The organism is Bradyrhizobium sp. B124 (assembly GCF_038967635.1).
Taxonomy (GTDB): domain Bacteria; phylum Pseudomonadota; class Alphaproteobacteria; order Rhizobiales; family Xanthobacteraceae; genus Bradyrhizobium.
The window spans coordinates 1252389-1366648 of the sequence record NZ_CP152413.1; the positions used below are offsets into that span (position 1 = coordinate 1252389).

Genomic DNA, 114260 nt, shown 5'->3' on the forward strand with positions numbered 1-114260 from the left:
GTACCGCCGAGCCAGCGCGAGTTGACGAAATACTGGGCCGAACGCTTGGCCGCATCGGCAACGCCGTCCTGGGCCGAGCGCTTGGTGCCGACGAACAGGATGCGGCCGCCCTTGGCGACGGTATCGCTGACCGCCTGCAAGGCACGGTGCAGCATCGGCACGGTCTGCGCGAGGTCGATGATGTGGATGTTGTTGCGGGCGCCGAAGATGTAATCCTGCATCTTCGGGTTCCAGCGGTGGGACTGGTGGCCAAAGTGAACGCCAGCTTCCAAGAGCTGACGCATGTTGAATTCGGGCAGCGACATAGATCTAATTCTCCGGTTGGTTCCTCCGGAAACGTGTGAGCAAACGAGCCTGAATGGCCCGGTTGCCACCGGACGGCCTTTGAGAGCCATGTTTCCGTGTGAGATGGCGCGGTATATAGCGCGATTTGCGCCAGAAGCAAGGAAATACGGCCGGTACAGCGGCCGGACGGGCCCTTTGAGCCCCGAAACTGATCCGTTTTGCGCCAAATGGCCCGGTATGGCCGGCCAAGGCCCCCGCCAAGATCCCGCCGGGCGATCCCTATTGCGCCAATTGTAGCTCCGCCAGCGTCGAGCGCGCGGTCGCCTCGTCCAGCGCTACGAAATCGGCCGGCCCCGGATTGGCGGCGTTCGCGGTCGCAGCCGACGCGACGAAGCCACCAACCAAACCGCCCACCATCGACACGCCGGTGACGGAGTCGTGGCGCTCGCTCGATCTCAACAGAAAGAAATAGGTGCGGCCCGGCTCGGTTGCGAAGTTTAAGGTGGTGTCGCCGGGAAACATCACTTCGCTCGCGACCAGTTGATGACGGCCGGCGGGGCGATCGGCGAACGCGTAGGTCCCGAATGCGACCTTGCCGATCGGCTCGCCATCAAGCTTCAGGTCGCAGGCGCAAAACGCCATGCTCAGACCCTTGCGTTTTTGCTGGAGCACGACGACGCGGGAATGTCCCGGCTTCGGTGGCCCGAACTTCTGCGAGATCGCCGCATAGTCGGTGCCGACACCATCGCTCACGCAGCCCGACACCATCAACACACCGGCCAGCAAGGCCGCGTAACGTCCAAACATCCGGCCCCCGAAATTCCAAGCGGGCGGGACCATAGAAAGAAGCACGGTGTGGTTGCAATAGTGCTTAAGCCGAAGCCATTAGATTTCCGCAGCGTCGGCGGGATCGTCGTCTACAGCGTCTGCACGTCGACCACGCCCGCGACCGCCTTGATCGCGCCGGCGATCTGCGGCGAGACCTTGTAGCGGCCGGGCAGCTTCATCTCGACCTCGGTTTCGAGGTCCAGCATCATCACCAGCGAGACGTCGCCATCGGCGCCAGCCGCGGGTGGCGGCGCGGAGGCCGGCTTCACCGCTGGTGCCTTTGCGGAAGCGCCCGGGGCGGCCGCGGCGTCCGGCATGTTGAGCCGGCGTGCGATCGAATCCAGCGGCTTGGTGTCGCGCACGAAGATCCGCAGACCCTTTTGCGTCTTGGCAGCGGCGTGATCCAGCGGCTCGGCGTGCAGCACCCTCGCCCGTACATCCTCACCCTGCAGCTCGGCGCCGAGCTGCAGCAGCACGGCCGCGCCGGGCTCCAGCACATCGCGGTACTGCGCGAGGCCCTCGGAGAACAACACCGCCTCGAAATGGCCGGTCGGATCCGACAGGCCCATGATGCCCATCTTGTTGCCGGTCTTGGTGCGCCGCTCCATGCGCGACACCACGGTTGCCGCGACCTTGCCCGCTGTCGCGCCGGTCTTCACCGCACGCGAGAACTCCGCCCAGGATTGCACGCGCAGCCGCTTCAGCGCGGTCGCGTAGTCGTCGAGCGGATGACCCGACAGGAAGAAGCCGATCGCATCATATTCGCGCCGCAGCCGGTCCGCGGGCAGCCATGGCTCGACCTGCGGCAGCATGATGCTGGGCGCATCCGGAGCGCTGCCGAACATGTCGTTCTGGCCCGAGGTTGCCGCCTCGTGGCTGCGCTGGCAGGCGGCCAGGATCGCATCGGCTCCGGCGAACACGCGGGCCCGGTTCGGGTCCAGCGTGTCGAACGCGCCGGCCGCCGCAAGGCTTTCGATGATCCGCTTGTTGACGGCGCGCGGGCTCACCCTTGCTGCGAAATCGGCGAGCGAGGTGAAGGCGCCCTTCCTGTTGCGCTCCTCGATGATCTGCTCCACCGCCTGGATGCCGACACCCTTCAGCGCGGCGAGCGCGTAGTAGATCGTGTTGCCGCTGACCTCGAAGGTCGGGCCGGAGCGATTGATGTTGGGCGCTTCGACCTTGATGCCGAGCCGCTGCGCCTCGGAGCGGAATTCGGAGAGCTTGTCGGTGTTGTTGAGTTCGAGCGTCATCGACGCAGCGAGGAACTCGACCGGGTAATGCGCCTTCATATAGGCGGTGTGGTACGACACCAGCGCATAGGCCGCCGCGTGGCTCTTGTTGAAGCCGTAGTCGGCGAACTTGGCGAGCAGCTCGAAGATCGTCTCCGCCTGCCCCTTCCCAACGCCGTTCTTCATCGCGCCGGCGACGAAGATGTCGCGCTGCTTGTCCATTTCGGCGCGGATCTTCTTGCCCATCGCGCGGCGCAGCAGGTCGGCCTGGCCGAGCGAATAGCCCGCCATCTGCTGCGCGATCTGCATCACCTGTTCCTGATAGATGATGACGCCGAAGGTCTCCTTCAGGATCGGCTCCAGGATCGGATGCAGATATTCCGACTCCTCATCGCCGTGCTTGCGCGCGCAATAGGTCGGGATGTTCGCCATCGGGCCCGGGCGATACAGCGCCACCAGCGCGATGATGTCCTCGAAGCGGTCCGGCCGCATGTCGATCAGCGCGCGCCGCATGCCCTGGCTTTCCACCTGGAACACGCCGACGACGTCGCCCCGGGCCAGCATCTGGTAACTCGGCGCATCGTCGATCGGCAGCGTCGCGAGATCGACGTGCACATCGCGCTGCTTGAGCAGCTTGACCGCGACATCGAGCACCGTCAGCGTCTTGAGGCCGAGGAAGTCGAACTTCACGAGGCCGGCCGGCTCGACCCATTTCATGTTGAACTGGGTGACCGGCATGTCCGATTTCGGATCGCGGTACATCGGCACCAGCTCGCTCAGCGGCCGGTCGCCGATCACGATACCGGCAGCGTGGGTCGAGGCGTGGCGCGTCAGGCCCTCGAGGCGCTGCGCGATGTCGAACGCACGCGCCACCACCGGATCCTCGTCGCGGAACGCCTGTAGCTTGGGCTCGCCTTCGATCGCCTGCGCCAGCGTCACGGGAGCCGCGGGGTTCTGCGGCACCAGCTTGGTCAGCTTGTCGACCTGCCCGTACGGCATCTGCAGCACGCGCCCGACGTCGCGCAGCACGCCGCGCGCCTGCAGCGTACCGAAGGTGATGATCTGCGCCACCTGGTCGCGGCCGTAGCGTTCCTGCACGTACTGGATCACCTCGCCGCGGCGGTCCTGGCAGAAGTCGATGTCGAAATCCGGCATCGAGACGCGCTCTGGATTGAGGAAGCGCTCGAACAGCAGGGCGAAGCGCATCGGATCGAGGTCGGTGATGGTGAGCACCCAGGCGACCAGTGAGCCCGCACCGGAGCCGCGGCCCGGTCCGACCGGAATGCCCTGCGCCTTCGCCCATTTGATGAAGTCCGAGACGATCAGGAAGTAGCCCGCATATTTCATGCGGGTGATGACGTCGAGCTCGAAAGCCAGTCGCTTGCTGTAGTCCTCCTCGGTCATTCCCGGCGAGAGACCGTGCACCCGCAGGCGGTTGGCGAGCCCCTCCTCGGCCTGGCGCTTCAGCTCGGCGGCTTCGTCCGCGGCGGCATCGGAGCTGGCGGCGGCGCCGACCGTGAAGAACGGCAGGATCGGCTTGCGGGTCTTCGGCCGGAACGAGCAGCGCTCGGCGATCTCCAGCGTCGAGGCCAGCGCCTCCGGAATATCGGCAAACAGCACCGCCATTTCCGCGCGGGTCTTGAAGCGGTGATCCGGGGTCAGCTGCTCGCGGTTGGTCTCGGCGATCAAGTGGCCGCCGGCGATGCACAGCAGCGCATCATGCGATTCGTAGTCGTCACTGCTGGCGAAATACGGCTCGTTGGTCGCAACCAGCGGCAGGCCCTTGCTGTAGGCGAGATCGATCAGACCGCCCTCGGTGCGGCGCTCCTTGTCGATGCCGTGGCGTTGCAATTCGATGTAGAGACGATCGCCGAACAGACTCGCCAGGCGTTCGCAGCGGGTCGCGGCCAGCGCGGCCTGCTCGGCGCGCAGCGCCAGCGCGATCGGCCCGTCGGGACCACCGGTCAGCGCGATCAGATCCTCGGCGTCGTCGGTGAGCCAGTCGAGCTTGATGTGCGGGGTCTGGTTGACCGGTGTCTCCAGGAACGCCCGCGAGTTCAGCCGCATCAGGCTGCGGTAGCCGCGCTCGCGGGCCGCCAGCAGCACGATTCGCGTCGGCCCCGTCGTCGCCAGGATGCTCCGCGTATTGGGGTCGACATCGCCGAAATCCACCGCCAGCTCGCAGCCGACGATCGGCTGGATGCCGTAGCCGGCCATCTTGTCGGAGAATTCCAGCGCCCCGAACATGTTGTCGGTGTCGGTGAGCGCCAGCGCCGGCTGGCGGTCGGCCTTGGCGAGCTCGCCGAGCTTGGCGATCTTGATCGAGCCCTTCAGCAGCGAATAGGCGGAATGGACGTGAAGATGAACGAATCCGGCATTCGGCATGGCTGCTCGGGGGTCTCTTGAAGGCAGGGATGGCGCGAGTGCCCAAGCCGGAGCTCGAAAGCATCAGACCCGACTCGCATCCCCATCGTGGGGCCTCGGCCCTGCCAAGTCCACGCCGAACACGGCGTGGCGGCAGGGCGTCCCGCTTTTCCCCAGAAGCAACCTATGCCCCTGTCCCTGCGGGCACATTTCAGAACTGGGTGATCAGCTGGGCCCAAACCGCGATCATCCCGACGAACAGCGTGATCGATGCCAGCGCTGCAGCTTCCTGCACGAAAATCTTCAACATGGCCGCTCTCCGTGAACTGGAACATATGAAGAACATTGTTCCTTTTTTGTTCTCAGAGTCAAGCGAGGGTAGTGGGTCAGTTTGAAAGCTGACCGCGAAAGAAAATCCCTTGGTTAATCGTGGCGGGAGCTGGCAGCGCCTCTAGTTCTATTCTCCAGTAGCCAGCCCTGCGACTTCGCGCGCGCCCATTCCAGCGCTTCATCCCTGCTCTGAAAGCCGAAGACGCTATCGACCTTTAGCACCTGCCCTGGCGATCTACGCGACGTTCTTTGTAAGGTTTGCCACCGTCACCCTGCCGCCCTTGACGCCGCCCAGCTTGCCACGATGGACGGCAGCCAGGTCTTTGCGCTCTTCCTCCGGCGTAGGATCGCGGTCAGGCGCCTCGCCCGTAGCAATATCAATGATCCGCTTGGCGAGCTGGTTGGGCCTCTGGGGCGTTTAGGGTCATTTGTGCGATTTTTTATGCGCCACGATGGTTTGGACGACGTCATCGTCATCAGCATCGAAGGCCAAGTAACCAATGACCATCCATCCGGCGCACACTCCGAAAATGACCAAGGCCGCTTTTAGCCACCGTCCCATGGGAGCAAATATGCCCCCAGAGCCGGTTGTTTTCCATCCCCGCCCACTCGCCACAATGGCTAATCCGCCAGGCCAACAAAAAACCCCGGGCCGAAGCCCGGGGTTTTCGATGCCGCTTGGATTAAGCGAGCGATCAGTAACGCGCGATGATCGGGCCACCGAACTTGTAGTTCAGACGGCCGAGGACCATGTCGGTGTCGCCACCGGTGTGGAAGCCGGTCACGCCGACGCCAGCCGGGGTCACGAAGGTCGCACCGTGCGTGTCTTCGAAGATGTGGTTGTATTCGACGCCGAGCGACCAGCCCTGAGTGAAGGCGAATTCGAGGCCAACGCCGACCGTCGGGCTCCAACGGGTGTCGTAGCCGGTCGAGGACGCCAGCGCGCCGCCCGGTGCCAGGAACTGGTAGTTGCGATCGGTGACCGCAGCACCGCCCTTGGCGTACAGCAGGACGTTGTTCCAGGCGTAGCCGATCTGACCGGTGAACAGGCCGAACGCATCGGTCTTCGAGCGAACGGTGCCGCCCGGGACCAGCAGGTTGCCGGTGCTGCCGGAGAAGTCAGCCCAGTTGCCCTGAGCTTCCAGACCCCAGACCCAGCCGCCGGTCTGCCAGCGGTAGCCGACCTGGCCACCGACGGTGCCGCCGTTGGCATCGTAGCTGCCGGCCTGGCCGAAGCCGTCGACCGAACGGTTGTCGTGGCTCTGGCCCCAACCACCGTTGATACCGATGTAGAAGCCGGTCCAATCATACACAGCGGCAACCATGGGCGGCGGAGCCTTCGTGTAAGGGCGAGCCGCGAGGTCAGCCGCAGAGGCAGCGGTCGCGCTGAGCGCGAGCAGGCTGGCGGTGACAAGCAAAATCTTTTTCATTTTCCCGTTCCAACTTTTTCTACAGGCCCCCAAGGCCGCGAGACACCGTCATAGCAGCCCCCGTCGGAATTGCTGTAACTTCGCTGCAACAGGCAGGCCCAAACGACTTCGCTCAAATTTGAAGTTAATACTGCGTTACAGGCACTTCTTGGAACTTTCTCCACATAACTGCCGCACAATCTTCACAATTCAAAGCTGCTTGCGCGGCTGCGCGCAAGATCGTGTTGACCGGAACCGGCTTGTCCGATTTGGATCGTCGCCGAGATCGAATCTTCGCAGCGATAAGGAATGCCCATGCGGACGATGATTCTTGCTGCTGCGGCGTCTGTGGTCGCGCTCGCTACGCTTGGTACGGCGCCCTCCCATGCCGTCGGCGTGCGCTACCCGTTCTGCATCCAGGGCGACCGCTATCCAGGTCTCAGCAACTGCTCCTATCCGTCCTATGAGGCGTGCCTCGCCACCGCCTCCGGCATCGGACAGAACTGCATCGCCAACCCCTATTATGCCGGCGACAACGACCCGCGCTCCTATCTGCACGTCTCCCCGCGGGACCGCCGCGAGGGCAACTTTTTCGACCTGTTCATTCACTGACACCCGGCCCGGCGTCGCCGCCGCGGGAATGTGAATTGATCGTTCCCGCACGCCGGTGCCTATTCGCACGGATGGTTCGGCGCGAGCGTTGCCGGTGCCAGATCGACTGGAGCTTCTGATGCGAAACCTGATTCTGGTACTGTTTCCGGCGCTCCTAGCGCTGGGTACCATCGCAAGTACGCCAGCCAATGCCCAGAAATACGATTCGACCTCGCCGATCTGCAAGACGAACTACCGATGGGGCGGTGAGGATACCGACTGCGGCTACATCTCGCTGGAGCAGTGCCGCGCCTCAGCGTCCGGCCTCGCCGCGATGTGCATCAACAATCCCTATTATGCCGGGCCGCCGATCGATCGTCGGCCGAGCCAGTCTGGCAGACGGCCTCGCCCCGCTTATTGAGGGCTCAAGCCCTTTCCATTCCGATTTAATCAGAGCGGAAAAGGCCCTAGATTCCTGCGCTTAGCGAGCGTTCTTCACACGAACCGCGATCCACTTCGCGCGAAGCGCTATTCGAGCTCGACGACCTGGCCGTTCGACAGCGACACCCGGCGATCCATCCGTGCGGCGAGATCCATGTTGTGGGTCGCGATCAGCATCGCGACCCGGGTCGCCTTCACGAGCTGCATCAGCGCGTTGAAGACGTGATCGGCCGTTCCCGGATCCAGATTCCCGGTCGGCTCGTCCGCAAACAGCACCCGCGGTGCGTTCGCAACCGCGCGCGCGATCGCCACACGCTGCTGTTCGCCGCCCGAGAGCTCGGCGGGACGATGGGTGATGCGGTCGCCAAGTCCGAGATAGGACAGGATCTCGGTCGCGCGTTTCACGGTTTCGGAGCGCTTGAGGCCACGAATCATCTGCGGCAGCATGACGTTCTCGAGCGCCGAGAACTCCGGCAACAGCCGGTGCGACTGATAGACGAAGCCGATATCGGAGCGGCGAATCTGCGTGCGGTCGACGTCGGACATCTGCGAGGTCGGCGTGCCCGCGACATAGACCTCACCCTCATCGGGACTCTCGAGCAGGCCCGCGATGTGCAGCAGCGTCGACTTGCCGGATCCCGACGGCGCCACCAGCGCCACCGATTGACCGGGCCACAGCGCCAGCTTGGCGCCGTTCAGGACCGTCAGCGTCGCTTCGCCCTGCCTGTATTCCCGCTTGATATCATGAAGATAGACGACCGGTACGTCTTCCGCCCCCTCTGCCATGTGCGCTCCTATTCGTACCGGAGCGCTTCGACCGGATCGAGGCGCGCGGCGCGCCACGACGGGTAGAGCGTCGCAAGGAAGGACAGCGTCAGCGCCATGATCACGACGGCGAGCGTCTCGCCGAAATCGACCTCAGCCGGCAGCTTGGAGAGGAAATACAGTTCCGGCGAGAACAGCTCGGTGTTGGTGAGCCATGACAGGAACTGCCTGATCGATTCGATGTTCAGGCAGATCAGCATGCCGACCGCAAAGCCGGTCAGCGTTCCGACCACGCCGATCGAGGCGCCGGTGATCAGGAAGATTCGCATGATCGAGCCCTGCGAAGCGCCCATGGTGCGCAGGATCGCGATGTCCTGGCCCTTGTCCTTCACCAGCATGATCAGCCCGGAGACGATGTTGAGCGCTGCGACCAGCACGATCATGGTCAGGATCAGGAACATCACGTTGCGTTCGACCTGCAGCGCGTTGAAGAACGTCGAGTTGCGCTGCCGCCAGTCGACAAGGAAGACCGGCCGCCCGGCCGCCTCCGTCACCAGCTTGCGGTAGGTGTCGATCTTGTCCGGATTGGTGGTGAACACCTCGATCGAAGACACGTCGTTGTTGCGGTTGAAATAGGCCTGCGCCTCCGCCAGCGGCATGAACACGAATGTCGAATCGTATTCCGACATGCCGATCTCGAACACCGCCGTGATCTTGTAGGGCTTGATGCGCGGCGTGGTGCCCATCGGCGTCACCGCGCCCTTCGGCGAAACCAGCGTGATCATGTCGCCGGCATGCAGCGAGAGCTGGTCGGCAAGCCGGCGGCCGATCGCAACCCCCTGCCCCTCGTCGAAGCCCTCGAGCGTGCCCTGCTTGATGTTCTTGGCGATCGAGGTGAGGTTGTTGAGATCGTCGGCGCGAATGCCGCGGATGAAGACGCCGGCCGCGTTGAACGGCGACGAGCCGAGCCCCTGTCCGTCCACGACGGGCGCGGCCAGACGGATGCCCTGCACCTGGCTGATGCGGTCGGCGACATCCTTCCAGTCGGTCAGCGGCGATTCTAGTGGCTGCACCAGAAGGTGGCCGTTGAGGCCGAGGATCTTGTCGAGCAGCTCCTTGCGGAAGCCGTTCATGACGGCCATCACCACGATCAGCGTGGCAACGCCGAGCATGATGCCGAGGAACGAAAAGCCGGCGATGACCGAGATGAACCCTTCCTTGCGGCGCGCGCGCAGATAGCGTCCGGACAGCAGCCATTCGAATGGCGCAAAAGGCGGGGTACGGACTGGCTCGCTCATGGTCTCATCCATCTCTCGATAATCCCATGATTCGGGTCAAATGTGGCCGGATTACCCCGCCGATTGATACGGCGTGAATAAACTTTAACCCGCGAGCTTCGCGACCACGTCCGCGGGGCTCATGTTCTCGCGTGAACCGTCGCTGCGGCGCTTCACTTCGACCTTGCCTTCCGCGAGCCCCTTGGGCCCAACGAGAATCTGCCAGGGGATACCGATCAGATCGGCCGCGGCGAACTTGGCGCCGGCGCGCTGATCGGTGTCGTCGTAGAGCACATCGACGCCCTTCGCCGAGAGCTCGCGATAGAGCTGCTCGCAGGCGCCGTCGACCGCGGCATCGCCCTGCTTGAGGTTGAGGATCGCGGCGCGGAACGGCGCGACCGCCTCGGGCCACTTGATGCCGGCGTCATCGTGACAGGCCTCGATGATCGCGCCGACCAGACGCGATACGCCGACACCGTAGGAACCGCCATGGATCGGCACGTCGACGCCATCGGGGCCCGCCACCATCGCCTTCATGGTGTCGGAATATTTGGTGCCGAAATAGAATATCTGGCCGACCTCGATACCGCGGGTGTTGAGCCGCTTGGCTTCAGGCACTTCCTGCTCGAAGCGCGCAGCCTCGTGGACGTCCTCCGTCGCCGCATAGACCGAGGTCCACTGCTTGATGATCGGCGTGAGATCGCCCTCATAGTCGACGTCCTCGCCCGGCACCGGCAGGTCCAGCACATCGCGGTTGATGTAGACGCCGGACTCGCCGGTCTCCGCCAGCACGATGAATTCGTGGCTGAGGTCGCCGCCGATCGGGCCGGTCTCGGCCCGCATCGGGATCGCCTTCAGGCCCATTCGCGCGAAGGTGCGCAGATAAGCCACGAACATCTTGTTGTAGGAGCGCCGTGCGCCGGCCTCGTCGAGGTCGAACGAATAGGCGTCCTTCATCAGGAATTCGCGGCCGCGCATCACGCCGAAACGCGGACGCTGCTCGTCGCGGAACTTCCACTGGATGTGGTAGAGGTTGAGCGGCAGGTTCTTGTAGGACTTGACGTAGGAGCGGAAGATCTCGGTGATCATTTCCTCATTGGTCGGTCCGTACAACAGCTCGCGCTTGTGACGATCGAGGATGCGCAGCATCTCCGGGCCATAGGCGTCGTAGCGGCCGCTTTCGCGCCAGAGATCGGCAAGCTGCAGCGTCGGCATCAAGAGCTCGAGCGCACCGGCGCGGTTCTGCTCCTCGCGAACGATCTGCTCGATCTTCTTCAGCACCCGGAAGCCGAGCGGCAGCCAGGCATAGATGCCGGCCGCCTCCTGCCGCATCATGCCCGCGCGCAGCATCAGCCGATGCGAGACGATCTCCGCCTCTTTCGGGTTTTCTTTCAGGATGGGCAGAAAAAACCGCGACAATCGCATGGCGTTACTCGGGAATCAGGAAAGCGTGGGAAGCGCAGCAGTGAAACCGGATCGGCTGTGAAAACACAAGGCCGCCAAATGACAAAAGCCCTTCAAATCAGGCTATTTTCCGCCATTTGAGCGATTTGCGTCCCGCCGACGTGCCCGGCGCGCTGATCGTGCGTTTACCTGACCTCGAAATCGTCTTCCAGCGTCACTTTCCTGAAATCGGTCACCAGGGCGTCGATCTGCATGTGCCAGCGGCCCGGGACCGGCAACGGCACCTTCTTCACGTGCCAATAGCCGTCGGGACCCAGCGCGGCGCTGCGTTCCAACGGCTCGACGCCGCGATCCGGCAGGCTCAGCGTCAACGTCGCCTCCTTGGCGGCGAACGGGCTCGCGTCGCCGTTCATCAGTTGCAGCACAAATTCGTTCTGTCCGACCTTGCCCGGCGCGATCAGCACCTGGAACATCGCGGCATCGGTGTGGATGTGGACCGCGAGCGGAACGTCGTCTGACATTGCCAGCACGCGCGGCGGCGGCGTGAAGCGCCATAGCGCGACGAGACCGAGGATCGCGATCATCAGCACGAACTCGAGCGCGATCGAGCGCTGCAGCGGCCGCGTGCGGTGAAATTCGCGCGCGATCGCCGGCGTGAACACCAGCCGGTTCAGTACAGCGAGCGTGAGCAACAGCGACACCAGCACAAGTTTGACGAGGAGAATGTTGCCGTATCCGGTGTCGATCAGTGCGCCAAAGCTTTCGAGCTGAACGACAGCGAGTGCCAGGCCGGACAAGGCGATCAACGCGACGACCGGCACCGCAAGCGTTGAAAAGCGCCCGAGCACCCGCAGCAGCGAATCCTTGCGCTGCCAGGCCAGCACCGCCAGCGGCCCGAGCGCACCCATCCAAAACGCCAGGCCAACGCCATGGATGAACAGCGCGGTCCGCGTCAGCCATTGCGGAGAGGCAGTGGTGGCATGACCGCTGACCGCAAGCGACAGCCCGACACAGATCATTGCGACCGCGGTGCGGATCCAGGCCGCGCTGAACGACGGGCTGCGCCAGGCGATCGCCGCGATCAACATCGCAGCAATCGCGAGCAGCAGTGCAGGAAACAGGCTGGTGCCGGCGGCGCTGGCCCACGCCGCCCATGTCAGGATGCCCGTGATCGGCAGGTTCAGCAGGTCGACGCCCTGCAAGCCAAGCGAGGCGACCGCGCCGATGAGGCCGATCGCCAGCGACCACATGATCAGCCGTTCGCCGGCCGGGCCCTGCCCGATCCATGCAGCAAAGAACACACCGCCGACGCCGGCAAACAGCCCGAGATAGTGCCCGAGCCGTGCCAGCCAGATCAGCGCATGCAGCACGCCGTCGCCAGTTGGCGCCGCCGAGCCGGTGACGACGCCGATCGAGAACAAGAGCGAGCCCGCGACCGGATGGCCGTCCTGCGACACCACGCGATAGCTGACCACCTGCGTACCCTGAGGCAAGTCCGCCGGCAGGGTCACCATGACAGATTGATCGACGGCGCGGATCGCGACGTCGCGCGGCTTGCCCGCAGCGTCGAGCAGGCTGACCGCGGTCGGCGCCACCGCCTCGTTGAAGCGGAGCACCACTGTCTTCGGTGCCTCCGTCACCACGCTGCCATCCGCAGGTTCAGCGGCGATCAGAACGGCATGCGCACGGGCCGAGGTCGCAAGACACAGCGCCAACAGCAGCGCAGCCAGGCCCGTTACAACCAGACTTGCGACCGCCCGCACGGCTTACGACTTCGGCAACAGCTTGACGCCGGGCGCCGGCGTCTTGCTGCCATGGTCGTGCCAGCCGCCCTGCCCCTCAGCCGGAACATCGATCCAGCGGCTGACGCCCTGTTCGCATTCCTGCACGACGGGAAAATACAACGTGGTGTTCGGCTTCAGCGTATCGGTGAGAAACGTCTGCATCACGAACTCGTCGTAGTTCTGGTCGGAGAGCTTGCCACCGCTCCAGGCGACTTCCTTCACGCCCTCGGAGAGCTTGGCGCCGTGATAGTCGTATTGGGCGGCGTATTTGCCGGTGACCGTATCGAGAGTCCAGCCGGGCTTCGGCATCGGCTTCACCCCGATCACGCCTTCCGGAATCTGCACGCGGATCTTGATCGTCGCCGATCCCGCGCAGCCATGCGGCACGGCGAAGACAGCCTTATAATACGAACCGACCGCCGCCTGCTTTCCTTCAAGCGTGATATGAGCGACCGCCGGCGACGCTGCGAGCAGCGCCGCCGTGGCAATGAAGAGCGTGTGTGATCGCATGGCTTCCTCACATCTTCTTCATGTCCATGTGACCGGAATGGTCGCCATGGCCGGAGTGGTCGCCGGCACCCGGCGCCTGCGCACCGACAGCCTGGACGTCCAGCGAGACCGAGACCTTCCCGGCCTTCTCGAATTCGAGCGTGACCGGCACCTTGTCGCCCTGCTTCAGCGGGTTCTTCAGGTCGAACATCATCAGGTGATAGCCGCCCGGTGCGAGCTTCACGATCTTGCCCGGCTCGATGGTCAGTCCCTTGTCGAGCGCACGCATCTTCATGACGCCATTGTCCATCGACATTTCGTGGACTTCGATCTTGCCGGCGACGTCGCCGGAGCCCGACACCAGCCGGTCGGGCGTCGTCCCCTTGTTCTCGATCGTCAGATAGCCGCCGCCGATCTTGGCGCCGTTCGGCGTCGCGCGCGTCCACGCCCGCGTGATCACGAGGTCGCCGGCCTTGACGTCCTCCGCGCGTACGGACGTGGACACGAGCGCGGCAGTCAGCGTCGTGAGGGCGAGGATGCGAGAGAACGATTTCATGGTGACGGCTTCCTTTCAGATTGAAGTAGTTGTGCTATCGGATTGTTGCGGCGTGGGCCTCAGACCATTTGCTCAGATCGGCGATTTCGGCCGATCCTTCGATCGTTGTGATCGTTCCGTCACGAGCGATCAGCATGGTTCGCGGGATATCACCTTGCCATGCCGGATCGATCTCAAATCTCAATCGCTCGGCAAAGCCGTCGCCAAAAATCCAGTTTTCGGCGGAAGCGAGCCCGGCGTGATCCAGCATCGATCGCGTCGCCTCGGGAAGGTTCGGAACCAAATCCGCGCTGATCGTGACGACGTCGATATCGGGATGATCCTTCATGAACTGGCCAAGCTGCGGTAGTTCGACCTTGCATGGTCCGCAGGTCACGCCCCAAAAGTGCACCAGGGTCGGATGACCGGCATGCGCATGCAGCAGCTTCTGCCAGCTGCCGCGTTCGAACGGCTTCGGCGCGCCCTCGCCCGCCGCCAGTGCGGACGGCAGCGTTGCGAGCAGGACAAGAGCAGCGAGCAAATGACGTTTCATGGTTCGCCCTCGATCGCTTGAAAATGGTAGCCGTCGGCCTTCGTCATCCACGACAGGTAGGTCTGCCGACTGTCCGAGACCAGCAGCGGATGGTCGGAGCTGTCGGCGGTGTCGGCGATATCAGTGGGCTTCGACCATGTCGCTCCATCGTCGTGCGACGTCATCAGATTGATCGATGTCTTCTGCCCGTCGAACTCCTTCCAGGCCATCACAAGCCCCCGCGGCCCTGCGATGATCTGCGGCCGTGACGGGCTGCGGTTCGGCTGACCGATCTGAAGCGGATCGGAGAAGGTTTTGCCGCCGTCGCGTGACCGCGCATAGAACAATCCCTTGCGCGCCTTTCCGTTGGTGTACCACGTCACGTGGTAGGTTCCTGCGGACGAGATGGTCAGGCTCGGACCGTGGTGCGGGCATGCCGCGATCTGCCAGTCGTCGCGGCTCACCCGATGCACCTCGCCGGGCGTAGCCAGATCGTTGAATGTCACGATCGCATGGTCGCGCACGCCGCCTTCGAAAATATTCCGGAACACGACCACCGGATGGCCGGCACCATCGAACGCCAGGGCGAGACGGCAGCATTCGCAGGTGTTGTCGGCCACGAGCCGCGCATCGGAATAGGTCGCGCCACCGTCCTTCGAAGTCGCAAAGAACAATCCGGCACCGTCATACTTCTCGCCGCGCCGCTGCGCCGGCACGCGGTTGCGCTTGTCGAGCCAGACCGCGAACACGGCGCCGGCTGGATCGAAGCCGATCGCCTCGAACCGCTGGCTCTCGTTGTTGGTGGTGACCGGCTTCGGCGGATCGAAGCTGCGCCCGCCATCGGTCGACCGCGTGGTCAGCACCTGCCCGTTGAAGGCTTGATCGCGGAAGGTCGAGAAAGCCAACGCGAGCTCCCCCTTGGCGTCGATCGCAACCTTCGGCCGCGCGTCCGGCCCCCAATCCAGATTGAGCCGCTCCCGCGTCACCTGCACCGGCGTGGAAAAGCTCCTGCCCCGATCTTTCGAGCTCGCGACGGAGATCTGGCCTCCGGCCATCCAGGCCAGCCACAACGTCCCGTCCGGCGCGAAGGCAGGCGTGACCTTGGTCGCGCAGCGCAGCACGGTCTCCTCGCAGGCCGCTTCGGAGGCGTGCTGATGGCTCATCTGTGCGATGGCAAGGTTCGGCAAGACCGCAAGCATGACCGTTGCCAGCACCGTCAGAGTCGCAGGTTTGCGGTATGTCATCGATGCGCTCCTCACTTGAACGCAATCTTCATGCCCGCCACGAAAGCGCGCGGCGATCCGGCATAGATCGAGTTGGGCGAGTTCGCCAGTACGCTCGCGGGATTTTGAATGCCCGCCGCGGTCACCGAATTCGTGATGTTGTTCGCCGAAGCCACGTAGGTCCGATCGAAAACATTCCTCACCTCGACGTAAAGATTCAGCGTCTTGAAATAATCGGAGACGAGACCGGTCGTGTAGTGCAGGTTGAGATTGACGAGTTCATAGCCGGGCGCCCTCAAGAGGTTGGCGTTGTCCATGTAGAAGCCATCCTTCCACTGGACCTCGACGAGCCCGCCCAGTCCCTGCAACGGACCCGACAATTGGTCGTAGCCCAACCGCGTCGTGAGTTCGTTCGGCGAGATGCCGGGAATCTTGTTGCCGGCACGATTGAAGCTGAAGACAGTGCCGTTCGTGATGTTCTCGACGTATTCCGTGTAGACCTCGTCGAGATAGGTGTAGGCGGCCGAGAACCGCCAGCCCGGCAGGAATTTCCAGTCGGCGGCGAGTTCGACGCCGCGATGTTCCGATCGCGGCGCATTGAACGTGTAGGAGATGCCCGATTGTGGAGTTGCCTGCGAGACGAGCTCGTCCTTGAAGAATTCATAGAACCCGGTGACGCTTACCTTGAGCGCATTGTTTGGCGTCCAGTCGGCGCCGATGTCGTAGCCCAGATTCTTCTGCGTCTGCAGCTGCGTGTTATTGCCCGAAGCGCCGCTCGGCAGGACGAAGAGATTGCTGACTTGCGGTGTGCCATAGCCGGTTGCCACGCGGCCGCGGAATTGCCAGTCGCTGTTCAGCCGGTAGAGCAGCGCAAGCTCAGGCGCGGTATTCTGGAATTGCCGATCCGCGGCCGTGATCGCCGTGGTCGTCGCCCCGGCCGCGCCGGTGTAGGTATAGGCAGTGTTTCGCCCCGTGAGGTTGGTGGTCTCCCAGCCGATACCGGCAACGGCTGTCAGCGCAGAGGTGAGCTTTAGTTCCTCGCGCGCCCGAAGGCCGTAATTCGTCGTCGTGCTGAACAGATTGCTGGACAGGCTTCCAGGCGTCGCATTTCCGCCCGGCACCACATTGCGCGTGTCGCTCGAAGCGGTGAGCGTATTGTAGAAGCCGCCGAAATAGGCCGTCGAATCCATCCCGAAGATGTCGCCGCGTCTGACGACGTCGCTCATGTAGTTGTAGGACGGGAAGTCACCGATTGCGCTCGTCGATCCCGTCGGTTGGCTGATATTGCGGTCGTCGAAGACGAACTGGTTGCGCCAGGTGGTCTGGTTGTCGAAGTCGTGCTCCCAGCGGCCGCCGACGATGGTACGGCGATCATCGCGCCCAAGACCCGCCTGGACAGCGGTCTCCTTGTCGGTCCCTGCCGCCGAATTGAACCCGTTGTTGAACAAGGTCACGGTTCCACACCCCGGCGCGGCCGTCGTTCCGGTCGCGCAGCCCTGCTGGAACGGGTTCTGGTTGAACTGATTGAGCGACGAGCGGATCGGCAGGCGCGCCGTCAGGTCATTATTGATCAGCTTGAACGTGAAACGATCGTCCGGCGTGACCTGCAACGTGCCGAGGAAATTGACAGTCTGGGTATTGAACCAGCTGTTGCCGATATAGCCGTCGCCACGCGCGTCGCTCGCGAACAGCGAGCCCTCGAAATTGCCGACCTTCTTGCCCGCGGCCAGATAGTTGTTGAGATAGCCGAAGCTGCCGCCGTCGACGCCGTATTCCACGCCGTCGATCGTGCCGCCCGGCCGGGTCCGGAAATTCAACGCGCCGCCGGTCGCATAGTTGCCGTAGAGCGCCGATGATGGCCCGCGGACCACGTCGATCGCGCCATAGGCGTGTGGATCGATCAGGTCGCTGCGAGACAGGCCGTCTGGCTGAGTGACCGGAAAGCCGTCGTCGAAGATCACCAGATTGCGGATGCCGAAGCCATTGCGAGCATTCGACCCGCGGATCGAGATGCCGAAATCACGCGGGCCGTTGCCCTGCTTGATCGAGATGCCGGGACTGTCGCGCAACACGTCCGCGACCGAGAAGGACCGCCGATTGTCGAACTGGCTGCGATCGACGGTGGTTTGCGTCTGACCGGCGGGCCCCTGGTTCAGGCTGTCCCGCGCCGCGCTGGGCGTGATGCGCTGCGCGCGGCCGGCCGCCACGGCCAAGGGCGCCAGCGGCCGTGCGGGCCGCCGGGCGGCAACCGCGCGCGTCTTCGGCTTGGACCTTGCCGGTTTCGCTCGCGCGGCCTGCGGCGCATCGACCGTGACGGACGGCAGCGTCGTCTGGGCCTCTGCCCAACTTGTAAGCATGGAAAGCCCGAGGCCCAGCGTGAGCGCACTGGCTCCGGCCCGCGGATGAAGTCGAAACATGGATGAATCCTGACACCGGCTCTGCGGCCGGCTTGCTCTAAGGCACTCGCCGACGCGCGACGCGCACCGGCAGCGAGAACGTCGTCAGGAAAAAACCGGCGGCGCGCGGGCTTGCGCGGACAGGCGCGCCTGCGAGCGATCGAACTCGCCGGCGAAATCAAGCCAGGCGATCCGCGTCGAAGGCCGCTCGACGGCGTGAGCCGTCGTCTCCGGGCTATCAACGGGCGCACCGGTCTGCAGCACGCTGCATGCGGAGCAACAGCCGTCATGGGCATCATGACCGGACTGGTCACCCTGCCCGGCTCCGGAGCCGGCATTGCCATGGCAGATGGTGGCGGCCGCGAGCGGGTCGGACGCGGCAAAGCTCGCCGCCCAGCAGGCCCCGATCGGTGAGAAAATCTGCACCAGCAGGGCAACCAGGACTATGGGCAGAAAAATCTTCAGCCGCCGGCGCATCGCAAAACCCATCCGGGACGGAACTAACCACCACAGCCGTCGGAAGTCGAGATCATCGACATCGCTCGTTTCTTCCGGCTGACGGAAATTGCCGGGCGTGACACTTGCGTTACGGCCACTCCACAGGCCTTTGTATCCCCTTACCCTGTCACGTGTTTTCAGCTCGCTTTCGCAACTGCCGGTGGCACCATCCCAATCATTTCGCAAATTGCTCGAAATTTGAACAATCGTTGCCGAAAATGATGACAAGGCTGGAAAGATAGTCTACCAATTCGGGCTCAGGCCAGCCGCGAGGTGTGTCCTGGTGGTCCAAGTCTCGGGAGGAGCCCGACGCGCACAAGCAGCGTCACCCCATCAATCAAGATCAAACCGAATTTTTGGGGCAAATAGGGTCGACACAATTTTTGGAGCAGGGCTTGGAGCCCTGCTCTTTTTTTATGTGATGATCGCACAGCGCTATGACTCCATCGTCGAATCCAATCGAACGCAGCTTTGAACTCGCAGCAGCCGCTTGCGATGATCTGACGCCGTTGGTGTACCAGCGCTTGTTTCGCGAACATCCCGAGGCGCAGACGATGTTTCGCACCGAAGGCAGCGAGCCGGTGAAAGGCTCGATGCTGCAGCTCGCGATCGAAGCCATCCTCGATTTCGTGGGCGAGCGCCGCGGACATTTTCGCCTGATCGAATCCGAGGTGTTCTCGCATGATGCCTATGGGACGCCGCGCGAATTGTTCGTCGCATTCTTTGCCGTGATCGCGGACTGCTTGCGCGACATTCTCGGTGAGCAATGGTCTGCGGACGTCGATGCTGCGTGGCACAAGCTGCTTCGCGACATCGAGGCCATCGTGCTGCAGCAGAAACATCTCGTGGACGCGAAGGCGTAGCGTCACCGTTCCGATTGTGACACACTCCCTTTATCCGCGGCGCGTGCAACTGACGCCGACGGTCAGAAAAACCAAGAGGGAGCAAACAATGCCAGGGACCGACAAGGGGATGGACAAGGCGTCGACGACTCGGCGCGATCTTCTGCAATTGGCGGCGGCAGGCGGAGCTGCGGCCAGCCTGTTCGGCGGAATGGGCGTGACGTCCGCGCTCGCAGCCGAAATGGGACGTTCGGAAAAACCGCTGAAGGCCGCGTTCTCCAACGCCGGACTGCAGGCGACATGGTGCGCGCAGGGCAAGCAGGCCGCCGAATTCTGGGGCAAGCTGTTCAATGTCGAGGTGACATGGTTCGACGGCCAGCTCGATGCCGTCAAGCAGCGCGCAGCGATCGACAACATGGCCTCGCAGAAATGGGACTTCGTCGCGATCCAGGCGTTCGGCATCGGCACGCTGACCCAGCCGGTGCAGAAGATGATCGACGCCGGCACCCCCGTGATCGACATGGACACGCTGATCGCGCCGCTCGACCAGATCAATGTCCATTCGTTCCTCGCCCCCGACAACGAGTTCATGGGCGCCTCGGTGACGCAGGCGCTGTGCAACGCGATCGGCGGCAAGGGCAAGGTCATCATGACCCAGGGTGCGCTCGGCCACACCGGCGCGCAGGGCCGCGCCAAGGGCTTCAACTCCGTCGTGAAGCAGTTCCCGAACATCGAGGTGCTGGATACCCAGCCCGCCGATTGGGACGTCTCCAAGACCGCCCGGCTCTGGGAAACCTATCTGACGAAGTATCCGCAGATCGACGCCGCCTTCTTCCACAATGACGACATGGCGCTTGCCGCCGCCAACATCATGAAGGCGCACAACCGCACCAACATCCTGATCGGCGGCGTCGACGCCATGCCGCCGGCGATCCAGGCGGTCAGCGAAGGCCGCATGTACGCAACCGTGCGCAATCCGTCCTGCCGCATCCATGGCGGCGCGATCGTGGCGGGCGTCGCAGCCGTGGTCGGCGGCGAGAAGAGCGGCCAGGGGATTCCGAAGAACGTCGTGACCGATGGTCCCGTCGTGACCAAGGCCAACGCCGCCGGCATGCAATGGATGGAGGATCACTTCCTGATCTGAGCGGTCCGCATGTCGCAGGGACGCTCCCCGATCCTCGAGTTGAACCAGATCACGAAGGCCTTCGGCGGTGTCGAAGCCCTTCGTGGGGTTGACTTCGCGCTGCACGCCGGCGAGATCCATGGTCTCGTCGGCGAGAACGGCGCCGGAAAAAGCACGCTGATGAAGATCATCGCCGGCGTGCATCCGGAGTTCTCCGGCCGTTTCGTGCTCGACGGCAAGGAAACCCGCTTCCGCTCCACCCGCGACGCGCACGCCGCCGGCATCGGCATGGTGCATCAGGAGCTCAGCGTCGCGCCTGATCTCACCGTCGCCGAGAACGTCTTTCTCGGCAACCAGCCGACCAACCGCCTCGGCTTCGTGCAATGGCGGCGGATGGCGCGCGAGGCCGGCGAGCAGCTGTCCCGGTTCGGCATCGACGTCGATCCGATGACGCGGCTCGGCGACCTGCCGATCGGCCTGCAGCAGCTGATCGAGATCGCCCGCGTGCTGTTTTCCGGCGCGCGCATCATCATCCTGGACGAGCCGACCTCCACGCTCTCCCCGCCCGAGGTCGAACGCCTGTTCACGACGCTGCACAGGCTTCGTGACGAAGGCACCAGCATCGTCTTCATCTCGCATTTCATCGAGGACATCCTGCGGGTCTCCGACGTGGTGACCGTGTTCCGCAACGGGCGGAAGATCGCCGAGACCGCGTCCAAGGACACCACCAAGGGCGCGCTGATCGAAGCCATGATCGGCCGCGGCGGCGAGGCGCTGGAGCACAGCTACACCGATGACCTGATGCTCCCGCAACCCGGTGGCGGTTCGACGGTGCTGAAGGTCGCTCAGCTCTCGCTGCGCCGCAGCCTGCAGGACGTCTCGTTCGAGGCCCGCGCCGGCGAAGTGCTCGGCATCTATGGCTTCATGGGCTGCGGGCAACTGGAGCTGTCGCGGATTCTGTTCGGCAAGCTCCGGCCGGACGGCGGAACGCTTGTTGTCGATGGCTCCGCCAAAACATTCCGCAGCACCGCGGCGGCGCGGCGGGCCGGCGTCGCGCTGGTGCCGGAGAGCCGCCGCGCCATGCTGTTCCACCAGGAGCCGGTCTACAAGAACATCTCGATCAGCATCCTCGAGCGGATCTCGGCGCTGCTGCTCAAGCCTGTGCGCGAGCGCGCCATCGCCCAGCGCCAGGTCGAGCAGTTGCAGATCAGGCCGCCGGTGGTCGGCCTTGATCTCGGCATGCTCTCCGGCGGCAACCAGCAGAAGGTGGCGCTGGCGAAATGGCTGACCTACCCGCCGCGCCTGCTGGTGCTGTGCGAGCCGACCCGCGGCATGGATGTCGGCGCCAAGAACGACGTGATCAACATCGTGCGCGACCTCCGCGCCAAGGGCCTTGCAATCATCGTGCTGTCGACCGAGCCGGAAACGGTGCTGTCGCTGGCCGATCGGATCCTGGTGCTCAAGCGCGGCGCGGTGGTGCGCGAATTCGCAGGCGAAGCGGTCAGCAAGGATCGGCTGCTCGAGGCGGCCTAATGGAGTGGGATGATGGCGAGCAGTGACAGCGCGACGAGCCCAGCCGATCACAAGCGGCCACGCGGGCTGGCGCCGTTCCTGCGCTCGCAGATGCGCAACATCGCGCCGTTCCTGACGCTGATCTTTCTCAGCGGCTTCTTCGCGATCGCCAGCCCCTCCTTTGCGACTATCGACAATCTCGGCAATATCCTGACGCAGGTGTCGGTCACCGGCATCATCGCCGTCGGCCTCACCTTCGTGATCCTGTGCGCCGAGATCGACCTGTCGATTGCCAGCATCGCCAACGTCACCGGCATTGCGGTGGCGTACTTCACGCTGCAGGAGTCCTACGTCAACATCGCCAATGTCCCGATGTCGGGCTTTGCCGCGATCCTGCTGGCGCTGGCGCTGTGCGCACTGCTCGGCCTCGTCAACGCGCTGGGCCTGACCATCATCGGCATCCCCTCCTTCATCATGACGCTGGCCATGATGCAGATCGCGGCCGGCGTCTCGGCGCTCCTGGTGCGCGGCCAGATCGCCTACAAGGTGCCGCCGCTGATCACGACGCTCGGCTCGAGCTCGATCGGCGGCATCCCCTGGATCGTGATCGTCGCCGCGGTGATGCTGCTCGGCGGCCATCTCGTGCTGACCTACACGCGGTTCGGCCGCTACGTCTACATGGTCGGCGGCAACCGCGAGGCCGCGGAATTTGCCGGCCTCAACGTCAAGCTCATCCTCGGCAGCGTGATGGTGATCTCGGCGGTCTGCTCCGGGATCGGCGGCATGCTCGGCGTCGCGCATTTCGGCAGCGCGCAGCAGAACGAGTTCGACACCTATCTCCTGGATTCGATCGCGGCCGTTGTGGTGGGTGGCACCAGCCTGTTCGGTGGCCGCGGCGGCATCGGCAACACCATCGTCGGCCTGTTCGTGCTCGGCGTGCTCAACAACGGCCTCGACCACGTCAATATCGACAGCTTCCTGAAAATCCTGATCCGCGGCCTGATCCTGCTCGCCGCGCTGATCATCAACGTCTACGCGCAGCGGTTACGGGAGCAGGCGGCGGAGTGAACTGGCTAAGGCCGGCTCAGCATCATGGTGATGGAAGCGCTCGTCCTCTCCAGTTGTCGATATCGCGACACATCCACCGCTGTCGTCCTGGCGAAAGCCAGGACCCATACGCCGCCGCGTGAATTGTGAACGGGACTCGTCATCCCAACGTCGCGTAACAATGATCATTCGGGGTAATGGGTCCTGGCTTTCGCCAGGACGACGATGAGTATGGGGACGCAGCTTCGCGTTCTCGCGACATAATTTGCCCGAGCTTTGCTCTTCGTTCCGCCCTCTCTCTTGAAGAGGGCGCAGGGAAAGCCGGGTGCCGATCGCACCCATGGGCCCCGTGCATAGGATAGAAAGCACGGGCGGTAGGACCACAGGTGTAACCGGAAACAACCCGGCCTTCCCTGCGCGATGGCTTACGGCTTATACGTGCTCTCCCCGGCGAGACCGGGCTTTGTTGTCACCGTTCTCGCAAGGCGCATCGCGCTTCGCGAAAAGACACCTACCACTAGGGCGTCAGGCCTGCACGACTTCGCCGTCCGCATCATGCGCATTCGTCGACTGCGCATTCGGCGTCCACCGCATCTCGACCCACGTTCGTGACGACCGCGAAGCGCACCCTCGATCGGGTGAGACGGGCGGATTCATATATTGAGTTGCCCTTCTGATAAAGCGAAATATTTTTGCTACGGGGGCTTGCGCCGTCGGGCAACTCAGTGGCATGGGCGCCCTCAGCGAACCCCAAGCCGCCGACCGCGCGCAAGCACGGTCGATTTGTCCTGGAATGCAGGGCGTTCGGCGAGCGCTGTCAATGGCGTCAAGTCATGCTATGCTGATCATGTTCGGCAACGTCGCGGAGCAATAGCGGTGATCCATCCGGGGGTCAGTACTGGGGAATCTCCGCCGAAGAGGCGCGTGCTCGCTATTCTGGCTGCTGATGTCGTCGGGTATGCTCGCCTCACCGAAGTGGCGGAGGAAGCCACTCACGTCCGCCTCCGCGCGCTTCGCTTTGGCGTGATCAACCCGTGCATCGTCTCCTATCGCGGCAAGATCGTGAAGAATACGGGTGACGGCTATCTCGCCTCGTTCGATTCCTCGCTTGATGCCGCGCGGTGCGCGGTCGCCTTGCAGCATGAAGTGGCCGCGGTGCAGAGCCGAGAAGGACATGATCGGAAGATACAATTCCGGATGGGTCTGAACGTTGCACAGACCATCGTCGAATCGGAGGACATTTTCGGAAAGGGCGTCAACATAGCGGCGAGGCTCGAGCAGTCAGCGCCGGCTGGCGGCGTCATAATTTCAGATGAGATGTTCCAGGAGATCAAGGACCGGCTCGAGGTAGCTGTCGAAGATCTCGGCTTGCTCCGGCTCAAGCACCTTTCGCGACCCGTCCACGCTTACTCTCTCCTGCTGCCGGAGGCCGAGCGATTGCCGCCAAGCCGGGCGAGCCGTCAGGCCAAGGTGCCCTTCATCGCGGTGCTGCCGTTTCGTACGCAAGGAAGCCCGGAGGACGATTACTTCGGCGATGGGACGGCCGACGAGATCGTTGTGGCGCTTCAGAGCATCCGTGGCCTGTTCGTCATCTCAAGCATGTCCACGCTTCCCTATCGTACCGGACCGGTCGACAGCCAGAAGGTCGGCCAAGAACTCGGCGTCCGTTACGTCTTGAGCGGCAGCATCCGCCGGGCCGACAAGCAGCTTCGCATTGGAGTGGAGTTGAAGGACGTCGAAGCCGGCATCGTGCTGTGGGCAGATCACTATGACGGCGATGTCTCCGAGCTATTTGAATTTCAGAGCCGCATTGCCACGCGCATCGTGTGGAGTATTGCTCCCCAGGTCCGCGAGGCGGAGCTGAAGCGGGCGCTCCGCAAGCGTTCGGACAATCTCAATGCCTATGAGTTGCTCATGAAGGCGATCGACTTCATGTATCGCATGAATTTCTTCGACTTCGGCCGAGCGGGCGAATTGTTGCAGGCCGCGATCGCTTCGGATCCGAATTATGCGACCGCCTATGCCTATGCCGCGCTTTGGCACATTCACAATGTCGCACAAGGCTGGGGCGCCGAGGGCGGCCCCGACGCGGCGGAAAGTGCACGCCTTGCCGCTGCCGCGGTCGATCGTGCGCCGGCTGACGGCTTCGCGTTGGCCGTTCTTGGGCACACCAAAGCACTTTTATTCAAAGACTATGATGCGGCGCTCGACCTCTTTGATAGAGCATTGAGCGCGTCGCCCGGAAATGCTATGGCTTGGACGCTTAGCAGCGGCGTGTACGGCTACCTTGAGGAGGGGCAATCGGCGATCACGCGCGCTGAACAGGGATTGCGTCTATCGCCGGCCGACACACAGGCATATTTTTACCTGATGTTCCTCGGCCAAGCGCATTACATCAGTGGCAATTTCGATGAGGCGGTCGTCTGGGCACGCAAGACCGCTGCTTTAAACGGACGGCTATCCGCCAACTTGCGTGTCCTGGCAGCGGCCTATGTTGCGAGTGGCCGAGGCGCAGAAGCGCGGGCCGTCGCCAAGACTCTTCTTGAGATACAACCTCGATTCCAACTTTCGGCCTACAGTGAGCGGTGCCCATTCAGAGAAGGTCTGCGGGAGCGCTTCATCGATCATTTGCGGCAGGCGGGTTTGCCAGACTGAAGTCGTGGTGCATTTTCATAGCGAACGACAGGAGGTCCGTGATGGGGGGCAATTGGTTCGGAAGCGGGTTCGGAGGCAACTGGACAGGCGGCTCGGGTGGCGGCAATGCAACGCCCGTTTATGCCATGCGGGCTGACCGGCCCCTTGCCGAGATCGCGATACCACGGGCGTACAACGCGAAGTTCACGGAAGCGGAATGGGATCCGGATTTGCGCGCCACGGCGATCCTGCCCGAATTCCTGGCGCAGCAGATCGGAGGCCAGCACTGGCAGGCGGCGGTCGCGCTACCACCCCCCACCTACCCGGTCACGACGCAGATGATCGACGAACTCCTTGTGCTGGCGGTCGCGGAGCGACCCGAAGCGCTGGGCGAAATCGTGGAGGAAGATCAGAATTTTCAGCTGCGCTGGCTGCAGCTTCTCAACATCAATGCCGCATCCTACCCGCACACGTTCCTGCTGATGAAGATCATGGCCCGGATCGGCGAGTTCACGATGGTCCAGCTCAAGCTCCAGTATTCGAACATGGCTGGTGCCGCCCCCCCACCCTATTGGTACCAGCCGCGACCAAACCAGGTCTGCCCGACACTGTATCCGCCGGTCGCGGTCCCGGGGCATCCAGCCTATCCGGCCGGGCATGCGCTCATCGGCACGCTCACGTCCGCATGCCTTGCCGACCTGCTGCCTCAATACAGCCAGGCATTGAGCGCGTTGGCTGCGCGAGTCGCGATGAACCGGATGATCGCGGGATTGCATTATCGCGAGGACATTGATGCAGGCGCCAGGTCAGCGCTCGCCTTGAAACCCTTCCTCACGGCTTGCCCGTTCTATGCCGCCACGTTCGCGCTCGCGCAGACCGAATGGTAGCGAGATCGCGCCCAACCTGAACCACTGGACCGGGAGGGAGCCATGAAGCCCTGGGAAATGCCCACCGGCTATGTACGGGTGCTGGCGCAGCGCAATCAGCACGACACGCTGGTCCAGGCTGCCAATGACATGTTGGAGGGCCGGAGCCCGGCCGAGCAAATGCGGGTTTACGCCGACGCGAACGCGAAGCACGACTTTGTCGTCGACACTGAATTCGGCGCTGTGCCGATCTGGGACGGCGCCGATCGCCGACCAGCGATCTCTGTCATCGACAGGGGCAAAAAGGCGCGCTCGCTCCTCGCGCTCGATAAATCGAGGAAATTCCTGATCCGCGCCTACGTTGCTCCCGCGAGCCTCGCGAAATCGAATTTCAACGATGGCGAGCCGGTCTGGTCCGACCCGGATCTAAGCAGCAACTATGCCTTACCGCCCGCAAACCAGGCCACAGGCGACACCCACCAGGTTCGGCAGGACCTCGACACGACGACGCTGCAGGACAACGGACTTTATGGTGGAGGCGTTGCCGTCGCCATCGTCGATACCGGCATCTGCAGACCGCACCTTGCCAAGCGGCTTGGCTTCAACCCGGCCCTTGATGTCGGCAATTCCTGGACGCCACCGACCCTGGCGACGACGCCGGGCCTCAATCGCATCGGACATGGCACGATGTGTGCCTATGGCGTGCTCGCGATTGCCCCGAACGTGGCGCTGCTCGACTATCCGTTGCTGCTTGGGCGACCGGCCGGGGAGCACACCGTCAGCGCAACGATCGGGGAAATGATGCGCGGCTACTTGGTCCTGATCTGGCGCTGGGCGATCATCGGCTCCATTTCGCAGAGCGCGCTCGTGGTCAACAACAGTTGGGGCATCTTTCATCCGAGCCTCGACGAATTTCCGGCCAACGATCCCAGGCGTTACATCGACAATCCCAATCACCCCTTCGCGCTGTACATCTGGTTGCTTACGGCATTCGGAGCCGACGTGGTTTTCGCCGCCGGCAATTGCGGGAACGGATGCCCGAGTGCTGTGTGTCTGCAGCGGACGGCGGGAATGATCATGGGTGCCAACGCATATGACGACGTGCTGACGCTCGCCGGTTGCGATATCCACGATGTGCGCGTCTGTTATTCCTCGCAGGGGCCGGCCATAGCGGGCATGCCTCCGCAGAAGCCGGACATCACCGCCTACACGCAGTTTCTCGGCTCGAAGGTGCTACGGGGCCCGCGCGGCTTCGAACCGGACACCGGAACGTCTACATCATGCGCCATCGCCTCCGGGTGCATCGCTGCGCTGCGAACCCGGCAGCCACCGACGGCGACGGATCCGGCAGCCATGATTGCAGTATTGCAGGCGACGGCGTTGCCTGCGGGTGGCGCCGTGCCCAATTACGATTACGGCTATGGCGTCGTTCGGCCGGTGGCGGCGGGGCGGAGCCTCGGCATTATCCCATGACCCGCAAATGGCCCGCAGAGCCCGCATCAGGCGTCAATGCTGTTCGCTCATGAAACTTGTCGAGGCCGACGGGCCGAACGTCCGCTCATGGTCACTTCCGCACCCATGCGCTGCAGCAACTGCAATGACATTTCCGAACAAGCCCAGCCCGGTCGGCGCTAACCTCCGCCGGGCAGCGGAGGGTTACTCTTTTGTCAGCGGCGACGGCGCATCGCGATATGACCGGGAGGGTTAGCAGGAAAATCGCCATTGCGGCCGGGCTTGCTCTAAGTCAGGCCGCGGTAGCAGCACCGCCCGATAGCCCAAATCCCGCGCTTGCCCCATGGTTTGAGAGCCTGAAGCAACCAGGCACCGGTGCATCGTGCTGCTCGATTGCAGATTGCCGGACTGTTGAGTTCCGACAGGACCGAGACGGCTACGAAGTACTAATCGATGGTCGCTGGAAGTTGTCGGCGCCATTTTGGCTGCGGGTCCCGCCAAACAGGATCATCGACAGAACCGACAACCCGACGAACCGCGCCGTGGTCTGTTTCACGCCTGAGGCGGGCGTTCTCTGTTTCGTGCGTCCGGCCGAAAGCTAGTCCATGCCGCTGCGGCTTGATCTTAGTTCCTCAGCGGCAGGCTTCGAGGGGTGACAAAGGTCGTACCAACGAACACCGCGACCGCCTGAGATAACCCCTCATGCTCCGCGGAACTGCTCGCCGAACATTCCTTGCCGATCCTCGTGGACGCGAATTCAACTTGCCGCACACGACGATCGATACTCCCGGTTATCTGGCAAAATCCGGCCGCCAGTGGCGCAATTCTCGCGCCGCGTAGGTGACTGTGCCGATCGTCGTGTAGGACGCTGCTTCCAGCATCATGTTGCGCGCGAGCTTGAGGGCCCGTGCCTCGCAGATCGCGCGCTGCTTCGCGTCCGCGATCCACTCGAAATCGATGTTGTGCGCAAGGCCAAGGATGCGCCGGATAGTCTTGGCCGCGGCAAAGCCGACGGTGTCCTGAAACAGCCGCGCCATGTAGCTCTGTCGTTCGGCCTCCAGCCGCGCGGCCCCCGCCTCACCTGCGAACAGCGACACCGGATAGCCGTCGCCCTTGGCCTCGTTGCGCCACAGCGCGAGGAACTTGCGCGAAAATTCTGTCCAGACACCCTCGATGGTCTCGAGCAGCCACGCCTCGAACGAGGCGCGCTCGCCCGCCGTGCGCTCATGGCCGGCGGAGGCCAGGTAGGCCATCAGGAGGTTGCCGATGACGGCGCCGATGTCGAAGCCCATCGGGCCGTAGAAGGCGAATTCGGGATCGATCACCTTGGTCTCGGTTTCGGTGACCATGATCGAGCCGGTGTGCAGGTCGCCGTGGAGCAGCGCCTCGGGGCTCGCCATGAACTTCAGCTTGAGCCTGGAGATCGCGACATGGAGGTCGAGATCCTCGCGGAACGCCGTCGCCGTTGCGTCGAGATACGGTGCGGTCCAGCGGTTCTGCTCGGCGATGCGATAGGGGTCGGTGAAGATCAAATCCTCGGTGATCTTGCAGAGCGCGTGATTGCCGGCGAAATCGGCGATCCCCTGCTTCTTCTCCGCGGCCGACAGCGCCAAATCGGATGTGAAGAACAGCGTCTGCGCCAGGAAGGTCGAGATATCCTCGACAAAGCGCGGATAGCGCGTGGCGCCGATCAGCCCTTTGCGCATGATGATGTGGGGCTCGAGCAGCTCCATCGCGGTGAGCGCGAGCGGCGCGTCATGATGCAGCACTGCCGGCACGAGTTTTGGCGCCAGCCGCGCCTGATGCACCAGCGCCAGATGTTCATAATGCGCCCGCGACAGCGGCAGCGGCCAGCTTTCGCCGACCAGCCGCACATAGGGCAGTGCCTGCTTGACGGCGATGCCGCCGCTGGTGCCCTTGACGATGAAGACGAGGTTGAGATTACCGTCACCGACCTCGCTGATCGACCAGTCGGCCGGCGCTCCGCCAAGCTGCGTGACGATGGCGGGAAGGCTCGCTAGATAATCCCGCAGATCGGCTTCCCGCAGGATTCGATAGGCGCTCTGCCCGGAGCCTGGTTGGGCCCGCAGGTTCATCTTGGTCGCCTCCTCCGCATCGCCGGGGTGAGGTTGATCCTCACTCCATCGGCACCAGATCCTGGTCGGTTTTAGAACGGCATCCCCATCAGCTTCGACAGCCGCTCGATCGAGAGATAGCCGGCATAATAGGCCCACATGCCGATCGCAAAGATCACGGCCGAGATCAGCGTGGTCCACAGCAGCTTGCGGCCCATTCGCGCCATGATCGGCGCGCCGGGATCGGTGCCGGGTGCGCCAACGCCGTCCTCATGCTGGCTGCGTATGCCGAACGGCAGCGTCAGGAACAGCACGAGCCACCAAAGGACGAAGTAGATCGCAAGCCCGGTGGTGATCTGGTACGCCATGTGGGCTCAGGCCTGCTCGATCTCGACCAAAGCGCCGGAAAAGTCCTTGGGGTGGAAGAACAGCACCGGCTTGCCGTGCGCGCCGATCTTCGGCTGGCCGTCGCCCAGCACCCGCGCGCCCTCGGCGATCATGCGGTCGCGGGCCGCGATGATGTCGGGCACGTCGTAGCAGACATGGTGGATGCCGCCATCGGCGTTACGCTCGACGAACTTCGCGATCGGCGAGGCCTCGCCGAGCGGCTCGATGAACTCGATCTTGGTGTTGGGCAGCGTCACGAACACGGTGATGACGCCATGCTCCGGCAGCGGTACCGCGTCGGAAATCTCGGCATTGAAGGCCGTGCCGTAAATCTTGGCGGCCTGCCTGGCGTCCTTGACCGCGATGGCGACGTGATTGAGGCGGCCCAGCATATCTCTCTCCCTTTGTCGTTGCGCACGCCTTGAAGGCGTGTGTCAGACCGTCAGAACGTGCACGACGCAGATCGGCTTCTTGCCCCACTGCTCGTTCAGCGCGGCCCGCACCGCACGGCGCACCGATTCCCCGAGTGCGTCCGGATCGCGGCGCCGCGGCCGGGGCAGGCCCTCGATCGTCGATACCACGACATCGAACACGATGTCGTCGAACAATTCGCCCGCGGCATTTTTCTCCGGCATGCCGACGAGATCAACCTCGGGATCGTCGACCATCTCGCCCTGCGCGGTCATGGCGACGGCGACGAAGGCGCAGCCGGCGAAACCCATCCGCCGCCGCTCGACCACGGCGCGCGACTTGGAGTCCTCAAGGATGGTTCCGTCCTTGTAGAGCCGCCCCGATGGCACTTCGCCGACGATGCCGGGATCGCCGGGCCCGAGCTTGACGAGGTCGCCGTTGCGGCAGGTCAGGACTTTCGGGACACCCGCGGCGCGCGCCAGCTTGGCGTGCTCGGCGAGATGCAGCGCCTCGCCATGCACAGGGATCAGGAGCTGCGGCCGCACCCAGGAGATCATGTCGCGCAGCTCGTCGCGACGCGGATGGCCGGAGACATGCACCAGATGCTCGCGGTCGGTGATGATTTCGACGCCCTGGGTCACCAGCCCGTTGATGATGCCGCCGACCGCCTTCTCGTTGCCGGGGATGGTGCGGGAGGAGAAGATCACGGTGTCGCCCCTGTTCAGGGTCACCTGCGGATGATCGTTGTTGGCGATCCGCGCCAGCGCGGCGCGGGGCTCGCCCTGGCTGCCGGTGCACAGCGCCAGCACCTTGTCGGCTGGGAAATGGCCGTAATAGTCGGTGCTGCGGAATTTGTGCGAGCTGTCGAGATAGCCGCATTCGCGCGCGACCTGCACCACGCGCTCCATGGCGCGACCGACCACGACGACCTCGCGATCGGCGGCGTTCGCGGCGTCCGCCACCGCCCTCACGCGGGCGACATTGGAGGCGAAGGTGGTGACCGCGACCCGGCCCTTGGCCGCCTTGACCAGCTTCTTGATGGTGGCGGCAACCTCGGTCTCCGAGGGCGAGCGCCCGTCGCGCACCGCGTTGGTGGAATCGCCGACCAGCGCCAGCACACCTTCGTCACCAAGCTCGCGCAGCCGCCGCTCGTCGGTCGGCAGGCCGATGATCGGCGTCGGATCGATCTTCCAGTCGCCGGTGTGGAGCACGGTGCCGACATCGGTCTTGATCGCCAGCGCGTGCGATTCCGGAATCGAATGCGCGACCGGGATGAACTCGACATTGAACGGGCCGATATCGACCCGCCCGCCCGACGGGATCACCGTGATCGGGATCTTGGGCGGATTGCGCTCGGCGGCGCATTTGGCCTCGAACAGCGCCGCGCTGAACTGCGTCGCGTAGATCTTGCAGCCGAGCTTCGGCCAGAGATCGATGATCGCGCCGAAATGGTCCTCATGGGCGTGCGTTAGCACGAGGCCCATCAGATTGTTGCGCTCTTTCTCGAGGAAGCGCACATCCGGCATGATCAGGTCGATGCCCGGCAGATGCTCCTCGTCGCCGAAGGAGACGCCGAGATCGACCGCGAGAAACGAGCGCTGGTGGCGGTTGCCGAGCCCATAGATCGACAAATTCATGCCTATCTCGCCGACGCCGCCGAGCGGTGCAAAGGTAAGCTCGTCAGGTCGCGCCATCAGTTGGCCCTCACTGTGGCTGCGGTGCCGAAATAGACCTCGCCGGCCGTTACGGGCAAGCGCTGCCCGGCCACGGTGCGGACGATCAGGCAGCCGGTGTCGTCGATGGTGTCAAAGGTACCTTCAACGGTCGCCGTGCCGGTCTGGACCGCGACCCTGTCGCCGAGGCCGGCTGCGCGCTCCAGCCAAAGCCTGCGGATCTCCGGGAAGCCGCGGCCATCGTCCCAGATGCCGCGAAACTCGACCCAAGCATCCGACAATGCCACAAACAGCTCTTCCGCACCGATCTGGATGCCGAGCGCAGCGAGCGATACCGCAGGCGTCGGCGTGCCCTCGGGCGCCGCAACGACGTTGGTGCCGATGCCGACGACGACTGCAAGCCGGTCGCCGACCGCCTCGGCCTCCAGCAGGATGCCCGAGAGCTTCTTGCCGTTGGCCAGCACGTCGTTCGGCCATTTCAGGGTGAATTTCGGGCTGTCCGGCCCGAGCCGCAGCGCCGCCTCGATGCTAACCTTCCGCAACGCAGCTTCGAGCGACAGCCCAGCGGCAAAGCCGAGCGTCGCGGCAACCGCCGGCTGAACGTCGGTCACCTCCAGAATGCTGCTGGCGAGATTGCCGCGCGGTGCGACCCAGACCCGCTGACGGCGTCCGCGGCCAGCGGTCTGCTCCGGCGTCACGAACCACATCGGCCCGCGCTCGCCATCGCGCGCGCGCAGCATCGCCTCGGCATTGGTCGAGCCGATCTGATCGAAGGCGGCGAGCTTATAGCCCGCCGCAATGGCCCGGGGTCCGAGCGTGAAGGTCATAGTGAGGTTATGCGCATGATCCGATCCGAAAGCCAGCGTCCTGTTTTCGGGATCATGTGCTTTAGAACAGCGACTTCGCCGCCGCCGTGGCCACGCTCACCAGCGGTCCGGGATAGGCGAAGAAGAAGATATTGAAGATGCCTGCGACCGCTAGCACGGTGCGCAGCTCGACGCGGACCGGGTCGAGCTTGCCGAGCGGCTGGTCGAAATACATCACCTTGACGATCGACAGATAATAGAACGCGCCCACCACGCTGGTCAGCACGCCGATCACCGCGAGCGTGAACAGGTTGGCCTTGATCGCGGCGACGAACACGTACCATTTGCCGAAGAAGCCGGCGAGCGGCGGCACGCCGGCCAGCGAGAACAGCAGCATCGCGAAGACGAAGGCAATCAGCGGGTTGGTGCGGGACAGGCCGGCGAAATCGCTGATCTGCTCCAGCGCCTGGCCGTTGCGCTTCATGGCAAGGATGATCGAGAAGGTGCCGAGCGTCATCGCGACATAAATCGCGATGTAGATCAAGACGCCCTGCGCGCCCTCGACCGTGCCGGAGGCGAGGCCGACCAGCGCAAAGCCCATATGGCCGATCGAGGAATAGGCCATCAGCCGCTTGATGTTGGACTGGCCGATCGCGGCGAACGAGCCCAGCGCCATCGAGGCGATCGCCACGAACACCAGGATCTGCTGCCACTGGGTAACGATGCCCGGGAACGCGGTCAACGTCGCACGGGTGAACACGGCGAGCGCCGCGACCTTCGGGGCCGAGGCGAAGAACGCCGTCACCGGCGTCGGTGCGCCCTCATAGACGTCGGGCGTCCACATATGGAACGGCACCGCCGAGACCTTGAAGCAGAGGCCGGCGAGCAGGAACACCAGGCCGAACACGATGCCGATGCTGCCGGTGGTTGCGGCGGCCGCGATGCCGGCGAAGCTGACGGTGCCGGTGAAGCCGTAGATCAGCGAGGCGCCGTAGAGCAGCATGCCCGACGACAGCGCGCCGAGCACGAAATACTTCAGGCCGGCCTCGCTCGACTTGGCATTGTCGCGCTGGCTGGCGGCGACGACGTAGAGCGCAAGGCTCATCAGCTCGAGGCCGAGATAGAGCGAAATCAGGTCGCCGGCCGAGATCAGCACCATCATGCCGAGCGTCGATAGCAGCACCAGGATCGAGAACTCGAAATTGCGGGTCGATGGCTGGGACAGGTACTCGGTCGATAGGATCAGCGTTGCCGCCGAGGCGATCAAAGCGAGGATCTTCAGGAAGCGGGCGAAGTCGTCGACGATGAAGCTGCCGCCGAAGGTGACGAGCTTGCCGGCCGGCAGCCAGAGCTCCAGCACGCCGGTCAGCACCAGGAGACACACCGCGAGCGCGGTGATCAGCCGGGTCGTCCCCTGCCCGCGATAAGCTCCGATCATCAACAGCACCATAGCGCCGACCGCGAGCACCAGCTCCGGCAGCACCGGCTGCAACTGATAACCTGCACTGGAAAAGCTCATGGCGGCGGCCTTACTGCGTAACCAGCGCGGCTGCCTTCACGGCAGTCACGGCGGTGTTGTAATTGTTGACGAGCTGCTGGACCGAGGCGGCCGACATGTCGAGCACCGGCTTCGGATAGACGCCGAACAGGATGGTCAGCGCGATCAGCGGGAACAGCGTCACGCATTCGCGGAAGGTCAGATCCTTGATCGACATCAGCGACGGCTTGACCAGCGCGCCGAACACCACCTTGCGGTAGAGCCAGAGCGCGTAGCAGGCCGACAGGATCACGCCCGTGGTGGCGAAGAACGCCGTCGGCAGCGAGATCTTGAAGGTGCCGAGCAAGGTCATGAACTCGCCGACGAATCCGCTCGTGCCCGGCAGACCGACATTGGCCATGGTGAAGACCATGAAGGTCATCGCATAGAGCGGCATCCGATTGACGAGGCCGCCATAGGCCGCGATCTCGCGGGTGTGCATGCGGTCGTAGACGATGCCGACGCAGAGGAACAGCGCGCCGGAGACGATGCCGTGCGAGATCATCTGGAACATGCCGCCGGCGACGCCCTGCGTGGTCACCGCGAAGATGCCCATGGTGACGAAGCCCATATGCGCGACGGACGAGTACGCGATCAGCTTCTTCATGTCCTCCTGCATCATCGCCACCAGCGAGGTGTAGATGATGGCGATCACCGACAGCGTGAACACGAACGGCGCGAAGTCGTGCGAGGCCAGCGGGAACATCGGCAGCGAGAAGCGCAGGAAGCCGTAGCCGCCCATCTTCAGCAGGATCGCGGCCAGGATCACCGAGCCCGCCGTCGGCGCCTCGACATGCGCGTCAGGCAGCCAGGTGTGCACCGGCCACATCGGCATCTTCACCGCGAACGAGGCGAAGAAGGCGAGCCACGCCCAGGTCTGCATCGAGCGCGGCACCGCGGTGTGCATCAGGGTCGGGATGTCGGTGGTGCCGGCGTTCCAGTACAGCGCCATGATGGCGAGCAGCATCAAGACCGAGCCGAGGAAGGTGTAGAGGAAGAACTTGAACGAGGCGTAGACCCGGCGCGGACCGCCCCAGACGCCGATGATCAGGAACATCGGGATCAGGCCGCCCTCGAAGAACAGATAGAACAGCACGAGGTCGAGCGCCGAGAAGGTGCCGACCATCAGCGTTTCCAGGATCAGGAACGCCATCATGTATTCGCTGACGCGCTGCGTCACCGACTTCCAGCTCGCGATGATGCAGAGCGGCATGATCGCGGTGGTCAGGATGATCAGCGGCAGCGAGATGCCGTCGATGCCCATGTGATAGGTGATGCCGGTGGCAAGCCAGGACGTCTTCTCGACGAACTGGAAGTCGGACTGCGCGGGATCGAAACGCGCGACCAGGATCAGCGACACCGCGAAGGTGATCAGCGTGGTCCACAGCGCGATCCAGCGCGCCGTGCGGCTCGCGGTCTCGTCGCCGCCCCGCGCCAGCAGGTAGACCAGGATCGCGCCGACCGCCGGCAGGAAGGTCGTGACGGAAAGGATGGGCCAGGTTGTCATTTACTGGCCTCCCAAGCCGAACATGAACCAGGTGATCAATCCGGCGGCCCCGATCAGCATCGCGAACGCGTAGTGATAGAGGTAGCCGGTCTGCAATTTCACGACGTTGCGGGTGACGTCGAGCACGCGGGCCGAGACGCCGTCCGGACCGAAGCCGTCGATGACGAAGCCATCGCCCTTCTTCCACAGCGTGTAGCCGAGCCACTTCGCCGGGCGCACGAAGATCCAGTCGTACAGTTCGTCGAAGTACCATTTGTTGAGCAGGAACTGGTACAGCATCGGCTGCTGGTTCGCGAGCTCGACCGGCAGATACGGCCTTGCATAGTAGAAGATGTAAGAGACGAGGAAGCCAAGCACCATCATGACGAACGGCAGCTGCCCCAGCAGGAACGGCATATGTTCCATATCTTCGAGGATGTGAGGATTCATCTTCACTGACTCACGGAAGAATTCCTCGACGCCGTGAGGGCTCGCGAACACCTCCTTGAACGGATAGCCGGCGAGAATCGACCCGGCCGCGAGAATGCCTATCGGAACCAGCATCCACAACGGGCTCTCGTGAGCCGCCTCATAGTGCTTCTGGTCGTGCGGCTGGCCGAAGAACGTCTTGAAGATCAGGCGCCAAGAGTAGAACGAGGTCAGGCCGGCGGCGACGATCGTCAGCAGATAGGCGTAGATCGCAATTGGATTATGCGAAGCATAAGCGGCTTCGATGATGGCATCCTTCGAGAAGAAGCCGGCGAAGCCCGGCACACCAGTGAGCGCCATCGTGCCAATTGCCATCACCGCGAAGGTGTACGGAATCTTGCGCCACAGGCCGCCCATGTTGCGGATGTCCTGCTCGTGGTGCATCGCGTAGATCACCGAGCCTGAGCCCAGGAACAGCAGCGCCTTGAAGAAGGCGTGCGTGAATAGATGGAACATGCCGACCGAATAGGCCCCCGCTCCCATCGCCACGAACATGTAGCCGAGCTGCGAACAGGTCGAGTACGCGACGATGCGCTTGATGTCGTTCTGCACGAGGCCGATCGTGGCGGCGAAGAACGCCGTGGTCGCGCCGAAGAACATCACCACCGCCTGCGCGGTCGGTGACAGCTCGAACAGCGGCGACAGCCGCGCCACCATGAAGACGCCGGCGGTGACCATGGTCGCGGCGTGGATCAGCGCCGACACCGGGGTCGGGCCTTCCATCGCGTCCGGCAACCAGGTGTGCAGCAGGAACTGGGCGGACTTGCCCATCGCGCCCATGAACAGGAACAGACAGGTCAGCGTCAGCGCATCGGGATGCCAGCCGAAGAAGTCGATGGTCTTGCCGGTCAGCCCGGGCGCGGCGTGGAAGATGGTCTCGAAATCGGTCGAGCCGACCAGCGCGAAGATCGCGAAGATGCCGAGCGCGAAGCCGAAGTCGCCGACGCGGTTGACCACGAAAGCCTTGATGGCCGCCGCATTGGCCGACGGCTTCTGGTACCAGAAGCCGATCAGGAGGTAGCTCGCGAGACCCACGCCTTCCCAGCCGAAGAACAGCTGCACGAGGTTGTCCGAGGTCACCAGCATCAGCATCGCGAAGGTGAACAGCGAGAGATAGCCGAAGAAGCGCGGCCGGTTCGGGTCCTCGTCCATGTAGCCGATGGAATAGAGGTGGACGAGCGCGGATACGGTGTTGACCACGACCAGCATCACCGCTGTCAGGGTGTCGACCCGCAGCGTCCAGGCAACCTGGAGGTCGCCCGAGGTGATCCAGGGCAGCAGCACGACGCGCGCGTCATGGTGCATGAAGCCGACGTCGACCAGCATGAACCAGGACAGCGCCGCCGAGACGAACAAGAGACCCGTGGTGATCAGCTCGGCCAGCCGGGAGCCGGCCGCCGCCGGCTCGGCGACATGGTGGTTGTCATGGCTATGGTCGTCATGGCCGTGATCGTCGTGGGCTGCCGACGCATGGGCATCGCCATGCGCATCGTCGTGATGGTCGACGGTGTCGCCGCTCGGGCAGCGCGCATGCGCGCCGACCAGCGAGATGATCCCCGCGAGAATGGCTCCCAGCAGAGGCAGAAATACGATTGCCTGTATCATCGCCGGATTAGCCCTTCATCAGATTGACGTCTTCAACCGCGATCGAACCGCGGTTGCGGAAATACACCACCAGCACGGCAAGGCCGATTGCGGCCTCGGCGGCGGCCACCGTCAGCACGAGCAGCGCGAACACCTGGCCGACGATGTCGCCGAGGAAGGTCGAGAACGCCACCAGGTTGATGTTGACCGAGAGCAGGATCAGCTCGATCGACATCAGGATGACGATGATGTTCTTGCGGTTGAGGAAGATGCCGAGGATCCCGAGCGTGAACAGGATCGCGCCGACCGCCAGATAGTGCCCGAGCCCGATCGTCATTTCACCCACTCCGCCGCATCGGCATCCTGCAGGCCCTGCCCCGACGCCACCTTGCGCATCGCCATCGCAATCTCGGGCGTGCGCGCGTTCTGCACGTTGATGTTCTGCCGCTTGACGTTGGCCTTGTGGCGCAGCGTCAGCACGATGGCACCGATCATCGCGACCAGGAGCACCATGCCGGCGAGCTGGAAGTAATGGATGTACTTCGTATAGAGCACGAGGCCGAGCGCCTCGGTGTTGCTGACATTGGTCGGGATCGCCGCCGTGATCGTCTTGGTCACGGACGGGTTGATCACCCAGGCGCCGACCACCAGCAGCAGCTCGAACAGGAAGATGCCGCCGATCACGATGCCGATCGGCAGGTACTGCATGAAGCCCTCGCGCAGTTCGACGAAGTCGACGTCGAGCATCATGATCACGAACAGGAACAGCACCGCGACGGCGCCGACATAGACCACGATCAGCATCATCCCGAGGAACTCGGCGCCCATCAGGATGAACAGGCCCGAGGCGTTGACGAACGCCAGGATCAGGTACAGCACGGAGTGCACGGGATTGCGCGAGACAATCACCATGACCGCCGAGGCCACGCAGGCCGCGGCAAACAGATAGAAGAACAGCGCCGGAAGGATCATGCCCTCACCTCACCGGTACGGCGCGTCGAGCGCGATCGACTTCGCGAGCTCGCGCTCCCAGCGGTCGCCATTGGCGAGCAGCTTCGCCTTGTCATAGTAGAGTTCCTCGCGGGTCTCGGTCGCGAATTCGAAATTCGGTCCCTCGACGATGGCGTCCACCGGGCATGCCTCCTGGCACAGGCCGCAATAGATGCACTTCACCATGTCGATGTCGTAGCGCACCGTGCGGCGGGTGCCGTCGTTGCGGCGCGGGCCGGCCTCTATCGTGATCGCCTGCGCCGGGCAGATCGCCTCACACAGCTTGCAGGCGATGCAGCGTTCCTCGCCGTTCGGATAGCGGCGCAGCGCGTGCTCGCCGCGGAAGCGCGGCGAGATCGGCCCCTTCTCGAAGGGATAGTTCAGCGTCGGCTTCGGCTTGAAGAAATAGCGCATGGCGAGAACGAACGCCGAGACGAATTCCGAGAGCAGAAGCGAGCGGGCTGTTGCGTTGACGTTGACACTCATGACGACCTCACTTCGGCGCGATGCCGGCGAACTGCAGCACACCGGCCACGATCACCACCATCGCCAGCGACAGCGGCAGAAACACCTTCCAGCCGAGCCGCATCAGTTGATCGTAGCGGTAGCGCGGCACGATCGCCTTCGCCATCGCGAACATGAAGAACATGAAGAACACCTTCAGGGCGAACCAGACGATGCCCGGAATCCAGGTGAACGGCGGCAGGTTGACCGGCGGCAGCCAGCCGCCCAGGAACAGGATCGAGGCCAGCGCGCACATCGTGGTGATCGCGACATACTCGCCGAGCATGAACAGGAGATACGGCGTCGAGCCGTATTCGGTCATGAAGCCGGCGACGAGCTCGGACTCCGCTTCGACCAGGTCGAACGGCGGACGGTTGGTCTCCGCCAGCGCCGAGACGTAGAACACCACGAACATCGGGAACAGCGGCCACACATACCAGTTCAGGATGGTGAGCTGCGGCAGGCCGATCAGGTGCGCGAGCCCGCGGCTGTTCTGGGCCTCGACCACCGCCGACAGGTTCAGCGAGCCGACGCAAAGCAGCACGGTAATGATGACGAAGCCGATCGAGACCTCGTAGGACACCATTTGCGCCGCCGAGCGCAGCGCGGCCAGGAACGGGTACTTCGAGTTCGACGACCAGCCGGCCATGATGACGCCGTAGATCGACAGCGACGAGATCGCGAAGATGTAGAGAATGCCGACATTGATGTCGGAGATCACCCAGCCGAGATTGAACGGGATCACGGCCCAGGCGGCCAGCGCCAGCACGCAGGAGACCAGCGGCGCCAGCAGGAACACGCCCTTGTTGGAGCCGGACGGAATCACCGGCTCCTTCAGCACGAACTTCAGGAGGTCGGCGAAGGATTGCAGCAATCCGAACGGGCCGACCACGTTGGGGCCGCGGCGGATCTGCACCGCCGCCCAGATCTTGCGGTCGGCGAGCAGGATGTAGGCGATCGCGATCAGCAGCACGACGAGCAGCAACAGGCTTTCCGCGACCATGATGATCAGCGGCCAGAGGAAGCCGGTCCAGAACGAGCTTGCGAAGAATTCAGCCATCAGGTCACGCTCACTCCGCTGCCGTCAGCATTCGCCCCGACGCCAGCCGCGAGCATTCCGCCATCACGGCAGAGGCCCGCGCGATCGGGTTGGTCAGATAAAAATCCTCGACGGTCGGCTTGAATGCCGCCTTGTCGACGCTGCCGCCCTTGCCAGCCAGCGCCTTGACGTCATCAGCCTTGCCGGCCTCGATCTGGTCGAGCCGCATCAGATGCGGATAGGTCTTGAACATCGCCTGGCGCAGCGCCTGCAGCGAGTCGAACGGCAGCTTCTTGCCGAGCACGTCGGACAGCGCGCGGATGATCGCCCAGTCCTCGCGGGCTTCGCCCGGCGGGAACGCGGCGCGGTTGGCGATCTGCGCCCGGCCCTCGGTGCTGACGTAGATGCCGGACTTCTCGGTATAGGCGGCGCCCGGCAGGATCACGTCGGCGCGGTGCGCGCCCTGGTCGCCATGGGTGCCGATATAGACCACGAAGGTGCCATCCGGCGCCTTGATCTCGTCGGCACCGAGCAGGAACAGCACGTCGAGCGTGCCGAAGGTCGTCATCTGCGCCGCGGTCAGGCCGCCGGCCGAAGGCGAGAAGCCGATATCGAGCGCACCGGCGCGCGAGGCGGTGTCCTGCAGCACGGCAAAGCCGTTCCAGCCGTCTTTCAGCGCCCCGACGTCGACGGCGAGCTTGGCGGCCTGCGCCAGCACCGCCGCGCCGTCATGCCTGGTGTAGGCGCCGGCGCCGACCAGGATGATCGGGTTCTTGGCGTTCTTCAGCACGTCGGCAAAGGAGTGCTTGCCGGCCGCGAGGTCCGCGAGCGTGTCGGTGCCTGCGCCGAGATAGTCGTGCTCATAGGTGAAATCGGCCTTGGCGCCGATCATGCCGACCTTGAGCCCGCCGGTGCGCCAGCGCTTGCGGATCCGCGCGTTCAGCACGGCAGCTTCCTTGCGCGGCTGCGAGCCGATGATCAAGATCGCGTCGGCCTGGTCGATGCCGGCAATCGTCGGGTTGAAGATGTAGGAGCCACGGCCGGCCTTGGCGTCGAACGCGTCGCCGCCCTGCACTGCCAGGTTGACCGAGCCGAACTTCGCGAGCAGCTCCTTCAGCGCATACATTTCATCGACCGCGGCGAGATCGCCGGCGATCGCACCGATCCGCTTGCCGTCGATGCGGCCGGCCTTGGCGGCGATGGTAGCAAAGGCTTCCTGCCAGGTCGCCGACTTGAGCTGGCCGTTCTCACGCACATAGGGACGGTCGAGGCGCTGCGTGCGCAGGCCGTCGACGACGTGGCGGGTCTTGTCGGAGATCCACTCCTCGTTCACCGACTCGTTGATGCGCGGCAGGATGCGCATCACCTCGCGGCCGCGGGTGTCGACCCGGATCGCGGAGCCGACGCCGTCCATGACGTCGACCGACTGCGTCTTGCCGAGCTCCCAAGGGCGCGCCGCGAAGGCATAGGGCTTCGAGGTCAGCGCACCGACCGGGCAGATATCGACGAGATTGCCCTGCAGCTCCGAGCTCAGCGCCTGCTCGAGATAGGTGGTGATCTCCATGTCCTCGCCGCGCCCGGTCGCGCCCATTTCCGGCGCGCCGCAGACTTCGGCGGAGAAGCGGACGCAGCGCGTGCACTGGATGCAGCGGTTCATCGAGGTCTTGACCAGCGCGCCGAGATACTTGTCCTCGACCGCGCGCTTGTTCTCGGCGAAACGGCTGGTGTCGACGCCGTAGCCCATCGCCTGGTCCTGCAGATCGCACTCGCCGCCCTGGTCGCAGATCGGGCAGTCCAGCGGATGGTTGATCAGCAGGAATTCCATCACGCCTTCGCGCGCCTTCTTGACCATCGGCGAACGGGTCGAGATCTCCGGCGGCTCACCCTTCGGTCCCGGACGGCAGTCGCGCACGGCCCAGGCGCAGCTGGCGACCGGCTTCGGGCCGCCCTTCACCTCGACCAGGCACATCCGGCAATTGCCGGCGATCGACAACCGCTCGTGATAGCAGAAGCGCGGAATCTCGGCGCCGGCCGCCTCGCACGCCTGCAACAGCGTGTACTCCGGCGGCACATCGATCTCTTTGCCATCGACGATGATCTTGCTCATGTCTCTTCTCTACTCCGCCGCGACCATGTGGACGGGATCACGAACGCCCTGATCGTCGAGATCGGCCTTGTGCGAATACTGATCGATGCGCTCTTCGATCTCGTGACGGAAATGCGCAATCAGACCCTGGATCGGCCACGCTGCTGCGTCGCCGAGCGCGCAGATGGTGTGGCCCTCGACCTGCTTGGTGACCTCCAGCAGCATGTCGATCTCGCGCTTGTGGGCGCGGCCGTCGGCCATGCGGGTCAAGACGCGCCACATCCAGCCGGTGCCCTCGCGGCACGGCGTGCACTGGCCGCAGCTCTCATGCTTGTAGAAATAAGAGATGCGCGCGATCGCCCGGATCAGGTCGGTCGACTTGTCCATCACGATCACGGCCGCGGTGCCGAGGCCCGAGCGCAGCTTGCTCAGGCTGTCGAAATCCATCGGCGTGTCGATGATCTGCTCGGCCGGCACCATGCGCACCGACGAGCCGCCGGGGATGACCGCCTTCAGATTGTCCCAGCCGCCGCGAATGCCGCCGCAATGCTTCTCGATCAGCTCGCGGAACGGAATCCCCATCGCCTCTTCGACGTTGCAGGGCCGCTCGACATGACCGGAGATGCAGAACAGCTTGGTGCCGACATTGTTCGGCCGGCCGATGGCGGCGAACCAGGCGGCGCCGCGGCGCAGGATGTCCGGCGCGACCGCAATCGACTCGACGTTGTTGACGGTGGTCGGGCAGCCATAGAGACCGACATTGGCCGGGAACGGCGGCTTCAGCCGCGGCTGGCCCTTCTTGCCCTCGAGGCTCTCGAGCAGCGCGGTTTCTTCGCCGCAGATATAGGCGCCGGCGCCGTGCGCGACATAGATGTCGAACGGCCAGCCGTTGATGTTGTCCTTGCCGACCAGCTTGGCCTCGTAGGCCTGGTCGATCGCCGCCTGCAGCCGCTCGCGCTCGCGGATGAACTCGCCGCGGATGTAGATGTAGCAGGCATGTGCGCCCATCGCGAAGCTCGCGAGCAGGCAGCCTTCGACCAGCAGATGCGGATCGTGCCGCATGATCTCGCGGTCCTTGCAGGTACCGGGCTCCGACTCGTCCGCGTTGACGACGAGATAGCTCGGACGGCCGTCCTTGGACTCCTTCGGCATGAAGGACCACTTCATGCCGGTCGGGAAGCCCGCACCGCCGCGGCCGCGCAGGCCCGAGGCCTTCATCTCGTTGATGATCCAGTCGCGGCCCTTGTCGATGATCCCCTTGGTGCCATCCCAGGCGCCTCTGCGGCGCGCGCCCTCGAGGCCCCAATCATGCTGGCCGTAGAGGTTCTTGAAGATGCGGTCCTTGTCGTCGAGCATGCTCAAAACTTTCCGAACATCACCGATTGGCTTGCGAATAAGCGAGCCCGGCAGCACAGCCGCCGAACACGATGGCCCACAACAGGCTGGATTCCAGCGTCGCGCTCAGGCCGTAACGTTGCAGCAGGAACATGAAGCCGGCCGCGACAGTGGTATGCAGGGCGATCGTGCGCCAGGCCTTCATCGCAGCGCCCCTCCCCACCTTGTATTCCTGCCCGTTTGCCTGCACCTGAAAGCCCCCCATCAGGTGGTTTCCTTCAGCGTCGTCGGCCCGCCTGCGGGCGCCGAGAACTGACGGTCGACCTGCGGGCCCGGCTTCGGCGGATTGCCGGCAGCAAAGCCGTCGAGCACCTTGCCGAAGCTTTCCTTGGTCAGATCCTCATAGGTGTCCTTCCAGATCAGCACCATCGGCGCGTTCACGCAGGCCCCTAAGCACTCGACCTCTTCCCAGGAAAAGTTGCCGTCCTTCGACAGCTGGAAAGGATCGTGATGGATGCGATGCTGGCACACCTCGATCAGGTCGGCGGCGCCACGCAGCCGGCACGGCGTGGTGCCGCAGACCTGGACATGCGCCTTCTTGCCGACCGGCGAGAGCTGGAACATGGTGTAGAAGGTCGCGATCTCCAGCATGCGGATATGCGGCATCTCGAGCAGGTCGGCGACGGCGCGGATCGCCGCTTCCGAGACCCAGCCGTCATGCTGCTCCTGCACGCGCCACAGAATCGCGATCGCAGCCGAGGCCTGACGTCCCGGCGGATATTTCTCGATCTGCTTCTTGGCCCAGGCGAGATTCTCGTCCGTGAACGTGAAGCTCGCGGGCTGCAATTCCTTCGGGGCAAGGCGGCGGACGGACATCGATCAAACTCTCATTGCGGGCGGTGCGGATGCGGACATCATCACCGGTCGACCTCGCCGAACACGATGTCCAGCGAGCCAAGGATGGCGGAAACGTCGGCCAGCAGATGGCCCTTGCAGATGTGATCCATCGCCTGCAGATGGGCGAAGCCCGGCGCGCGGATCTTGCACTTATAGGGTTTGTTGGTGCCGTCGGCGACGAGATAGACGCCGAACTCGCCCTTCGGCGCCTCGACCGCGGCGTAGACCTCACCGGCCGGCACATGCACGCCCTCGGTGTAGAGCTTGAAGTGATGGATCAGCGCTTCCATCGAGCGCTTCATGTCACCACGGCGCGGCGGCGCGATCTTGTTGTCTTCGACCACGACCGGGCCCTGCCCGTCCGCCGCCTTCAGCTTCTGGATGCACTGCTTCATGATGCGCACCGACTGACGCATCTCTTCCATGCGGATCAGGTAGCGGTCGTAGCAGTCGCCGTTCTTGCCGATCGGAATGTCGAAATCCATCTCGGCGTAGCACTCATAGGGCTGCGACTTGCGCAGGTCCCAGGCCGCGCCCGAGCCGCGCACCATCACGCCGGAGAAGCCCCACTCCCAGGCCTCCTTCAGCGGCACCACGCCGATGTCGACGTTGCGCTGCTTGAAGATGCGGTTGCCGGTCAACAGCGTGTCGAGGTCGTCGACGACCTTGAGGAACGGATCGCACCACGCCTCGATATCGTCGATCAGCTTCGGTGGCAGATCCTGGTGCACGCCGCCGACCCGGAAGAACGCCGCGTGCATGCGCGAGCCCGAGGCGCGCTCGTAGAACACCATCAACTTCTCGCGCTCTTCAAAACCCCACAGCGGCGGGGTGAGCGCGCCGACGTCCATCGCCTGCGTGGTGACGTTGAGCAGATGGGAGAGAATGCGGCCGATCTCGCAATACAGCACGCGGATCAGCTGGCCGCGGCGCGGCACCGTGATGCCGAGCAGCTTTTCCGCCGCGAGGCAGAACGCGTGCTCCTGGTTCATCGGCGCGACGTAGTCGAGCCGATCGAAATACGGAATCGCCTGCAGGTAGGTCTTGTGCTCGATCAGCTTCTCGGTACCGCGGTGAAGCAGACCGATATGCGGATCGACGCGCTCGACGACTTCGCCGTCCAATTCGAGCACCAAGCGAAGCACGCCGTGGGCGGCCGGATGCTGCGGCCCAAAGTTGATGGTGAAATTGCGAAGATTCTGTTCGTTCATGATCAGGCCTTCGGTTCCGCCTTCGCCTTTTCGTCACCCGGCAAGGGGTAATCGGCCCCTTCCCACGGAGACAGGAAATCGAACTTGCGGAATTCCTGGTTGAGCCGGACCGGCTCGTACAGCACCCGCTTCTCCTGGTCGTCGTAGCGCACCTCGACGAAGCCGGTCAGCGGGAAATCCTTGCGCAGCGGATGGCCATCGAAGCCGTAATCCGTCAGCAGGCGGCGCATGTCGGGGTGGCCGATGAAGATCACGCCATAGAGGTCGTAGGTCTCGCGCTCGAACCAGTCGGCGCCGGGGAAGACGCCGATGATCGATGGGACCTGCGTGGTCTCGTCGGCCTGGCCGCGTACGCGGATGCGCGTGTTCAGCGTCGGCGACAGCAGATGATAGACAACATCGAAGCGCTTTTCGCGGCTCGGATAGTCGACCGCGGTTGCGTCGGTGAAGCTGACGAAGCGGCAGTTCGGATCGTCACGCAGAAAAGTGACGACGTCCACGATTCTGCCAATCTCGACGTCGATAGTGAGTTGATTGAACGCGACCGAGTGCGCCGTGGCGGCGCCCGGAAGCGCGCTCACGATCGTCTGCCCAAGGGCGTCGAGCTTGCCGTCGTCCATGCCTGAAACCTTAGCGTTCGATAGTGCCGATACGGCGGATCTTCTTCTGCAGCAGCAGCACACCGTAGAGCAGCGCTTCCGCCGTGGGCGGACAGCCCGGCACGTAGATGTCGATCGGCACGATGCGGTCGCAGCCACGCACCACCGAGTACGAATAGTGGTAGTAGCCGCCGCCGTTGGCGCAGGAGCCCATCGAGATGACGTAGCGCGGCTCCGGCATCTGGTCGTAGACCTTCCGCAGCGCGGGCGCCATCTTGTTGGTCAGCGTGCCCGCAACGATCATCACGTCGGACTGCCGCGGCGAAGCACGCGGCGCGAAGCCGAAGCGCTCGACGTCGTAGCGCGGCATCGAGACCTGCATCATCTCGACCGCGCAGCAGGCGAGACCGAAGGTCATCCACATCAGCGAGCCGGTGCGCGCCCAGGTGATCAGGTCATCGGCCGCAGCGACGAAGAAGCCTTTGTCGGACAGCTCGTGATTGACCTCGAGGAAAAACGGATCATTGGCGCCGACCGGCTTGCCGGTCGACGGGTCGAGAATGCCTCTCGGAGCTTGCGCAATCGCCGGCTGCGAGGTTGCGGCGGTGGGGCTCAATCCCATTCGAGCGCGCCTTTCTTCCATTCATACGCGAATCCGACCGTCAGCACGGCCAGGAACACCATCATCGACCAGAAACCGGTCGCGCCCAGTTTTCCGAACGCCACGGCCCACGGGAACAGGAATGCCACTTCGAGATCGAAGATGATGAAGAGGATCGCCACCAGATAGAAGCGGACGTCGAACTTCATGCGGGCGTCGTCAAAAGCGTTGAATCCGCATTCATAGGCGGACAGCTTTTCCGGATCCGGCGACTGGAACGCGACCAGGAACGGCGCGATCAGGAGCGCCAGCCCGATCAGGCTCGCGACCCCGATAAAGACCACAAGTGGGAGATAATTCTGCAGGATGCCGGTCATCGGCGAGGCCTTCTTGCTGCGGTTTCGGACGTGCCGCAGATTCGTTGATTGGAATTGTTCTTGAGGCTTTAGCGCAGCGCAACAGGGGGCGCAAGACAAGCTATTTTGACGCTTTTACCGCCCCTTCCCGCGGGCTGATGGCCTCATCGGGCGGCTGCGCTGCCTCAATGGGCAACGGCCACCCGGTGCCCTGCGCTCTCCCCATATCAGCCCAGCTCCCGCTCGGCAGCGAGCATCTCAGCCGCGGTCAGCGTCAGCCGGTCAATATGTCCGAGCAGCAACTCAAGATCCTGCGGGCCGAGCTGTTCCAGCAGGCGCCGGTTTCGCTCCTGCGCGCCGGCCACAATGGCGTCATGGGCGGCGAGCCCGGCCTTGGTGAGGGAGACAAGTGTTTCCCGATTGTCACGCGGGTTGGCAGCCTTGGCGACCAGCTTGCGCGCGACGAGCTCGGCGAGCGCCCGGCTGATCTGGCCCTTGTCCATGCCGACGGCTTCGGCAAGCCGCACCACGCTCATCGGCGGCCGCCGGCCGAGCGAGGCAACCAGGCCGAACTCGACCGAGGACAGGCCGGTCAGCCGCTTGTAGCGCAGCAGTGCACCGCGCCTGAGCAGATTCGCTAGCAGCATCAGCCGCGACGACATCATCGCGGTGATCGGCGCCAGCTCGGCATCGACCACCGCCTCCGGCGGCAAGGCCCTCGCAGTCCTGAGCTTCTCGGTCATCGCCAACCTCTGCCAACAAAGCCTGTCGCTGCCAAGCTAAACGAGATCGTTGACATTGTCATCGATATATCGTTGACTTCGTCAACAACGTTGACTGGGGTCAACAGGTTGACCGCCATCAACGACACAGCGACCGCAGGCAGAAGTCCGGCGGCGGGAGGAAACCAGCATGACGACGACCCAGCTCGATCGCGATCTCGGCACGGCCTATGCGATGAAGCCGTCCACCACCCGGACCGAGCTGACCTCAGTCGTCCGCGGCACACCGATGGGCGAGCTGCTGCGTCGCTACTGGCACCCGATCGGCCTCGTCGGCGACGCCACCGATATCCCCAGAAAAGTCCGTGCGCTCGGCGAAGATTTGATCCTGTTCCGCGACGGGCATGGCCGGGTCGGCCTGCTGCATGCGCGCTGCTGCCATCGCGGCACCACACTCTATTACGGCAAGGTCGAGGAAGACGGCATCCGCTGCTGCTATCACGGCTGGAAGTTCGACACCGAAGGCCGCTGCCTCGAACAGCCCTGCGAGCCCGAAGGCGGCCTGTTCAAGGGCAAGGTGCGCCAGCCCTGGTATCCGGCGCAGGAACGCTACGGCCTGATCTTCGCCTATATGGGCCCGGCCGATAAGAAGCCGGTGCTGCCGCGCTACGAGTGCCTGGAGAATATGGACGACGGCGAATTCGTCGAGACCGACGATTCCTCGATCGGCGGCGGCGGGCCTGCCGTGATCCCGTGCAACTGGCTGCAGCATTTCGAGAACGTAGCCGACCCCTATCATGTGCCGGTGCTGCACGGCTCGTTCTCAGGACCGCAATTCACCACCATGATGGCCTCGATGCCCGAGGTGAAGTTCGAGATGTCGCCGCGCGGCGTCGCGGTGCGCTCGATCCGCCGGCAGGACGACGGCAAGGTGTTCTATCGCGTCACCGAGGCCGCCCTCCCCACGCTCCGCGTCGTGCCCAATCCGCGGGTCGCGCAATTCGCCCGCGTCGAATCGATCGGCTGGACCCTGCCGATCGACGACACCTCGTTCCGCATCTATGTCGCCGGCCGGGTCAAGAAGTCAGGCGATATCGGCCGCATGCGCTCGAAGTTCAACGGCAAGTTCTGGTGGGACATGACGGAGCAGGAGCACCAGCAATTCCCCGGCGACTACGAGGCGCAGGTCGGCCAGGGGCCGGTGACCATCCACTCGGAAGAGCATTTCGGCCAGAGCGACCGCGGCGTCCTGATGATCCGCCGGATGCTGTCTGACCAACTCGAGGCCATGGCCGCCGGCCGCGACACGATCGGCGTGTCGTTCGATGCCGATGCCAAGCCGGTCGAATTCGAGGCAGGGAATTATATCCGCGAGGCGTAAGGCCCGCGCGCAAGCAAACAAGAAAAGACAAGAGATCGTCGGGGGAGGAAGTCATGGTCGATGTCGCACCGCAGGCGGCTGCGCAAGCGCAAGTCAGCGCCAGGCCTGCTGCCCGCCGCTATTACGTCCTCGCCCTGCTCACGATCATCTACGCCCTCAACTTCCTCGACCGCACGATCTTCAATGTGCTGATCGAGCCGATCAAGAAGGAGTTCGCGCTCAGCGACACCACGATGGGCCTGCTCGCCGGGTTCGGCTTCGTGCTGTTCTATTCGCTGCTCGGCATTCCGATTGCGCGGATGGCCGATCGCCTCAATCGCCGCAACATCGTCGCGGCAGCCTTCGCGTTCTGGAGCGCGATGACCTATCTCTGCGGCATGGCCTCCAGCGTCACGACGCTGGCAATGGCGCGGGTCGGCGTCGGCATCGGGGAATCCGCAGGCACGCCGGCCTCGCAATCGATGATCGCCGATCTGTTCGACAAGAACGAGCGTCCGCGCGCGCTCGGCATCTACGCGATCGGCACCTATCTCGGCGTCTTCCTCGGCTATTTTATCGGCGGTTACGTCAATCAGCACTATGGCTGGCGGATGGCCTTCTTCACTGCGGGCCTGCCCGGCATCGCGCTCGCCGCGGTGCTGTGGCTGACGATCTCCGAGCCGAAGCGCGGCGCGATGGCCGAGACCTTCAAGGCCGAGCCGATCGGTCCGACGCTGGGCTTCCTGATGTCGCAGCCGAGCTTCGTCATCGTGCTGGTCGGCTTCTGTCTTACGACCTACACCAACTACGCCACCGCGGTGTGGATCCCGCCGTTCCTGGCCCGCATCCATCATCTGACCAGCGCCGAGATCGGCACCTATGCCGGCACCTTCAAGGGCCTCGCCGGCATGGCGGGCACGCTGATCGGCGGCCTCGTGGTGGCGCAGATCGGCCGCCGCGACGACCGCTGGAAGCTGTGGGCGCCCGCGATCATGTCGGGCCTCGCCGGTCCTGTCTTCGCGCTGTGCATGCTGACGCAAAGCTTCACGCTGATGGTCGCGACGCTGGCGCTGACCTCGTTCATGGTCGGCTTCCGTCTCGGCCCGATCTTTGCGATCGCCCAGACGGTCGCAAAGCCCAGCATGCGGGCGCTGGCCTCGGCGATCGTGCTGCTCACCGCGACCTGCTTCGGCCAGGGCGTCGGTCCCCTCGCCGTCGGCATGATCAACGACGCCCTGAAGGGCACATACGGCACGGATGCGGTTCGCTACTCGCTGCTGTCGGCCGCGGTGACGACGACGCTGGGCGCGCTGCTGTTCGTCTGGGCGGCGCGCTGGATCCGCGCCGATATCGCTCGCGCCAGCTAGGCGTCCATGAAGGCCATCAGGTCGGCCATCAGGCGCGCACTGTGCGTCAGAGGCAGAGCGTGCGGCGCGCCTTCATAGACGGCGAACTTGCTTCCCTTGATCAGAGCCGCCGTCTTCGCGCCGGTCAGCTCGAGCGGCGCGCTGGCATCCTTGTCGCCGTGCACGATCAGCGTCGGGCGGTCGATCCTTTTGGCCGCGGCACGCAGATCGGCAAACGAGATCGTCCTGCGGCAGGCCAGCGCCACCGGCAGCGGCACGCTCAGCATCATCTCCCTGATCCAGGCCCGCGTGGCGTCGGGCGTGTCGGGCATGAAGAACGGCGCCTCGTTCTCGCTCATCCATTTCGGGAAGTCCTGCGCGATCGCGGCATTCTGCGCCTCGACCATCGCTCTCGGCACCGCGACCGGATTGTCCTCGGTCTGGACGATGAACGGCGTGGTCGGCGCCACCAGGACCAGCCGCGCGACGCGACCGGCGCCGTGACGCGCCAGATAGTTCACCGCCTCGATCGATCCCATCGAATGCGCGACGATCGTGACGTCGTGGAGATCGTGCTGTTCGATCGCGGCAGCGACGTCATCGGTCAGCGTGTCGAGATCGTATCCCGTCATCGGCAGGTCGGAACGGCCATGGCCGCGCCTGTCAGGCGCGACGCAGCGATAGCCCCTGGCGTTCAGCGCCACGATCTGGCTGCCCCAGACGCTGGAATTGAACGTCCAGGCGGCAAGCAGCAGCACCGGCTTACCCGAGCCCCAATCCTGCACGAACAGTTTTGTGCCGTCGCTTGCGGTCGCATAGAGCGGTTTGCTGGCCATGATGGAAGTCCCTTTGCAGATCGATCGGCAACATCGCCGCCAATGCACCGACCATCGCAAAGGGAGATCGCGCACGCGATTACGCCTCAGGTAATCACGCGCGTGATGTAAGGCTTACGGAAACGAAAACGTTTCCGTCTCACCACTGATACCGCACCACGCCCTTGCCGGCGTAGCTCGAGGTGACGTTGGAGAACTCGCCCTCGAACGTTGCGGCCGCCGACCAGCCGTTTCGCCAGTTCATCTCGAGCGACGCCGTGGTCAGCGCGGAGTCGCTGGCCTGTGCGGCGCCGTTGACGACAAAGCTCGCGCCGGGCAGCGCCTGGAAGGTCGCGGCGGCCGAGCGGCTGGGATCATAGTCATGCGCCCAGGCGAAACGCGTGCGCAGCGTCAGGATGCCGTCCAGCACCGGGAAGGATTTGTCGGTGCGGAGGCCGAGCTCGCTGCGTGTGTCGGTCAGGCTCTTGCCGCCATAGGTCAGTGCAAAGGTCGAGAGGCCCGAGATCACCCGCTCGGCGTAACCAGGCAACTCGAAAGTCGTGAACTGGCCGGCGGCGTAAGGCGTGATGCCGACGCCGCCTATCCACGGCGCGACGAAACGATAGCCACCCTCGAGCCGCCCCGAATATGCGTTGGCATTGAACTCGGCGCGGAGCTGGTCGACGCCTGCCGCGGTCACGGTGCGGTTGGTAGTGATGTCCTGCCAGCCATAGGCGAGCGCGGCCGAGACATAGGCCGCGCCTTCGGTGTGGCGGACATAGGCGCCGGCCTGGAACAGATCGGACCGGCCGCTGCCGCTGCCCGCGACGGAGAAGCTGGTGCCGCCACCGGCGATCGCAAAGCCCGCAACGGTGTTCGGCGAGAACTGGTAGTCGGCACCGACCGCCGTGCCATAGACGCTGCTGGTGGTGTCGTTCGATCCGACGACGGCGTTGCCGCTGGTGGATTGCGAACCGCCGAAGCCGGCGGCCCAGACGCTCCAGCGCGGCACGAACGGCATCGGCGGTGCCTTGGTGAACATCGCGAACGCATCGGTCTTCCGGGTTACGGCATAGGCGCTCGTATCGCCCTCGTCCGCATAACCCGTTGCGCCCGGCATCGACCCTGATCCGCCGGTGCGGTTCATGAAGGGATCGGTGAGCAGCCCCATGAACAGGTTCATGGCATCGAACGTCGTCTGCTGCGAGCCGGTCGCCAATTCGCCGGAGGCCTGCGTCAGGCCCGCCGGGCTCAGCGTGCCGAACACCGTCGCAATGCCGCCGATCGCGTTGAAGTAATTGACCAGCGTGTTCGCGACGTTCTGCTGGTTGATGGAAAGGCCGCCGCCAAAGTTGGGAGGGGATGGCGGCGCAAAGTTTAGCGTGAGATTGAGATAGGCATGGGTGGCGTCGTAGCTCAGCGCGTCGCTGAAATTCGTCGGCAGGTTTGTATTGACGATGTTGGATGCAAACGTGCCGGATATGCCGCCAGCGGCGTTCAGGATCGTATACTGCCTGGAGATGTAGCTGCCGTTGGCGAACACGGCATTGACGGTGGCGCCTCCAAGCGTCGCGTTAGCGTTGACATTGGTCGATGCCGCAGCGGTCGGCGTCACCTGCACCTGATAAAACGCGCCGGATTGGAAAGCGAGAGCGCCGTTGATCGTCAGTGTGCCGGTCGGATCTGCAGCACTCCCGGGCGCAAGCGTGCCTCCGCTCATGATGGTCGTGGGTGCCGGAATGACGAAGCCGCCCCTCAAGGTGTCGCCGGTGACCGGCTCCTTCACCACAACCGTACCATCAACGGCGGTGGTGGCGCCGGGGTCGGCACCTGACAATGTCGACGTGACGCCATTGTGGAAAAAGACGACGGTCGGAGCACCGACGATGCCGGTGCCGCTCAACGTGCCGCCGGAATTGACCGTCACTTTCAGCGAGTTGGCGATCGTGCCGTCCACTTCAAGGGTGCCGCCGGTGACGGTGGTGGCGCCGGTGTAGGTGTTGACGCCGGTCAGGACTTCCTTGCCGCCGGTGATCGCGACGCCGCCCCCCGCACCGCCGTCCCCAATGACGCCGGCGAACGTACCGTTGGCATTGGTGAAGGTGAGCGTATTGGCACCGAGGTTCACGGTGCCGAAGATGCTGGTCCCGGAAAGACTGTTGATCGAGACGCCGCCACCCGCGCGCGATATATCGAAGATGCCATCGTTGATTACGGCCTTTGAGGACGCAATGCTGCCGCCGCTGATCAGGTCGAGCTCGCCGCCGGCGTTGATCGTGGTCAGCCCGGTATAGGTGTTGGCGCCGCCGAATCTCGCCAGGCCGCCAAGGGCGATCGTCACATTGCCGCCGGTGCCGCCACCAATGCCGCCATCCTGGATGACGCCATCGTAGGGGCCTACCCTGCTGGTGATGGTCAGCGTCTTGGCGCCGAGAGAAACGATGCTGAGGCCAGTCGGGTCATACAGGCCGGTGACGCTGGCACCGCTGTTGGTCTGCGAAATATCCAATGTGCCGCCCGAAGCGAACACGACATTGACCGAATTGGCGATCGAGCCGTTTCCCTTGAGCGCGAGCGTCGCGCCGGCATCGATCTGGGTAAAGCCGAAGTAGCCGTTGGCACCGGACAGGGTCTGCGTTCCGCCGGCGATCTCGAGGCCCCCTGTGCGCGAGCCGTTGATCGCGCCGGAAAACTCCGTCGAACCGCCGGTAATCACCAGCGCGTCGTTGCCGAGCGCAACCGATCCACCGCCCGCGAGCGTCGCGATCCTGTTGAGGAAGGACGATGATCCCGAAATATCGAATGTGCCATTGACTGTCACGACGCTCGAATTCGAGATGCTGCCGCCGCTCGACAGCGCCAGCGTCGCGCCGGAATTGATCGTCGTCCCGCCGGAATAGCTTTCCGCCGCCGTGAAGGTCAGCGCACCGCCGCTGCCGGAGTTCGCGACCGTCACGCCGCCTGTGCCGGTCAATGCCGTCGCGAGCGTCACGGCATTGCCGTTATAGTCGAACGTCGCGCCGCCGGAGCCGATCGCGTTCAGCCGACCCGAGATGTCGGCCGTGTTGCCGCTCGCCCATTGCAGCCCGCCGCCGTTGAGCGTGACGTTGCCCGAGCCGAAATTGTTCGCCGCATTGAAGTTGACCAGACCACCGCTCACGGTCGTGCCGCCCGAATAGGTGTTTGCGGCGGTGAGCGTCAGCGTGCCGAGCCCGGTCTTGGCGAGACTCCAGCTGCCGGCATTGACACCTGTGCCGCCGCTGCCGGTTTGGTCGGAGATGATATCGGAGACGGTTTGGTTCTGACCGGCCGCAGGACTGAAGGTCAGCGTGCCATTGCCCTGCAGGAACATCCCCGTGCCGAGAGCTGAGCCATTGCCGGCACCGACACCACCTGCTCCGCCGGTGACGCTGTTGCCGTTGACGGTAAAGGCGCCGGAAACATTGAGCGTTCCGCCACCCTCGACAAATACGGCACCGCCCGCGCCAAGCCCACCACCCGCACCGCCTTGGGAATCGTTACCGCCGTTGCCAGCGCCGAAACCGCCGAGATTGCCGCACGTCTGACCGGAATTGCCGCTGGCGCCGCCGCCACCACCACCGAAGCCGCCCTTCCCTGGATCGCCAAAGCAGCGCACGCTCCCGCCGCCACCGCCGAAACCGCCAGTTCCACCCGCGCTGTTGTTGCTGCCGCCGCCGCCACCACCGAAGCCGCCAGCACCGCCGCCGGCGCTCAAGCCTCCGGTGGTGGTACCAGCGCCACCGCCGATTCCACCACCGCCGCCGGCAGAACTGGTACCAATCCCCATGACCCCACCGCCGCCACCACCTCCACTCGCGCCCCCTGCGCCTGGCGTGGCACCACTAAAGGTGTCGGTCGCGCCGCTGCCGCCACCGGCAGCGCCGACAGCGATGCCCGCAGCGCCATTGCCACCCGTGGTGCCAGCCGCACCGGCCCCGCCATTTGCGCCGAGGCCAATCCCGCCGCCACCGCCACCACCGGCGTTGCCGCCGTTACCGCCATTACCGCCGAGCCCGCCGCCGCCACCGCCGCCACCGCCCGCGCCGTAATTGCCACCATTGCCGCCATTGGCCTGGTTGCTGGCGAGCGAAACATTGCTCACCGTGACGTTGGCGCCGCTGGCAACGAACAACGCTCCGCCGGCGCCCATCCCGCCGCCACCACCGCCATCAAACCCACTGCCGCCATTGCCGCCCCTGGCCACGGCATTCTGGATCGTCAGATTGTTGACCGCGACGGTGCCCGAGTAGACGAAGAATCCGCGCTGCACGCCACCGCCGTCGAGCGTGAAGTTGCCGCCGTTGATCGTGACATTGCTGCTCGAATTGATAATGGGCAGCGTTGTCCCGCCGGTCAGCGTGATGTTGCTCGTGATGTTGAGCGTATAGCTTCGGCCCGGATTGCTATCGATCGTCGTCAGCGCTGCGACCAGACTCGCTCCGTCGCTGGCGTTCAGCACCGTCTGGGCGCGCGCGCCGGTCCCGAACGCAACGAGCAAAGCAAGAGTTACGGCTACCCGTTGCAAAAAGGGGAAACGAAAGCGTTCAACAACGGACACGCGCATGGCATTCCAACTCGGGCCGCGCATCGGCGGCCACTGAAAATCTCAGCGTGAGGTTGTATCCCCTGAGACATCCTGCCGCATGACAAAAAGCCAAACTGGAACCGAAATCGCGACGATGTGCCTTCTTTGTCACAAGGCGAGGCCCACTTCGTCCCGCCACGTCGCCGGCAGAACGATAGGCCGTCGTCGGCGCAGGTCTCCTGGGACTTACCTGTTGGTATTTTCCGTGAAACTCGCCACGACATTCCGATAGCGCTTGCTACCCGAGATCGTCTCGCCATTGTCCATCCGCAGGACGAAGTCCCCTGCCGGACGATGCTCGACTGCAACGACCCGCGCCAGATTCACCAGCCTCGCCCGATGCACGCGGACAAGCCCGAACGGCCTGAGCCGATCCTCCTCCCGCGCGAGCGTGCCGCGGATCAGGCGACGTCCTATGGGGAGGACAAATTCGACATAGTTGCCCGCAGACGTCACGGCCACGATATCGCGAGGGTCGACCCGAAAGCTCGTGGCGCCGTCCCGCAGCCACACACTGGGATTGGCGGCTTCGACGGACGGTCCGGCCAACGGCAGTGCGAGCGCGGCAGCCGGCGGCACTGATGTTGCGGGCATCGGTGTTACGGGCAACGCCAACACCGTGCGGTCCATCAGCCAGATTACCACGGCCACCATCAGCGACGAGACAACGTCCTTCTGGAGTTCATGCGGAAACGCCGTTGCCCAGTGAAAGGAATAGCCGTCCCCCAGCAGCAGCTTGCGCAACCCGACCATTGTGACGAGATGCGCGACCGCGTAAAGCAGCATCGCCGCCACCGCCCATGTGACGTCCGTCACTCGGCTGCGACCAACACGCAATTGGGTGATACCGCTTCGCAGCAGCGGCAGAAACAGGATCCAGGCAATGGCACTCGTCAGCTCGAGCAGCACGGGCATGCGCAATGGCGCGAATCCCGCGGAGGGTTTGAATTCGCTCACCGAGGAGAAGACGTTGACCACGCCGCTCGCGACGATCAGCAGCGCCACCCAACCGTAGGCGAGCATCGAGCCGCGCTTCGCCCCGCCCGGTCGGATCGCCGTCACATCGCTGCGATTTTCGTCCCCGAAATCCGCTTGCTCATCCCAACCCCGCTCGACGCACCGATCGATGCCGCGTTCAATGGAATTCTCTGGCTGCGTCGTGGACATGTCGGGATGGAGTAAATGCTGCAACTCGTCAGGTCACCTGCCCCGGCGGTCAGGTCCGGGACCCAATTGCGATCCGTCACGCAATCGGGTCCTTATCACAGGCGGGCGTGCGGCGTCCCGCAGGACAGGATGGCGCGCCGTGCGGACGGGCGTGAAATCCGCCATGCTCACGGACAGGTGACCCGCCGATGAATCGTCGCGAACTCTTGATCGGCGGTGTGCTGACGCCGATGGCGCACTGGATCGTACCGAGGCCGGTCGCCGCCGCGCAGGGCGCGAGCAATTCCTCGGAAATGTTTCGGCGAACGCGTCCCTCGGACCCACAGTGGCCGTCGGCCGCCAGCTGGAACCGGCTGAACGAGCAAACCGACGGCCACCTCATTGCGGTGAAGTCGCCGCTGGCGGCGTGTCAGGACAGTCCCTCAGGTCCGGCGTGCCGCGATGTGTTCAAGGAGCTGAAGAACCCCTACTACATCGGCGACGACCCGGCGCTGACCCAGACCACGGGCTATCTCGATGCATGGGCGTCCCAGCCAAGTGTCTACGCCGTCGCGGCGCGCACGACAGGTGACGTCGTTGCCGCCGTCAATTTCGCACGTGACAACAATCTGCGGCTGGTCGTGAGAGGCGGCGGCCACTCTTATCTCGGCACATCGAGTGCGCCCGACTCGCTGATGATCTGGACCCGCGCGATGCACGACATCACGCTGCACGACAGCTTCGTCCCGCAAGGCTGCCTGGATCCGCCGCAGCCGGCCGTCAGCATCGGCGCCGGCGCGATCTGGATGCATGTCTACAATGAGGTGACGACCCGAGGTGGCCGCTATGTCCAGGGTGGCGGCTGTGGAACCGTCGGCGTAGCGGGACTTGTGCAGGGCGGCGGCTTCGGCAGCTACTCGAAGAACTACGGCACCGCCGCGGCGAGCCTGTTGGAAGCCGAAATCGTCACCGCGGACGGCGTCGTCCGGATCGCAAATACCCGCAGCAACCCGGACCTGTTCTGGGCCTTGCGCGGCGGCGGTGGCGGCACCTTTGGCGTCGTCACCCGCCTGACGTTGCGCACCCATGAACTACCCGACGTCTTCGGCTTCGCCAACATGACGATCAAAGCGGCGTCTCAGGCGTCATTCCGCCGCCTCGTGAGCGCATTCGTGGATCTCTACGCCGACCGCCTGCATAACCGCCATTGGGGCGAGATCGTCAACATCAAGCCGGGCAACGTGCTCGACATCCAGCTTTCGTTCCAGGGCCTCGACAAGCCGCAGGCCGACGAACTGTGGCGGCCCTTCATTCGCTTCGTCACGGAGGCCGAGGGGGAATTCACCTTCACCCGTCCGCCATCGATCCGCACCGGTCCGGCAGCGCACCGTTGGGACGCCGCCTACATCCGACAGCGCGTTCCGCAGGCGATCCTCTCCGACGACCGTCCGGGCGCACCGGCGGAGAACGTGTTCTGGGCCGCCAATCTGAGCGAAGCCGGGCACTTCATCCACGGTTTTGAATCGCTCTGGCTTGGCGCATCGCTGCTGAGCGGCGTGGAGCGTCCGCGGCTTGTCGAAGCCCTGCTGGCGGCCGCCGAGCATGCGACGGTCGAGTTGCACTTCCAGAAAGGGCTGGCCGGCGGATCGGAAGCCGCGATCGCCTCCGCAAGGGAAACCGCCACGAACCCCGCCGTGATCGACGCCTTCGTGCTCGCCATCATCGCGAGCGAGGGCCCGCCCGCCTATTCCGGCCTCAGCGGCCACGAGCCGGATCTGGCCGATGCGCGCAAGAATGCCGCAGGGATCGCGAAGGCGGTCGGCGAACTCGGAAAGGTGGCGCCGGACGGCGGCGCCTATCTTGCGGAAAGCAGCTTCTTCGAACCGAAGTGGCAGCAGGCCTATTGGGGCCCGAACTACAAGCGGCTTCTGGAGATCAAGCAGAAGTACGATCCGGCCGGCCTGTTCTTCGTGCGCCACGGCGTCGGCAGCGACGACTGGAGCGACGACGGATTTACGCGGCTGGCGACGCGTCCATGAGCGTGCCGATATGAACCGTCGACGATTTGCAGGTCGACCGGAAGCCTCGCTCCGGTTCATTTGAACGTCGCGAAGCGAGTTCGCGCGCGAGAGGGGTAAGTGGAGCGCGACGCCGGAGATCGCCGCGCTCGCACCGTCAGGTCAGCTTGCCGGTGTACTTCTCCAGCGCCGCCCAGGCGTCCGCGCCATAGGTCTTCTGCCACTGCGTGTAGAAACCGGCTTTCACCAAGGCTGCCCTGAACTGCACGGGATCGGGCGTGTTGAAGGTCATGCCCTTCTCGGTCAGCTCGGCTTGCAACGAGCGGTCCATCTCGACCAGATCGGCGCGCTCCTTCACCGCCGCCGCGTCGAACGCCGCATTGATCAGCTCGAGCAGATCGGGCGGCAGGGCCGCCATCGCGAGGCGGTTGCCGAGGATCCAGTAGCCGCTCCAGCAATGGTTCGACAGCGCGCAGTATTTCTGCACCTCGTAGAGCTTTCCGGTCGAGACCTGTGCCAGCGGATTCTCCTGCCCTTCGACGATGTGGGTCTGCAGCGCCGAATAGAGTTCACTGTAGGAGATGCTCGACGGCAGCGCGCCAAGTCCTGAGAACAGCGACGTGAGCAATGCCGTCACCGGCACGCGAATCTTGAAACCCTTGAGATCGTCGACGCTGTTGAGCTGCCGGCTCGACGACGAGGTGATCTGGCGGAAGCCGTTGTCCCAGACCTTCTTCAGCGGCACGACGCCGGTCCTGGCGATCGCATCGCGGACGATGCCGCCGACGCCGCCGTCCATCGCCGCCCAGACCTGATCGTAGGACTGGAACGCAAAACCGATGCTGGGCAGCCCCGACAACGGCACCAGCGTCGACAAGGTCATGCTGGGTGCCGCCAATAGTTCGATACCGCCGGCGCGGACCTGCGACAGCATCTCCGGATCACCGCCGAGCTGGCTGTTGGCGAACACCGTGATGTTGACCCGGCCGGATGACTGCGTACCGACCGCCTTGGCCCCTCGGCCAGACGGATTGTTAGCGGATGGGTTTCCGGAGTGTTGACGCCGAGCTTGAAGTCGAACTCTGCCGCGGCAAGAGACGGCTTACCAAACATCGCGGCGGCAACTGCCACGGAGCCGGTTCCCAGCATCCGGCGGCGCGTCATATTCCTTGTTTTCATTATTGTTTTTCTCCCAGGCGCAGTCCGCGCCCATGGCCAGTTTCAGCCCTCTCCCGCTGTGACGCAAGGCACGGTGAAACCAATCGGCCCGTGGCACGAAACCATTTCCGGGAACTCACGAAACGATCCGGAAACAGATGGGGCTTACCAGTAGCTGCCATAGACGGCGCATAGACGCCCGGAGGCGACCATGAACCACTCGATCCATTCAGCCGATCGCGCGACCCACCTCAAGATTGTGGTTGTTGCCCTCGTTGCGGCCATCGGGGTTGCGGCTTTCGGCATTTCGGCGCGGAACAACGCGGAATTCACCCAGACCGCCCAGACCAACCAGGTCATCAAGGCCGGCAAGCCTGTCGCGATCACCTCCTCGGGCACCTCGACGGTCCGCTAAAACGTATTCAGGCTTCGGCAGACAAAGCGGCCGCCTTCGGGCGGCTTTTTTGTTGGGTCTGATCGTCTTGCGCTCCGATCAGGGCGGTGTGACCTTCGCCAGGTTCGGCTACGGCGATTGCAGGACCACCGAGACCGGGGCGCGCGAGATCGCTACCGCTGGTGCTCGACCTCGACGACACCCTGATCAAGGACGACCGTTCGATCTGAGCTTGTTCTCGATCCTGCGCCGCAATCCGCTGCTCGTTGTTGCATACGCGGTCTGGCTGACGCGCCACCGCGCAGCCGCGGCGAAATCTTAACCGCCTCCTAACGCGGTCGTTCGATTGCAATCCGCTCCGCGACCCCAGTTTTAAAAATTGTTCCATTAAGCTCGGCATCAACAGAGGCGCAGGCCCATAATGAATTTGCAGCAGCAAGTAATTTCGACCGGCTTCAAGATCATCTGCACGGATTGCGGCAGCCTGGCGATCAAGGTCGCCGATCCCGCGCATGCGTCTGGCGACACCATCATCGAATGCCGCCGCTGCAACGCCGTGCGCGGCACCGTGGCGGATCTGCACACCCTGGCGCGGCGCGGCCGCGACCTGTTCGAATTCTAACCCCCGGCGCCGCCGATGCTGTCAGACCCGAACGCGACCATGCAGAGCGACATTCCCCTGGACACGGTCTGGTCGATCCTCGAGGCCGCCAACGAACTGGGCGATACCCACACGGTTGACGCTTGCCGCCGTATCATCGACGCGAATTTGCGCGGCGAGGCCCCGGGACAATCCGACCTCAACGCGGTCGCCGCATTCTTTGCCTGATCAGGGCGGCGCGTTCCGCGTTTGTGAATTCAATGCGGCGCCGCGGTGACAGATCGCCCGGCGGAAACATAACAATACAGGCCGAGACGTCGCTTAACCTTGCCTGACTTGATTAGCCCGAGGTCGATCGGCTAGCTGTCGCACAGCTTTCGATTCGGACGGGCCGATGCAATTGACGCGCGACGACCTGACTGTCGGGGTCACAATCCCTGGGTTCCTCGTCCTCAGCACCGCCTCGATGATCGCGTGCGGGCACGCGTTCCCGGCGATGCATGTCTGGCGCTCCGGCATCACGGCCGAGGCCATCCTCGGCACCGCGATCATGGCCGTCTTCATCCCGGCGTTCATCGCGGGCCGCTTCAGCTTCGGTTATCTGGTGAGCTTCTCGCTGCTGTCAGCGGTGTTCGGCTTCGTCTGGCTCAGCTTCTTCAGCGCGTTCGATTATCCGCATGCCATCGCCCGCTGGGCCATGATCGCCGCGCTTGCCGCCGCGATGATCCCCCTGATGTTCCAGAATATGCCGGTTTGGCGGCCCGGCCTGTCCGAAACGGCGATCAAACGCATTGCGCTGCTGCTGCTGGCGTCGTCCTTGGCCGTGCTGGTCGCCGACATCTCGTACGGCGCCAGTCTCGGCAATCCCTATGGTGCAGCCCGCAACGCCGTCACGCGGCCGGCGCTGTTGAATTATCTCACCGGGATCATGATCGGCGCGGTCCTTCCCTATCTGTTCGCGCATTTCGCATCGCGCAGGCAATGGATGCAGGCCGCTTGCGTGTTGCTGTTTGCGCTTTGCTTCTATCCGGTCGTCAACAACAAGACCGTGCTGCTGTTGCCAATCTGGCTGCCGTTTCTGTTCTGGCTGTTCGGCCGGTTCACCCCGCGGCTGGCCACGGTGCTCACATTCCTCATTCCCATGATCATTGGGCTCACGGCGTTCGCCGTGCTCGGCGCCGACAGGGACTACGTCGTGTTCAGCGCCATCAATCTGCGCTTCCTCGCAATCCCGTCGCTCGCCCTTGATCAATATGCCGACTTCTTCGCACACCGCGACCTGACCCGGTTCTGCCAGATCACGATCGTGCGACAGGTGACTGCCTGCCCGTACGGCGAGCTCGGCCCGGCGCTCGGAGCGATCTATCGGGACGGCAATTTCAACGCCTCCTTCCTCGCCACCGAGGGCATCGCGTCGGTCGGTCTCGCGCTCGCGCCGGTTTCGGCACTCGTATGCGGCCTGATCCTGTCGGTGGGGTCGATGGTCTCGCGGCACCTGTCGCCGCGCTTCATCGCGGTGTCCTCAGGCATCGCCGTTCAGGCCATCATGAACGTGCCGCTCACGACAAGCCTGATGTCGAACGGGATCGCGCTGCTGTTCCTGCTGTGGTGGCTGACGCCCGAATGGCGAGCGGAAGCTTCGCAGCATAAGCAACAGTCAACGCGGCCCGTCGATGCGGTCGGTGTCGGGGCCTGAGCGATCGACAGCCGCGACCAAGCAACGCCGATACGACCCTGTGGCCTTACTTCTTTCGGAGAACGATGATGCTCTGATACGGTGAGATCCCGTTCATGCCGACGTCAACGAGATCAAACCGGTCGGTCCAGTGCGTCTCGATGTACCGCTTGCTGATGATCGTCTCGCCGTAGGTCATTTCGCCATCGACCGGATAGCTTTGCGGATAGAAGTAGAATCCCTCCCGCGCCACAGTCTCGGCGATCTTTTGCTGATCCCAGCCGGGCAATTTGGCAATCGGCTCATAGAATGCGTATGCCGGCGGCCGAATGGTCAGAAGAAACAGACCACGATTCTCCAGAGAATCGTGAACCGCGGTCAGGCATGTGTCGCTTGCGGCAGGCGAGAGGTGCGTCCAGATCGATAGCGCGTAAGCGACATCGAATTTCTGGTTGAACGGCAGACGTCTCGGCAGGCTGTCCGACAACACGATGTCGGCGTGCGGGTTGGAGCGCTGCGCGACCTGGATGATGCCCTTGTGCGGATCACACCCATGCAGATTACGGAGCGGCGCATCCTTCATGAAGTACCGGAGCACACTGCCCCAGCCGCAGCCATAGTCCAGCACCTCGCATTCATCGAATGGCTTATCCAGATGACGCCTGAGCTTATCGTGCAACAAGCGATAGGTTTCGATGACGGCGGCACCTAACTCCATCCCGGAACGACCGCTCCAGTTTTTCTGGGTCCCGGCATCAGGCGGATCGGGAATGGCGGCCTTGATGGCCTTGAAGCCATCATATTCCTTCCAGAGCAGCACGTTCCACAGATACGGATCGTCGATCCATTTGAGCGCGTCGTAGACGGACTCTCCCCTGCGACAGGCGGCGTCCGCTCCTTCCAGTTCGTCGTTGTAATATTCGTTCAGCCACGAACTCCAATTCATCGGCACGCCTCCGTGTTAGGTTCGCTTCATCGGCCCTCGCCCACGCTCGCGTCGTTTGAATGTCCTGACTGTCTTCGCTTACTCCGGCAACTTTAAGACCCGTCGAAAGCGTGTGAGTTCCGCAAGGTGGTGGAACCGCTGATGTCGTTTCTGCGCCATGGACGAGCGATCGCCGTTCACCAGGGGTGATAGCGACAGACCTCAACCGCAGAACATGGATCTGTTCCGTCAGCTGCCATCGCGCCGCCGGCGACAAGACGCTGAAGACGAAGACGACGCATGCCATCGCAGAACCCGCGTCGGCAACGTCGACCGCAATGTGGTTACATCGGATGACACACGCGCAGGCGCGGAAACCAGTTGATGACCGTTGTCGAGGGTGACGCCGGCGGCGCGGCGGGGAGGATCGACACGATGGCAAAAATGGTCAATCACAACGATAAGTTGCGCGAGACTTGCAGCCCGGCAAACGTCGGGAGCACCCGCCGTTTCGACCACGGCCAGCGCATCAGGACGGACCTGCCCGAGGCACAAAAACGCATTCCGGCGACCTCCCAAGAGATGCTCTTGGGAACCGACATTTCTGCTAAGTCATTGAAATAAATGGCGCGAGAGACGGGACTCGAACCCGCGGCCTCCGCCGTGACAGGGCGAAAAATGATCAGCGCAATCAACGTTGCGTGACATTCTCGACCTCGAAACTGCGCATGCCGACCGAGGGAAGTGTCACAGCTTCCCGTGCACCAAGGCCGAGATCAGCGTCCAACTCCACATGAAAACTAAAAAGCCCCGGACACCGTTCCAGCGGTGGCCGAGGCTCTTCAGCAACAGGTACGGCCGTAGGAGGGCCGCACGAAATGACGAGAGAAAATATACCGTGCACCGATCGGGTGCGCAAGAGTCGCTCGGCCGTGGCAGCGAGGGATCGCGCCGATGGCTGATCAGAACAAGCGCGACCTGTACACCAAAGAGCGGTTCGAATGGATTGATCAGGTCGTGGCTGATCCTGAATTGCCAGCGTCCGCCACGAAGGTCGCCTACGTCATCGCAACTAGTCTGTGGCGCAATAAGGGCTCCATCACCTTGGTGTCGCCCGAGGTCACGGCCTTAGACAATGTGCGAGAAGCCTGGATCGGCACCCGGGAGATTGCGGAAAAGATTGCGATGTCCCGCTTCACGGTCATGACTGTCGTGAACCAACTCCAAGAGCGCGGGCACCTTGAAGTCGATCGGGGCAAGCAAGGACGCGGTCATTCCAACCACTACCGGTTGGTTAGAAAAGGTGCGCACAGTAGCCTTTTCGATACGGGGAAAGTTAAATTGAAGAAAAGTCAAAAGGTGCATCGGCCAACCTTTTTGGCTGCGAAAAGGTTGGTGCACGCACCTCCAGAGGTGTGCCCACGCACCTGAATCCCTTTGTACCCTCTGAGTGTCCCTCTCGGAACGAGCGCGGCGCGCCTCAAGCGCGCCAGCGTGGCGCTGAGTCTCGTGGAGAGATGTGCCTATGGGAGCAGTGACGGGCCCGCGCGCTTGAGGCGCGCCGGCCGCTCCGGGCGGAGGTGGCCGCCCGTCAGTCAGCGACGTACGGGATCGACGATCGCCTGATCTGCAATCGCATGCAATTGGAGGCGAGTAACGCGTCGATCGCAGCAACCTGGTGGTCTCGGTTTGCAGGTCCAACAATGATTTCCTCGACGCCCAAATTCTGCGGGTGCGAGATCTTGGAGTTGATGACCTTGTCAAAGTGGAAAGTTGTGTAGGGAACAAGCCCAGCGGGCCCGATCCTCGTCTTCAACCTGGGCGGCCAGCTTACGCCGATCCAGATTAGTCGCGTTTCCTGTTCTTCGGCAAAATGGTTGTTCTTGAAGCTCAGCGCGACCTTCAAGGCCTCCGTCCAACAAGATTGTGCTTGTTCCGAGTTCCTGTGCGGAGTCTGCTCCCGAGACTGATTTGAAAGGACCTTAACGAGCGATTCGGCCAAATTGTCCGCAGCGCCGCGTTGCGCGTCGGCGTCATAGAGGACAGGGACGAGGTGAAAGCCTTGCGCGTCTGCATTCTCCTGAAGCCACTGGGCGTTGAATCCAATCGAGAAGCCTCGCCCTCCGTTATAGCCGCGCCATTGCGAGAGCAAGTCCCCCTGAGATGTCAGTGAACCGACGAAGGCATGAGCCCGTTCGCGCTCGTTAGACTGGTGAAAAGAGTCAAGGATGTACCACGCCAACGGCGAGGCGCGATCGATGTCAGCTTCGCGCCTCCTCAAGGCAGCCCAAACGATCTCCCACCCGTAGAGAAACTCCGTCGTATCGTTCAGAAATCGATGGTCGGAAACCCATAGGGATCTTGAGCTGATGATGCCCTGGAGGGCAGCTGCGGAAGTGTAATGATACAGGACCATTGGTTCGTCGATTTGCAACGGTGAGCCAGCCAGCACAAGCATGCGCTCCTGCCGTGGAGCAGAACACATTCGCGAGGGGGCCTTCGCCTTGCTACACGTGGAGCCGCGCGCCCGAAGCGCGCGGGCGTCAATATCGCATTAGCGGGCGGACTTTTTACGCGGCGGGTGTCTACGATCCTCGGCCTCGGACAAGCTCAGCACGCAATCGAGGTGACCAAGCCGACCAGTTCTGCTCTCACCGAAAGTTTCGTATTCAACCAGCACTTCGCCGTCCTCGAACGACTGGGTGCAGATCGGACACATATCTTGCTTGACCATTTGTTGCCCCCTCAAGTTTGAGGCAAGCTACCACGGAAATTTCAGGTTGCATAAGCCGGGTCAAGCTCGGGGTTAGGCGCCCGCCTCCCTGTCGATTTTTTTCGGCAACCATCCCGGTCCGCCGGGACGGCTCATCGAGCCCGTCCCGGCCACCGACCCGCCGACGAAGAGAACCCTGCGTGGGGGCCGCCCGATCAGGGACAAAATGACGGACGGCCCCGCGCCGGCCATCTTTAAAATGCGGGGCGCATCGCGACGGCCAGCGCTCTGCTAGCTACGAGGACGTGAAGTCGAGGTTTCAACGGACCTTGACTCTGACAATGCGATTTGTACATTTATTCTGAGATATCTGTACAAACAGGATGTAAGCTGATGTCAGAGCACGAGAAACGTCAGCGGAAGCCTGCCATCGGTTACACGCGCACAAGCTCGGCCGCGAACATCGGCGAGGACAAGGACAGCGTGGCTCGTCAGCGGAAGGCCATACAGGCCTACGCGAACCGCGCCGGCTATCGCATCGTTGCTTGGCACGATGATCCGGCAGTGGCCGGCGACGACATGATCGACACCCGGCCAGGGTTCGCCGCGGCGCTCGAGCAGATCGCCGGCAACGGCGTGAGGACGATCGTCGTTGAGACCGCCAACCGGTTCGCCCGCGACCTGATTGTGCAGGAGACGGGCTTCCGACGCCTGCAGGCCGACGGCATCACGCTGATCGCGGCCGACAAGCCCGACAGCTTCGTCGACGACACGCCCACTGCCGTCCTCGTGCGACAGATCCTCGGCGCAGTCGCCCAGTTCGACAAGGCGATGACGGTGGCGAAGCTCCGAGGCGCGCGCGAGCGCAAGCGCCGCAGGACCGGCGGCAAGGTCGAAGGCCGCAAGAGGTGGGTCGAGATCAACGCCGAGATGGTCGCCGAAGCCAGACGGCTCCGGGGCAGCTCCCCGAGGCCCGATCGATCCCTACGCGAGATCGCCGCCGAGCTCGAGAAGCTCGGCTACCGCAACGAGCGCGGCGCGGAGTTCTCGGCTTCGTCGATCAGGTCCATGCTGGCGTGACGCACCGGCACCGATTGAACGCACCAGCGCCTGCCACTGCGCGATCTAGCACACGCTGACATCATCCCTTCTCGATCAGAAGACCTCCCGTTGCGCCTGCCGGGCCTCGCCAGTGGCCTTCTCGATCGCTGAGGCCAGATCCATCTCCCCTATCGCACGCAGCTCCTGGGCCAACTTGACGGCGCCGCCGACGTCAATCGCGGTGAGCGGGTTGCCCGGGCCGTTGATCGCAACTCGCCACAGGCCATCGTCCGGCCTTACGGACCGGACCGCGAGCGCTGGATGGTCGATGATACCTCGGCTCGCGAGGACAGACGCGCGCGTATCATCGGGATTGGGGGTGACGATAACGTCCTCAGGCCCGAGAACGATCGTGTTGAGCCTATTGCCGTATTCACCGAGCTCGAACTTGACGCTTGCGGCGCGATAGAAGCTGTCGCTGCATCGCTGGAACAGGATCACCATCTCGCGGGTGCTTTGCGCGCCTAAGTCGCCGAAGATGCCACGTTGCGCAAAGCATTCGATGTTGTTGCCGTCCGGCTTTTGCAAGACGAAGCGGACACCGTCGATGTCGACGTCCGGCCTTGTGTTCGGAATTGGTTGCAGCAAGACCTTGCCTGGAGCGGGGAGCAGCCCGGCGAGCCGCGTCCTCATGTGCTCGATCTCGCTACTGCGGGTTGAGAGAAGCTGAAGCACATCGTTCCAGACGCCGAGGGGCACGGGAGCTGTGCCGGCGATCCAACGGCGGAGCGTGCGATCCGCAATGCCCGTTTCAGCGGCGAGCCCGCTCTGCCAGTTGTTGCCGAACAGAAGGATGGCGATCTTGATGAGAAGCTGAACCATGGTCTTTGGGCCTCCTTTGCCCATCCGCGGCGGGGCTCATCCCCTTCCGCATTCGAAATCAGCGGGACTGTTCCCGCCTGTAGGTATCAACGTGGGTGGCCACTGCCACCTCGTCAAGGAACTCAGCGCCGGAAAGCGCTGGGAAAGTGCCTGGAAACTGCACCGAAGCGGTGCTGATCACGAACTTGTGATGATCTCGAATGAGCCCGCCGCCCCAAAGGGTTGGCCGGTGCAAAGCACCTTAAAATCAATCAGTTAACGCAAATTAACCTTGAACGAACCGCGCAAATCACCGCCTACACACGCGCAGGCGCGGCCACCATTGCGTCCTGACCTCCGACATCACCGATCTGGCTATGCCGTCCCCCCCTGCCCGGATGCCGGCGGCTTCTGCACGCCTCTTCCCCTCGCCAATGAAGGAAACAACCATGCTCGCACCGCCGTCCGCGGGGCGCGCGCTGATGCGCGCCAACGCCAGCAAAGACGAAGCTGCTCGCCGCTCTCTCGAGAAGGAACTGCGCGACCCCGCCACGCTCCAAGGGGTTGCTGTCGAGCTTCTTGCCGCCGCGCTGGTGCGCTCGCGCGCCCTGCGAGCTGAGCGTCGAGACGATTGCCAGGAGCGTCAGGCCGCCCTCGCCGCCTTGCAGGTCGTTCGCACGTTGGTGGTGAAGCCGTGAGGCCCCCAGACCGTGCCCCGATCGCCACTGGTTCGTCGACCGATCGTCAGCCGATCGTCCCGGCTTTGTCGCGCGTTCGCTCGCGGACGACGAACAGCCCGGCCGACCGCTTAGGTCGCACCGCGCAGGCCCGGCGCGTCAAGGATCTGTACGCCGGCTATCTCGATGCGCTCGGCAACCCTGCCGACGTCCCGACGCTGGCGCTGGTCCTGGCTGCCGCCGAGGCCGTCGCGATCGCCGAAGTCGCACGCGCCGCGTATCTCGATGGCAAAGGCGACCTCAATGCGGTCGTGCGAGCCGAGAACACCGCGAACCGGAGCCTCAAGCGCATCGGCCTCGCCAAGCCCTCCGCTACCGCCAAGCCCAAGAAGACTTTCGCCGAGAGGATGGCCGACGCTGATGCAGCCCGGCGGGCGGCCGAGGCCGCCGCCGAGCCGTCGAGTACCCTAACTGGAGCCCCGCCGTGATCAGCGCGCTGACGTTCTTTCAATCTCTGAACTGGATCGACGGCACGCCGCTCACGATCGAGCCCTATCGGCAAGACATCTTCCGCAAGGCGCTGGATAGCTACAAGCCCGATGGCAAGCCGACCTATAACTTCGTGCTGGCAGGCCGCGGCAAGAAGAACAGCAAGTCGCTCGACCTGATCCTGGCCGGTCTCTTCATCCTCATCTGCAGGGAGGACCCCCGGGGCTCCGACGCGCTGATCGTCGCCAACGACAGCGACCAAGCCGGCCAGGACCTCGACCTCGCGAAGAAGCTGATCGCGGCGAACCCCGAGTTGGCGGACGAGCTGACGGTCCTATCGGAGGAGATCCGCCGCAAGGATGGCCGCGGCATCATGCGGATCATTCCCGCGCAGAACGTCGTCGGCCAGCACGGCAAGAGCGCCGCCTTCGTCGGCTATGACGAAATCCACGGCCTTCGCAGCCATGAGCTGTTCGAGGCGCTTGCGCCCGACCCCAACCGCTACTGCCTAGTCTGGGTCACGTCTTACGACACCATTCATGACGAAGAAGGCGTGCCGATGCACGACTTCAAGAAGATCGGCCGCGAGGGGGCCGACCCGGGGATGCTCTTCTCCTGGTATTCCGGCGATTACTGCACGGACCCCGCCTTCGCCGATCTTGCGCCCGAGGAGCGTGCCAACCCCTCGATGTCCTCCTGGCCCGAAGGCCGCGATTACCTCGCTCGCCAGCGCCGTCGCCTGCCCTCCGCGCAATTCCGCCGGTTGCATCTCAACCTGCCCGGCGCGCCGAAGGGCGTATTCTTCGATCAAAACATTGTCGAGAGCGCGATCGTCGCCGGCCGCAGCCAGATCGAGCCCGTCGACGGTGTCGACTACCTCGCCTTCGTCGATATGTCGGGCGGCAGCTCGGACGACGCGACGCTGGGCATCGCGCACTGGGACGGCACCAAGGCCATCCTAGATGTGATCATCAATCAGAACGAGCCGGTTCCGTTCAACCCTCGCAAGGCGGTCGCGCGCTTCGCCGCGACTTGCAAGAGGTATCGGTGCCGTGAGGTCCACGGTGACAGCTATGCCGGTGAGACGTTCCGAATGGACTTTTCTGACCACGGCATCGACTACCGCGTCTGCAAAAATAGTCGGACTGACCATTACGAAAATCTTGAGGTCGCGCTCAACGCGGGACAGGTCGAGCTGCTCGACCCGCCGAAACTTCGTCGCGAGCTGCTAACGATCGTTCGCCGCGGCGCCTCGCTCGATCACATGCCGGGCCAGCACGACGACTGGGCCAACTCGGCCGCCGGCGCGCTGACGCTCGTTAATCCGGACATCGGCGCCGGCGAGCCCGGCATTTTGACCTTCTATGCGCGTCAGGTCGAGGCGCTCGCCAACGGCGATGCAAAGGCGCCGGAGAAGGAGCGCCTGGTCGCCGCCGAGGTGATGGTACGCGTCCCGATTGAAACCTCGATCGTCACCGGCGCTGTTAGCGGTCGGTCGTATTTCGTCGAGCGTGATGGCGATCAGCTCGTTTGCTGGATGGATCAAGAGGACGCGTGGAAGCTCACGTCAGCGACAAACCCGCTGTTCGCGAACGCCAACATCGGTCTGCACGAACAGATATCCGAGGAGCGCAAGCGTCTCGGCAACCAATCCGGCCCGGGCATTCGCGTGCAGGATTTGTTGGACTACACCCGCCCGGTGCTCGCCGGTGACAAGCTCGGCATCACTCGCCAGACTTTCGAGATGATGAGGCGCGCCCGATGAACATCGCCGCTTGGAGAGAAGGCACCCTGTACATGAAATATCGATCGTCCCTGGCCATAGATGCCGACCTCGCCGCGCTGCGGCTGGAGTATGAGCAGAATTGCCAGCGCCTGGATCGCATCGACGTGATCGAGAAGCGATTGCTGGCTGACAACAGCTTGACGCTCGGTATCGACAGCTCCGAAGAGCGCGAGGCTCGGCAGACGGTCAGTGGGCTGTTGGCCAAACGCGGCAAAGCTGGCGCTTCGCTTTTTCAACTGTTCGATCATGCCGCACGGTCGATGGCCCTCCGTAAGAAGTTTGATGCCGAAGCGGCATCACTCGCCGCCGAGAAGCGCCGCTCGCGCCGCTACACTGACGCGTGGTCCGACATGCCGCCGATCCCTTGGAGAAATTAATGGACGAGATCGAGAAGCTGACCACGCCGCGCGGCGAAGGCCGCGCGATGCATTCACTCGCTGGCGGTTTTCCGATGAGCGACAATCGAACGGGCGCCGATTGGTTCGGCCCCGGTGCGCCGATGATGCCGGTCGCTCCGTCCGAGGTCGCCGGCCGTGTCCTCGACTACCAGACCGGCTACAACCTTGCGACCCAGCCTCGGGACGGCGACGACAACGCGATCCCGTTCGCGATGTTGCGCGCCCTCGCCGACAGCTATGACCCGTTGCGACTGATCATCGACCGCCGCATCGACCAGATGGCTCGGCTGAACTGGGTCATCCGTGTCAGGCATGATGGCGTCGGCAAGCGCCCCAAGACAGCGGCGCTGCCGCCCGCCACGCGCGAGCGCATCAGCGAGATCACGCGCTTCTTCAAGCAGCCCGCCCGCGATCTGAATTGGCGTAGCTGGCTCCGGGCAGTATTGGAAGATCACTATGTGATCGATGCGCCGAGCCTATATTGCTCACGGCATCCGGACGGTGAACTGCGCTTCCTGCAGCCGGTCGACGGCGCACTCGTCAAGCGTGTCATCGATCCCTGGGGCCTAACCCCTGCCCCCATCCCCTACGTCGGCGGCTCCTTCACATGGGGCAACATCCAGATCACGCCTAACAACCTCGCGGCACACGGATTTAGGTATGATCGTGCTCGCGGCTGGCTGCTGCCGCCCGCCTATCAAATGAACTTCCACGGGGTTCCGGCGATCGCGCTCACGCAGCGCGACCTTGTGTACGCGCCCGCGCGCGTCCGTACAAACCGGATTTACGGCACCTCGCAGGTGGAGGTAATCGCCCAGACCATCAACATCGCGATGCGCCGTGTCACCTCTCAACTCGAGCACTTTCGCGAGGGCAATATCCCTGAAGCTCTCTTCGCGTTGCCTGAGTCGTGGACACCCGATCAGGTTGGGCGCTTCCAGCAATACTGGGACGATCTCTTCTCCGGCAATCTCGGCAATCGCCGCCGGATGAAGTTCATCGGCGGCGGCGACAAAGATAGCTACATCCCGTTGAAGGAACCGCCCCTGAAGAACGAGTTTGATGAGTGGCTCGTCCGCATCATCTGCTTCGCGTTCTCGTACCCACCGGCCGCCTTCGTGTCTCTTCAAAACAAGTCGATCGCCGAGCAGCACGACCGCACCTCCGAGGAAGAGGGCCTGCAGTCCACCGCCACCTGGCTGTCGGACGTCATCAACAAGGTGATCGATGATGAGCTCGATTCGTCAGGCGAGATCGAGTTCGCATGGGTCGAAGAGGATGAGATCGATCAGAGCAGGCAATCTGAGATCCTCAACGCCTATGCAACCAACGGTGTTCTCACGTTGAACGAAGTCCGCGAACGGCTCGGTGAAGAACCCTCCCCGGACCCTGCCGCCAACCAACTCATGGTTAAGACCGCAACCGGCTATGTGCCGATTGGCGGAAGCAATGGAGAACCAAAAGATGTGGATCGATGACGAGCGCCGATGGCGCGCGGCTGAACGCGCGAACGCGTATCAGCCCACGCTTCAGAAGCTGGAGCGCGGAACAGTAGACGTCACCTTAAAGCCGGACGAGGCACGAGAGGTTCTGAAGTGGCTGGGAGGCAGCGCTGCCGAGAACGCCACGAACGCGCAGGTGGCCGAAGCGATCGCAACTCGCGGCAGCATTCTCGCCCTGCAGGCACGACACAACAACGGAGTTCGGCCATGATCATCAACGTACCCGCGAGCGTTGGGATGTCACACTACTATCCCAGCGGTCGCCCGGTCATTCAGTCAAAGATGCTCGACGGTCGGCTCGTTATCGACCTGCTGCCAGGGGATTTCACCTCATTGCTTACCGGCCAGCATGGTGCCGCTTGGGCCGCGGCCAACAGCGGCGCCGGCGGCGCGATGGAGGAACTCGGTCGGTTTAACATGCAGCCTCGATCATTTTAGGTTCGCGCGTTGTTTCGCCATGGCGCGCGAATTGCGGCTGACGAAGAGTTACTCCGGCTTTTGTGTCGCCGCTCGGCGCCTGGCGCGGTCCATCCAACCGCGCCGGGCGCCCACCATCTCCGAACATTAAGCCCGCCGTGCGGCGCGGGGAGCGCTGCGCTTGTCATGTATGTCTCAATGTCTGCCCATAGCCAAAGCGGACATCGCTTCTGCAGACGCTCATATCCGCTTTTGACCCATTGCGGACGACAGGTGGGTCCCTGTAGCGTTGCTTTGATCAACATCAGCATATGAGGCGTCTTCATGGACAGGCGTTGTATACTTGGCCTTTTTGCGACCACGTTGATCTCGGTCCCCGCTATTCCAAATGCCGCCATAGCGCAGGGGAAATCACTCAAGGATCAACTGGTAGGAACATGGATCTACGTGTCCAGCACAGGCAAGCGCGACGATGGCAGCGCGGTGGATCGTCCGCCCGCCCAGGGCGCGCTGACCTACACGGCCGATGGACGCTTCCATTTCATCACGGTGCGCACCGCAGTCCCGAAGTATGCGTCGAACGACCCTTCACATCCGTCTCCTGAGGAAGCCATGGCCGTTGCGTCGGGCGTAGTTGCCTACACCGGGACTTACATGTTGGACGAAGGCACGAAGACGGCGCACCTCAACATCGAGACGAGTTCGGTTCCAAATCTGGTCGGAGCACCTGATCAACGTCGGATCGTCACTTCGATCACCGACGAAGAGTTGAAAATCACAAATCCGCGGACACCGGCCGGCGTCACGCTTGAGTTGGTGTTCAAGCGCGCGAAGTGACGGCTCGTCTTCCGAGCTGAGCACAAAGCTCGATGCTCATGGCCCTTAGCGGACAACCGGGCGACGCGACATCGGCGCGCTACTGACGAGGCAAGTTATTTCGACTATCTTTTAGTGCCGAATACTAAGGCGGCACGACAGAACCCACGAGGGCACCTCAATGACCACGGTTAGAAGCGCACTAGCGCAGAAGAGTGGCACCCTGATCCATGTACGTTCCGCCGACATGGTCATCGAGGCCTTGCGACGGATGCGCGACAGTCGGGTCCGGTCGGTGCTGGTCATCGACGACGACATGCTGATCGGCATCGTGACCCAGGGTGACTGCGCCATCAAAGTGCTACTGCCCGGGCTCGATGCAAAGCAGACGCCGGTGGGTCAGGTGATGACGGGCAGCCCGGTGACGATCAAACCGGATGATCAGCTGGACGCTTGCATGGCTATGATGGCTGCGCGTGGTTTTCGCCACCTGCCAGTGCTGGACGCGGGCAAGGTCGTGGGCGTGATCTCGATAGGAGATGTCGTCAAGAACATCATCCGGGATTTGGAGCACAACGTGGACGACCTGATGGGTTACATCATGAAGGACAGCCCCGGGGGCTGACAGACGAACGCGGTGCCGTCACCCCCGCGCATGTCTGGTTGTGGCCCCAAGCAGACCTGAGGCCGGCGCGGATAGACGTCAGCTTTTGACCCGAAGCGGACCTTAAGTTCTGCCCTGGTTTGGACTAACCGCAGGCCATTGAAACGCTGCAAGCGCATCTTCAGCGAGTTGAAGACATCGTCGTGAAAACATGCGCTCCGTCCAGACGGAACGCAGAGCGGTTTCGGCTGCTTCGCGGGTTGCCGCTGGATAGCGCGTCAGCAATTCCGTCACGAGCTCCTCAAATTGTGCGCCCTTTGGCTCTTTCGGCAAGGAGCCGAACGACAACGGATACTCGGGGTTACGATCCACATCGTAGTGGGCTTCGTATCGTGGGTCGTCACTCATCACACTGGAAACGACGCCGACCTCGAATGAAACTTCTCGTCTCCAGCCATACCCCAATACGCGCCACCAGTATTCCAAGACTTCAAGTTCTACGACTGTTGTCGATAGCCCGGCCTGACAGCAACCGACGTTAGGGGGATCACCATAATGCAGACCCCTATGGCAGATAGCAGTTGCCACATCGGGATCGTCTTTGAAGTAGGGCTGTGAAATCGCCAATCGGAACTGACGCCCGCAGCATTGACATGCGGCGAGAACCAGCGCCGCCTCACGCGCATAAAAATTCGCAACCGCGTCCGGTTTGAAAGGCCCATAGCGCGGAACTGCGAACTCATCAAACCATGATGGTTCTTCCTTAATTCGGCTGCGTATGTCGGCATAGTCTGTATGCACTGGAGCCTCAAGAGCGTTTGCGGACGCGCCTAGGATAGCAGAGCTTCGCGGCCTTAGGTTGATGAGGTCCGCTCCAATGAAGAGCTTGCAGGCGATTTCAGTTACTAAGTGATGAACCAAGGGGCGCGACGGCTGAGGTCAGCTTTTGGCCCTTAGCTGCCCTTGGTCTACGATGTCATGATGTCCGCTTTCACTGAGAAGCAGACATCACTGCACGTGGGGCAATTGGATTTACAAGTACACGCGCTCGCCAGCCTTTCAGCGACCAGGACCAACGCTGAGGTGGCTCAGGTCGAGGCAAGCCAACGAAAAGGCGCGCCACGGTGCGAGCCACTGTGGTCGGCGACCCTGCGGTCGCCGCCGGCATGGGCCTCTCACTCAAAGGCACCGAGTACTTCGACCAGTCCTTCGACATTGACACGGTTGTCCACGACTTCGGCATGTCGGGTCACACCACCCACATCACGGCGCGCTCGGCCAAGGAGGGGCGATCAGCATCCTGATGGGCGCTCAGGAGGAGAAGTGAGAAAGTCAATCGCGACGAATCGTGCTGGAAACGAGGACCAGTCGAATCGGTCCAACTGCAGATAAAGTCACAGGGAAATCGGTTAACAAACCTGCTCACTGCCTGTTGATAAGGCAGAGGCTGCACGCGCCGTGCATTGCCGAAAGAAGCCCATCGAGTGTCCAATGGACCCAAGGTGCCGCTGCTGATTCGCGGTCGGGCACTGAAACGAAGGACGGCCCCGCTACCAACGGGAACCGCCCTTGCTCGAAACCGACCTCGGTTGCCCGGACATCGGCTCCTCCACAGAGCGACGATATGCAGACTCGTATGAAGGTGTCTATGGCGCCGAGGTCACATTCTCGGTGATAGCTACCAATGAGTGACTCGAAGAAACCTTTTGTGTTCAAGCCGAAGACCCGCGAGGAAATCAGCCTGAACGCCAACAAGATCAGTGTCTTGGCCCCGAAATCGGCCTCCAAGGAAATCACCCCGGCGCAGGGCATCCTGCACCTCGGGATCGAATTGAACGCCGATGTCAACGGCATCGGGATGGGCGTCCTCTCTGACGGCACCCCATACCTGAATCAGCGCGGGCTCGCTGCCCTCTGCGGGGTCCAGAACGCGCACATCGGCACCATCAGCAGCCAGTGGCAGGACGAGGACAAGCCGCGCATAAAGTCGATCAAGGCGATCTTGGCTAAGGCGGGCTTCAGCGCAGCCGCGGCCCACGTTGAGATCGTCCACGGTGGCCAGACCCAGTACTGCTACCCGGCCGAGATCTGTCTTGCGGTTCTGGAGTATTACGCTTTCGATGCCGGCGCGAATTGTCAGCCCGAAGCTCGTGACAATTATCGCCTGCTTGCAGGCTCTAAGCTGCGGGAACTGATCTACCGCCAGGTCGGCTATGACCCGGCGCATCTCAAGCGGTTCGACAAGTGGCACGAACGCGTCGCGCTCAACTACCAGTCCGCACCGAAGGGGTTTTTCCACGTCTTCAACGAGGCGCACACGGTCGTCTACGAGCTGATCATGGCTGGCGCGGATATCGGCGATAAGAATGTCGTCGACATCTCCATCGGGCAGCACTGGTCGAAGCACTGGACCGACAACAACTTGGAAGCCGTCTACGGTGCTCGCTCGAAGTACCCGCACTGCTATCCCGACAGCCACCCGCAGTCGAAGTCCAACCCGCAAGAGTCGTGGTGCTACCCGCTTGCGGCCCTTGGTGCGTATCGCGAATGGCTGCAGGACATCTACATCGAGGGCGGCAAGTTCAGCGCCTACCTCAAAGGCAAGGTCGCGAAGGGAGACCTGCTTCCGTCGGTGGCGCAGCTGGCAGTGACGGCCCTCGTGCCGCCGCAACTGCCCTCCTCCTGATTGACGCCCGACAGGCCGGCCGGCGCGCAATAGCGCCGCCGGCCCCATCGGCATGGCTGAACGGATGCACCAGACAGGTGCATGACAAGCCCGTCACGCTGAGGTAAACGACCGTCGGGTTCGCAGCCCGACTACCGCAAGGAGACCACCGTCATTCACCCGCAACCGGCCGGGTGCGCGTCGGCATGGTCTCATCCCGCCGGGCACGAGGAAGTCCAAAATGCGAACCAACACAGCCAAGCTCATCCAACTTATCGAACGAGCCGCAGCGCAGCGCGAGCGCGCCAGTAGGCTCGACGAATGGGCCATGCAACAGCACGACCCGGATGTCCGAAAGCGCACAGATGCCAGCGTGACGGCCATGTGCCACGAGGCCACCTCGATCGAGTTCAGCTGCGCAACCGCAGAGGTCGAGAGTGCCGAGGGACAAATGGTCCGCTGCCACTTCATCGGCGAGACCGGGTTCACCGCTGAGGAGCTGATCGAGATCGCCTGGGCGGCCGGCCATGACGCGGGCCGGTTGGGCCTGAGCCGCGCCCAGCCCGGGTGCTTTGCGAACTCGCTGGAGCGATCCGAGCCACCGCTGGAAGTCAAAAAGGCTCGTGGGTGAACTGCCCGGAGCCCACGCTTGCTCGCGGGCTCCGATTTCCACGCTCCGTTTACAATATTTTCTTACAACCTAAAGGAGAAAACTCGCCGAATTGTGCACCAGATCGGTGCAACGTTTGATTTGAGCTGCTTCTACGCCAGTGTTTTCGAGCACAATCTGCAGTAAATGCACCGAGACGGTGCAAAAACATTAGCATTTTCATGATCTTGCCAGAACTTCAGCCAGTGGGTAGGCACGTCCAGCAATCCATTCTACCGCGCTAGGTGATCCATGCATGGCATCGCGACCAGGAAAGCAGTTCTCTCGTTGCCGCAGGACGTCGATCGGCTTCTCGATCGCTGGGCTGCAGAGAACCAGTCGTCGCGAAGCAGCGAGCTGGTGAAGGCAGTACGTCTCCGCGCGGAGCAGGAGCGTAAGGCAGCGCCGGCGAGCTGATCATGTCGCATACACGGCACACCAAGAAGATCATCCAGCGGCACGTCGAAGCCTTGAAAGAGGCTGGGTTTGCCACGGTTGGGGTTCGACTTGATGGGACAGTGGTCGGCCTCGCAGTGAAGGATAACCCCGGTATCGAGCCCGACGCGACCTTGACGGACCGGCCGAAGCTCCGTGATGCTGCGGAGCTGCTGAGGTGACCACGACGCCTCCTCTCCTATTTGTCGTGCCCTCCGAGGACGACAGCGTGGGCCAGGATCGCATTCGCCACTTCGTGTATATCAACGCCCGCTGGCGTTGGCGCCCGACGAAGACCATGCGGAGCTATGGCTTCCAGCTGGTCAATATGGGTCGCGGCGGTCCCGGGTTGGATGCAAAAGGCAGGCCCGCGCCGAGTGTTGAGGACCAACAGCGAGCAATCGAACTCAATCGAGCATGGGATCATGTTCGTGCCGGACACATCATGCCGCCGGCCAAGACCACACTCCAAGTCTACGCCGAAGGATCCATCGGCTTCGCCTATCAGAAGGCGATGGAACATCGCAAAGCCGAACGGTTGGCAAAGGGTACCGTCTGGACCTCGCGACAGGAAAAACGCGACAGCTGGTCGCGATCATGGCGCTGGCTGTCCGCGCTCGCCGAGTGCGACCCCCGCACGGTCAAGGCTGAGCACTTCGTTCGCATTGATCCCACCTCCGGCAAAGCAATCGGCCTGATACCCAAAATCGAAGCCGAGGTGTCGGTCACCGAGCGTCACATGGTCATCAAGACATGGCGCGCTCTCTGGGTTCGGATGTCCGCTATGACGGTCGACGATCGGCAGTATTGCCGACGCGACGCCGATCCATCGAAGCAATTCTCGAACACGCCGCCAAAGCCCCGAGATCAAGTGTGGTATCGGCGCGAGGTCTATAAGTTGGTTCAGGTCGCGTGGCGCAATGGCTACTACGGCCTGGCCGCTCTGATTGCTGTCGCGTGGGATAGCCAGTTCTCGCCCGTCGACAATCGCAGCCTCACGCTTGCTCAATCCTGCAACGACGACACCGGCATTTACTTCGTCACTGATAGAGCCAAGACCGGGCGAGCAGCGGTCGCAACGCTGAGCCCGTGGTCCGAGGCCATCCTGCTCGCATACTTGCGCGGGTTCGGCGCTGATCTACTCGACAACGTGCCGCTGTTCTGGACGCGAGGCGGTCGACCAGTTAGCCGCCTGGGCGCGACGGGACGCTGGGGTGGTGATCACGGGGGCGGCCGCCACGTGGCCGCGCGCCCCTATTCCGAAAGCGCCCTGCAGCAGGATTTTCGGGAGCTACGCGAGCTCGCTTTCGGCAAGGACGAGAAGCGGCAATTGCAAGACATGCGACGCTCTGGCGCCGTCGAAGGCGATGCCGGCGGTGCCTCCGTCGAGGACCAAAGCAACAAGATGGCGAACACCATCGCGAGCAACAACCGGCTGCGCCGGACCTACAACCCGGTCAATGTTCCGAGTGCCCGTCGATACGATGGAGCCAGGATCAAAGGGGCAGCGGAACTGGAACGTAGGGCGACCAAAAGTGTCACAGCGACGCCCCTTGTGACACTGATTGCTGAGAGGAGGTCTGCTAAGCCATTGAAATGATGGCGCGAGAGACGGGACTCGAACCCGCGGCCTCCGCCGTGACAGGGCGGCGCTCTAACCAACTGAGCTACTCCCGCGGATGCCGATCATCGGATTGATCCGCGCAGGAACGAGGGCATAAAGGCCCGCATCCCGATAGTCAAGCACGTTGCGGAGCCCTGCATAGCGCGGGCATTTTCGTGCTGTGGGCGCGAGTTGTCGCCTGTTTTCAGGGGAAACGGCGTAGTCAGCAAAGCCCCGAATCAAATAAGGCCTGATAGGTCTGGGTTTCCTGTGGCCGGGCTCGGCGCTGCCCGTTCCCAGAACCGGCGGTTTCAGGACTTTTCCGGACGCATTTTCCCGACGCGAACGGCGCGCCATTCGCGTGAAAGCAGCAATCCAGCCATTCAGCAACGAAGAGGGCCACACATGGCGAAGAAAGCAGCGACCCCGGCGACGATCACGCTGAAGCATCTGGCGGCGGCCATCGCCGAGGAGCAGGAGCTGTCCAAGAAGCAGGCCGAGGCGATCCTGACCGACATGGTCACCCGGATCACCAAGCACCTCAAGAAGGGCGAGCGGATTCGTATCGTTGGCCTCGGCATCCTCCAGGTTCGCAAGCGCGCCGCCCGCATGGGCCGCAACCCGGCGACCGGCGAGCAGATCCACATCAAGGCAAGCAAGAAGGTCGCCTTCCGTGCCGCCAAGGAGCTGAAGGAAGCCGTCTAGGGTTCTTAACTTGCTTGATACCAAGCGCCATTCCGGCTCGCGACGCGGCCCCGGAGTGGCGCTTTTCTGTTGTAGAGTTGTCTCTCGATACGCTTTGCTTGCGCGAACCAACTTCGCCTGAGCGCCTTATTCCTGTTCTCCCACCCTTGCGCGGTCTTCATGCTGGCACCGGCTCTCGACTTCAAGCACACCGTCACCGAGCGCTTCCTGCGCTATGTCGTGATCGACACCCAGTCCGACCCGGATTCACTGACCACGCCTTCGACCGAGAAGCAGAAGAACCTCGGCCGCCTGCTGGTCGCCGAGCTGCAGGCGATCGGCATATCGGATGCGCATCTCGATCCACACGGATACGTCTATGCGACGATCCCGGCCAACACTGACAAGACGGTGCCGGTGATCTGCTTCTGCTCGCACATGGACACCTCACCCGACTGCACCGGCAAGAACGTCAAGCCGCAGGTCGTGAAGAATTATCGCGGCGGCGACATCGTGCTCCCGGCCGATTCCTCGCAGGTGATCCGCGCCGCCGAGCACGAAGCGCTGGCCGACCAGATCGGCAATGACATCATCACGACCGACGGCACCACCCTGCTCGGCGCCGACAACAAGGCCGGCCTCGCCGAGATCATGGACGCCGCGCATTTCCTGGTCACCAATCCGCAGGTGAAGCACGGCACCATCAAGATCCTGTTCACGCCGGACGAGGAGATCGGCCGCGGCGTCGACAAGGTCGACATCAAGAAGCTCGGGGCCGATTTCGGCTACACCATGGACGGCGAGACCGCGGGCCACATCGAGGACGAGACCTTCTCCGCCGACGGCGCCAGCATCATCATCGAAGGCGTCGCGACCCATCCGGGCTTTGCCAAGGGCAAGATGGAGCACGCGATCAAGATCGCGGCCGCCATCGTCGATCGCCTGCCGAAGGACACCTGTTCGCCCGAGACCACGGAAGGCAAGGAAGGCTTTCTGCATCCGGTCGCGATCTCGGGAGCGCTGGAGAATGCGCGGATCGACTTCATCGTCCGCGATTTCACTGAGCAAGGCCTGAAGCAGAAGGAAGCGCTACTCGAGAAGATCGTGCGGGACGTCATGAAGGGATACCCGCGCTCGACCTACCGCATGGAGGTCAAGCAGCAATACCGCAACATGAAAGAGGTGATCGATCGCCACCCGCAGATCGTCGCCTATGCGATCGAGGCGATCGAGCGCGCGGGGCTATCGCCGGTGAAGACCTCGATCCGTGGCGGCACGGATGGCTCGCGGCTTTCGTTCATGGGACTGCCCTGCCCGAATATCTTCGCCGGCGAGCACGCATTTCATTCGCGGCTCGAATGGGTGAGCCGCCAGGACATGGAGAAGGCCGTGCAGACCATCGTGCACCTGGCGATGATCTGGGAGCAGAAGGCCGGCGTTGTTGGCAGCTAGGTAAGACCGAGGAAGTGACCATGATGCGAAGCGCTCGCGCGACGAACCGAGCAATCCGCTGCTCCCGAGCTGCCGCGATCGCGCTATTGGCAACACCCGCCTTTGCCGCCGTTGCAGGGAACGCGCATGCGAATTCGGGTACGGCAGAACAACGAAAGGCTTGCCGGGCCGACGCCATGAAGTTCTGCCGTGAGTTCGTTCCGAGCGTCAGGCAGATCACCGCATGCATGGAACGGAACAAGCGCCACCTCAGCCCGGCGTGCCGCGCCCAATTCAAGTAGCTGCCGCCCTGGCTTCGCTATGACGCCCGCGCCGTCACGATCCAGATCGCGCCGGGCAGCAGCACGGCATCGCCCTTCGCGAACGGCGTCAACGCCTCGCGGATCGAGGTGACGGCGGCCGCCCTTAGGTCATCCGGCTGTCCTTCCAGTGCGCGGCTGGCGGGCCCGATCTCGAGCGCGCTCTGGACGGCGGCATCGATTCCGCGCCCGATCGCAACGTCGAACTCAAGCCGGCAGGGCTCCATCGCGATGCCGGAAAACCCCGCTTCGCCGAGGATCCGGTTCACGCGCGCTTCGGACGCGAATGAGAACGGACCGGGGTCTTCAGGACCAAGCTGCGGCAGCTTCGGCACGTGCTTGTAGACGGCCTGCAACGGCGCCATGAAGAACGGATTCTCGCGCGGCTCCTGCCAGCAGGCGAAGGCGAGCCGGCCCGATGGCTTCAGCGCCTTGTGCAGATTGGCGAACGACACCGCCGGATCGGCAAAGAACATCACGCCGAAGCGCGACGCCAGCAGATCGAAGCTTGCGGGATCGAACGGATAGACCGTGGCGTCGGCAAGCGCATAGGTGACCGGCGCATCCTTCGGCGTGCTTTGCCGTGCCCGCTCCAGCATCGGTCCGGAGACGTCGACGCCGAACACATGGCCTGATGGCCCCACGTTGGTCGCAAACCCATTCGTCGAGGCGCCGCTGCCGCAGCCGACATCGACGATGCGCTCGCCGGCCTTCGGCGCGGCGCGATCGATCAGGAGGTCGAGCACCGGCTGCAGCACGATATCCTGCGCGGCCTGCCTTGAGGCCCAGCGCTGACCGCCCGGCCCGTTCCAATATGCAATCTGATCGGCGTTTTGCGGATGGCCTGCGTTCATGCGATCCAAACCTGTTGAGAAGTTGCGCCGATCCTAGCAAGTCTCGCGCGTGGCCGCGCGCAACATCGGCGTGACCTGATAGGTGAATCCGGCATTGGCCTTGCTGACGGGATCGTTGGCGACGATCTCCTGCGGATCGGCATCGTCAGGAAGTTGCAGCACGCCCAGTCCCCAGACGCCGGCGGGATCGGCCACCGGCCCGAAGATCAGCGCCTTGCCGGCTTGCAGCAATTCGCCGCAATAGGCGACATGCGCCTGCATGATGGCGGCTTCCCGCGGCGTCATGTCCTGCGGAAAGGTCGGGCGCGGTCCGGTCAATTTGCAGACGTAATACTTCATCGACCTGGTGCGCTCTCTCGGATTATTTGGCGGCAGCGCTGGTAGGCTTGGCCTGCTTCGGCGCAGGGGTTGTTTTGGTGGCGTTCGCTTTGGGAGCGGCCTGCCCGTCATTGCTGCGCGCAATGCCCCACGGGTCGGTCGGCTTCTGGTCCGGCACACCGCTGAGCGCGCGCTGGTAGGCGCGCTGCTGCCGCGCCTCGTTGGCCAAATCCGAAGGCGACTTCTCGATCTCTTCGCGATAACGCTGAACATGGTCCTGCTGCGCCAATGCCGGTCCGGCAATCATGGTGAGTAGAAAAATCGCGGCGAGTTTGCGCATGCATCAAGTTCCCGGTTAGGCGCAGAGAATAGCATTGCAGCCGTGTCGGCATCAAACCTGAGCGGCAAGAATGATGATGAGGGCAGTCATACTTTTGTCCGCCTCGGAACGTAGCTCGCGGGGAACAGCAGCGATGGGATTTTGAACCAGTCCGCCTTCGCTCTTCGAGCTTCGGCGCGACAGCCTTCGCCCTGCGACACCGAACAAGTGGATGAATTCATCCACAAAGGCTGGCTTGCCCAGCCGTAGCCCGCAGGGCGAAGGCTGGTAGGCGGCGAGAGATTCGAACTCCCGACCCTCTCGGTGTAAACGAGATGCTCTAACCAGCTGAGCTAGCCGCCCTTACCTGCGCGCCTCTTTAGCCTCGCCCGCCCCTCGGGCGCAAGGTCACCAGGGCAGCGAGGGCTCAATCGTTGCGCCTCAATCCATCGGCCGCGCCGGCAATCCCTTGAGATCATTGATCCAGGGCGCGGCGGAGCGGCACCAGACCTGGCGTCGCGGGGTCAATTCGCCGCGCTGGCGAATGCTGCCCCAGCGGATACCCCAATCGTCGGGACCGCCGTCCTCTCCGCTCGTGAGCAAGGGGGAACCACAGTCGCCGCAAAAGTGCTGGAAGCGGATCCGGCCGTTATCGCCCCGCTTGCCGTAAATCTTCGGTGCACCTGCGGTCAGCCGGACCTGCTCGGCGGCGCAGATCACCGTGACGCGATAGGGCGAGCCGGTCAGCGCCTGGCAGTCCGTGCAATGGCAGATCGACACCCGTTCGGGATCGATCTCCGCCTGATAGGTCACGACCCCGCAGTGGCATTGCCCGTCGATCTGCATCTGCGTTCTCCCATTCAGCATTGTCCAATAAGGCCGTCCCCGAACTGGCGTTCCCTGCGCGATGCTGGCCGGTTCGGGTCCGCACGCTGCCAACCGGTGCCCGATGGAGCAACGCCGGTATCCCAAAACGGGATTGTTTGGGATACCAATTCGGGATACGTCGACAGGGCCCCAAAACTCTACTCCCACGCCGGCAGACAGCGATGTCGCAGATGCTTCAGATCCACGACCAGCTCCGGGAGATGATCCTCTCTCTCGACCTCGGCCCCGGCGAGCGGCTGACGGAGCGCTGGCTCGAGAGCCGGTTCGAGGGATCGCGCACGCCGATCCGCGCCGCGCTGGTGCGGCTCGAAGGCGAAGAGCTGGTCCGCCGCGACGGCCGCAACTGGATCGTCGCACCGATCGACCTCGGAGAGCTGGAGGCGCTGGCGGAGTTCAGGATCCCACTGGAGACGACGGCCGTCCGCCTCGCCTGCGCGCGGGCGAGCGCGGCCGACATCACCGGCGTCGAAGCGATGCTGGATGCCTGCCAGTCCGGCGCGCCGCGCGAGGAATGGCACCGTGTCGGCACCGATTTCCATGTCGAGATCGCACGCCTGTCCGGCAATCCCTTCATCGTCAAGGCGATCGCCGGCGCCATGACCCGGCTGTCGCGCGCGCGCTGGCTCGAAGTCTGGACCGAACCCTCGCGCGAGCAGGCCTGGCGCGAGCACCGACGTATTCTCGGCTTCATCAAGGCCAACGATCCGGAAGCCGCCGCGCGCGAGGCCGCCGACCACATCACCGACACCCGCGATCGGCTGCTGCGTTCGCTGAACGAGGATCGTCGCGGCCTGCGGGCGCGCGGCTTCGCCGTCATCGGGCTGCGCTGACATGAACATGGAAATCGATCGCGAAGCGGCGCTCGACGCCGGACCCTGGAAGCGCAACCTCATCGTCTGCGTGTTCGGCTCCTTCACCACTATCGTGGGGATGACGCTGCTGCTGCCGTTCCTGCCGCTTTATGTCGAGCAGCTCGGTGTCACGGACCATGCCGCCATCGTGCAGTGGTCGGGCATCGCCTATGGAGCGACCTTCTTCACCGCCGCGCTGACCGCGCCGCTGTGGGGACGGCTCGCCGACCGCTATGGCCGCAAGCTGATGCTGATCCGCGCCAGCCTCGGCATGGCGGTTGCCATGTCGCTGATCGGCATGGCGCACAACGTCTATGAGCTGGTCGGTTTGCGGCTGTTGACCGGCCTGCTCGGCGGCTACGCCTCGGGCTCGACCGTGCTGGTCGCGGCGCAGACGCCGAAGGCGCGGTCCGGCTGGGCAATCGGCGTGCTGTCGGCCGGCATCATGGCCGGCAGCCTGGTCGGTCCCTTGATCGGCGGCGTCCTGCCCGGCCTGATCGGCATCCGCGCGACCTTCTTCCTGATCGGCGGGGTCATCTTCTTCACTTTCCTCGGCACGACCTTCCTGATCCGCGAGGAGGCGCGTCCGAAGACGGCGAATGGCGGCAAGTCGCGTGGCGGCTGGTCACTGGTTCCAGACAAGCGACCTGTCATCGCGATGTGGGGCACCGGCCTGCTCCTGATGATCGCCAACATGTCGATCGAGCCGATCATCACGGTCTATGTCGCGCAACTGGTCGAGACACCGCAGGTGACGTTCGTGGCCGGCCTCGTGATGTCGGCGGCCGCCTTCGGCAGCCTGCTGTCGTCGTCGCATCTCGGCAAGCTGGCCGATCGCGTCGGCCATTGGCGGATCATCACCATCTGCCTGGCCGCCTCGGCGCTGCTGCTGATCCCGCAGGCCTTCGTGGTCAGCGGCTGGCAGCTGATCCTGCTCCGCTTCCTGATGGGGCTCGCGCTCGGCGGCCTGTTGCCCTGCATCGCAAGCGTGATCCGGCACAACGTGCCTGACACGGTCACCGGCAGCATGCTGGGCTATTCGATTTCGGCCCAATATGCCGGCCAGGTGATCGGCCCGCTCGCCGGCGGATTCATCGGCGGCCATATCGGCATGCGCGCGGTGTTCCTCGGCACCAGCGTGCTGATGGCACTCGGGGCGATCGGCAATTTCATCGTCGAGAAGAAAGAGTAGTCGCCTGCTCGGCTCCGCGTGATGACCAAAACAAAAACGGCGCCCGAAGGCGCCGTTTCAGTATCTCGATTGGAGCTCGCTTCAGTGCGCCGTCAGGCCACCGGACGCTTCATCCGAAGCGTCGGGCTTGACGTCGACCTTGCTGGTCTCCTCTTCCCAGACGATCGGCACAGGCACGCGGGTCAGCGCCTTGGCAACGACCTCATCCAGCCGCGAGACCGGAATGATCTCCATGCCGCCCTTGATCGCATCGGAAATCTCCGTGAGATCCTTGGCGTTGTCCTCGGGGATCAGCACCGTCTTGATGCCGCCGCGCGCGGCAGCCAAGAGCTTCTCCTTCAGACCGCCGATCGGCAGCACGCGGCCGCGCAGCGTGATCTCGCCGGTCATCGCGACATCATGGCGGACCGGAATGCCGGTCATGACCGAGATGATCGCGGTGGCCATCGCCACGCCGGCCGACGGACCGTCCTTCGGCGTTGCGCCCTCCGGCACGTGAACGTGGATGTCGCGGCGGTCGAACATCGGCGGTTCGATGCCGTAGACGATCGCGCGCGAGCGGACGTAGGACGCCGCCGCCGAGATCGACTCCTTCATCACGTCGCGCAGATTGCCCGTGACGGTCATCTTGCCCTTGCCGGGCATCATGACGCCTTCGATGGTGAGCAGCTCGCCGCCGACATCGGTCCACGCCAGACCGGTGACGATACCGACCTGATCCTCGTCGTCGATCTCGCCGAAGCGATACTTCGGAACGCCGAGGAACTCTTCGATATTCGCCTCGGTGACCTTCACCGACTTCTTCTTGGAGATCATCAGCTCCTTCACCGCCTTGCGGGCGAGTGTGGAGAGCTCACGCTCCAGATTACGCACGCCCGCTTCACGGGTGTAGCGGCGGATCATCAAGAGCAAAGCCGCGTCGTCGATCGACCATTCCTTGGAGTCCAGACCGTGCTTGGAGAGCGCGCTCGGGATCAGATGCTTGCGCGCGATCTCGACCTTCTCGTTCTCCGTGTAGCCGGCGATCCGGATGATCTCCATGCGGTCCATCAGCGGCCCCGGAATATTCAGCGTATTCGCGGTCGTGATGAACATCACGTTGGACAGGTCGTAATCGACCTCCAGGTAATGGTCGTTGAAGGTCGAGTTCTGCTCGGGGTCCAGGACCTCAAGCAGCGCCGACGACGGATCGCCGCGGAAATCGGCGCCCATCTTGTCGATCTCGTCCAGCAGGAACAGCGGGTTCGAGGTCTTCGCCTTGCGCATCGACTGGATGATCTTGCCGGGCATCGAGCCGATATAGGTGCGGCGGTGACCGCGGATCTCGGCCTCATCACGCACGCCGCCGAGCGACACGCGCACGAACTCGCGGCCGGTCGCCTTCGCGATCGACTTGCCGAGCGAGGTCTTGCCGACGCCGGGAGGCCCGACCAGGCACAGGATCGGTCCGGTCAGCTTGTTGGCGCGTGACTGCACCGCGAGATACTCGACGATACGGTCCTTGACCTTCTCGAGCCCGTAGTGATCGGAGTCCAGCACCGCCTGCGCGGCCTCGAGGTCCTTCTTGACCTTGGACTTCTTGCCCCACGGGATCGACAGCAGCCAATCCAGGTAGTTGCGCACGACGGTCGCTTCCGCGGACATCGGCGACATCTGGCGGAGCTTCTTCAGCTCGTGCTGGGCCTTCTCGCGAGCTTCCTTGGACAGCTTGGTCTTGGAGATCTTCTCCTCCAGATCGGCCAGCTCGTCGCGACCTTCGTCGTCGCCGAGTTCCTTCTGGATCGCCTTCATCTGCTCGTTCAGGTAATACTCGCGCTGGGTCTTCTCCATCTGGCGCTTAACGCGCGAGCGGATGCGCTTCTCGACCTGCAACACCGAGATCTCGCTCTCCATCAGGCCGAGCACCTTCTCCAGGCGCTGGGTGACGGACAACGTCTCCAGGATCGCTTGCCGATCGGCAATCTTGACCGCGAGATGCGAGGCAACGGTGTCGCCGAGCTTGGCGAAATCGGTGATCGCCTGAACCACGCCGACGACTTCGGCGGAGATCTTCTTGTTCAGCTTCACATAGCTTTCGAAGTCGGACACGACCGAACGCGCCAAGGCCTCGGCTTCGACCGAGTTGGCGTCAGTGTCGGCGAGCGCGACCGCGGTCGCCTCGTAGTACTCGCTGCGGTCGGAATACTTTTCGACACGCGCGCGCTCGAGGCCCTCGACCAGCACCTTGACGGTGCCGTCGGGCAGTTTCAGGAGCTGCAGCACGCTGGCGAGCGTACCGGTCTCGTAAATTGAATCGGGTGCCGGATCGTCATCGGACGCGTTCTTCTGCGTCGCGAGCATGATCAGCGCGTCGTTCTTCATCACCTCTTCGAGCGCGCGGATCGATTTCTCGCGGCCGACGAAGAGCGGCACGATCATGTGCGGGAAGACGACGATGTCGCGGAGCGGCAGCACCGGATAGGAATGGCTTTCGCCGTGGACGATCGTTGGCCGGGGTTTTGAAGTCGTCATGGCCTTATCCTTTTGTTTTGCCCCCTTGCACGCAGTCCGCCTGCTTGCGCAACCGCCACAAGGTGCCTTGGTGATCCGGAATTAGATTGCCGTCAGCAGCCGCATATTCCGCATCGTAAAGCGACGAATCTCAACGCATGAGATCCCTCACCGATAGCATTAGGTGGCTATCAGGCGGGGGGGTGTCAAGTCTGAGAAGTGCCGGGAAATATAGGCTAAACAGGCATTTACTGCGACGCGAAAATGGCCTGCTGCTGCGCCGCAACGGCCGCCGGATCGCCCGGCAGCCGCATGAATTGCGACGACAGAAAGTTGCGCCTTAGGCGCTCGCGCTGCTCTCGACGGCGCGATCGGAACGATCCGCGTAGATGTAGAGCGGACGCGCCGTGCCCTCGACGACCTCGCGCGAGATCACGACTTCCTCGACGCCTTCGAGGCCCGGGAGGTCGAACATGGTCTCGAGCAGGATGCTCTCCAGGATCGACCGCAGGCCGCGTGCGCCGGTCTTACGCTCGATCGCCCTGCGGGCGACCGCGCCAAGCGCCTCGTCGGCGAAGGTCAGCTCGATGTTCTCCATCTCGAACAGCCGCTGGTACTGCTTCACCAGCGCGTTCTTCGGATCGGTCAAGATCTTCTTCAGCGAGGCCTCGTCGAGGTCCTCCAGCGTCGCCACGACGGGCAGACGGCCGACGAATTCCGGGATCAGGCCGTACTTCAGCAGATCTTCCGGCTCGACGTGACGGAATATCTCGCCGGTACGGCGATCCTCCGGCGCCAGCACCTGCGCCGCGAATCCGATCGAGGTCGAACGGCCGCGCGCGGAGATGATCTTCTCGAGGCCCGAGAAAGCACCGCCGCAGATGAACAGGATGTTGGTGGTATCCACCTGCAGGAATTCCTGCTGCGGATGCTTGCGGCCGCCCTGCGGCGGGACCGAGGCCACCGTGCCTTCCATGATCTTCAGCAGCGCCTGCTGGACCCCCTCGCCCGACACGTCGCGGGTGATCGAGGGATTGTCCGACTTGCGGCTGATCTTGTCGATTTCGTCGATATAGACGATGCCGCGCTGCGCGCGCTCGACGTTGTAGTCGGCGGCCTGCAGCAGCTTCAGGATGATGTTCTCGACGTCCTCACCGACATAGCCGGCCTCGGTCAGCGTCGTCGCGTCAGCCATGGTAAACGGCACGTCGAGGATGCGGGCCAGCGTCTGTGCGAGCAGCGTCTTGCCCGAACCGGTCGGACCGATCAGCAGGATGTTCGACTTCGCCAGCTCGACGTCGTTGTGCTTGGTCTGATGGTTCAGCCGCTTGTAGTGGTTGTGGACGGCGACCGACAGCACCTTCTTGGCATGGCTCTGGCCGATCACGTAGTCGTCCAGGACCTTGCAGATTTCCTTCGGCGTCGGGATGCCGTCGCGCGACTTCACCAGCGAGGACTTGTTCTCCTCGCGAATGATGTCCATGCAGAGTTCGACACACTCGTCGCAAATGAAGACAGTCGGTCCGGCAATCAGCTTGCGAACTTCATGCTGGCTCTTGCCGCAGAACGAGCAATATAGCGTGTTCTTGGCGTCGCTCGTGCCGACCTTACTCATTCATTATCTCCGTCCGCCGTTCGACCTCGTTTGCCAGATCGACCCAATCCGGCACAAAACCGGAGTATTGGGTAGATAGAGCAAATTCCGTACCAAAAAAGACCCTACGCAATACTGACCGTGTGGATCACGGTTTATTCGAATCTCCGCGATCATAGCCGTTGCATTACAGCCAACCATGCTGGCACCCGACTATCAAGAATTCGCTAATCGGGAGGCCGGCTCAAGACCGTGACAATACCGTGATTTTCCACGATCGCACGTGGAATACGCTTCGAAATCCACGGAACGTTGCGGGATTACCACGCCGGACCATGAGCACGAAAGCGGAACTTTCTGCCCCCGCATATGCGCTTGCGAGGTACCCCGCCGTCCTGCTTTGCCGACTATGTGAGGCGTCAATGTGGAGATCACACCGACGCCTCGGGTCGCCTTTCCAGATCAAGCAGCCTTATTAGGCCGCCTTGGCCGCCGACGGGTCTTCCGGCCGCTTGTCGATGACCTTGTCGACGAGACCGAACGCCTTGGCGTCCTCGGCGGTGAGGAACTTGTCGCGCTCGAGCGCGTCCTCGATCGCCTTGTAGGTCTGGCCGGTGTGCTTCACGTAGATCTCGTTGAGGCGCTTCTTGAGATTCAGGATCTCCTGCGCGTGCAGCATGATGTCGGTGGCCTGGCCCTGGAAGCCGCCGGACGGCTGGTGCACCATGATGCGGGAGTTCGGCAGCGTGAAGCGCATGTCCTTCTCGCCGGCTGCGAGCAGCAGCGAGCCCATCGAGGCCGCCTGCCCCGTGCACAGCGTCGACACCGGCGGACGGATGAACTGCATCGTGTCGTAGATCGCAAGGCCCGACGTCACCACGCCACCCGGCGAGTTGATGTACATCGAGATTTCCTTCTTCGGATTCTCGGCCTCGAGGAACAACAGCTGCGCGACGGTCAGCGTCGCCATGCCGTCTTCCACCGGACCGGTGACGAAGATGATGCGCTCTTTCAGCAGGCGCGAGAAAATGTCGTAGGCGCGTTCGCCGCGATTGGTCTGCTCGACGACCATCGGCACGAGGTTCATGTAGGTTTCAACGGGATCGCGCATGAAAGAACCCAAGGGTTAGGGGTGATGCAGAACGTTAAGGCTTAACCCAGATATGGGCCAATTTCCGGCCGACAAGACCGGCACTGACCGTACTAGCCACCTGGGCAGGACGCAGAAGTTCAAGCCGATTCGCGTCGGCGCGCCTAGCGAGGGGAACCCTCGCCAGGCTTGCTTTCGCGGTTCATCATTAACGCGAGGTGCCGCAATTAGGCGGCAGTTTGCTCGGCGTCTTCATCCTTGAACAGCTCATCCTTGGAGACCTTCTTCTCGGTCACGTTGGCGAGCTCAAGGACGAAGTCGACGACCTTGTCCTCGTAGATCGGGGCGCGGAGCTGGGCCAGCGCCTGGGCGTTGCTGCGGTAGTAATCCCAGACTTCCTTCTCGCGGCCCGGCATCTGGCGCGCGCGCTCGATCACGGCGCGCGAGACCTCGTCGTCGGTCACGGTGATCTTGTTCTTCTCGCCGATCTCCGACAGCACGAGGCCGAGGCGGACGCGGCGGTCGGCGATCTTCTGGTACTCTTCCTTGGCCGCATCCTCGGTGGTGTTCTCGTCGGCGAAGGACTTGCCGGTCGAGTCCATCTCGGCCTTGATCGAGTTCCACATCAGGTTGAACTCTTCGGCGACAAGCGACGGCGGCGCCTCGAATTTGTGACTCTCGTCGAGCCGGTCGAGCAGCGCGCGCTTGACCTTCTGACGGGTCGCGCCGGCGAACTCGGCGGTCAGGCGCTCGCGCGCGGCTTCCTTCAGCTTGTCGAGCGACTCGAGGCCGAGCGTCTTGGCGAACTCGTCGTCGATCGTGGCCTCCCCGGGCGCCTCGATCAGCGTCGCGGTGGTCTCGAACTCGGCCGGCTGGCCGGCGAGCTTGTCGTTCAGGTAGTTCTTCGGGAAACCAACCTTCAGCGTGCGGGTCTCGCCCGTGCCGATGCCGATCAGCTGCTCCTCGAAGCCCGGAATGAACTGGCCGGCGCCGATCACGACCTGGATGCCCTCGCCGGTGCCGCCCTCGAAGGCTTCACCGTTGATGGTGCCCCTGAAGCTGATGGTGACGCGGTCGCCCTTCTCCGCCGCACCCTCGGTCTTGGCGCTGTACGGGCGGCTGCCTTCGGCGATGCGCTTGATGGCATCGTCGACGTCGGCGTCGGAGACATCGACCACTGGCTTCTCGACCGAGAACGACTTGAAATCGGCGAGCTGGATCTGCGGCACGACCTCGATCGCGACGGTGTAGGTCAGGTCGGTCTTGCCCGACAGCAATTCCTCGACCTGGTCCTTCTCGGTCGGCATCGTGATCTTCGGCTCGCCGGCGAGGCGGAAGCCGCGATCTTCGAAAATCTGCCGGTTGGTGTCGCTGATGGTCTGGTCGATGGTCTCGGCCATGACGGAGCGGCCGTAGATCTTCTTCAGGTGCGCCACCGGCACCTTGCCGGGACGGAAGCCGTTGAGACGGACCTTGTCCTTGAGGTCGACCAGCTTGGCGCCCGCCTTGGCATCGAGATCGGATGCCGGAACGCTGATCTTGAATTCGTGCTTCAGTCCCTCGTTGAGGGTCTCGGTGACCTGCATGGTATCAATCTTCTTCCGCTTTTGCCGCGGCCCGAGTGGCCGTGGCAGTGTCAATCTGTTCGACGGTGAGCCTTGCGGCCTAACGTCTGTGGGTTCGGCGAACCCTCGTCCCCTTCGGGGCCCAAGGTTCTCCAAGGAATCGTCATGCAAACGCTGTAAGCGCTTGGTGCGGGCGGAGGGACTCGAACCCCCACAACTTTCGTCACTGGAACCTAAATCCAGCGCGTCTACCAGTTCCGCCACGCCCGCGCGAAAAGCATCCAGTCCGGCCGCGATGCCGCGGGCGGCCGGGCTTATAACATGCGCCCACCGGTTCGCAGCAAAAAAATGGCCGCTGGAGAGCCCGCCCTGCGACCGATCGCGACTGGACAGGTACACTTGAAAATGGTCCGCATCGGCCGGATGGCAAGCCCCATAGCAAGTCCCCAAGTTTCCCTCACCCGGCGCGACCTGATCGCCGGCCTCGGCGCCGCGGCGCTTTGCCCCGCCTGGCCGACCACCGGCTCGGCCCAGGGCCGGACGGCAGTTGCGCTGCAGGCCAAGATCGGCCGCATCCTGCTTCGTCCCGACGGACCGGAGACCCCGGTCTGGTCGCTCGGCAGCGGCGATCTCCACTTCAGGCGCGGTGAGATCCTCGACGTGACGTTCGGCAACGAGCTACCGGTCGCCGCAGCGCTCGATTGCCGCGGGCTCGATGGCGTACCGGCCGCGGAGCCGCTGGCCTCCCGGGCGCCCCTTGCCACGGGGGCAAAAGATATCTTCCAGCTGCCGCTTCGGCATGCCGGCACCTTCCTGTGCGAGCCGCTATTCGGGGACGGCGCGGCGCCGGCACGGCCGCGCCCGCTGATCGTAACCGGCACCTCGCCCGTGGCGGTCGATCGCGACGAGGTCCTGCTGATCGAGGAATGGCGCCTGCAGCCCGATGGAACTGTGATCCCGCCTGGAAGCGACCCAAAAAATTCGACGCAAATTCATACAATTAACGGCAAGACCTCATACGATATCTCGGCTCCGGCCAATGCCCGCCTCAGACTCCGCTTTATCAATGGCAGCCAACGCAGCGTGCTGGCGGTCAAGCTGGACAACCTCGACGTCCGGGTGATGGCGATCGACGGCCAGCCGGCCGAACCGTTCCCGGCCCGCAACGGCGCGCTGGTCCTGGCTCCTGGAAGCCGCACGGATGTCTTTGTCGATGCGGCTGGTCCGGCCGGAACGAGCTTCCCGATCCTGCTGCACGACGGCAAGCAAGCCCGTCCGGTCGGCAAGCTCACCGTCTCGAACGAGCCGCCAATCCGAACGGCGCCGTTCCCGCCAGCCCCACCGCTGCCGGGCAATGACATGCCCGCTCAGCTCGACCTCAAGAGCGCTACGCGATTCGATCTGGCGCTCGGCGCGCCCACCGAGTGGTTCCGCCCGGCGGATTTCAAGCCGTCAGCGGCCCCGGCCTTTCAGGCCAAGGCAGGCCGAACCGTCGTGCTGGCCCTGACCAATCAGGCCACAATCGCCAGCGTGTTTCACCTGCACGGCCATCACTTCCGTCTGCTCGACCGGCTCGACGACGGCTGGAAGCCGTTCTGGCTCGACACGCTCGCGGTCGAACCGGGCCAGACCCAGCGCATCGCCTTCCTCGCCGAATATCCGGGCCGCTATCTGATCGAGCAGGTCGCGACCGATTGGGCCGCGCCGCGGCTCTTGCGATGGTACAGTGTCCAATAACAAGAAGTGGAAACCGCCTTAAGGAAACGCCGATGAGCCAGACAGTTGCAGCGATTCGCGGAGTGAAGGCACGAAGCGTCGTGGTGCCGCTCAAGCGTCCTGTGAAGACCGCGTTTGGCGTCATCGATTCCGGTCCGCTGGTGCTAATCGATGTCGAAACCGATCAAGGCGTTACCGGCCGCACCTACATCTTCGCCTACAGCAAGCTCACACTTCACCCTCTCGTCTATCTGATCGAGGAGATCGGTCGCGAGCTGATCGGCAGGCCAGTCGCCCCGTTCGATCTGATGAAGGCGATGGACGCCAAGTTTCGGCTGCTCAGCGCGCAGGGTCTGGTGGGGATGGCCGTGTCCGGTCTCGACATGGCCTATTGGGATGCGCTCGGCCAACTTGCCGGCCGGCCGCTGGTCGAGTTGCTCGGCGGCTCGGCGAAGCCGATCAAGGCCTATGACAGCTATGGCGCGGTCGATCCCGTTGCGGACGAGCGCGCGCTGCGCCGCTCGCTCGAGCAAGGCTTCAAGGGCATCAAGATCAAGGGCGGCGATGGCGATGCCGCCAATGACGAGCGCGTCGTGAAGGGCGTGCGCGCCCTGCTCGGTCCCGACATCGCGCTGATGATCGATTTCAACCAGTCGCTCGATCCGGCGGAAGCCACACGTCGCATCGCCCGGCTTGCGCCCTACGACCTGCACTGGATTGAGGAGCCGGTCCCGCAGGAAAGCCTGTCCGGCCACGCCAAGGTCCGCGAGACCTCGCCGACTCCGATCCAGGCCGGCGAGAACTGGTGGTTTCCGCGCGGCTTCGCCGAGGCGATCGCGGCCGGCGCATCCGACTTCATCATGCCCGACGTGATGAAGGTCGGCGGCGTGACCGGCTGGATGCAGGTCGCGGGACAGGCCGATGCCGCGTCGATCCCGATGTCGAGCCATCTGTTCGCTGAAGTCAGCGCGCATCTGCTCGCGGTGACGCCGACCGCGCACTGGCTCGAGTTCCTCGACTTCGCGGGCGCGATCCTCGCAAGGCCCGCCGAGATCATAGACGGCGCGGTGACCGCCCGCGGTCCCGGGCTCGGCATCGAATGGAACGAGCCGGCGGTGGCGAAGTATCTCGTGAGCTAGCGCCCGGCGCGGCGTTTCTCCGTTTGCTTCAGATTGTGTCTGCCCCTGCTTCTGATGAGGGCGGCAACGGATTGCCGTTTGTCTGACGCATGGCTGAGGTCGCCATCAATCGAACGTGAGCGAGAATTCACGACATCATCATGTAGGTCGATCGGGCGCACTGGAGCGCCCAATGAGCTGACGCTCAAATTTCGCTGTCCGGAACAACTCGAAGGACTGATCCCGCGACCGCTCCCGGCGGCACAAGGCGTCCCCGACTGGCTCAAGGCCATGCCGGCGACGGCCTTCTCTTCGATCAACCTGCACGACGAGAACACCATCAAGCGCTGCCCGCCCTTCGTGGACGCGATGACCTGCGGGTTCCTGCTGCCGCTGGTCTGCGATCTCAAGGTCGATGACGGCGAAATCACCTGGGATCACGACCTGCCGCCCGGAGGCACACCCGAATTTCCGCGCTCGCCGATCGGATTTCACGACCCGGGTCAGGTCAGCGGCACACCATTATTCGAAGCGGGCCGCTTCTTTCTCAAATTCCACAATCTGTGGACCGTCGAAGCGCCTGAAGGCTACGCGATCTACTTCACGCATCCCGTCAACCGCTTCGACCTGCCGTTCACCACCCTCAGCGGCCTGGTCAATTCCGACCTCTATGTCGACAATTGGGTGCACTTCCCGGCGTACTGGCACGATCGGAATTTCCGCGGCGTCCTCCCGAAAGGGACTCCCATCGCGCAATGCATTCCCGTCAAGCGCGACGACTGGACTGCGCAGGCATCCTCGTTCACCGCGGAAGAAGCCAAGCGCGTCGGCGAGTTCAGGAGTGAGCTCAAGCGCCAGCCCAACCTCTACCGGAGAAACTTCAGGGCCTGAGGCGCGACGAGATTTCGTCCGATCCGCTCAACCTGCTTCCCCGCCGAGGAATCTCGCAGCGTCGCGCTGCGCGAAGAAGAAGCGGCCACGCGATCCCGCGGCCATGACGAATGCCGCGCGTCCCAACAGCTGGGGCTGACCGCGAATGACGGAGCGCAGCGCCGCCTCGGCAGCGTCGCGCTCACCCTGCTCGAACAGCGATGTGGCGAGGTAGGCGCGGGTCGAGCGATCGTCGGGGTACTGGGCGAGCACGCGGCGGAACGCATCCGCGGCCGCGGCGTAGTCGCCATGCAGGATCAGGACCCGCCCGAGCTGGTTGAGAACATCGAGGTGTCCCGGCGCAGCATCACGTGCGGCTGTCAGGACACGCGCAGCCCGCGCGAATTCATTGGTATCGTGCAGCAGCCGCCCGAGATCGAGCTTCAGATCGACGCTGTCGGGGGCCAGCGCGAGGCCAGCCTCGACCGTGCTGATCGCCTCGTCGTATTGACCGGCCTTGGCAAGCTGGCCGGCGAGTTCCTGAAACGACGGGAAATATGGCGGGCGGCGTGCCGCCGTGCGCCGCAGCTGCGCGATGCCTTCCGTGGCACGCCCTGCACCGCACAGCAATGCGCCGAGCAAAGTCTCAACCTCTCCGTCATCGCCGCGGCTTGCAACCCTTTCCAGCGGTGCGATCGCCTCGTCTCCGCGGTTCTGCCCCCTCAAGGCATGCGCGAGGAGAAGCGCTGCGTTCCTGTCCGTGCGGTTGGATTTCAGGATGTTGGCCGCAATCTGCTCGGCTTGAGCGAACTGCTGCGTTCGTAACGCCATTGCGCCTTGTTGCAGCGCTTGAGCGAGGAAATTGTTTTGCCTGCCACTCACGGGAAGCTTCTGGAGGGATGCGAGAGAGAATGTCGTTGGGCCTTAGCCCGCGTCTCTCCGCGCGTCCAACAACAGTCTCGTGAAAAACGGCAAGGCGGAACAAGCGCGGAAAGGCCGGCACGGTGTCCACGTCGACGTGAGCCGGACATCGCGTGTTTCATTTCGTTTCCACCCGATCATTGCCGGCTCTTCTCATGCGGGAGAAATCCGGTTCTCGGGCACTGAAGTGCTCCAGTATCGCACAACCTGATGAAGACGCGTCGCCTCCTCAAGGCAAGCGTCGAGGTGGTGCCGCATCTGTAGAGCGCCGATGTGGCGACGGCTCAAGCGCGCTTGCGACGATCGCCCGATCGCTTGGCCGGGGGCGAGTGGACCTCCCCGCCCCTGGCGGCCACCTTCGTCTCCTCCCGCACCATGTCGACGAAAGCACGAAGCCCGGCCGTCATGTGCCGGTGCCGCGGATAGTAGAGACGCAAGCCGGGAAATGGCGGCGTCCAGTCGTCCAGCACGGCGCGCAGGGTGCCGGCGGCGAGATGCCCCGTCACCCAAAAATCGCTGACGAACGCCAGTCCCAGGCCGTCGAGAGCGGCCTCGACCATCAGGGTGTCATTGTCGAGGGTCAGCCTGCCCCGGACATCCACCACCATCTGCTCGCCGCCGCGCTTCTCGAACTCCCAGTGGTACAGCTTGCCGCTGGGCATCCGCCTGCGAATGCACTCATGGGCGAGCAGATCAAGCGGAGACCGCGGCACCGAACAGCGTGCGAAATAATCGGGCGCGCCGACGACAATGAAGCGCGTGTCCGGACCGCAGGGGATCGCGACCATGTCCTGCGGCACGGCTTCGGCCAACCGGATGCCGGCATCGAAACCTTCCGCGACGATATCGATGGGACGTCCCTCCAGGGTCAGTTCGACGTTCATGTCGGGATAGCGCCGCAGGAATTTTGCCACGACCGGGCGGAGGATCTGGTGCGCGGCGCGCTCCTTCAGGTTGATGCGCAGCGTTCCCGCGGGCGTGTCGCGAAACTCGTTCACATCCTCCATCGCGCCGGCAATCTCGCGCAGCGCGGGACTGACCCTGGCGAGGAAACGCTCTCCCGCTTCCGACAGCGCGACGCTGCGCGTCGTCCGATTGATGAGGCGCACGCCCAACCGCTTCTCCAGGGCGGCGATCGCATGGCTCAACGCCGAGGGCGAAATGCCGAGTTCAGTCGCGGCCGCGCGAAAGCTGCGATGCGTTGAAATCGCGACGACGGCGTTCAGCTCGAAAAGGCCAGGATGCTGCATTGTTCGATTATCTGCATCAGGTCATGCCACTCTATGCCGATTATTGCACTAATCAAGTCGCCTATATCGAGCCGGCAATCTCGATCTGAAGGACATCTCCATGGCAAAGACTTTCCTCATCACGGGCGTTTCGTCCGGCTTCGGCCGCGCGTTGGCCGAGGCAGCATTGAGCGACGGCCATACCGTCGCCGGCACCGTGCGCAACGAGAATGACAAGCGGACATTCGAAGCGCTCGGCGCCGACGTGCACGCGGTGGTTCTTGACGTCACCAACACCGAGGCGATCGCGCCCGCCGTCGCCGACGTCGAGCACAGGATCGGCGCGATCGACATTCTGGTGAACAATGCCGGCTATGGCCACGAGGGCATTCTGGAGGAATCATCGATCGACGATCTGCGACGCCAGTTCGAGGTCAACGTCTTCGGCGCGGTGGCGATGATCCAGGCGGTGCTGCCCTTCATGCGCAAGCGGCGCGCCGGGCATATTCTCAACATCACGTCGATGGGCGGGATCATCACGATGCCCGGCCTCAGCTACTACCATGGCAGCAAGTTCGCGCTGGAAGGGATATCCGAATCCCTCGGCAAGGAGGTCAAGGATTTCGGCATCAAGGTCACCGCGGTCGAGCCGGGCGGCTTTCGCACCGACTGGGCCGGACGATCGATGGTACGGGCGGAGCGGTCGATCGGAGACTATGACGCTATCATCAATCCAATCCGCAAACGCCGCATGGAACTGAGTGGCTGGCAGGTCGGCGATCCCCAAAAGGCCGCGCGGGCGATGTTGAAACTCGCCTTGGCGGCCGATCCGCCGACACATCTGCTGCTCGGCAGCGATGCCGTGCGGCTGGTCGAGGAAAAAATGAAACTGCTGGAAGCCGAATTCGATGCGTGGAAGAGCGTTTCGCTTTCCACCGACGTTGCCTGAGTTGCGTCAGCTGCCCAAGAGTCCAGCGAACTTTGCCGTCCATCAAACGGCGTCCAGCTGAGCTCGCGGCACAAGTTCCGCGACCCTTACCGGAGGCATGGCATCCAGCTCGGCAATCCGGCGGTCAATCTCACCGATCACGTGCTTCGAGAACGGCCCGAAATGCAGGTACAGCGCCATCAGCATCACGATGTAGCGCAGTGCGCCTGGATTGGACTTGGCGACCTCGACGAAGGTCTTCCAGAACGGCTCGCGAACCTCCGGCAGGGTCCGCATGATCCTGTGCACGCCCTCGATGCCGCCAAGCTTCGTGCGCACGTCGCCATCGGGCAGATCGCGGCGCCGGTCGGACCGGTCGAGCATGACGGAAAGCCGCGACAGCCGCCCTGCATAGGCCGCCGGGCTGAACACGTGCCCGAGCACAGCCTTGTAGTCCACAAGGATGTCACGAAGCGGACGCTTGGTGTCGAAATTGCAGCCGAGCGTGCATTGGTCGCCCGCCTGCTCGACCTTCATGAGATCATGGCCTTCGTGCAGGCGGCCTTCCTGGGCCAGCCGCCGCGTCAGCTGTGTGCCAGGCAGCGCATAGAGCAGTCCGACCATGCAGACTGGAATGCTCGCCTCCTCGATGAAGTCGATCATCGCCTGCGCCATCGAGACTTTCTCGGTATCGAACCCGACGATGAAACCCGCGGTGACGAACATGCCATAGTCGTAAATCTTGTGAACGCTCTCGGCGATGTTGCGCCTGGTGTTCTGCTTTTTCTTCATCTGCACGAGGGTCTCTGGATCCGGGCTCTCAATGCCGACGAAAATTCCGAAGAAGTTCGCGTCCTTCATTGCCTGCAACAGCTCGCTGTCATCAGCGATATTGATCGAGGCTTCGGTCGAGAACTCGAACGGATAGTCTCGCTCTTCCAGCCAGGCTTTGAGCCGCGGCAGTAAGATGCGGAGGTTTTTCTTGTTGCCGATGAAATTGTCGTCGACGAAATCGACATGCCCACGATAACCATGATCGTAGAGCGCTTGCAGCTCAGCGAGAATCTGATCGGGGGTCTTGGTGCGCGGCACGCGCCCGTACAGCTCGATAATATCGCAGAACTCGCAGGTGAACGGGCAGCCACGCGAATATTGCACGCCAATAAAGAGATAATGATCGAACTTGATCAGATCGTAGCGGGGCATCGGGCTTAGCGTGACGTCGATCTTGAATTTCTCGGCGATGAATACGCCCTCGCGCTCGCCGCGTTCCCAGGCGGCGATGAATTCCTCGATGATGTGTTCGGCCTCGCCGATCACCTGGAAGTCCGCATCCGCGTAAAGGTGCGGGCTCGAGGAGACGTCAGGCCCACCGACACATACCGGCTTGCCGTGCCGGTGGGCGAGATCGATCAGGTGGAGAAAATCAGGCTGCTGGTTGAGCATACCGCCGATCATGACGAGATCGGCCCAGTCAAGGTCCGCGTCGGTCGAAGGCTCGGTGTTACGGTTGACGAGCCGAATCTCCCAATGCTTCGGCAGCATGGCGGCGACGGTGATCAGTCCGAGCGGTGCCGCCGGATACTTCGCGCCGACGAGTTCGCAAGCTTCCGTATAGTTCCAGAACGAGTCTGGAACGAACTTCGGATAGATCATTAGAACGCGGCAGGGACTCGTCATGGTGCTCCGGTCCGTACCACGCGGCTTTGAGGCTCAAGGGTACTTTCGCTCGTCGATACAGGCATTAAGTGCTCAAATGGTGGCCGATTGCCAGACGATCTTTCGTCCCGCCGTGAGCCCCGTCCTGTTCCCCGGATCCGCCCGGGGTCAGTCAATCCGATCGATATGTCATCCGCCGGCCCTGCGCGCCCAGAGATAGCGCACGTCCGGCTCCCTCTCCTCGTTGCGGCTGCCGTCGGTTTCCTCGACCGCGGCAAAACCGCGCGCCTCGTAGAAGCGGCGCGCCCGCGCATTGCGCTGGAAGGTCCAGAGTTGCAACTGGCCCGCGCCCTGCTGCGCGATCTCGAGCAGCGCGCCGCCGATGCCGCGGCCCTGCGCGGCCGGCAGCACATAGAGCTGCTCGATCCAGTCGTCGTGGAATGCGATGACGGCGCTCATCGCCTCGCCGTCGAACGCGCCCCACAGCGTGCAGGTCGCAAACATTCGCTCGCGATAGAACCAGCGATCTTCATCCGGCGTGTGCAGGCCCGCGAGCCACGGCAACGCTTCGTCGAACGCCGCGCGGTGCACGCGTGCGGCGGCGTCCATGTCGGCAAGCTGGAGCCGCCTAATACTCAATCCCGAACTCGTCATAGAGCCGGCGGAACACGGAAGGCAGCACTTCGGTGAGATCCTCCGCGATCAGGCCGGGCCCCGCCTCGCTGGCGCCTTCGCCGTGCAGCCACACACCGATGCTGGCCGCCTCGAATGCCGCGACGCCCTGCGCTAGGAAGCCGGCGATGATGCCGGCCAGCACGTCGCCGGCGCCGGCGGTGGCAAGCCAAGGCGGCGCGTTGGCGGCGATGGTGGCGCGGCCGTCGGGAGATGCGATCACCGTGTCTGCGCCCTTCAGCAGCACCACCGCGCCGGAACGCTCGGCCGCCGCGCGGACGCGCTCGAGCTTCGAGCGGCCGGGATGCTTGTTGGAGATGTCGCTGAACAGCCGCGGAAACTCGCCCTCATGCGGGGTGAGCACCACCCCAAGACCGTCGGAGGCCCTGATCGCCTCGAACAGCCGGTCCGGCGAACCTGCAAAGCTGGTCAGCGCGTCGGCGTCGAGCACCAGATGCCGCTGCGCCGACAGCGCGGTGTGAACGAAGTCGCGGGTGCGCGCGCTGACGCCCGCACCAGGGCCGATCACGCAGGCATTGAGGCGCTTGTCGTCGAGCAGTTCGGCGAACTGGATCGGATTGTCGACCGCGCGCACCATCACCGCGGTCAGCGCCGCCGCGTTGACAGCGAGCGCATCGCGCGGCGAGGCCAGAGTGACGAGGCCGGCGCCGGCGCGCAGCGCCGCGCGCGCGGCGAGCCGCGCCGCCCCGGTCGAGGCGATATCACCCGAGACCACGACGGCATGGCCCCTTGCGTATTTGTGGCCGTCGATCCGCGGCACCGGGAACGACCAGCGCCAGACCTGCGGCAGATTCTCCGCAGTCAGCGGCTTGATCTCATCGAGCACCTGCGCCGCGATGCCGATATCGGCGACGCGCACCCGGCCGCAATACATCCGGCCCGGCAGCAACAGGTGCGCAGGCTTCTTGCGGAAGAAGGTGACGGTCTCGGTCGCCTGCACGGCCGCGCCCATGACGGCGCCCGACGTGCCGTTGATACCGCTCGGCAGGTCGACCGCCAGCACCGGCGTACCGTTGGCGTTGATGGCCGCGATCATCTCCAGCGGGTCGCCCTTGACCGGGCGATTGAGCCCGGCGCCGAACAGCGCGTCGATGATCAGCGCCGGCTTGCCGAGCGCCTGCGGGTTGAACGGCAGCACCGGATACTTCCAGCCCTTCGCCGCCAGCGCCGCGTCGCCGTGCAGGCTGTCGCGCTCGCAGAGCAGGATCACCGACACGTCGCGGCCGCGCGCGGCGAGCTCGGCGGCGGCGACAAAGCCGTCGCCTCCATTGTTGCCGCGGCCGGCGACCACGACGATCGGCCCTTCCTCGACCAGCTCCATCGCGGCTTCAGCGACGGCTTGGCCGGCGCTCATCATCAGCGCGAAGCCCGGCGTGCCGGCTGCGATGGTCAGCCGGTCGGCGCGCTCCATCTCGGTGGTGGTCAGAACGTCCATGCCGAATCCTCAATCGCTTCGCCTTTTCGAGAGGCAATTCCTGTGACGTTCGCGGGGTTTCTACTGGCCGACTGCATACGGATTGATCTATTTGCCTATTTGTTGGGCTTGGATATCATAGCCCATGTGGTTCGATATCAGCCGACTGCCTGTTAAAAGGCTGATAACATTCCAAAATCGGGGACCTTAACAACTTGGCATAGACCCTGCTTTTGAGGAAGCCGCGCACAATGCCGCTCGATGCGACCATTGCGCGTGTTTCCGGCCACCCGCCGGAAGGCTTAAGACCAACCAGACTGCGCCCCACGCGCATCGAACTCGACCCTGCAATCTGCAATGCCCGGGAGGCGCTCAGTGAAGAAGATTGAAGCCATCATCAAGCCCTTCAAGCTCGACGAGGTGAAGGAAGCGCTCCAGGAAGTCGGACTGCAAGGTATCACCGTGACCGAGGCCAAGGGATTTGGCCGCCAGAAGGGCCATGCCGAGCTGTATCGCGGTGCGGAATACATCGTCGACTTCCTGCCCAAGGTGAAGATCGAGATCGTGATCGGCGACGACCTGGTCGAGAAGGCGATTGACGCGATCCGCCGCGCGGCCCAGACCGGGCGGATCGGCGACGGCAAGATCTTCGTCTCCAACATCGAGGAAGCCATCCGCATCCGGACCGGCGAATCCGGGCTGGACGCTATTTAAGCCCGGTGCTATCCGGATTTTCTGACGGCAAAAGAGAAAAAAGGCTGCTTCGGCAGCCTCATTTCGTTTCAGCAGTCACACGAACTCGCCAAAAGCGGGAATAACGTCCCTCTCCGCTGGAAACCGACCCGCACATCCATAAGGGGTATTCATGAAGACCGCCAAAGACGTCCTGAAATCGATCAAGGACAACGACGTCAAATACGTCGACCTGCGCTTCACCGATCCGCGCGGCAAGTGGCAGCACGTCACCTTCGACGTCAGCATGATCGACGATGACATCTTCGCCGAGGGAACGATGTTCGACGGATCGTCGATCGCGGGCTGGAAGGCGATCAATGAATCCGACATGTGCCTGATGCCGGACCCGGTCACCGCGACGATCGACCCGTTCTTCGCCGAGACCACCATGGTCATCACCTGCGACGTGCTCGAGCCGACCACCGGCGAGCCCTACAACCGCGACCCCCGCGGCATCGCCAAGAAGGCCGAGGCCATGGTGAAGTCGATGGGCGTGGGCGACACCGTGTTCGTCGGCCCCGAGGCCGAGTTCTTCGTGTTCGACGACGTCCGCTATTCGGCCGACCCCTACAACACCGGCTTCCGCCTCGATTCCTCCGAGCTGCCGATCAACTCGGCGACCGAGTATGAAGGCGGCAACCTCGGCCACCGCATCCGCACCAAGGCCGGCTACTTCCCGGTGCCGCCGCAGGACTCGGTGCAGGACATGCGCTCCGAGATGCTTGGCGCGATGGCCAAGATGGGCGTCAAGGTCGAGAAGCACCACCATGAAGTGGCGTCCGCCCAGCACGAGCTCGGCATGAAGTTCGACACGCTGACCCTGATGGCCGACCATATGCAGATCTACAAGTACTGCATCCACCAGGTCGCACACATCTACGGCAAGACCGCCACCTTCATGCCGAAGCCGGTCTATGGCGACAACGGCTCGGGCATGCACGTGCACCAGTCAATCTGGAAGGACGGCAAGCCGACCTTCGCCGGCAACAAGTATGCCGATTTGTCGGAAACCTGCCTGCACTACATCGGCGGCATCATCAAGCACGCCAAGGCGATCAACGCCTTCACCAACCCGTCGACCAACTCCTACAAGCGTCTGGTCCCGGGCTATGAGGCGCCGGTGCTGCTCGCCTACTCCGCGCGCAACCGTTCGGCGTCCTGCCGCATCCCCTATACGGCGAACCCGAAGGCCAAGCGCGTCGAGGTGCGTTTCCCCGATCCGATGGCCAATCCCTATCTCGGCTTCGCCGCGATGCTGATGGCCGGCCTCGACGGCATCAAGAACAAGATCGATCCGGGTCCGGCGATGGACAAGGACCTGTACGATCTGCCGAAGGAAGAGCTGAAGCAGATCCCGACCGTGTGCGGCTCGCTGCGCGAGGCGCTCGAGTGCCTCGACAAGGATCGTGCATTCCTCAAGAACGGCAGCGTGTTCGACGACGACTTTATCGACGCCTATATCGAGCTGAAGATGACCGAGGTCGCCCGTTTCGAAATGACCCCGCACCCGGTCGAGTTCGAGATGTACTACTCGCTGTAAGCTCTACGGCCACTCACGAATGCGAAAGGCGCTTCCATCGGAAGCGCCTTTTTGTTTTTGGGTGATGTAGCCACGAGGCGCGATCCGTAGGATGGGTGGAGCGCAGCGATACCCATCGTCGCGGACCTCGGCGAAAAGCGATGGGTTTCGCTGCGCTCTACCCATCCTACGCGCTGAAGGAATCAAGCACGGACTCTGATAGCATCCCTGCGAAGCCATAATCCACGGTATCCGTCCATGACCGAAGCCATCGTCCGATCTGCGGCAGAACACGAACTGCCCGAGCTGTTGAAGCTTTACCGACCTTCATCCGCTCGATCCTGAGCTGGAGACGGCCGCTGCCGAGCGTGTCTCGTCGACGTTGCTTGCATCCAGCTTCATGACCGTGATCGTGGCGCAAGCGGCAGAACAGCTTGTCTCCTCGTGCACCCTCGCGATCGTGCCCAACCTGTCGCGAGGCGGCAGATCGTATGGCGTGATCGAGAACGTCGTCACTCACGCCGACTACCGTCGGCTGGGGCTCGGCCGACGGGTTCTTGCGCACGCGCTCGATGTTGCCTGGCAGGCCGACTGCTACAAGGTCTCATTGGCGACGGGATCGAAGCGGGAGACAACCCTCCGCTTCTATGAGGAAGCGGGATTTCAGCGGGGCGGCAAGACCTACTTCGAAGTACGTCGTCCTTAGCCTCCGACATGAACAGATCATGACGCGTGCAAAAGGCGCTTCCACCGGAAGCGCCTTTCGTTTTTGAGCGATCTTGTAGGATGGGTAGAGCGCAGCGAAACCCATCATCTCGAAGCTTGCACCGGCGCGATGGGTTTCGCTGCGCTCTACCCATCCTACCGACTGCGGCTAGGCTTTCGCCTTCGCGACCCGCCGCCCGCCGGCATCGAGCGCCCCGAAATTGCCCGCGATCATGTCGGGCGTCGGGATCATGCCGCCGAGCGACCAGCTCGCCGGCTCGCCCTCCTCGATCTTGACCCAGACGTTGCGGCGGAAGTCGGGGTTACCCTGCCCCTCGACCTCGACCATGAGATCGGTAACGCGCTGCAGCAGCGTCTGCTTCTGCGCGACATCGAAGATGCCGCGGACGGTGGAAATGGTGACGTAAGGCATGGTCTCTCTCCATTGCTGAGTTGTGACAACGCAACGAAGATGGACCGGCGCGGTGCAATCAGGCAGTGGCCGATCGGACAGAGATCGGGCAATATCTGCCATGGCCTGCCTGCGCCGATCGGGTAGGATGGCGACAAATTCCGGAGGTCCCATGAAGCTTGCGATCCTCGCGCTGGAAGGCTGCATGCAATCGGCGGTCGCCGGCATCGCCGACATCCTCACGCTCGGCAACCATGTGATGCAGCTGCGCGGCGGCAAGGCGCGCTTCACCTGGCAGACGCTCTCGCTCGACGGCAAGGCGGTGCGCGCCGGCGGCGGCAAGTTGCTCGCCGTCGACGGCGCGGTCAGCAAGCGGACGGCATTTGACGCGATCATCGTGCCGGGCAGCTTGGTCGACCATCTGACCGCCGAGCGCCTGCAACCGCAATATGACCGGGCCGGCGCCTGGCTGCGCCAGCAACATGCCAGCGGCCGCCTGATCGGCGCGTTCTGCAGCGGCGTGCTGCTGCTCGCCAATGCCGGCCTGCTCGACGGCCGCCGCGCCACCATCACCTGGTGGCTGCAGAGCGAGCTCCGCCGCCGCCATCCCAGGATCGATCTCGCGAGCGACGCCGTGCTCACCCAGGCCGACCGCCTGGTCTGCGCCGCCGGCCCGATGTCGTGGGTCGATCTATTGCTGCGGCTGATCGAGCTCGTCGAAGGCTCGGAGGTCGCAAAGGTCTGCGCCGACTATGCGGTGATCGACACCGCGCAACGCACGCAGGCGATCTTCATGCCGCTTGGCTACATGCTCGCCCAGGATCCGCTGCTGATGAAGGCGGACATGCTGGTGCGCCGCACCGGCAAGGCGCCGATCACGGTGCGCAGCCTCGCGCAGGCGCTGGGCCTCAGCGAACGCACGCTGAACCGCCGCTTCCGCGAACTGACCCATGAGCCGCCGCAGGCCTTCATCATGCGCCGCCGGGTCGAGCACGCCCGCACACTGCTGGAGACCACGGCGCAGCCGATCAAGGCGATCGCCCGCGCCACCGGCTATGAGGACGAGAGCAGCTTTCGAAAAGCCTTCCGCAAGCTGACGCTGACATCGCCGCAGGCCTACCGCGCGCAGCGAGCGATGCGAGCTGCGTAGTTGCAAGCCGCCCGAAAGACTACGGTCAGCAATACTGACGAACCCACTGACGTGACGCGAGCCGACACGCAAAGCGGGATGTTCGGAATCGACAATTTGTGGAGTCGGGTGTTCACTTCCGCCAAGGACTCAACAGCAGTCCCCGGTAATACAAGCACATTCATTTTTTTCATGGGGAGAAACGAGATGTCTTTCGTCACGCGACGAATGGCGGCGCTTTCGACCGCCATCATGATCCTCGCTGTCGGTGCAGGCAGCGCATTTGCCCAGAAGAAATACGACACCGGCGCAAGCGATACTGAAATCAAGATCGGCAACATCATGCCCTACAGCGGGCCGGCATCCGCCTATGGCACCAGCGGACGGGCCCAGGCGGCCTATTTCCGCAAGATCAACGCCGAGGGTGGCATCAATGGCCGAAAGATCACCTTCATCTCCTATGACGACGGCTACAGTCCGCCGAAGACGGTCGAGCAGGCGCGCAAGCTGGTCGAAGGCGACGAGGTCTTGCTGATCTTCGCCGCTCTCGGCACGGCCTCCAATGGCGCGATCCAGAAATACATGAACACGAAGAAGGTACCGCAGCTGTTCATCCAGACCGGTGCGACCAAGTGGAATGATCCGCAGAACTTTCCGTGGACCATGGGCTGGCAGCCCAGCTACCAGAGCGAGGGACGGATCTATGCCAAGCACATCCTGAAGGAAAAGCCTCGCGGCAGGATCGCCGTCCTCTACCAGAACGACGATTACGGAAAAGACTACCTGAAGGGCCTGAAGGACGGCCTCGGCGACAAGGCGGCGTCGATGATCGTGATCGAGGATGCGTATGAGGTGGCCGAGCCGACGATCGACACGCACATCGTCAAGATGAAGTCGATGAACGCCGATGTATTCGTCAACATTGCCACACCGAAATTCGCAGCGCAGGCCATCAAGAAGGCGGCCGAGATCGGCTGGAAGCCGTTGCATATCCTCAACTCGGTCGGCTCCTCGCTCGGCGCCGTGATCCAGCCCGCGGGCATCGAGAACGCACAAGGTATCATTTCGGTTGCCTACCTGATGGATCCGCTCGATCCGCAATGGAAGGACGACCCCGGCATGAAGGCATTCGACGAATATCTCTCCAGATATTTCCCCGATGGCAATCGAGCCGATGGCCTGGTGATGACTGGCTACAACGTCGCCCAGACGCTGGTTCAGGTGCTAAAGCAGTGCGGCGACGATCTCACGCGCGCCAACGTGATGAAGCAGGCTGCCAACCTGAAGGACTTCAGGACCACCAACCTGTTGCCGGGCATCAGCATGAACACCAGTGCGATCGACTTTGCTCCGATCAAGCAGATGCAGCTCAGACGATTCAAGGGCGACAGATGGGAGCTGTTCGGGCCCATGCTCAGCGCAGAAGTGGGAGGTTAACGCGATCCGTAGGATGGGTGGAGCGACTTGTCCGCCGTAGCTCGAAAAGCGAAGGCGGAAGTGATACCCATCATCTCACGCCTTGCCTCAGCGAACGCACGCTGAATCGCCGCTTTCGCGAACTGACCCACGAGCCGCCGCAGGCCTTCATCACGCGCCGCCGCGTCGAGCACGCGCGCACGCTGCTGGAGACGACGGCGCAACCGATCAAGGCCATCGCCCGCGCCACCGGCTACGAGGATGAGAGCAGCTTTAGCAAGGCCTTCCGCAAGCTGACGCTGCTGTCACCGCAGGCCTACCGCGCACAGCGCGCGATGCGCGCGGCCTGAGCCCGTAGAATGAGAGCTGTAAGATGGGTAGAGCGCAGCGAAACCCATCATCGCACACCTTGCACTGGCGCGATGGGTTTCGCTGCGCTCTACCCATCCTACGGGCTGCGGTTGCCCGGCTTACCCACCTCCGCGTTCAGGACAGGAGCGGCAGCGCGCCCCTCAGGACATCCTCACCCCATTCCTGCACGAAGTGTCCGGCTGCGGTGAGCGTGACCGGCTCGGGGCAATTGCGGACGGTTTGCCGCATCTCCGCCATGACGGCCGGCCCGAGCACCGGGTCGGTCATGCCGATCACCATCGCGGTCTTGCCGGAGTATTCGCTTCGCCACCATTCGCGCGCCTTGCGTGACAGGGCCGCGCCGCCGGCATTGGGCTGGTCCGGCACAAGATTTGGGAATCTGCGCACACCGGACTTGTAGCTGGCATCAGGGAAAGGTGCGTCATAGGCCGCAGCCTCCGCGGGTGAGAGCTGCGGGCAGGCCCGCGCCATCAGTTTACCGACCGCCATGTCGGGATATGCGTTGCTCCACGCGCGCCAATCCATGAAGCCCTTCGTCAGCGGGCGGTCCCCGGTCGCGAGCATGGTATTCATGACCAGCAGCGCTTCGAAGCGATTGGCCATCTCCATCGGGATGGTCAGACCGAGCAACCCGCCCCAGTCCTGGCAAACCAGCGTCATGCGACCGAGCTCTAGCGCACGGATCAGGGCGATCAGGCTCTCGCGATGGAAGTCAAAGGTGTAGACGGACTCCTCGACAGGCTTGTCGGAGCGACCGAACCCGAACATATCAGGCGCGATCACCCGATAGCCGGAGGCGACGAGGCCGGGAATCATCTTGCGGTAAAGGTAGCTCCAGGTCGGCTGGCCATGAAGGCACAGCGCAACACGGGCATTGCCCCTTCCCTCGTCGAGATAGTGCATGCGCAAACCGGAATAGCCGGGAAGATCGTCACGATAGTTGGGCGCGAACGCATAGCCGGGAAGGCCATCAAAGCATACATCCGCGGTCCGCAAAGCCCCGATCGCCATTGTCCGATGCTCCTCGTTGTTGACGTCGCTCGCAGGATGGGGGGCGAGGACTGGCCGTCACACGCGAAACAGCTTCGCGTAACGCGCCTTGATCTCCTCGCTCTGCGCCTGCACCTGGACCGGGTCGGCCTTGAGCATCTTCAGCTTGTCGAGCGGCACGTGCCCGGCCTTTTCCTTCACCTTGGCGTGGAACGAACGGTGCGCGAACTCGTCGGCCAGCATCTGCTGGGTTTCGGCGCTGAAGAAGTAGCTCTGGAACAGCCGCGCGGCGTTCGGGTTCGGCGCGCTTTTGAACACGCCGCTCGGCACGATGATCAGCGGCGCGCCCTCAGTCGGATAGACCACCTCGACCGGCTTGCCCTGATCCTTGGCCAGCACAAGATTGTAGTCGTTGCCGTCGGCCATGACCGCGCGCTCGCCGAGCAGGATCTTCTTCGGCGGATCGGCAGCCGACTGCACCTGCATCACGCGCTGCTGCGCCAGCTTTTCCAGATACGGCCAGCCGAGATCGCGCGCCAGCACGAAGGTCGCGGTCAAGATCGCGCCGGAGTAACCCGGGTGGCCCTTCACGATCTTGCCGCGCCATTTCGGATCGAGCAGATCGGCGTAGCTCTTCGGCGCCTCCTCGTGCTTCACCTGCTCGGTGTTGTAGCCGATCACCTCGAACCAGCCGCAGGACGTCGCCGACGTGCCATCAGGATCGATCTGATCGTCGGGAAAATGCCTGGCGACCTCTTCGGGCAGATAGGCCGCGAGCCAGTCGTTCTTCTTCCAGTCGAGATAATGCGCGGGATCGGTCGAGTTGGCGACGTCGACGGCATGGATGCCGCTGCCCTGCTCCTGGGCGATGCGCTGGAAGATGCGTTCGGCGCCGGAGCGCTCGACACGGACGCTGATCCCCGGATATTTCTGCTCGAAGTCGCGCGCGAGACGCTCCGCCGTGTTCAATTCGAGCGCGCTGTAGAACGAGATCTTGCCTTCCTTCTTCGCTGCCGCGATCAGCTCCGGCGTCACGGTCTCAGCCGGCGGCGGCGCCGCCCGCAGCGGTTCGGCGAACACCATGCCAGCGGCCGTCGCTGCCGTCACCTTGAGCCAGTCGCGTCTCGACCATTTGCGGTCCTGCATTCCATGCTCCCTGAATCGGGCCGTTAACCGGCCGCGCCATTGTTGTGCAGCCACAATAGATCACGATCGATGGGCCGTGTGCAGCGGTTTCATCGCCAGCTTTGGCGGAACACGCGCATCCAGTTGTCGAAGGCGATCTTGCGCAACGTGGCGTCATCGTAGCCGTGTGTCCGCAGCGCCTGGATCAGATTCGGGAGATGGCTTGCATCCCGGAGCGGAAGGGGCATGAGCGCGCCATCGAAATCGGACCCCAGCGCGACGTGGTCGTCGCCGATCCGCTCGACCAGGTAGCTGAGGTGGTCGACCACCGTCTCGATCGGGATTCCCGGATCACGATGCCCGTCCGGG

General features: G+C 63.4%; 108 protein-coding genes and 3 tRNA genes (2 of these 111 cut by a window edge). 48 read left to right on the forward strand and 63 right to left on the reverse strand.

The window, feature by feature from the left end:
• The 4 genes from AAFG13_RS05765 to AAFG13_RS05780 all read right to left on the reverse strand — a co-directional run.
• Nucleotides 1-305: the 5' end (the start) of a 30S ribosomal protein S2 gene (locus tag AAFG13_RS05765; protein WP_092114613.1), read on the reverse strand. It extends 688 nt beyond the left edge of the window; 305 of the gene's 993 nt are visible here — the first part of the coding sequence; it begins with the start codon at nt 303-305; its stop codon lies off the left edge, out of view.
• A gap of 259 nt (nt 306-564) precedes the next feature.
• Nucleotides 565-1071, reverse strand: coding sequence for a DUF2846 domain-containing protein (locus AAFG13_RS05770; RefSeq protein ID WP_342711397.1), 507 nt, complete (start codon nt 1069-1071; stop codon nt 565-567).
• A 131-nt stretch (nt 1072-1202) separates the two neighbouring features.
• Complete coding sequence (gene dnaE / locus AAFG13_RS05775) at nt 1203-4727, reverse strand: DNA polymerase III subunit alpha (protein WP_342711398.1); 3525 nt, start codon at nt 4725-4727, stop codon at nt 1203-1205.
• A 1004-nt stretch (nt 4728-5731) separates the two neighbouring features.
• Complete coding sequence (locus AAFG13_RS05780) at nt 5732-6466, reverse strand: outer membrane beta-barrel protein (protein WP_092114616.1); 735 nt, start codon at nt 6464-6466, stop codon at nt 5732-5734.
• A gap of 294 nt (nt 6467-6760) precedes the next feature.
• Here AAFG13_RS05780 and AAFG13_RS05785 point away from each other — a divergent pair, with 294 nt between their 5' ends.
• Together AAFG13_RS05785 and AAFG13_RS05790 are read left to right on the forward strand one after the other, a co-directional pair.
• On the forward strand, nt 6761-7057 hold the full coding sequence (locus AAFG13_RS05785; protein WP_342711399.1) for a DUF3551 domain-containing protein: 297 nt from the start codon (nt 6761-6763) through the stop codon (nt 7055-7057).
• Nucleotides 7058-7175: 118 nt separating this feature from the next.
• Entirely contained in the window at nt 7176-7457 is a 282-nt protein-coding gene (locus AAFG13_RS05790) for a DUF3551 domain-containing protein (RefSeq protein WP_342711400.1), read from the forward strand.
• Nucleotides 7458-7564: 107 nt separating this feature from the next.
• On the opposite strand, the gene AAFG13_RS05795 is transcribed toward AAFG13_RS05790, so the two are convergent.
• The 10 genes from AAFG13_RS05795 to AAFG13_RS05840 form a co-directional block, all read right to left on the reverse strand.
• A complete protein-coding gene (locus AAFG13_RS05795) occupies nt 7565-8263 on the reverse strand; it encodes an ABC transporter ATP-binding protein (RefSeq protein ID WP_342711402.1) in 699 nt (232 codons plus the stop codon).
• A gap of 8 nt (nt 8264-8271) precedes the next feature.
• Nucleotides 8272-9552: a lipoprotein-releasing ABC transporter permease subunit gene (locus AAFG13_RS05800; protein WP_021079195.1), complete on the reverse strand. Its 1281-nt coding sequence runs from the start codon at nt 9550-9552 to the stop codon at nt 8272-8274.
• Nucleotides 9553-9624: 72 nt separating this feature from the next.
• Nucleotides 9625-10944: a proline--tRNA ligase gene (proS, locus tag AAFG13_RS05805; protein WP_212314827.1), complete on the reverse strand. Its 1320-nt coding sequence runs from the start codon at nt 10942-10944 to the stop codon at nt 9625-9627.
• 164 nt (nt 10945-11108) lie between these two features.
• On the reverse strand, nt 11109-12686 hold the full coding sequence (locus tag AAFG13_RS05810) for a copper resistance protein CopC (protein ID WP_342711404.1): 1578 nt from the start codon (nt 12684-12686) through the stop codon (nt 11109-11111).
• Between the two features lie 3 nt (nt 12687-12689).
• Complete coding sequence (locus tag AAFG13_RS05815) at nt 12690-13217, reverse strand: DUF1775 domain-containing protein (RefSeq protein WP_342711406.1); 528 nt, start codon at nt 13215-13217, stop codon at nt 12690-12692.
• 7 nt (nt 13218-13224) lie between these two features.
• The gene (locus AAFG13_RS05820; RefSeq protein WP_342711407.1) at nt 13225-13752 is read right to left on the reverse strand and encodes a copper chaperone PCu(A)C; all 528 of its coding nucleotides are present in this window, start codon (nt 13750-13752) and stop codon (nt 13225-13227) included.
• Between the two features lie 34 nt (nt 13753-13786).
• Nucleotides 13787-14284, reverse strand: a complete 498-nt coding sequence (locus tag AAFG13_RS05825) for a TlpA disulfide reductase family protein (RefSeq protein ID WP_342711408.1) — start codon at nt 14282-14284, stop codon at nt 13787-13789.
• On the reverse strand, nt 14281-15507 hold the full coding sequence (locus tag AAFG13_RS05830) for a sialidase family protein (RefSeq protein ID WP_342711409.1): 1227 nt from the start codon (nt 15505-15507) through the stop codon (nt 14281-14283). The genes AAFG13_RS05825 and AAFG13_RS05830 overlap by 4 nt, the downstream gene beginning before the upstream one ends.
• Before the next feature lie 11 nt (nt 15508-15518).
• The gene (locus tag AAFG13_RS05835) at nt 15519-17903 is read right to left on the reverse strand and encodes a TonB-dependent receptor (protein WP_342711410.1); all 2385 of its coding nucleotides are present in this window, start codon (nt 17901-17903) and stop codon (nt 15519-15521) included.
• Between the two features lie 84 nt (nt 17904-17987).
• Nucleotides 17988-18608, reverse strand: coding sequence for a DUF2946 domain-containing protein (locus AAFG13_RS05840; RefSeq protein WP_342711411.1), 621 nt, complete (start codon nt 18606-18608; stop codon nt 17988-17990).
• Nucleotides 18609-18817: 209 nt separating this feature from the next.
• Here AAFG13_RS05840 and AAFG13_RS05845 point away from each other — a divergent pair, with 209 nt between their 5' ends.
• The 7 genes from AAFG13_RS05845 (at nt 18818) to AAFG13_RS05875 (ending at nt 27877) form a co-directional block, all read left to right on the forward strand.
• On the forward strand, nt 18818-19243 hold the full coding sequence (locus AAFG13_RS05845) for a globin (RefSeq protein ID WP_342711412.1): 426 nt from the start codon (nt 18818-18820) through the stop codon (nt 19241-19243).
• An 88-nt stretch (nt 19244-19331) separates the two neighbouring features.
• Entirely contained in the window at nt 19332-20366 is a 1035-nt protein-coding gene (locus AAFG13_RS05850) for a sugar ABC transporter substrate-binding protein (RefSeq protein ID WP_212314838.1), read from the forward strand.
• A gap of 9 nt (nt 20367-20375) precedes the next feature.
• Nucleotides 20376-21878, forward strand: a complete 1503-nt coding sequence (locus AAFG13_RS05855) for a sugar ABC transporter ATP-binding protein (RefSeq protein WP_342711413.1) — start codon at nt 20376-20378, stop codon at nt 21876-21878.
• Between the two features lie 12 nt (nt 21879-21890).
• Entirely contained in the window at nt 21891-22925 is a 1035-nt protein-coding gene (locus AAFG13_RS05860; RefSeq protein ID WP_212314841.1) for an ABC transporter permease, read from the forward strand.
• Nucleotides 22926-23828: 903 nt separating this feature from the next.
• A complete protein-coding gene (locus tag AAFG13_RS05865) occupies nt 23829-25559 on the forward strand; it encodes an adenylate/guanylate cyclase domain-containing protein (protein WP_342711414.1) in 1731 nt (576 codons plus the stop codon).
• 41 nt (nt 25560-25600) lie between these two features.
• Nucleotides 25601-26425, forward strand: a complete 825-nt coding sequence (locus AAFG13_RS05870; protein ID WP_212314847.1) for a phosphatase PAP2 family protein — start codon at nt 25601-25603, stop codon at nt 26423-26425.
• Nucleotides 26426-26467: 42 nt separating this feature from the next.
• Nucleotides 26468-27877 carry a S8/S53 family peptidase gene (locus tag AAFG13_RS05875; protein WP_342711415.1) on the forward strand — a complete coding sequence of 470 codons (1410 nt, stop codon included), beginning with the start codon at nt 26468-26470 and terminating at the stop codon, nt 27875-27877.
• A 770-nt stretch (nt 27878-28647) separates the two neighbouring features.
• Here the strand turns inward: AAFG13_RS05875 and mtnK are convergent.
• The 21 genes from mtnK to AAFG13_RS05980 form a co-directional block, all read right to left on the reverse strand.
• On the reverse strand, nt 28648-29952 hold the full coding sequence (gene mtnK, locus AAFG13_RS05880; protein ID WP_342711416.1) for an S-methyl-5-thioribose kinase: 1305 nt from the start codon (nt 29950-29952) through the stop codon (nt 28648-28650).
• Nucleotides 29953-30023: 71 nt separating this feature from the next.
• Nucleotides 30024-30299: a DUF1467 family protein gene (locus tag AAFG13_RS05885; protein WP_212314852.1), complete on the reverse strand. Its 276-nt coding sequence runs from the start codon at nt 30297-30299 to the stop codon at nt 30024-30026.
• 6 nt (nt 30300-30305) lie between these two features.
• On the reverse strand, nt 30306-30710 hold the full coding sequence (gene mce / locus AAFG13_RS05890) for a methylmalonyl-CoA epimerase (protein WP_092114633.1): 405 nt from the start codon (nt 30708-30710) through the stop codon (nt 30306-30308).
• Nucleotides 30711-30752: 42 nt separating this feature from the next.
• Nucleotides 30753-32423, reverse strand: a complete 1671-nt coding sequence (locus AAFG13_RS05895; RefSeq protein WP_212314854.1) for a ribonuclease J — start codon at nt 32421-32423, stop codon at nt 30753-30755.
• A complete protein-coding gene (locus AAFG13_RS05900; protein ID WP_212314856.1) occupies nt 32423-33229 on the reverse strand; it encodes a biotin--[acetyl-CoA-carboxylase] ligase in 807 nt (268 codons plus the stop codon). The genes AAFG13_RS05895 and AAFG13_RS05900 overlap by 1 nt, the downstream gene beginning before the upstream one ends.
• Before the next feature lie 61 nt (nt 33230-33290).
• The gene (gene nuoN, locus AAFG13_RS05905) at nt 33291-34727 is read right to left on the reverse strand and encodes an NADH-quinone oxidoreductase subunit NuoN (RefSeq protein ID WP_092114636.1); all 1437 of its coding nucleotides are present in this window, start codon (nt 34725-34727) and stop codon (nt 33291-33293) included.
• Between the two features lie 10 nt (nt 34728-34737).
• Complete coding sequence (locus tag AAFG13_RS05910) at nt 34738-36252, reverse strand: NADH-quinone oxidoreductase subunit M (protein WP_212314858.1); 1515 nt, start codon at nt 36250-36252, stop codon at nt 34738-34740.
• Nucleotides 36253-38325, reverse strand: a complete 2073-nt coding sequence (gene nuoL, locus AAFG13_RS05915) for an NADH-quinone oxidoreductase subunit L (protein ID WP_342711417.1) — start codon at nt 38323-38325, stop codon at nt 36253-36255.
• Nucleotides 38326-38332: 7 nt separating this feature from the next.
• Nucleotides 38333-38641, reverse strand: a complete 309-nt coding sequence (nuoK, locus tag AAFG13_RS05920) for an NADH-quinone oxidoreductase subunit NuoK (protein WP_027537255.1) — start codon at nt 38639-38641, stop codon at nt 38333-38335.
• Nucleotides 38638-39276 carry an NADH-quinone oxidoreductase subunit J gene (locus AAFG13_RS05925; protein ID WP_342711418.1) on the reverse strand — a complete coding sequence of 213 codons (639 nt, stop codon included), beginning with the start codon at nt 39274-39276 and terminating at the stop codon, nt 38638-38640. The genes nuoK and AAFG13_RS05925 overlap by 4 nt, the downstream gene beginning before the upstream one ends.
• A gap of 9 nt (nt 39277-39285) precedes the next feature.
• Nucleotides 39286-39780 carry an NADH-quinone oxidoreductase subunit NuoI gene (gene nuoI / locus AAFG13_RS05930; protein ID WP_212314863.1) on the reverse strand — a complete coding sequence of 165 codons (495 nt, stop codon included), beginning with the start codon at nt 39778-39780 and terminating at the stop codon, nt 39286-39288.
• Nucleotides 39781-39787: 7 nt separating this feature from the next.
• A complete protein-coding gene (nuoH, locus tag AAFG13_RS05935) occupies nt 39788-40858 on the reverse strand; it encodes an NADH-quinone oxidoreductase subunit NuoH (RefSeq protein WP_212314864.1) in 1071 nt (356 codons plus the stop codon).
• Between the two features lie 10 nt (nt 40859-40868).
• A complete protein-coding gene (gene nuoG / locus AAFG13_RS05940; RefSeq protein WP_342711419.1) occupies nt 40869-42944 on the reverse strand; it encodes an NADH-quinone oxidoreductase subunit NuoG in 2076 nt (691 codons plus the stop codon).
• 9 nt (nt 42945-42953) lie between these two features.
• Nucleotides 42954-44279: an NADH-quinone oxidoreductase subunit NuoF gene (gene nuoF, locus AAFG13_RS05945; RefSeq protein ID WP_212314866.1), complete on the reverse strand. Its 1326-nt coding sequence runs from the start codon at nt 44277-44279 to the stop codon at nt 42954-42956.
• A 19-nt stretch (nt 44280-44298) separates the two neighbouring features.
• Nucleotides 44299-44523, reverse strand: coding sequence for a hypothetical protein (locus AAFG13_RS05950; RefSeq protein ID WP_207829785.1), 225 nt, complete (start codon nt 44521-44523; stop codon nt 44299-44301).
• Nucleotides 44523-45134, reverse strand: a complete 612-nt coding sequence (gene nuoE, locus AAFG13_RS05955) for an NADH-quinone oxidoreductase subunit NuoE (RefSeq protein ID WP_029080758.1) — start codon at nt 45132-45134, stop codon at nt 44523-44525. Before nuoE ends, AAFG13_RS05950 begins: the two co-directional genes overlap by 1 nt.
• 41 nt (nt 45135-45175) lie before the next feature.
• On the reverse strand, nt 45176-46366 hold the full coding sequence (locus AAFG13_RS05960; RefSeq protein ID WP_092114645.1) for an NADH-quinone oxidoreductase subunit D: 1191 nt from the start codon (nt 46364-46366) through the stop codon (nt 45176-45178).
• A 2-nt stretch (nt 46367-46368) separates the two neighbouring features.
• A complete protein-coding gene (locus tag AAFG13_RS05965) occupies nt 46369-46986 on the reverse strand; it encodes an NADH-quinone oxidoreductase subunit C (RefSeq protein WP_212314867.1) in 618 nt (205 codons plus the stop codon).
• Nucleotides 46987-46996: 10 nt separating this feature from the next.
• Nucleotides 46997-47581, reverse strand: a complete 585-nt coding sequence (locus AAFG13_RS05970) for an NADH-quinone oxidoreductase subunit B (protein WP_175068371.1) — start codon at nt 47579-47581, stop codon at nt 46997-46999.
• Nucleotides 47578-47943 carry an NADH-quinone oxidoreductase subunit A gene (locus AAFG13_RS05975; RefSeq protein WP_018271860.1) on the reverse strand — a complete coding sequence of 122 codons (366 nt, stop codon included), beginning with the start codon at nt 47941-47943 and terminating at the stop codon, nt 47578-47580. The genes AAFG13_RS05970 and AAFG13_RS05975 overlap by 4 nt, the downstream gene beginning before the upstream one ends.
• 206 nt (nt 47944-48149) lie before the next feature.
• A complete protein-coding gene (locus AAFG13_RS05980; protein ID WP_342711420.1) occupies nt 48150-48665 on the reverse strand; it encodes a MarR family transcriptional regulator in 516 nt (171 codons plus the stop codon).
• A 169-nt stretch (nt 48666-48834) separates the two neighbouring features.
• Here AAFG13_RS05980 and AAFG13_RS05985 point away from each other — a divergent pair, with 169 nt between their 5' ends.
• Both AAFG13_RS05985 and AAFG13_RS05990 read left to right on the forward strand, forming a co-directional pair.
• Nucleotides 48835-50025, forward strand: a complete 1191-nt coding sequence (locus AAFG13_RS05985; protein WP_342711421.1) for an aromatic ring-hydroxylating dioxygenase subunit alpha — start codon at nt 48835-48837, stop codon at nt 50023-50025.
• A gap of 53 nt (nt 50026-50078) precedes the next feature.
• Nucleotides 50079-51371: an MFS transporter gene (locus tag AAFG13_RS05990; RefSeq protein ID WP_342711422.1), complete on the forward strand. Its 1293-nt coding sequence runs from the start codon at nt 50079-50081 to the stop codon at nt 51369-51371.
• On the opposite strand, the gene AAFG13_RS05995 is transcribed toward AAFG13_RS05990, so the two are convergent.
• From AAFG13_RS05995 to AAFG13_RS06005, 3 genes are all read right to left on the reverse strand, one after another.
• Nucleotides 51368-52186, reverse strand: a complete 819-nt coding sequence (locus tag AAFG13_RS05995; protein WP_342711423.1) for an alpha/beta hydrolase — start codon at nt 52184-52186, stop codon at nt 51368-51370. The two genes, AAFG13_RS05990 and AAFG13_RS05995, sit on opposite strands and share 4 nt — an antisense overlap.
• A 139-nt stretch (nt 52187-52325) precedes the next feature.
• Nucleotides 52326-56684 (reverse strand): autotransporter domain-containing protein, encoded by a 4359-nt coding sequence (locus AAFG13_RS06000; RefSeq protein ID WP_342711424.1) that lies wholly within the window; start codon nt 56682-56684, stop codon nt 52326-52328.
• Nucleotides 56685-56957: 273 nt separating this feature from the next.
• Nucleotides 56958-57938 (reverse strand): LytTR family DNA-binding domain-containing protein, encoded by a 981-nt coding sequence (locus AAFG13_RS06005; protein ID WP_342711425.1) that lies wholly within the window; start codon nt 57936-57938, stop codon nt 56958-56960.
• Between the two features lie 188 nt (nt 57939-58126).
• Between AAFG13_RS06005 and AAFG13_RS06010 the strand changes: the two genes are divergently transcribed.
• On the forward strand, nt 58127-59956 hold the full coding sequence (locus AAFG13_RS06010) for an FAD-binding protein (RefSeq protein WP_342711426.1): 1830 nt from the start codon (nt 58127-58129) through the stop codon (nt 59954-59956).
• Nucleotides 59957-60092: 136 nt separating this feature from the next.
• On the opposite strand, the gene AAFG13_RS06015 is transcribed toward AAFG13_RS06010, so the two are convergent.
• Nucleotides 60093-60905: a TRAP transporter substrate-binding protein gene (locus tag AAFG13_RS06015; protein WP_342711427.1), complete on the reverse strand. Its 813-nt coding sequence runs from the start codon at nt 60903-60905 to the stop codon at nt 60093-60095.
• Nucleotides 60906-61304: 399 nt separating this feature from the next.
• Between AAFG13_RS06015 and AAFG13_RS06020 the strand changes: the two genes are divergently transcribed.
• The 5 genes from AAFG13_RS06020 (at nt 61305) to AAFG13_RS06040 (ending at nt 63784) form a co-directional block, all read left to right on the forward strand.
• Nucleotides 61305-61508, forward strand: coding sequence for a hypothetical protein (locus AAFG13_RS06020; RefSeq protein WP_212314874.1), 204 nt, complete (start codon nt 61305-61307; stop codon nt 61506-61508).
• Nucleotides 61509-61560: 52 nt separating this feature from the next.
• The gene (locus AAFG13_RS06025) at nt 61561-61809 is read left to right on the forward strand and encodes a hypothetical protein (RefSeq protein ID WP_212315514.1); all 249 of its coding nucleotides are present in this window, start codon (nt 61561-61563) and stop codon (nt 61807-61809) included.
• A gap of 99 nt (nt 61810-61908) precedes the next feature.
• Nucleotides 61909-62109, forward strand: coding sequence for a hypothetical protein (locus AAFG13_RS06030; protein WP_050405629.1), 201 nt, complete (start codon nt 61909-61911; stop codon nt 62107-62109).
• 39 nt (nt 62110-62148) lie between these two features.
• On the forward strand, nt 62149-62316 hold the full coding sequence (locus AAFG13_RS06035; RefSeq protein WP_244549469.1) for a hypothetical protein: 168 nt from the start codon (nt 62149-62151) through the stop codon (nt 62314-62316).
• A 166-nt stretch (nt 62317-62482) separates the two neighbouring features.
• Nucleotides 62483-63784: a hypothetical protein gene (locus AAFG13_RS06040; RefSeq protein ID WP_342711428.1), complete on the forward strand. Its 1302-nt coding sequence runs from the start codon at nt 62483-62485 to the stop codon at nt 63782-63784.
• A 46-nt stretch (nt 63785-63830) separates the two neighbouring features.
• Here AAFG13_RS06040 and AAFG13_RS06045 read toward each other — a convergent pair whose 3' ends face one another.
• Complete coding sequence (locus AAFG13_RS06045; protein ID WP_342713557.1) at nt 63831-64709, reverse strand: methyltransferase domain-containing protein; 879 nt, start codon at nt 64707-64709, stop codon at nt 63831-63833.
• A 363-nt stretch (nt 64710-65072) separates the two neighbouring features.
• Between AAFG13_RS06045 and AAFG13_RS06050 the strand changes: the two genes are divergently transcribed.
• Both AAFG13_RS06050 and AAFG13_RS06055 read left to right on the forward strand, forming a co-directional pair.
• On the forward strand, nt 65073-65312 hold the full coding sequence (locus AAFG13_RS06050) for a hypothetical protein (RefSeq protein ID WP_342711429.1): 240 nt from the start codon (nt 65073-65075) through the stop codon (nt 65310-65312).
• A gap of 330 nt (nt 65313-65642) precedes the next feature.
• Nucleotides 65643-66119, forward strand: a complete 477-nt coding sequence (locus AAFG13_RS06055; RefSeq protein WP_342711430.1) for a hypothetical protein — start codon at nt 65643-65645, stop codon at nt 66117-66119.
• Nucleotides 66120-66279: 160 nt separating this feature from the next.
• Here AAFG13_RS06055 and AAFG13_RS06060 read toward each other — a convergent pair whose 3' ends face one another.
• Entirely contained in the window at nt 66280-67146 is an 867-nt protein-coding gene (locus tag AAFG13_RS06060) for a DUF2971 domain-containing protein (protein ID WP_342711431.1), read from the reverse strand.
• 648 nt (nt 67147-67794) lie between these two features.
• On the opposite strand from AAFG13_RS06060, the gene AAFG13_RS06065 reads away from it, so the two are divergent.
• Nucleotides 67795-68481: a recombinase family protein gene (locus tag AAFG13_RS06065; RefSeq protein ID WP_342711432.1), complete on the forward strand. Its 687-nt coding sequence runs from the start codon at nt 67795-67797 to the stop codon at nt 68479-68481.
• Between the two features lie 75 nt (nt 68482-68556).
• On the opposite strand, the gene AAFG13_RS06070 is transcribed toward AAFG13_RS06065, so the two are convergent.
• Nucleotides 68557-69324 carry a hypothetical protein gene (locus AAFG13_RS06070; protein ID WP_342711433.1) on the reverse strand — a complete coding sequence of 256 codons (768 nt, stop codon included), beginning with the start codon at nt 69322-69324 and terminating at the stop codon, nt 68557-68559.
• A 428-nt stretch (nt 69325-69752) separates the two neighbouring features.
• Here AAFG13_RS06070 and AAFG13_RS06075 point away from each other — a divergent pair, with 428 nt between their 5' ends.
• From AAFG13_RS06075 to AAFG13_RS06115, 9 genes are all read left to right on the forward strand, one after another.
• Entirely contained in the window at nt 69753-70001 is a 249-nt protein-coding gene (locus AAFG13_RS06075) for a hypothetical protein (protein WP_342711434.1), read from the forward strand.
• On the forward strand, nt 69998-70468 hold the full coding sequence (locus AAFG13_RS06080) for a hypothetical protein (RefSeq protein ID WP_342711436.1): 471 nt from the start codon (nt 69998-70000) through the stop codon (nt 70466-70468). The genes AAFG13_RS06075 and AAFG13_RS06080 overlap by 4 nt, the downstream gene beginning before the upstream one ends.
• Complete coding sequence (locus tag AAFG13_RS06085) at nt 70465-72234, forward strand: hypothetical protein (protein ID WP_342711437.1); 1770 nt, start codon at nt 70465-70467, stop codon at nt 72232-72234. The genes AAFG13_RS06080 and AAFG13_RS06085 overlap by 4 nt, the downstream gene beginning before the upstream one ends.
• The gene (locus AAFG13_RS06090; RefSeq protein ID WP_342711438.1) at nt 72231-72632 is read left to right on the forward strand and encodes a hypothetical protein; all 402 of its coding nucleotides are present in this window, start codon (nt 72231-72233) and stop codon (nt 72630-72632) included. Before AAFG13_RS06085 ends, AAFG13_RS06090 begins: the two co-directional genes overlap by 4 nt.
• A complete protein-coding gene (locus AAFG13_RS06095; RefSeq protein ID WP_342711439.1) occupies nt 72632-74131 on the forward strand; it encodes a phage portal protein in 1500 nt (499 codons plus the stop codon). The genes AAFG13_RS06090 and AAFG13_RS06095 overlap by 1 nt, the downstream gene beginning before the upstream one ends.
• Nucleotides 74118-74366: a hypothetical protein gene (locus AAFG13_RS06100; protein ID WP_342711440.1), complete on the forward strand. Its 249-nt coding sequence runs from the start codon at nt 74118-74120 to the stop codon at nt 74364-74366. Before AAFG13_RS06095 ends, AAFG13_RS06100 begins: the two co-directional genes overlap by 14 nt.
• A complete protein-coding gene (locus AAFG13_RS06105; RefSeq protein ID WP_342711441.1) occupies nt 74363-74593 on the forward strand; it encodes a hypothetical protein in 231 nt (76 codons plus the stop codon). Before AAFG13_RS06100 ends, AAFG13_RS06105 begins: the two co-directional genes overlap by 4 nt.
• 303 nt (nt 74594-74896) lie before the next feature.
• Complete coding sequence (locus AAFG13_RS06110; protein ID WP_342711442.1) at nt 74897-75409, forward strand: lipocalin-like domain-containing protein; 513 nt, start codon at nt 74897-74899, stop codon at nt 75407-75409.
• A 160-nt stretch (nt 75410-75569) separates the two neighbouring features.
• Complete coding sequence (locus AAFG13_RS06115) at nt 75570-76013, forward strand: CBS domain-containing protein (RefSeq protein ID WP_342711443.1); 444 nt, start codon at nt 75570-75572, stop codon at nt 76011-76013.
• Nucleotides 76014-76115: 102 nt separating this feature from the next.
• Here AAFG13_RS06115 and AAFG13_RS06120 read toward each other — a convergent pair whose 3' ends face one another.
• Nucleotides 76116-76793 carry a hypothetical protein gene (locus AAFG13_RS06120; protein ID WP_342711444.1) on the reverse strand — a complete coding sequence of 226 codons (678 nt, stop codon included), beginning with the start codon at nt 76791-76793 and terminating at the stop codon, nt 76116-76118.
• Nucleotides 76794-77116: 323 nt separating this feature from the next.
• Between AAFG13_RS06120 and AAFG13_RS06125 the strand changes: the two genes are divergently transcribed.
• The 5 genes from AAFG13_RS06125 to AAFG13_RS06145 all read left to right on the forward strand — a co-directional run bounded on the left by AAFG13_RS06125 (nt 77117) and on the right by AAFG13_RS06145 (nt 81341).
• A complete protein-coding gene (locus AAFG13_RS06125; protein WP_342711445.1) occupies nt 77117-77296 on the forward strand; it encodes a hypothetical protein in 180 nt (59 codons plus the stop codon).
• 380 nt (nt 77297-77676) lie between these two features.
• Nucleotides 77677-78678, forward strand: a complete 1002-nt coding sequence (locus AAFG13_RS06130; protein WP_342711446.1) for a hypothetical protein — start codon at nt 77677-77679, stop codon at nt 78676-78678.
• Between the two features lie 220 nt (nt 78679-78898).
• The gene (locus AAFG13_RS06135; RefSeq protein WP_342711447.1) at nt 78899-79288 is read left to right on the forward strand and encodes a hypothetical protein; all 390 of its coding nucleotides are present in this window, start codon (nt 78899-78901) and stop codon (nt 79286-79288) included.
• A gap of 437 nt (nt 79289-79725) precedes the next feature.
• Nucleotides 79726-79923, forward strand: a complete 198-nt coding sequence (locus AAFG13_RS06140; RefSeq protein ID WP_342711448.1) for a hypothetical protein — start codon at nt 79726-79728, stop codon at nt 79921-79923.
• A complete protein-coding gene (locus tag AAFG13_RS06145; RefSeq protein WP_342711450.1) occupies nt 79920-81341 on the forward strand; it encodes a hypothetical protein in 1422 nt (473 codons plus the stop codon). The genes AAFG13_RS06140 and AAFG13_RS06145 overlap by 4 nt, the downstream gene beginning before the upstream one ends.
• Here the strand turns inward: AAFG13_RS06145 and AAFG13_RS06150 are convergent.
• Nucleotides 81342-81418, reverse strand: a tRNA-Asp gene (locus AAFG13_RS06150).
• A 331-nt stretch (nt 81419-81749) separates the two neighbouring features.
• On the opposite strand from AAFG13_RS06150, the gene AAFG13_RS06155 reads away from it, so the two are divergent.
• Together AAFG13_RS06155 and pepT are read left to right on the forward strand one after the other, a co-directional pair.
• Entirely contained in the window at nt 81750-82049 is a 300-nt protein-coding gene (locus tag AAFG13_RS06155) for an HU family DNA-binding protein (RefSeq protein WP_016847738.1), read from the forward strand.
• 159 nt (nt 82050-82208) lie between these two features.
• Nucleotides 82209-83480, forward strand: a complete 1272-nt coding sequence (gene pepT, locus AAFG13_RS06160) for a peptidase T (protein ID WP_342711451.1) — start codon at nt 82209-82211, stop codon at nt 83478-83480.
• A gap of 298 nt (nt 83481-83778) precedes the next feature.
• Here the strand turns inward: pepT and AAFG13_RS06165 are convergent, their stop codons facing one another.
• From AAFG13_RS06165 to AAFG13_RS06185, 5 genes are all read right to left on the reverse strand, one after another.
• Nucleotides 83779-84633: a methyltransferase domain-containing protein gene (locus tag AAFG13_RS06165; RefSeq protein WP_342711452.1), complete on the reverse strand. Its 855-nt coding sequence runs from the start codon at nt 84631-84633 to the stop codon at nt 83779-83781.
• Between the two features lie 33 nt (nt 84634-84666).
• On the reverse strand, nt 84667-84972 hold the full coding sequence (locus AAFG13_RS06170; protein WP_342711453.1) for a YciI family protein: 306 nt from the start codon (nt 84970-84972) through the stop codon (nt 84667-84669).
• A gap of 22 nt (nt 84973-84994) precedes the next feature.
• Nucleotides 84995-85291, reverse strand: a complete 297-nt coding sequence (locus AAFG13_RS06175) for a hypothetical protein (protein WP_212314893.1) — start codon at nt 85289-85291, stop codon at nt 84995-84997.
• A 265-nt stretch (nt 85292-85556) separates the two neighbouring features.
• Nucleotides 85557-85633 (reverse strand) — tRNA-Val (locus AAFG13_RS06180).
• Between the two features lie 78 nt (nt 85634-85711).
• Entirely contained in the window at nt 85712-86116 is a 405-nt protein-coding gene (locus AAFG13_RS06185) for a GFA family protein (RefSeq protein ID WP_342711454.1), read from the reverse strand.
• Between the two features lie 203 nt (nt 86117-86319).
• Here AAFG13_RS06185 and AAFG13_RS06190 point away from each other — a divergent pair, with 203 nt between their 5' ends.
• Together AAFG13_RS06190 and AAFG13_RS06195 are read left to right on the forward strand one after the other, a co-directional pair.
• A complete protein-coding gene (locus AAFG13_RS06190; protein ID WP_342711455.1) occupies nt 86320-86988 on the forward strand; it encodes a GntR family transcriptional regulator in 669 nt (222 codons plus the stop codon).
• A 1-nt stretch (nt 86989) separates the two neighbouring features.
• The gene (locus AAFG13_RS06195) at nt 86990-88201 is read left to right on the forward strand and encodes an MFS transporter (protein ID WP_342711456.1); all 1212 of its coding nucleotides are present in this window, start codon (nt 86990-86992) and stop codon (nt 88199-88201) included.
• 81 nt (nt 88202-88282) lie between these two features.
• Here AAFG13_RS06195 and lon read toward each other — a convergent pair whose 3' ends face one another.
• The 5 genes from lon to AAFG13_RS06220 all read right to left on the reverse strand — a co-directional run bounded on the left by lon (nt 88283) and on the right by AAFG13_RS06220 (nt 95210).
• Complete coding sequence (gene lon / locus AAFG13_RS06200; protein WP_176530994.1) at nt 88283-90712, reverse strand: endopeptidase La; 2430 nt, start codon at nt 90710-90712, stop codon at nt 88283-88285.
• Nucleotides 90713-91031: 319 nt separating this feature from the next.
• Nucleotides 91032-92306, reverse strand: a complete 1275-nt coding sequence (clpX, locus tag AAFG13_RS06205) for an ATP-dependent Clp protease ATP-binding subunit ClpX (protein ID WP_092114668.1) — start codon at nt 92304-92306, stop codon at nt 91032-91034.
• 454 nt (nt 92307-92760) lie between these two features.
• Complete coding sequence (locus AAFG13_RS06210; protein ID WP_092114669.1) at nt 92761-93396, reverse strand: ATP-dependent Clp protease proteolytic subunit; 636 nt, start codon at nt 93394-93396, stop codon at nt 92761-92763.
• A 206-nt stretch (nt 93397-93602) separates the two neighbouring features.
• Nucleotides 93603-94961, reverse strand: coding sequence for a trigger factor (tig, locus tag AAFG13_RS06215; protein WP_342711458.1), 1359 nt, complete (start codon nt 94959-94961; stop codon nt 93603-93605).
• 164 nt (nt 94962-95125) lie between these two features.
• Nucleotides 95126-95210 (reverse strand) — tRNA-Leu (locus AAFG13_RS06220).
• Between the two features lie 135 nt (nt 95211-95345).
• Here AAFG13_RS06220 and AAFG13_RS06225 point away from each other — a divergent pair.
• The 3 genes from AAFG13_RS06225 to AAFG13_RS06235 all read left to right on the forward strand — a co-directional run bounded on the left by AAFG13_RS06225 (nt 95346) and on the right by AAFG13_RS06235 (nt 98665).
• On the forward strand, nt 95346-96677 hold the full coding sequence (locus AAFG13_RS06225) for a multicopper oxidase domain-containing protein (RefSeq protein ID WP_342713558.1): 1332 nt from the start codon (nt 95346-95348) through the stop codon (nt 96675-96677).
• A 32-nt stretch (nt 96678-96709) separates the two neighbouring features.
• Nucleotides 96710-97795 carry an enolase C-terminal domain-like protein gene (locus tag AAFG13_RS06230; protein WP_342711459.1) on the forward strand — a complete coding sequence of 362 codons (1086 nt, stop codon included), beginning with the start codon at nt 96710-96712 and terminating at the stop codon, nt 97793-97795.
• Between the two features lie 150 nt (nt 97796-97945).
• Nucleotides 97946-98665: a hypothetical protein gene (locus AAFG13_RS06235; RefSeq protein ID WP_342713559.1), complete on the forward strand. Its 720-nt coding sequence runs from the start codon at nt 97946-97948 to the stop codon at nt 98663-98665.
• A gap of 27 nt (nt 98666-98692) precedes the next feature.
• Here the strand turns inward: AAFG13_RS06235 and AAFG13_RS06240 are convergent, their stop codons facing one another.
• Both AAFG13_RS06240 and AAFG13_RS06245 read right to left on the reverse strand, forming a co-directional pair.
• Entirely contained in the window at nt 98693-99475 is a 783-nt protein-coding gene (locus AAFG13_RS06240; RefSeq protein ID WP_342713560.1) for a tetratricopeptide repeat protein, read from the reverse strand.
• A 374-nt stretch (nt 99476-99849) separates the two neighbouring features.
• Nucleotides 99850-100815 carry a LysR family transcriptional regulator gene (locus AAFG13_RS06245; RefSeq protein ID WP_342711460.1) on the reverse strand — a complete coding sequence of 322 codons (966 nt, stop codon included), beginning with the start codon at nt 100813-100815 and terminating at the stop codon, nt 99850-99852.
• Nucleotides 100816-100915: 100 nt separating this feature from the next.
• Here AAFG13_RS06245 and AAFG13_RS06250 point away from each other — a divergent pair, with 100 nt between their 5' ends.
• Nucleotides 100916-101743 carry an oxidoreductase gene (locus AAFG13_RS06250; RefSeq protein WP_342711461.1) on the forward strand — a complete coding sequence of 276 codons (828 nt, stop codon included), beginning with the start codon at nt 100916-100918 and terminating at the stop codon, nt 101741-101743.
• Between the two features lie 42 nt (nt 101744-101785).
• On the opposite strand, the gene AAFG13_RS06255 is transcribed toward AAFG13_RS06250, so the two are convergent.
• The 3 genes from AAFG13_RS06255 to AAFG13_RS06265 all read right to left on the reverse strand — a co-directional run bounded on the left by AAFG13_RS06255 (nt 101786) and on the right by AAFG13_RS06265 (nt 105509).
• Nucleotides 101786-103402 (reverse strand): radical SAM protein, encoded by a 1617-nt coding sequence (locus AAFG13_RS06255; RefSeq protein WP_212314905.1) that lies wholly within the window; start codon nt 103400-103402, stop codon nt 101786-101788.
• A gap of 168 nt (nt 103403-103570) precedes the next feature.
• Complete coding sequence (locus AAFG13_RS06260) at nt 103571-104035, reverse strand: GNAT family N-acetyltransferase (protein ID WP_212314906.1); 465 nt, start codon at nt 104033-104035, stop codon at nt 103571-103573.
• The gene (locus AAFG13_RS06265) at nt 104010-105509 is read right to left on the reverse strand and encodes an NAD(P)H-hydrate dehydratase (RefSeq protein WP_342711462.1); all 1500 of its coding nucleotides are present in this window, start codon (nt 105507-105509) and stop codon (nt 104010-104012) included. Before AAFG13_RS06265 ends, AAFG13_RS06260 begins: the two co-directional genes overlap by 26 nt.
• Nucleotides 105510-105863: 354 nt before the next feature.
• Here AAFG13_RS06265 and AAFG13_RS06270 point away from each other — a divergent pair, with 354 nt between their 5' ends.
• From AAFG13_RS06270 to AAFG13_RS06280, 3 genes are all read left to right on the forward strand, one after another.
• The gene (locus AAFG13_RS06270) at nt 105864-106202 is read left to right on the forward strand and encodes a P-II family nitrogen regulator (RefSeq protein ID WP_011441447.1); all 339 of its coding nucleotides are present in this window, start codon (nt 105864-105866) and stop codon (nt 106200-106202) included.
• 151 nt (nt 106203-106353) lie between these two features.
• Nucleotides 106354-107763: a type I glutamate--ammonia ligase gene (gene glnA, locus AAFG13_RS06275; RefSeq protein ID WP_212314908.1), complete on the forward strand. Its 1410-nt coding sequence runs from the start codon at nt 106354-106356 to the stop codon at nt 107761-107763.
• A 379-nt stretch (nt 107764-108142) separates the two neighbouring features.
• On the forward strand, nt 108143-108448 hold the full coding sequence (locus AAFG13_RS06280; protein WP_342711463.1) for a GNAT family N-acetyltransferase: 306 nt from the start codon (nt 108143-108145) through the stop codon (nt 108446-108448).
• A 168-nt stretch (nt 108449-108616) separates the two neighbouring features.
• Here the strand turns inward: AAFG13_RS06280 and AAFG13_RS06285 are convergent, their stop codons facing one another.
• Entirely contained in the window at nt 108617-108880 is a 264-nt protein-coding gene (locus AAFG13_RS06285) for a tautomerase family protein (RefSeq protein WP_212314913.1), read from the reverse strand.
• Between the two features lie 151 nt (nt 108881-109031).
• On the opposite strand from AAFG13_RS06285, the gene AAFG13_RS06290 reads away from it, so the two are divergent.
• The 3 genes from AAFG13_RS06290 (at nt 109032) to AAFG13_RS06300 (ending at nt 111754) form a co-directional block, all read left to right on the forward strand.
• Entirely contained in the window at nt 109032-110009 is a 978-nt protein-coding gene (locus AAFG13_RS06290) for a helix-turn-helix domain-containing protein (protein ID WP_212314914.1), read from the forward strand.
• Nucleotides 110010-110195: 186 nt separating this feature from the next.
• Nucleotides 110196-111425: an ABC transporter substrate-binding protein gene (locus tag AAFG13_RS06295; protein WP_342711464.1), complete on the forward strand. Its 1230-nt coding sequence runs from the start codon at nt 110196-110198 to the stop codon at nt 111423-111425.
• A 17-nt stretch (nt 111426-111442) separates the two neighbouring features.
• The gene (locus AAFG13_RS06300; RefSeq protein WP_342711465.1) at nt 111443-111754 is read left to right on the forward strand and encodes a helix-turn-helix domain-containing protein; all 312 of its coding nucleotides are present in this window, start codon (nt 111443-111445) and stop codon (nt 111752-111754) included.
• A 136-nt stretch (nt 111755-111890) separates the two neighbouring features.
• Here the strand turns inward: AAFG13_RS06300 and AAFG13_RS06305 are convergent, their stop codons facing one another.
• The 3 genes from AAFG13_RS06305 to AAFG13_RS06315 form a co-directional block, all read right to left on the reverse strand.
• A complete protein-coding gene (locus AAFG13_RS06305; RefSeq protein ID WP_342711466.1) occupies nt 111891-112787 on the reverse strand; it encodes a haloalkane dehalogenase in 897 nt (298 codons plus the stop codon).
• 57 nt (nt 112788-112844) lie between these two features.
• On the reverse strand, nt 112845-113912 hold the full coding sequence (locus AAFG13_RS06310) for an extracellular solute-binding protein (protein WP_342711467.1): 1068 nt from the start codon (nt 113910-113912) through the stop codon (nt 112845-112847).
• A gap of 89 nt (nt 113913-114001) precedes the next feature.
• Nucleotides 114002-114260, reverse strand: partial view of a dipeptidase gene (locus AAFG13_RS06315; protein WP_342711468.1) — the 3' portion only. It continues 863 nt past the right edge of the window; only the last 259 of its 1122 coding nucleotides appear in the window; its start codon lies off the right edge, out of view; the stop codon is at nt 114002-114004.

What these genes read in the sequence shown, in the direction of transcription:
- dnaE (WP_342711398.1), bottom strand. Translation starts at nt 4,727, where the DNA reads ATGCCGAATGCCGGATTCGTTCATCTTCACGTCCATTCCGCCTATTCG.
- AAFG13_RS05780 (WP_092114616.1), bottom strand. Translation starts at nt 6,466, where the DNA reads ATGAAAAAGATTTTGCTTGTCACCGCCAGCCTGCTCGCGCTCAGCGCG.
- AAFG13_RS05785 (WP_342711399.1), top strand. Translation starts at nt 6,761, where the DNA reads ATGCGGACGATGATTCTTGCTGCTGCGGCGTCTGTGGTCGCGCTCGCT.
- AAFG13_RS05790 (WP_342711400.1), top strand. Translation starts at nt 7,176, where the DNA reads ATGCGAAACCTGATTCTGGTACTGTTTCCGGCGCTCCTAGCGCTGGGT.
- AAFG13_RS05795 (WP_342711402.1), bottom strand. Translation starts at nt 8,263, where the DNA reads ATGGCAGAGGGGGCGGAAGACGTACCGGTCGTCTATCTTCATGATATC.
- AAFG13_RS05800 (WP_021079195.1), bottom strand. Translation starts at nt 9,552, where the DNA reads ATGGATGAGACCATGAGCGAGCCAGTCCGTACCCCGCCTTTTGCGCCA.
- proS (WP_212314827.1), bottom strand. Translation starts at nt 10,944, where the DNA reads ATGCGATTGTCGCGGTTTTTTCTGCCCATCCTGAAAGAAAACCCGAAA.
- AAFG13_RS05815 (WP_342711406.1), bottom strand. Translation starts at nt 13,217, where the DNA reads ATGCGATCACACACGCTCTTCATTGCCACGGCGGCGCTGCTCGCAGCG.
- AAFG13_RS05820 (WP_342711407.1), bottom strand. Translation starts at nt 13,752, where the DNA reads ATGAAATCGTTCTCTCGCATCCTCGCCCTCACGACGCTGACTGCCGCG.
- AAFG13_RS05825 (WP_342711408.1), bottom strand. Translation starts at nt 14,284, where the DNA reads ATGAAACGTCATTTGCTCGCTGCTCTTGTCCTGCTCGCAACGCTGCCG.
- AAFG13_RS05830 (WP_342711409.1), bottom strand. Translation starts at nt 15,507, where the DNA reads ATGACATACCGCAAACCTGCGACTCTGACGGTGCTGGCAACGGTCATG.
- AAFG13_RS05835 (WP_342711410.1), bottom strand. Translation starts at nt 17,903, where the DNA reads ATGTTTCGACTTCATCCGCGGGCCGGAGCCAGTGCGCTCACGCTGGGC.
- AAFG13_RS05845 (WP_342711412.1), top strand. Translation starts at nt 18,818, where the DNA reads ATGACTCCATCGTCGAATCCAATCGAACGCAGCTTTGAACTCGCAGCA.
- AAFG13_RS05850 (WP_212314838.1), top strand. Translation starts at nt 19,332, where the DNA reads ATGCCAGGGACCGACAAGGGGATGGACAAGGCGTCGACGACTCGGCGC.
- AAFG13_RS05855 (WP_342711413.1), top strand. Translation starts at nt 20,376, where the DNA reads ATGTCGCAGGGACGCTCCCCGATCCTCGAGTTGAACCAGATCACGAAG.
- AAFG13_RS05860 (WP_212314841.1), top strand. Translation starts at nt 21,891, where the DNA reads ATGGCGAGCAGTGACAGCGCGACGAGCCCAGCCGATCACAAGCGGCCA.
- AAFG13_RS05870 (WP_212314847.1), top strand. Translation starts at nt 25,601, where the DNA reads ATGGGGGGCAATTGGTTCGGAAGCGGGTTCGGAGGCAACTGGACAGGC.
- AAFG13_RS05875 (WP_342711415.1), top strand. Translation starts at nt 26,468, where the DNA reads ATGAAGCCCTGGGAAATGCCCACCGGCTATGTACGGGTGCTGGCGCAG.
- mtnK (WP_342711416.1), bottom strand. Translation starts at nt 29,952, where the DNA reads ATGAACCTGCGGGCCCAACCAGGCTCCGGGCAGAGCGCCTATCGAATC.
- AAFG13_RS05885 (WP_212314852.1), bottom strand. Translation starts at nt 30,299, where the DNA reads ATGGCGTACCAGATCACCACCGGGCTTGCGATCTACTTCGTCCTTTGG.
- mce (WP_092114633.1), bottom strand. Translation starts at nt 30,710, where the DNA reads ATGCTGGGCCGCCTCAATCACGTCGCCATCGCGGTCAAGGACGCCAGG.
- AAFG13_RS05895 (WP_212314854.1), bottom strand. Translation starts at nt 32,423, where the DNA reads ATGGCGCGACCTGACGAGCTTACCTTTGCACCGCTCGGCGGCGTCGGC.
- AAFG13_RS05900 (WP_212314856.1), bottom strand. Translation starts at nt 33,229, where the DNA reads ATGACCTTCACGCTCGGACCCCGGGCCATTGCGGCGGGCTATAAGCTC.
- nuoN (WP_092114636.1), bottom strand. Translation starts at nt 34,727, where the DNA reads ATGAGCTTTTCCAGTGCAGGTTATCAGTTGCAGCCGGTGCTGCCGGAG.
- AAFG13_RS05910 (WP_212314858.1), bottom strand. Translation starts at nt 36,252, where the DNA reads ATGACAACCTGGCCCATCCTTTCCGTCACGACCTTCCTGCCGGCGGTC.
- nuoL (WP_342711417.1), bottom strand. Translation starts at nt 38,325, where the DNA reads ATGATACAGGCAATCGTATTTCTGCCTCTGCTGGGAGCCATTCTCGCG.
- nuoK (WP_027537255.1), bottom strand. Translation starts at nt 38,641, where the DNA reads ATGACGATCGGGCTCGGGCACTATCTGGCGGTCGGCGCGATCCTGTTC.
- AAFG13_RS05925 (WP_342711418.1), bottom strand. Translation starts at nt 39,276, where the DNA reads ATGATCCTTCCGGCGCTGTTCTTCTATCTGTTTGCCGCGGCCTGCGTG.
- nuoI (WP_212314863.1), bottom strand. Translation starts at nt 39,780, where the DNA reads ATGAGTGTCAACGTCAACGCAACAGCCCGCTCGCTTCTGCTCTCGGAA.
- nuoH (WP_212314864.1), bottom strand. Translation starts at nt 40,858, where the DNA reads ATGGCTGAATTCTTCGCAAGCTCGTTCTGGACCGGCTTCCTCTGGCCG.
- nuoG (WP_342711419.1), bottom strand. Translation starts at nt 42,944, where the DNA reads ATGAGCAAGATCATCGTCGATGGCAAAGAGATCGATGTGCCGCCGGAG.
- nuoF (WP_212314866.1), bottom strand. Translation starts at nt 44,279, where the DNA reads ATGCTCGACGACAAGGACCGCATCTTCAAGAACCTCTACGGCCAGCAT.
- AAFG13_RS05950 (WP_207829785.1), bottom strand. Translation starts at nt 44,523, where the DNA reads ATGGGGGGCTTTCAGGTGCAGGCAAACGGGCAGGAATACAAGGTGGGG.
- nuoE (WP_029080758.1), bottom strand. Translation starts at nt 45,134, where the DNA reads ATGTCCGTCCGCCGCCTTGCCCCGAAGGAATTGCAGCCCGCGAGCTTC.
- AAFG13_RS05960 (WP_092114645.1), bottom strand. Translation starts at nt 46,366, where the DNA reads ATGAACGAACAGAATCTTCGCAATTTCACCATCAACTTTGGGCCGCAG.
- AAFG13_RS05965 (WP_212314867.1), bottom strand. Translation starts at nt 46,986, where the DNA reads ATGGACGACGGCAAGCTCGACGCCCTTGGGCAGACGATCGTGAGCGCG.
- AAFG13_RS05975 (WP_018271860.1), bottom strand. Translation starts at nt 47,943, where the DNA reads ATGACCGGCATCCTGCAGAATTATCTCCCACTTGTGGTCTTTATCGGG.
- AAFG13_RS05980 (WP_342711420.1), bottom strand. Translation starts at nt 48,665, where the DNA reads ATGACCGAGAAGCTCAGGACTGCGAGGGCCTTGCCGCCGGAGGCGGTG.
- AAFG13_RS05985 (WP_342711421.1), top strand. Translation starts at nt 48,835, where the DNA reads ATGACGACGACCCAGCTCGATCGCGATCTCGGCACGGCCTATGCGATG.
- AAFG13_RS05990 (WP_342711422.1), top strand. Translation starts at nt 50,079, where the DNA reads ATGGTCGATGTCGCACCGCAGGCGGCTGCGCAAGCGCAAGTCAGCGCC.
- AAFG13_RS05995 (WP_342711423.1), bottom strand. Translation starts at nt 52,186, where the DNA reads ATGGCCAGCAAACCGCTCTATGCGACCGCAAGCGACGGCACAAAACTG.
- AAFG13_RS06005 (WP_342711425.1), bottom strand. Translation starts at nt 57,938, where the DNA reads ATGTCCACGACGCAGCCAGAGAATTCCATTGAACGCGGCATCGATCGG.
- AAFG13_RS06010 (WP_342711426.1), top strand. Translation starts at nt 58,127, where the DNA reads ATGAATCGTCGCGAACTCTTGATCGGCGGTGTGCTGACGCCGATGGCG.
- AAFG13_RS06020 (WP_212314874.1), top strand. Translation starts at nt 61,305, where the DNA reads ATGAACCACTCGATCCATTCAGCCGATCGCGCGACCCACCTCAAGATT.
- AAFG13_RS06030 (WP_050405629.1), top strand. Translation starts at nt 61,909, where the DNA reads ATGAATTTGCAGCAGCAAGTAATTTCGACCGGCTTCAAGATCATCTGC.
- AAFG13_RS06035 (WP_244549469.1), top strand. Translation starts at nt 62,149, where the DNA reads ATGCAGAGCGACATTCCCCTGGACACGGTCTGGTCGATCCTCGAGGCC.
- AAFG13_RS06040 (WP_342711428.1), top strand. Translation starts at nt 62,483, where the DNA reads ATGCAATTGACGCGCGACGACCTGACTGTCGGGGTCACAATCCCTGGG.
- AAFG13_RS06045 (WP_342713557.1), bottom strand. Translation starts at nt 64,709, where the DNA reads ATGAATTGGAGTTCGTGGCTGAACGAATATTACAACGACGAACTGGAA.
- AAFG13_RS06050 (WP_342711429.1), top strand. Translation starts at nt 65,073, where the DNA reads ATGACCGTTGTCGAGGGTGACGCCGGCGGCGCGGCGGGGAGGATCGAC.
- AAFG13_RS06055 (WP_342711430.1), top strand. Translation starts at nt 65,643, where the DNA reads ATGGCTGATCAGAACAAGCGCGACCTGTACACCAAAGAGCGGTTCGAA.
- AAFG13_RS06060 (WP_342711431.1), bottom strand. Translation starts at nt 67,146, where the DNA reads ATGCTTGTGCTGGCTGGCTCACCGTTGCAAATCGACGAACCAATGGTC.
- AAFG13_RS06065 (WP_342711432.1), top strand. Translation starts at nt 67,795, where the DNA reads ATGTCAGAGCACGAGAAACGTCAGCGGAAGCCTGCCATCGGTTACACG.
- AAFG13_RS06070 (WP_342711433.1), bottom strand. Translation starts at nt 69,324, where the DNA reads ATGGTTCAGCTTCTCATCAAGATCGCCATCCTTCTGTTCGGCAACAAC.
- AAFG13_RS06075 (WP_342711434.1), top strand. Translation starts at nt 69,753, where the DNA reads ATGCTCGCACCGCCGTCCGCGGGGCGCGCGCTGATGCGCGCCAACGCC.
- AAFG13_RS06090 (WP_342711438.1), top strand. Translation starts at nt 72,231, where the DNA reads ATGAACATCGCCGCTTGGAGAGAAGGCACCCTGTACATGAAATATCGA.
- AAFG13_RS06095 (WP_342711439.1), top strand. Translation starts at nt 72,632, where the DNA reads ATGGACGAGATCGAGAAGCTGACCACGCCGCGCGGCGAAGGCCGCGCG.
- AAFG13_RS06100 (WP_342711440.1), top strand. Translation starts at nt 74,118, where the DNA reads ATGTGGATCGATGACGAGCGCCGATGGCGCGCGGCTGAACGCGCGAAC.
- AAFG13_RS06105 (WP_342711441.1), top strand. Translation starts at nt 74,363, where the DNA reads ATGATCATCAACGTACCCGCGAGCGTTGGGATGTCACACTACTATCCC.
- AAFG13_RS06110 (WP_342711442.1), top strand. Translation starts at nt 74,897, where the DNA reads ATGGACAGGCGTTGTATACTTGGCCTTTTTGCGACCACGTTGATCTCG.
- AAFG13_RS06115 (WP_342711443.1), top strand. Translation starts at nt 75,570, where the DNA reads ATGACCACGGTTAGAAGCGCACTAGCGCAGAAGAGTGGCACCCTGATC.
- AAFG13_RS06130 (WP_342711446.1), top strand. Translation starts at nt 77,677, where the DNA reads ATGAGTGACTCGAAGAAACCTTTTGTGTTCAAGCCGAAGACCCGCGAG.
- AAFG13_RS06135 (WP_342711447.1), top strand. Translation starts at nt 78,899, where the DNA reads ATGCGAACCAACACAGCCAAGCTCATCCAACTTATCGAACGAGCCGCA.
- AAFG13_RS06140 (WP_342711448.1), top strand. Translation starts at nt 79,726, where the DNA reads ATGTCGCATACACGGCACACCAAGAAGATCATCCAGCGGCACGTCGAA.
- AAFG13_RS06155 (WP_016847738.1), top strand. Translation starts at nt 81,750, where the DNA reads ATGGCGAAGAAAGCAGCGACCCCGGCGACGATCACGCTGAAGCATCTG.
- pepT (WP_342711451.1), top strand. Translation starts at nt 82,209, where the DNA reads ATGCTGGCACCGGCTCTCGACTTCAAGCACACCGTCACCGAGCGCTTC.
- AAFG13_RS06165 (WP_342711452.1), bottom strand. Translation starts at nt 84,633, where the DNA reads ATGAACGCAGGCCATCCGCAAAACGCCGATCAGATTGCATATTGGAAC.
- AAFG13_RS06170 (WP_342711453.1), bottom strand. Translation starts at nt 84,972, where the DNA reads ATGAAGTATTACGTCTGCAAATTGACCGGACCGCGCCCGACCTTTCCG.
- AAFG13_RS06175 (WP_212314893.1), bottom strand. Translation starts at nt 85,291, where the DNA reads ATGCGCAAACTCGCCGCGATTTTTCTACTCACCATGATTGCCGGACCG.
- AAFG13_RS06185 (WP_342711454.1), bottom strand. Translation starts at nt 86,116, where the DNA reads ATGCAGATCGACGGGCAATGCCACTGCGGGGTCGTGACCTATCAGGCG.
- AAFG13_RS06190 (WP_342711455.1), top strand. Translation starts at nt 86,320, where the DNA reads ATGTCGCAGATGCTTCAGATCCACGACCAGCTCCGGGAGATGATCCTC.
- AAFG13_RS06195 (WP_342711456.1), top strand. Translation starts at nt 86,990, where the DNA reads ATGAACATGGAAATCGATCGCGAAGCGGCGCTCGACGCCGGACCCTGG.
- lon (WP_176530994.1), bottom strand. Translation starts at nt 90,712, where the DNA reads ATGACGACTTCAAAACCCCGGCCAACGATCGTCCACGGCGAAAGCCAT.
- clpX (WP_092114668.1), bottom strand. Translation starts at nt 92,306, where the DNA reads ATGAGTAAGGTCGGCACGAGCGACGCCAAGAACACGCTATATTGCTCG.
- AAFG13_RS06210 (WP_092114669.1), bottom strand. Translation starts at nt 93,396, where the DNA reads ATGCGCGATCCCGTTGAAACCTACATGAACCTCGTGCCGATGGTCGTC.
- tig (WP_342711458.1), bottom strand. Translation starts at nt 94,961, where the DNA reads ATGCAGGTCACCGAGACCCTCAACGAGGGACTGAAGCACGAATTCAAG.
- AAFG13_RS06225 (WP_342713558.1), top strand. Translation starts at nt 95,346, where the DNA reads ATGGTCCGCATCGGCCGGATGGCAAGCCCCATAGCAAGTCCCCAAGTT.
- AAFG13_RS06230 (WP_342711459.1), top strand. Translation starts at nt 96,710, where the DNA reads ATGAGCCAGACAGTTGCAGCGATTCGCGGAGTGAAGGCACGAAGCGTC.
- AAFG13_RS06240 (WP_342713560.1), bottom strand. Translation starts at nt 99,475, where the DNA reads ATGGCGTTACGAACGCAGCAGTTCGCTCAAGCCGAGCAGATTGCGGCC.
- AAFG13_RS06245 (WP_342711460.1), bottom strand. Translation starts at nt 100,815, where the DNA reads ATGCAGCATCCTGGCCTTTTCGAGCTGAACGCCGTCGTCGCGATTTCA.
- AAFG13_RS06250 (WP_342711461.1), top strand. Translation starts at nt 100,916, where the DNA reads ATGGCAAAGACTTTCCTCATCACGGGCGTTTCGTCCGGCTTCGGCCGC.
- AAFG13_RS06255 (WP_212314905.1), bottom strand. Translation starts at nt 103,402, where the DNA reads ATGACGAGTCCCTGCCGCGTTCTAATGATCTATCCGAAGTTCGTTCCA.
- AAFG13_RS06260 (WP_212314906.1), bottom strand. Translation starts at nt 104,035, where the DNA reads ATGACGAGTTCGGGATTGAGTATTAGGCGGCTCCAGCTTGCCGACATG.
- AAFG13_RS06265 (WP_342711462.1), bottom strand. Translation starts at nt 105,509, where the DNA reads ATGGACGTTCTGACCACCACCGAGATGGAGCGCGCCGACCGGCTGACC.
- glnA (WP_212314908.1), top strand. Translation starts at nt 106,354, where the DNA reads ATGAAGACCGCCAAAGACGTCCTGAAATCGATCAAGGACAACGACGTC.
- AAFG13_RS06280 (WP_342711463.1), top strand. Translation starts at nt 108,143, where the DNA reads ATGACCGTGATCGTGGCGCAAGCGGCAGAACAGCTTGTCTCCTCGTGC.
- AAFG13_RS06285 (WP_212314913.1), bottom strand. Translation starts at nt 108,880, where the DNA reads ATGCCTTACGTCACCATTTCCACCGTCCGCGGCATCTTCGATGTCGCG.
- AAFG13_RS06290 (WP_212314914.1), top strand. Translation starts at nt 109,032, where the DNA reads ATGAAGCTTGCGATCCTCGCGCTGGAAGGCTGCATGCAATCGGCGGTC.
- AAFG13_RS06295 (WP_342711464.1), top strand. Translation starts at nt 110,196, where the DNA reads ATGTCTTTCGTCACGCGACGAATGGCGGCGCTTTCGACCGCCATCATG.
- AAFG13_RS06305 (WP_342711466.1), bottom strand. Translation starts at nt 112,787, where the DNA reads ATGGCGATCGGGGCTTTGCGGACCGCGGATGTATGCTTTGATGGCCTT.
- AAFG13_RS06310 (WP_342711467.1), bottom strand. Translation starts at nt 113,912, where the DNA reads ATGCAGGACCGCAAATGGTCGAGACGCGACTGGCTCAAGGTGACGGCA.